This window comes from Variovorax sp. Soil_C_12 (assembly GCF_057657375.1).
The window spans coordinates 1-106,186 of record NZ_JBDGIO010000013.1; the positions used below are offsets into that span (position 1 = coordinate 1).

109 protein-coding genes (1 of these 109 cut by a window edge) are annotated in these 106,186 nt (G+C 69.5%); 46 read left to right on the plus strand and 63 right to left on the minus strand.

Going from position 1 to position 106,186, the window contains the following annotated elements; translation table 11 throughout:
* Nucleotides 1-9: 9 nt before the first annotated feature.
* Together AC3A6X_RS27250 and moaC are read right to left on the minus strand one after the other, a co-directional pair.
* Nucleotides 10-255, minus strand: a complete 246-nt coding sequence (locus AC3A6X_RS27250) for a hypothetical protein (protein WP_487845080.1) — start codon at nucleotides 253-255, stop codon at nucleotides 10-12.
* Nucleotides 256-482: 227 nt separating this feature from the next.
* The gene (gene moaC / locus AC3A6X_RS27255; protein ID WP_487845081.1) at nucleotides 483-974 is read right to left on the minus strand and encodes a cyclic pyranopterin monophosphate synthase MoaC; all 492 of its coding nucleotides are present in this window, start codon (nucleotides 972-974) and stop codon (nucleotides 483-485) included.
* Between the two features lie 56 nt (nucleotides 975-1,030).
* Here moaC and AC3A6X_RS27260 point away from each other — a divergent pair, with 56 nt between their 5' ends.
* Complete coding sequence (locus AC3A6X_RS27260) at nucleotides 1,031-2,587, plus strand: M48 family metalloprotease (protein WP_487845082.1); 1,557 nt, start codon at nucleotides 1,031-1,033, stop codon at nucleotides 2,585-2,587.
* Between the two features lie 9 nt (nucleotides 2,588-2,596).
* Here the strand turns inward: AC3A6X_RS27260 and AC3A6X_RS27265 are convergent, their stop codons facing one another.
* Genes AC3A6X_RS27265 through AC3A6X_RS27275 form a run of 3 tightly spaced genes read right to left on the minus strand, consistent with a single transcriptional unit; the run spans nucleotide 2,597 to nucleotide 4,226 of the window.
* A complete protein-coding gene (locus tag AC3A6X_RS27265; RefSeq protein ID WP_487845083.1) occupies nucleotides 2,597-2,950 on the minus strand; it encodes a phage holin family protein in 354 nt (117 codons plus the stop codon).
* Between the two features lie 22 nt (nucleotides 2,951-2,972).
* Entirely contained in the window at nucleotides 2,973-3,437 is a 465-nt protein-coding gene (locus AC3A6X_RS27270; protein ID WP_487845084.1) for a hypothetical protein, read from the minus strand.
* Nucleotides 3,438-3,488: 51 nt separating this feature from the next.
* Nucleotides 3,489-4,226 (minus strand): TerC family protein, encoded by a 738-nt coding sequence (locus AC3A6X_RS27275; RefSeq protein WP_487845085.1) that lies wholly within the window; start codon nucleotides 4,224-4,226, stop codon nucleotides 3,489-3,491.
* A 415-nt stretch (nucleotides 4,227-4,641) separates the two neighbouring features.
* On the opposite strand from AC3A6X_RS27275, the gene AC3A6X_RS27280 reads away from it, so the two are divergent.
* Nucleotides 4,642-5,115, plus strand: a complete 474-nt coding sequence (locus AC3A6X_RS27280) for a DUF3717 domain-containing protein (RefSeq protein ID WP_487845086.1) — start codon at nucleotides 4,642-4,644, stop codon at nucleotides 5,113-5,115.
* Nucleotides 5,116-5,130: 15 nt separating this feature from the next.
* Entirely contained in the window at nucleotides 5,131-5,439 is a 309-nt protein-coding gene (locus AC3A6X_RS27285; protein WP_487845087.1) for a putative signal transducing protein, read from the plus strand.
* Nucleotides 5,440-5,446: 7 nt separating this feature from the next.
* Here the strand turns inward: AC3A6X_RS27285 and AC3A6X_RS27290 are convergent, their stop codons facing one another.
* The 6 genes from AC3A6X_RS27290 to AC3A6X_RS27315 all read right to left on the minus strand — a co-directional run bounded on the left by AC3A6X_RS27290 (nucleotide 5,447) and on the right by AC3A6X_RS27315 (nucleotide 12,999).
* Nucleotides 5,447-6,007, minus strand: a complete 561-nt coding sequence (locus AC3A6X_RS27290; protein ID WP_106556140.1) for a YaeQ family protein — start codon at nucleotides 6,005-6,007, stop codon at nucleotides 5,447-5,449.
* Nucleotides 6,008-6,038: 31 nt separating this feature from the next.
* Entirely contained in the window at nucleotides 6,039-8,132 is a 2,094-nt protein-coding gene (locus tag AC3A6X_RS27295) for a TonB-dependent receptor family protein (protein ID WP_487845088.1), read from the minus strand.
* Between the two features lie 36 nt (nucleotides 8,133-8,168).
* Nucleotides 8,169-9,251, minus strand: a complete 1,083-nt coding sequence (locus AC3A6X_RS27300) for a PepSY-associated TM helix domain-containing protein (protein WP_487845089.1) — start codon at nucleotides 9,249-9,251, stop codon at nucleotides 8,169-8,171.
* A gap of 99 nt (nucleotides 9,252-9,350) precedes the next feature.
* Nucleotides 9,351-10,739 carry an adenylosuccinate lyase gene (gene purB / locus AC3A6X_RS27305; protein WP_487845090.1) on the minus strand — a complete coding sequence of 463 codons (1,389 nt, stop codon included), beginning with the start codon at nucleotides 10,737-10,739 and terminating at the stop codon, nucleotides 9,351-9,353.
* Between the two features lie 36 nt (nucleotides 10,740-10,775).
* Nucleotides 10,776-11,834 carry a M48 family metallopeptidase gene (locus tag AC3A6X_RS27310; protein ID WP_487845091.1) on the minus strand — a complete coding sequence of 353 codons (1,059 nt, stop codon included), beginning with the start codon at nucleotides 11,832-11,834 and terminating at the stop codon, nucleotides 10,776-10,778.
* A gap of 19 nt (nucleotides 11,835-11,853) precedes the next feature.
* On the minus strand, nucleotides 11,854-12,999 hold the full coding sequence (locus AC3A6X_RS27315; protein WP_487845092.1) for a YjgN family protein: 1,146 nt from the start codon (nucleotides 12,997-12,999) through the stop codon (nucleotides 11,854-11,856).
* A gap of 119 nt (nucleotides 13,000-13,118) precedes the next feature.
* On the opposite strand from AC3A6X_RS27315, the gene AC3A6X_RS27320 reads away from it, so the two are divergent.
* A complete protein-coding gene (locus tag AC3A6X_RS27320; RefSeq protein WP_309959689.1) occupies nucleotides 13,119-13,730 on the plus strand; it encodes a glutathione S-transferase N-terminal domain-containing protein in 612 nt (203 codons plus the stop codon).
* Nucleotides 13,731-14,031: 301 nt separating this feature from the next.
* Here AC3A6X_RS27320 and AC3A6X_RS27325 read toward each other — a convergent pair whose 3' ends face one another.
* A complete protein-coding gene (locus AC3A6X_RS27325; protein ID WP_309959691.1) occupies nucleotides 14,032-14,643 on the minus strand; it encodes a glutathione peroxidase in 612 nt (203 codons plus the stop codon).
* A 129-nt stretch (nucleotides 14,644-14,772) separates the two neighbouring features.
* Between AC3A6X_RS27325 and AC3A6X_RS27330 the strand changes: the two genes are divergently transcribed.
* Nucleotides 14,773-15,630 (plus strand): ferritin family protein, encoded by an 858-nt coding sequence (locus tag AC3A6X_RS27330; RefSeq protein ID WP_309959692.1) that lies wholly within the window; start codon nucleotides 14,773-14,775, stop codon nucleotides 15,628-15,630.
* Nucleotides 15,631-15,685: 55 nt separating this feature from the next.
* Complete coding sequence (locus tag AC3A6X_RS27335; protein ID WP_487845093.1) at nucleotides 15,686-16,630, plus strand: RNA polymerase sigma-70 factor; 945 nt, start codon at nucleotides 15,686-15,688, stop codon at nucleotides 16,628-16,630.
* Nucleotides 16,631-16,637: 7 nt separating this feature from the next.
* Here AC3A6X_RS27335 and AC3A6X_RS27340 read toward each other — a convergent pair whose 3' ends face one another.
* Both AC3A6X_RS27340 and glnE read right to left on the minus strand, forming a co-directional pair.
* Nucleotides 16,638-17,693 carry a septal ring lytic transglycosylase RlpA family protein gene (locus AC3A6X_RS27340; RefSeq protein WP_487845094.1) on the minus strand — a complete coding sequence of 352 codons (1,056 nt, stop codon included), beginning with the start codon at nucleotides 17,691-17,693 and terminating at the stop codon, nucleotides 16,638-16,640.
* A complete protein-coding gene (gene glnE / locus AC3A6X_RS27345) occupies nucleotides 17,686-20,487 on the minus strand; it encodes a bifunctional [glutamate--ammonia ligase]-adenylyl-L-tyrosine phosphorylase/[glutamate--ammonia-ligase] adenylyltransferase (protein ID WP_487845095.1) in 2,802 nt (933 codons plus the stop codon). The genes AC3A6X_RS27340 and glnE overlap by 8 nt, the downstream gene beginning before the upstream one ends.
* A gap of 25 nt (nucleotides 20,488-20,512) precedes the next feature.
* Here glnE and AC3A6X_RS27350 point away from each other — a divergent pair, with 25 nt between their 5' ends.
* The 5 genes from AC3A6X_RS27350 to AC3A6X_RS27370 are packed head-to-tail and all read left to right on the plus strand — an operon-like array spanning nucleotide 20,513 to nucleotide 28,542.
* On the plus strand, nucleotides 20,513-24,640 hold the full coding sequence (locus AC3A6X_RS27350; RefSeq protein WP_487845096.1) for a YhdP family protein: 4,128 nt from the start codon (nucleotides 20,513-20,515) through the stop codon (nucleotides 24,638-24,640).
* A 42-nt stretch (nucleotides 24,641-24,682) separates the two neighbouring features.
* Nucleotides 24,683-25,498, plus strand: coding sequence for a carbon-nitrogen hydrolase family protein (locus AC3A6X_RS27355; protein WP_487845097.1), 816 nt, complete (start codon nucleotides 24,683-24,685; stop codon nucleotides 25,496-25,498).
* Nucleotides 25,499-25,530: 32 nt separating this feature from the next.
* Nucleotides 25,531-27,588: a two-component system sensor histidine kinase NtrB gene (locus AC3A6X_RS27360; RefSeq protein WP_487845262.1), complete on the plus strand. Its 2,058-nt coding sequence runs from the start codon at nucleotides 25,531-25,533 to the stop codon at nucleotides 27,586-27,588.
* Between the two features lie 24 nt (nucleotides 27,589-27,612).
* Nucleotides 27,613-28,239 (plus strand): response regulator transcription factor, encoded by a 627-nt coding sequence (locus AC3A6X_RS27365; RefSeq protein WP_487845098.1) that lies wholly within the window; start codon nucleotides 27,613-27,615, stop codon nucleotides 28,237-28,239.
* 51 nt (nucleotides 28,240-28,290) lie between these two features.
* Nucleotides 28,291-28,542, plus strand: coding sequence for an ORF6N domain-containing protein (locus tag AC3A6X_RS27370; RefSeq protein WP_487845263.1), 252 nt, complete (start codon nucleotides 28,291-28,293; stop codon nucleotides 28,540-28,542).
* Here AC3A6X_RS27370 and AC3A6X_RS27375 read toward each other — a convergent pair.
* Together AC3A6X_RS27375 and AC3A6X_RS27380 are read right to left on the minus strand one after the other, a co-directional pair.
* Nucleotides 28,515-29,168 (minus strand): YiaD family glycine zipper/OmpA-like lipoprotein, encoded by a 654-nt coding sequence (locus AC3A6X_RS27375; RefSeq protein WP_106556118.1) that lies wholly within the window; start codon nucleotides 29,166-29,168, stop codon nucleotides 28,515-28,517. The genes AC3A6X_RS27370 and AC3A6X_RS27375 overlap by 28 nt on opposite strands.
* Nucleotides 29,169-29,199: 31 nt before the next feature.
* Nucleotides 29,200-29,361, minus strand: coding sequence for a hypothetical protein (locus AC3A6X_RS27380; protein WP_181360525.1), 162 nt, complete (start codon nucleotides 29,359-29,361; stop codon nucleotides 29,200-29,202).
* Here AC3A6X_RS27380 and mltA point away from each other — a divergent pair.
* The 5 genes from mltA to AC3A6X_RS27405 all read left to right on the plus strand — a co-directional run bounded on the left by mltA (nucleotide 29,360) and on the right by AC3A6X_RS27405 (nucleotide 35,968).
* Nucleotides 29,360-30,502 carry a murein transglycosylase A gene (mltA, locus tag AC3A6X_RS27385; protein WP_487845099.1) on the plus strand — a complete coding sequence of 381 codons (1,143 nt, stop codon included), beginning with the start codon at nucleotides 29,360-29,362 and terminating at the stop codon, nucleotides 30,500-30,502. The two genes, AC3A6X_RS27380 and mltA, sit on opposite strands and share 2 nt — an antisense overlap.
* A gap of 66 nt (nucleotides 30,503-30,568) precedes the next feature.
* Complete coding sequence (locus tag AC3A6X_RS27390) at nucleotides 30,569-30,943, plus strand: DMT family transporter (protein WP_309959712.1); 375 nt, start codon at nucleotides 30,569-30,571, stop codon at nucleotides 30,941-30,943.
* Nucleotides 30,944-30,947: 4 nt separating this feature from the next.
* Nucleotides 30,948-32,363 carry a UbiA family prenyltransferase gene (locus tag AC3A6X_RS27395; RefSeq protein WP_487845100.1) on the plus strand — a complete coding sequence of 472 codons (1,416 nt, stop codon included), beginning with the start codon at nucleotides 30,948-30,950 and terminating at the stop codon, nucleotides 32,361-32,363.
* A complete protein-coding gene (locus AC3A6X_RS27400) occupies nucleotides 32,363-33,574 on the plus strand; it encodes a hypothetical protein (RefSeq protein ID WP_487845101.1) in 1,212 nt (403 codons plus the stop codon). Before AC3A6X_RS27395 ends, AC3A6X_RS27400 begins: the two co-directional genes overlap by 1 nt.
* 132 nt (nucleotides 33,575-33,706) lie before the next feature.
* Nucleotides 33,707-35,968, plus strand: coding sequence for a PhoX family protein (locus tag AC3A6X_RS27405; protein WP_487845102.1), 2,262 nt, complete (start codon nucleotides 33,707-33,709; stop codon nucleotides 35,966-35,968).
* A gap of 6 nt (nucleotides 35,969-35,974) precedes the next feature.
* Here AC3A6X_RS27405 and AC3A6X_RS27410 read toward each other — a convergent pair whose 3' ends face one another.
* Nucleotides 35,975-36,448 carry an Lrp/AsnC family transcriptional regulator gene (locus tag AC3A6X_RS27410; RefSeq protein WP_309959718.1) on the minus strand — a complete coding sequence of 158 codons (474 nt, stop codon included), beginning with the start codon at nucleotides 36,446-36,448 and terminating at the stop codon, nucleotides 35,975-35,977.
* Nucleotides 36,449-36,554: 106 nt separating this feature from the next.
* Between AC3A6X_RS27410 and mdeB the strand changes: the two genes are divergently transcribed.
* Entirely contained in the window at nucleotides 36,555-39,221 is a 2,667-nt protein-coding gene (mdeB, locus tag AC3A6X_RS27415) for an alpha-ketoglutarate dehydrogenase (RefSeq protein WP_487845103.1), read from the plus strand.
* A 46-nt stretch (nucleotides 39,222-39,267) separates the two neighbouring features.
* Here the strand turns inward: mdeB and AC3A6X_RS27420 are convergent, their stop codons facing one another.
* Together AC3A6X_RS27420 and AC3A6X_RS27425 are read right to left on the minus strand one after the other, a co-directional pair.
* Nucleotides 39,268-40,248 carry a tripartite tricarboxylate transporter substrate binding protein gene (locus AC3A6X_RS27420; RefSeq protein ID WP_487845104.1) on the minus strand — a complete coding sequence of 327 codons (981 nt, stop codon included), beginning with the start codon at nucleotides 40,246-40,248 and terminating at the stop codon, nucleotides 39,268-39,270.
* A gap of 29 nt (nucleotides 40,249-40,277) precedes the next feature.
* Entirely contained in the window at nucleotides 40,278-41,477 is a 1,200-nt protein-coding gene (locus tag AC3A6X_RS27425) for a M20 aminoacylase family protein (RefSeq protein ID WP_487845105.1), read from the minus strand.
* 248 nt (nucleotides 41,478-41,725) lie between these two features.
* Between AC3A6X_RS27425 and AC3A6X_RS27430 the strand changes: the two genes are divergently transcribed.
* The 5 genes from AC3A6X_RS27430 to AC3A6X_RS27450 all read left to right on the plus strand — a co-directional run bounded on the left by AC3A6X_RS27430 (nucleotide 41,726) and on the right by AC3A6X_RS27450 (nucleotide 44,195).
* Nucleotides 41,726-42,073 carry a hypothetical protein gene (locus tag AC3A6X_RS27430; RefSeq protein ID WP_487845106.1) on the plus strand — a complete coding sequence of 116 codons (348 nt, stop codon included), beginning with the start codon at nucleotides 41,726-41,728 and terminating at the stop codon, nucleotides 42,071-42,073.
* Nucleotides 42,074-42,174: 101 nt separating this feature from the next.
* Nucleotides 42,175-42,726 carry a hypothetical protein gene (locus AC3A6X_RS27435; RefSeq protein WP_487845107.1) on the plus strand — a complete coding sequence of 184 codons (552 nt, stop codon included), beginning with the start codon at nucleotides 42,175-42,177 and terminating at the stop codon, nucleotides 42,724-42,726.
* Nucleotides 42,727-42,732: 6 nt separating this feature from the next.
* On the plus strand, nucleotides 42,733-43,212 hold the full coding sequence (locus AC3A6X_RS27440; RefSeq protein WP_487845108.1) for a hypothetical protein: 480 nt from the start codon (nucleotides 42,733-42,735) through the stop codon (nucleotides 43,210-43,212).
* Nucleotides 43,213-43,233: 21 nt separating this feature from the next.
* Nucleotides 43,234-43,899, plus strand: coding sequence for a hypothetical protein (locus tag AC3A6X_RS27445; protein ID WP_487845109.1), 666 nt, complete (start codon nucleotides 43,234-43,236; stop codon nucleotides 43,897-43,899).
* Between the two features lie 107 nt (nucleotides 43,900-44,006).
* Nucleotides 44,007-44,195 (plus strand): hypothetical protein, encoded by a 189-nt coding sequence (locus tag AC3A6X_RS27450; protein WP_309959742.1) that lies wholly within the window; start codon nucleotides 44,007-44,009, stop codon nucleotides 44,193-44,195.
* Between the two features lie 14 nt (nucleotides 44,196-44,209).
* On the opposite strand, the gene AC3A6X_RS27455 is transcribed toward AC3A6X_RS27450, so the two are convergent.
* Both AC3A6X_RS27455 and AC3A6X_RS27460 read right to left on the minus strand, forming a co-directional pair.
* Nucleotides 44,210-44,518, minus strand: a complete 309-nt coding sequence (locus AC3A6X_RS27455; RefSeq protein ID WP_106556103.1) for a plasmid stabilization protein — start codon at nucleotides 44,516-44,518, stop codon at nucleotides 44,210-44,212.
* A 116-nt stretch (nucleotides 44,519-44,634) separates the two neighbouring features.
* Entirely contained in the window at nucleotides 44,635-44,892 is a 258-nt protein-coding gene (locus tag AC3A6X_RS27460; RefSeq protein WP_309959745.1) for a hypothetical protein, read from the minus strand.
* A 234-nt stretch (nucleotides 44,893-45,126) separates the two neighbouring features.
* Here AC3A6X_RS27460 and AC3A6X_RS27465 point away from each other — a divergent pair, with 234 nt between their 5' ends.
* Complete coding sequence (locus AC3A6X_RS27465; protein WP_487845110.1) at nucleotides 45,127-45,327, plus strand: hypothetical protein; 201 nt, start codon at nucleotides 45,127-45,129, stop codon at nucleotides 45,325-45,327.
* On the opposite strand, the gene AC3A6X_RS27470 is transcribed toward AC3A6X_RS27465, so the two are convergent.
* Nucleotides 45,302-47,623 (minus strand): helicase C-terminal domain-containing protein, encoded by a 2,322-nt coding sequence (locus AC3A6X_RS27470; RefSeq protein ID WP_487845111.1) that lies wholly within the window; start codon nucleotides 47,621-47,623, stop codon nucleotides 45,302-45,304. The genes AC3A6X_RS27465 and AC3A6X_RS27470 overlap by 26 nt on opposite strands.
* Before the next feature lie 135 nt (nucleotides 47,624-47,758).
* On the opposite strand from AC3A6X_RS27470, the gene AC3A6X_RS27475 reads away from it, so the two are divergent.
* Nucleotides 47,759-48,262 carry a CinA family protein gene (locus AC3A6X_RS27475; protein WP_487845112.1) on the plus strand — a complete coding sequence of 168 codons (504 nt, stop codon included), beginning with the start codon at nucleotides 47,759-47,761 and terminating at the stop codon, nucleotides 48,260-48,262.
* A gap of 4 nt (nucleotides 48,263-48,266) precedes the next feature.
* Here AC3A6X_RS27475 and AC3A6X_RS27480 read toward each other — a convergent pair whose 3' ends face one another.
* A complete protein-coding gene (locus tag AC3A6X_RS27480) occupies nucleotides 48,267-49,562 on the minus strand; it encodes an Nramp family divalent metal transporter (protein WP_487845113.1) in 1,296 nt (431 codons plus the stop codon).
* 182 nt (nucleotides 49,563-49,744) lie between these two features.
* Between AC3A6X_RS27480 and AC3A6X_RS27485 the strand changes: the two genes are divergently transcribed.
* On the plus strand, nucleotides 49,745-50,746 hold the full coding sequence (locus tag AC3A6X_RS27485) for an SDR family oxidoreductase (protein WP_487845114.1): 1,002 nt from the start codon (nucleotides 49,745-49,747) through the stop codon (nucleotides 50,744-50,746).
* Nucleotides 50,747-50,770: 24 nt separating this feature from the next.
* Here the strand turns inward: AC3A6X_RS27485 and AC3A6X_RS27490 are convergent, their stop codons facing one another.
* Both AC3A6X_RS27490 and AC3A6X_RS27495 read right to left on the minus strand, forming a co-directional pair.
* On the minus strand, nucleotides 50,771-51,913 hold the full coding sequence (locus AC3A6X_RS27490) for a YihY/virulence factor BrkB family protein (RefSeq protein ID WP_487845115.1): 1,143 nt from the start codon (nucleotides 51,911-51,913) through the stop codon (nucleotides 50,771-50,773).
* Nucleotides 51,914-52,014: 101 nt separating this feature from the next.
* A complete protein-coding gene (locus tag AC3A6X_RS27495; RefSeq protein ID WP_487845116.1) occupies nucleotides 52,015-52,923 on the minus strand; it encodes a LysR family transcriptional regulator in 909 nt (302 codons plus the stop codon).
* Nucleotides 52,924-53,056: 133 nt separating this feature from the next.
* On the opposite strand from AC3A6X_RS27495, the gene AC3A6X_RS27500 reads away from it, so the two are divergent.
* From AC3A6X_RS27500 to AC3A6X_RS27510, 3 genes are all read left to right on the plus strand, one after another.
* Entirely contained in the window at nucleotides 53,057-53,815 is a 759-nt protein-coding gene (locus AC3A6X_RS27500) for an SDR family oxidoreductase (protein WP_487845117.1), read from the plus strand.
* A 119-nt stretch (nucleotides 53,816-53,934) separates the two neighbouring features.
* On the plus strand, nucleotides 53,935-54,414 hold the full coding sequence (locus AC3A6X_RS27505) for an FKBP-type peptidyl-prolyl cis-trans isomerase (RefSeq protein WP_487845118.1): 480 nt from the start codon (nucleotides 53,935-53,937) through the stop codon (nucleotides 54,412-54,414).
* 97 nt (nucleotides 54,415-54,511) lie between these two features.
* Nucleotides 54,512-54,751, plus strand: a complete 240-nt coding sequence (locus AC3A6X_RS27510) for a hypothetical protein (protein ID WP_487845119.1) — start codon at nucleotides 54,512-54,514, stop codon at nucleotides 54,749-54,751.
* Between the two features lie 127 nt (nucleotides 54,752-54,878).
* Here AC3A6X_RS27510 and AC3A6X_RS27515 read toward each other — a convergent pair whose 3' ends face one another.
* Nucleotides 54,879-55,115 (minus strand): hypothetical protein, encoded by a 237-nt coding sequence (locus tag AC3A6X_RS27515; protein WP_487845120.1) that lies wholly within the window; start codon nucleotides 55,113-55,115, stop codon nucleotides 54,879-54,881.
* 99 nt (nucleotides 55,116-55,214) lie between these two features.
* A complete protein-coding gene (locus AC3A6X_RS27520) occupies nucleotides 55,215-55,538 on the minus strand; it encodes a hypothetical protein (protein ID WP_487845121.1) in 324 nt (107 codons plus the stop codon).
* Between the two features lie 274 nt (nucleotides 55,539-55,812).
* Here AC3A6X_RS27520 and AC3A6X_RS27525 point away from each other — a divergent pair, with 274 nt between their 5' ends.
* Entirely contained in the window at nucleotides 55,813-56,889 is a 1,077-nt protein-coding gene (locus AC3A6X_RS27525; protein WP_487845122.1) for a pirin family protein, read from the plus strand.
* 9 nt (nucleotides 56,890-56,898) lie between these two features.
* Here AC3A6X_RS27525 and AC3A6X_RS27530 read toward each other — a convergent pair whose 3' ends face one another.
* Nucleotides 56,899-58,197: an extracellular catalytic domain type 1 short-chain-length polyhydroxyalkanoate depolymerase gene (locus AC3A6X_RS27530; RefSeq protein ID WP_487845123.1), complete on the minus strand. Its 1,299-nt coding sequence runs from the start codon at nucleotides 58,195-58,197 to the stop codon at nucleotides 56,899-56,901.
* 150 nt (nucleotides 58,198-58,347) lie between these two features.
* On the opposite strand from AC3A6X_RS27530, the gene AC3A6X_RS27535 reads away from it, so the two are divergent.
* Nucleotides 58,348-58,608 carry a type II toxin-antitoxin system Phd/YefM family antitoxin gene (locus AC3A6X_RS27535; RefSeq protein WP_487845124.1) on the plus strand — a complete coding sequence of 87 codons (261 nt, stop codon included), beginning with the start codon at nucleotides 58,348-58,350 and terminating at the stop codon, nucleotides 58,606-58,608.
* Nucleotides 58,608-59,030: a PIN domain-containing protein gene (locus tag AC3A6X_RS27540; RefSeq protein WP_487845125.1), complete on the plus strand. Its 423-nt coding sequence runs from the start codon at nucleotides 58,608-58,610 to the stop codon at nucleotides 59,028-59,030. The genes AC3A6X_RS27535 and AC3A6X_RS27540 overlap by 1 nt, the downstream gene beginning before the upstream one ends.
* Before the next feature lie 24 nt (nucleotides 59,031-59,054).
* Here the strand turns inward: AC3A6X_RS27540 and AC3A6X_RS27545 are convergent, their stop codons facing one another.
* The 7 genes from AC3A6X_RS27545 to AC3A6X_RS27575 are packed head-to-tail and all read right to left on the minus strand — an operon-like array spanning nucleotide 59,055 to nucleotide 67,425.
* Complete coding sequence (locus tag AC3A6X_RS27545) at nucleotides 59,055-60,632, minus strand: FAD-dependent oxidoreductase (RefSeq protein WP_487845126.1); 1,578 nt, start codon at nucleotides 60,630-60,632, stop codon at nucleotides 59,055-59,057.
* A gap of 48 nt (nucleotides 60,633-60,680) precedes the next feature.
* Entirely contained in the window at nucleotides 60,681-62,039 is a 1,359-nt protein-coding gene (locus AC3A6X_RS27550) for a TolC family outer membrane protein (protein ID WP_487845127.1), read from the minus strand.
* Nucleotides 62,040-62,062: 23 nt separating this feature from the next.
* On the minus strand, nucleotides 62,063-65,119 hold the full coding sequence (locus AC3A6X_RS27555) for an efflux RND transporter permease subunit (RefSeq protein WP_487845128.1): 3,057 nt from the start codon (nucleotides 65,117-65,119) through the stop codon (nucleotides 62,063-62,065).
* Nucleotides 65,116-66,216 carry an efflux RND transporter periplasmic adaptor subunit gene (locus AC3A6X_RS27560; protein WP_487845129.1) on the minus strand — a complete coding sequence of 367 codons (1,101 nt, stop codon included), beginning with the start codon at nucleotides 66,214-66,216 and terminating at the stop codon, nucleotides 65,116-65,118. Before AC3A6X_RS27560 ends, AC3A6X_RS27555 begins: the two co-directional genes overlap by 4 nt.
* A gap of 34 nt (nucleotides 66,217-66,250) precedes the next feature.
* Nucleotides 66,251-66,703, minus strand: a complete 453-nt coding sequence (locus tag AC3A6X_RS27565; protein WP_487845130.1) for a hypothetical protein — start codon at nucleotides 66,701-66,703, stop codon at nucleotides 66,251-66,253.
* Between the two features lie 36 nt (nucleotides 66,704-66,739).
* A complete protein-coding gene (locus tag AC3A6X_RS27570; protein WP_487845131.1) occupies nucleotides 66,740-67,240 on the minus strand; it encodes a hypothetical protein in 501 nt (166 codons plus the stop codon).
* Nucleotides 67,237-67,425 (minus strand): hypothetical protein, encoded by a 189-nt coding sequence (locus tag AC3A6X_RS27575; RefSeq protein ID WP_487845132.1) that lies wholly within the window; start codon nucleotides 67,423-67,425, stop codon nucleotides 67,237-67,239. Before AC3A6X_RS27575 ends, AC3A6X_RS27570 begins: the two co-directional genes overlap by 4 nt.
* A gap of 234 nt (nucleotides 67,426-67,659) precedes the next feature.
* On the opposite strand from AC3A6X_RS27575, the gene AC3A6X_RS27580 reads away from it, so the two are divergent.
* Nucleotides 67,660-68,799: an ABC transporter substrate-binding protein gene (locus tag AC3A6X_RS27580; protein WP_487845133.1), complete on the plus strand. Its 1,140-nt coding sequence runs from the start codon at nucleotides 67,660-67,662 to the stop codon at nucleotides 68,797-68,799.
* 22 nt (nucleotides 68,800-68,821) lie between these two features.
* Here the strand turns inward: AC3A6X_RS27580 and AC3A6X_RS27585 are convergent, their stop codons facing one another.
* On the minus strand, nucleotides 68,822-72,001 hold the full coding sequence (locus AC3A6X_RS27585) for an AfsR/SARP family transcriptional regulator (RefSeq protein ID WP_487845134.1): 3,180 nt from the start codon (nucleotides 71,999-72,001) through the stop codon (nucleotides 68,822-68,824).
* 84 nt (nucleotides 72,002-72,085) lie between these two features.
* On the opposite strand from AC3A6X_RS27585, the gene AC3A6X_RS27590 reads away from it, so the two are divergent.
* On the plus strand, nucleotides 72,086-72,529 hold the full coding sequence (locus AC3A6X_RS27590) for a hypothetical protein (protein WP_487845135.1): 444 nt from the start codon (nucleotides 72,086-72,088) through the stop codon (nucleotides 72,527-72,529).
* Nucleotides 72,530-72,581: 52 nt separating this feature from the next.
* Here the strand turns inward: AC3A6X_RS27590 and leuB are convergent, their stop codons facing one another.
* Genes leuB through AC3A6X_RS27610 form a run of 4 tightly spaced genes read right to left on the minus strand, consistent with a single transcriptional unit; the run spans nucleotide 72,582 to nucleotide 76,712 of the window.
* The gene (leuB, locus tag AC3A6X_RS27595; protein ID WP_487845136.1) at nucleotides 72,582-73,652 is read right to left on the minus strand and encodes a 3-isopropylmalate dehydrogenase; all 1,071 of its coding nucleotides are present in this window, start codon (nucleotides 73,650-73,652) and stop codon (nucleotides 72,582-72,584) included.
* Between the two features lie 17 nt (nucleotides 73,653-73,669).
* A complete protein-coding gene (leuD, locus tag AC3A6X_RS27600; RefSeq protein ID WP_487845137.1) occupies nucleotides 73,670-74,284 on the minus strand; it encodes a 3-isopropylmalate dehydratase small subunit in 615 nt (204 codons plus the stop codon).
* 11 nt (nucleotides 74,285-74,295) lie between these two features.
* Entirely contained in the window at nucleotides 74,296-75,726 is a 1,431-nt protein-coding gene (gene leuC, locus AC3A6X_RS27605; RefSeq protein WP_487845138.1) for a 3-isopropylmalate dehydratase large subunit, read from the minus strand.
* Nucleotides 75,726-76,712: a Bug family tripartite tricarboxylate transporter substrate binding protein gene (locus AC3A6X_RS27610; protein WP_487845139.1), complete on the minus strand. Its 987-nt coding sequence runs from the start codon at nucleotides 76,710-76,712 to the stop codon at nucleotides 75,726-75,728. Before AC3A6X_RS27610 ends, leuC begins: the two co-directional genes overlap by 1 nt.
* A 111-nt stretch (nucleotides 76,713-76,823) precedes the next feature.
* On the opposite strand from AC3A6X_RS27610, the gene gcvA reads away from it, so the two are divergent.
* From gcvA to AC3A6X_RS27630, 4 genes are all read left to right on the plus strand, one after another.
* Nucleotides 76,824-77,756, plus strand: a complete 933-nt coding sequence (gene gcvA / locus AC3A6X_RS27615) for a transcriptional regulator GcvA (RefSeq protein WP_487845140.1) — start codon at nucleotides 76,824-76,826, stop codon at nucleotides 77,754-77,756.
* Nucleotides 77,753-78,229, plus strand: coding sequence for a hypothetical protein (locus AC3A6X_RS27620; protein ID WP_487845141.1), 477 nt, complete (start codon nucleotides 77,753-77,755; stop codon nucleotides 78,227-78,229). Before gcvA ends, AC3A6X_RS27620 begins: the two co-directional genes overlap by 4 nt.
* Nucleotides 78,230-78,266: 37 nt before the next feature.
* Nucleotides 78,267-78,539, plus strand: a complete 273-nt coding sequence (locus tag AC3A6X_RS27625; protein WP_487845142.1) for a YMGG-like glycine zipper-containing protein — start codon at nucleotides 78,267-78,269, stop codon at nucleotides 78,537-78,539.
* Nucleotides 78,540-78,761: 222 nt separating this feature from the next.
* Nucleotides 78,762-79,394 (plus strand): response regulator, encoded by a 633-nt coding sequence (locus tag AC3A6X_RS27630; RefSeq protein WP_487845143.1) that lies wholly within the window; start codon nucleotides 78,762-78,764, stop codon nucleotides 79,392-79,394.
* Nucleotides 79,395-79,491: 97 nt separating this feature from the next.
* Here the strand turns inward: AC3A6X_RS27630 and AC3A6X_RS27635 are convergent, their stop codons facing one another.
* Genes AC3A6X_RS27635 through AC3A6X_RS27645 form a run of 3 tightly spaced genes read right to left on the minus strand, consistent with a single transcriptional unit; the run spans nucleotide 79,492 to nucleotide 81,249 of the window.
* Nucleotides 79,492-79,893, minus strand: a complete 402-nt coding sequence (locus AC3A6X_RS27635; protein ID WP_487845144.1) for a RidA family protein — start codon at nucleotides 79,891-79,893, stop codon at nucleotides 79,492-79,494.
* Nucleotides 79,883-81,034 carry a DSD1 family PLP-dependent enzyme gene (locus AC3A6X_RS27640; RefSeq protein WP_487845145.1) on the minus strand — a complete coding sequence of 384 codons (1,152 nt, stop codon included), beginning with the start codon at nucleotides 81,032-81,034 and terminating at the stop codon, nucleotides 79,883-79,885. The genes AC3A6X_RS27635 and AC3A6X_RS27640 overlap by 11 nt, the downstream gene beginning before the upstream one ends.
* Nucleotides 81,035-81,060: 26 nt before the next feature.
* Entirely contained in the window at nucleotides 81,061-81,249 is a 189-nt protein-coding gene (locus AC3A6X_RS27645) for a hypothetical protein (RefSeq protein WP_487845146.1), read from the minus strand.
* Between the two features lie 169 nt (nucleotides 81,250-81,418).
* Here AC3A6X_RS27645 and AC3A6X_RS27650 point away from each other — a divergent pair, with 169 nt between their 5' ends.
* Complete coding sequence (locus AC3A6X_RS27650; protein ID WP_487845147.1) at nucleotides 81,419-82,369, plus strand: LysR family transcriptional regulator; 951 nt, start codon at nucleotides 81,419-81,421, stop codon at nucleotides 82,367-82,369.
* A gap of 31 nt (nucleotides 82,370-82,400) precedes the next feature.
* On the opposite strand, the gene AC3A6X_RS27655 is transcribed toward AC3A6X_RS27650, so the two are convergent.
* From AC3A6X_RS27655 to AC3A6X_RS27685, 7 genes are all read right to left on the minus strand, one after another.
* Entirely contained in the window at nucleotides 82,401-83,435 is a 1,035-nt protein-coding gene (locus AC3A6X_RS27655; protein ID WP_487845148.1) for an aldo/keto reductase, read from the minus strand.
* A gap of 122 nt (nucleotides 83,436-83,557) precedes the next feature.
* The gene (gene phnE, locus AC3A6X_RS27660; protein ID WP_487845149.1) at nucleotides 83,558-84,349 is read right to left on the minus strand and encodes a phosphonate ABC transporter, permease protein PhnE; all 792 of its coding nucleotides are present in this window, start codon (nucleotides 84,347-84,349) and stop codon (nucleotides 83,558-83,560) included.
* 58 nt (nucleotides 84,350-84,407) lie between these two features.
* Nucleotides 84,408-85,352, minus strand: coding sequence for a phosphonate ABC transporter substrate-binding protein (gene phnD, locus AC3A6X_RS27665; RefSeq protein WP_487845150.1), 945 nt, complete (start codon nucleotides 85,350-85,352; stop codon nucleotides 84,408-84,410).
* A gap of 47 nt (nucleotides 85,353-85,399) precedes the next feature.
* Complete coding sequence (gene phnC / locus AC3A6X_RS27670) at nucleotides 85,400-86,254, minus strand: phosphonate ABC transporter ATP-binding protein (RefSeq protein ID WP_487845151.1); 855 nt, start codon at nucleotides 86,252-86,254, stop codon at nucleotides 85,400-85,402.
* Nucleotides 86,255-86,385: 131 nt separating this feature from the next.
* Nucleotides 86,386-86,640: a Txe/YoeB family addiction module toxin gene (locus AC3A6X_RS27675; protein ID WP_487845152.1), complete on the minus strand. Its 255-nt coding sequence runs from the start codon at nucleotides 86,638-86,640 to the stop codon at nucleotides 86,386-86,388.
* Nucleotides 86,637-86,888 (minus strand): type II toxin-antitoxin system Phd/YefM family antitoxin, encoded by a 252-nt coding sequence (locus AC3A6X_RS27680; RefSeq protein WP_487845153.1) that lies wholly within the window; start codon nucleotides 86,886-86,888, stop codon nucleotides 86,637-86,639. Before AC3A6X_RS27680 ends, AC3A6X_RS27675 begins: the two co-directional genes overlap by 4 nt.
* Before the next feature lie 92 nt (nucleotides 86,889-86,980).
* Nucleotides 86,981-88,063, minus strand: a complete 1,083-nt coding sequence (locus AC3A6X_RS27685) for an ATP-dependent DNA ligase (protein ID WP_487845154.1) — start codon at nucleotides 88,061-88,063, stop codon at nucleotides 86,981-86,983.
* Between the two features lie 87 nt (nucleotides 88,064-88,150).
* On the opposite strand from AC3A6X_RS27685, the gene AC3A6X_RS27690 reads away from it, so the two are divergent.
* Complete coding sequence (locus tag AC3A6X_RS27690; RefSeq protein WP_487845155.1) at nucleotides 88,151-88,945, plus strand: exodeoxyribonuclease III; 795 nt, start codon at nucleotides 88,151-88,153, stop codon at nucleotides 88,943-88,945.
* 41 nt (nucleotides 88,946-88,986) lie between these two features.
* On the opposite strand, the gene AC3A6X_RS27695 is transcribed toward AC3A6X_RS27690, so the two are convergent.
* The 7 genes from AC3A6X_RS27695 to phnG form a co-directional block, all read right to left on the minus strand.
* On the minus strand, nucleotides 88,987-90,141 hold the full coding sequence (locus AC3A6X_RS27695; RefSeq protein WP_487845156.1) for an alpha-D-ribose 1-methylphosphonate 5-triphosphate diphosphatase: 1,155 nt from the start codon (nucleotides 90,139-90,141) through the stop codon (nucleotides 88,987-88,989).
* Nucleotides 90,138-90,854: a phosphonate C-P lyase system protein PhnL gene (phnL, locus tag AC3A6X_RS27700; RefSeq protein ID WP_487845157.1), complete on the minus strand. Its 717-nt coding sequence runs from the start codon at nucleotides 90,852-90,854 to the stop codon at nucleotides 90,138-90,140. The genes AC3A6X_RS27695 and phnL overlap by 4 nt, the downstream gene beginning before the upstream one ends.
* Nucleotides 90,855-90,888: 34 nt before the next feature.
* Complete coding sequence (gene phnK / locus AC3A6X_RS27705; protein WP_487845158.1) at nucleotides 90,889-91,668, minus strand: phosphonate C-P lyase system protein PhnK; 780 nt, start codon at nucleotides 91,666-91,668, stop codon at nucleotides 90,889-90,891.
* 70 nt (nucleotides 91,669-91,738) lie between these two features.
* Nucleotides 91,739-92,623: an alpha-D-ribose 1-methylphosphonate 5-phosphate C-P-lyase PhnJ gene (locus AC3A6X_RS27710; protein WP_487845159.1), complete on the minus strand. Its 885-nt coding sequence runs from the start codon at nucleotides 92,621-92,623 to the stop codon at nucleotides 91,739-91,741.
* The gene (locus AC3A6X_RS27715; protein WP_487845160.1) at nucleotides 92,620-93,711 is read right to left on the minus strand and encodes a carbon-phosphorus lyase complex subunit; all 1,092 of its coding nucleotides are present in this window, start codon (nucleotides 93,709-93,711) and stop codon (nucleotides 92,620-92,622) included. Before AC3A6X_RS27715 ends, AC3A6X_RS27710 begins: the two co-directional genes overlap by 4 nt.
* A 5-nt stretch (nucleotides 93,712-93,716) precedes the next feature.
* A complete protein-coding gene (gene phnH, locus AC3A6X_RS27720) occupies nucleotides 93,717-94,346 on the minus strand; it encodes a phosphonate C-P lyase system protein PhnH (protein ID WP_487845264.1) in 630 nt (209 codons plus the stop codon).
* A 74-nt stretch (nucleotides 94,347-94,420) separates the two neighbouring features.
* On the minus strand, nucleotides 94,421-94,936 hold the full coding sequence (gene phnG, locus AC3A6X_RS27725) for a phosphonate C-P lyase system protein PhnG (RefSeq protein WP_487845161.1): 516 nt from the start codon (nucleotides 94,934-94,936) through the stop codon (nucleotides 94,421-94,423).
* 77 nt (nucleotides 94,937-95,013) lie between these two features.
* On the opposite strand from phnG, the gene phnF reads away from it, so the two are divergent.
* Genes phnF through phnN form a run of 3 tightly spaced genes read left to right on the plus strand, consistent with a single transcriptional unit; the run spans nucleotide 95,014 to nucleotide 97,023 of the window.
* Nucleotides 95,014-95,775 (plus strand): phosphonate metabolism transcriptional regulator PhnF, encoded by a 762-nt coding sequence (gene phnF / locus AC3A6X_RS27730; RefSeq protein WP_487845162.1) that lies wholly within the window; start codon nucleotides 95,014-95,016, stop codon nucleotides 95,773-95,775.
* Nucleotides 95,768-96,475 (plus strand): DUF1045 domain-containing protein, encoded by a 708-nt coding sequence (locus AC3A6X_RS27735; RefSeq protein WP_487845163.1) that lies wholly within the window; start codon nucleotides 95,768-95,770, stop codon nucleotides 96,473-96,475. Before phnF ends, AC3A6X_RS27735 begins: the two co-directional genes overlap by 8 nt.
* Nucleotides 96,472-97,023 (plus strand): phosphonate metabolism protein/1,5-bisphosphokinase (PRPP-forming) PhnN, encoded by a 552-nt coding sequence (gene phnN / locus AC3A6X_RS27740; protein ID WP_487845164.1) that lies wholly within the window; start codon nucleotides 96,472-96,474, stop codon nucleotides 97,021-97,023. Before AC3A6X_RS27735 ends, phnN begins: the two co-directional genes overlap by 4 nt.
* Nucleotides 97,024-97,075: 52 nt before the next feature.
* Here phnN and AC3A6X_RS27745 read toward each other — a convergent pair whose 3' ends face one another.
* From AC3A6X_RS27745 to AC3A6X_RS27770, 6 genes are all read right to left on the minus strand, one after another.
* A complete protein-coding gene (locus tag AC3A6X_RS27745) occupies nucleotides 97,076-97,519 on the minus strand; it encodes a CesT family type III secretion system chaperone (RefSeq protein WP_487845165.1) in 444 nt (147 codons plus the stop codon).
* A gap of 89 nt (nucleotides 97,520-97,608) precedes the next feature.
* The gene (locus AC3A6X_RS27750) at nucleotides 97,609-97,989 is read right to left on the minus strand and encodes a hypothetical protein (protein WP_487845166.1); all 381 of its coding nucleotides are present in this window, start codon (nucleotides 97,987-97,989) and stop codon (nucleotides 97,609-97,611) included.
* A gap of 308 nt (nucleotides 97,990-98,297) precedes the next feature.
* A complete protein-coding gene (locus AC3A6X_RS27755; protein WP_487845167.1) occupies nucleotides 98,298-99,584 on the minus strand; it encodes a phospholipase D-like domain-containing protein in 1,287 nt (428 codons plus the stop codon).
* A gap of 30 nt (nucleotides 99,585-99,614) precedes the next feature.
* The gene (locus tag AC3A6X_RS27760; RefSeq protein WP_309959824.1) at nucleotides 99,615-99,788 is read right to left on the minus strand and encodes a hypothetical protein; all 174 of its coding nucleotides are present in this window, start codon (nucleotides 99,786-99,788) and stop codon (nucleotides 99,615-99,617) included.
* A gap of 112 nt (nucleotides 99,789-99,900) precedes the next feature.
* Nucleotides 99,901-100,254, minus strand: coding sequence for a YbaN family protein (locus AC3A6X_RS27765; RefSeq protein ID WP_487845168.1), 354 nt, complete (start codon nucleotides 100,252-100,254; stop codon nucleotides 99,901-99,903).
* Nucleotides 100,255-100,271: 17 nt separating this feature from the next.
* Nucleotides 100,272-100,952 (minus strand): peroxiredoxin-like family protein, encoded by a 681-nt coding sequence (locus AC3A6X_RS27770; protein WP_487845169.1) that lies wholly within the window; start codon nucleotides 100,950-100,952, stop codon nucleotides 100,272-100,274.
* A gap of 153 nt (nucleotides 100,953-101,105) precedes the next feature.
* Between AC3A6X_RS27770 and AC3A6X_RS27775 the strand changes: the two genes are divergently transcribed.
* The 4 genes in view from AC3A6X_RS27775 to AC3A6X_RS27790 are tightly spaced (each overlapping or abutting the next) and all read left to right on the plus strand, a layout consistent with a single transcriptional unit that may run on beyond the window.
* On the plus strand, nucleotides 101,106-104,093 hold the full coding sequence (locus AC3A6X_RS27775; RefSeq protein ID WP_487845170.1) for a GAF domain-containing protein: 2,988 nt from the start codon (nucleotides 101,106-101,108) through the stop codon (nucleotides 104,091-104,093).
* Nucleotides 104,090-105,157, plus strand: coding sequence for an ABC transporter substrate-binding protein (locus AC3A6X_RS27780; RefSeq protein WP_487845171.1), 1,068 nt, complete (start codon nucleotides 104,090-104,092; stop codon nucleotides 105,155-105,157). Before AC3A6X_RS27775 ends, AC3A6X_RS27780 begins: the two co-directional genes overlap by 4 nt.
* Entirely contained in the window at nucleotides 105,154-106,164 is a 1,011-nt protein-coding gene (locus AC3A6X_RS27785) for an ABC transporter substrate-binding protein (protein ID WP_487845172.1), read from the plus strand. Before AC3A6X_RS27780 ends, AC3A6X_RS27785 begins: the two co-directional genes overlap by 4 nt.
* On the plus strand, nucleotides 106,161-106,186 hold the beginning of the coding sequence (locus tag AC3A6X_RS27790; RefSeq protein WP_487845173.1) for an ABC transporter substrate-binding protein. The gene runs 955 nt beyond the window's last position; 26 of the gene's 981 nt are visible here — the first part of the coding sequence; it begins with the start codon at nucleotides 106,161-106,163; its stop codon lies beyond the right edge, outside the window. Before AC3A6X_RS27785 ends, AC3A6X_RS27790 begins: the two co-directional genes overlap by 4 nt.

Genomic DNA, 106,186 nt, shown 5'->3' on the forward strand with positions numbered 1-106,186 from the left:
CTCAGCGCGTCAGAGCGCCGCCGGGGTGGGGGAATTTAAGCTGGCCAAAGGTGGAGGAGTTTGGGTGGCCGCCGGGGCCAAGCTGAACGCGGCCAGCTTGAAGCGCTTGAGCGCCTTGATGCGAATGACCTCATCGAGGTGCCCTCGCTTCGTGGGGGAAATCTCATCGGCATACCGTTGCAGCACGTCGCTGAGTAGCGCCTTGTCTACGCCGCTGCGTGACCTGTAGGCGCCGCTGTCCATGGTCGCTTCCATGTGCCGCGCCCACTTCTGCGCTTCGGCGCGTGTCGGGAAGCTCCTTACTTCAACTGGGTAGCCCTCTCGTCGCACGCGTGCCTGCCACGTGCCAAACCGTTCTCGAATCGATGCCATCTCGCGCCTTACTGGGACAGGCGTGGGACAAGAACGAGTTTTCTGAGGCTTTAGAGCCTTCCGGGACCGCGAGCCGGTGGGCGCTCCGTCGCTCTGCGGCTAGCGCTCACTCACGTTACAGGAGGCGCCGCCACATAGCTCCCCGACTTGCCGCCATGCTTCTCGCGCACATGCACGCCGGTGATCGTCATCCCCCGATCCACCGCCTTGCACATGTCGTAGATGGTCAGCAGCGCCACCTGCACGGCGGTCAGGGCTTCCATCTCCACCCCGGTGGGCCCCACCGTCTCGACGGTGGCGGTACACACCACCTGCGGCACGCCGCCCTCGCCCGGGCCGAAATCCACCGCCACGCGCGTCAGCGCCAGCGGATGGCACAGCGGGATCAGGTCGCTGGTCTTCTTGGCCGCCTGGATGCCCGCGATGCGCGCGATGCCCAGCACGTCGCCCTTCTTCGCCGTGCCCGATTCGATCAGGGCGAGGGTCGCCGCTTGCATTTCGATACGGCCCGTTGCCACCGCCACGCGGTGCGTGGCCGGCTTGGCGGCCACGTCCACCATGTGGGCCTGGCCTTGGGCGTCGAAATGGGTAAGAGAACTCATGCTTGAACGTTCCACGGAGTGAAGCATCATACGAGGCCCAGCCATCGACCCATGCCATGCTGCGCCGGACCTCTTCTCCCCCTCCGACCCGCAAGCCGAAGCCTCTGCTGCGGACGCTCTGCGCCTCCCTCCTGATCGCCTGCCAGCTCGCGATGCCGCCGCTGGCGCGCGCCCAGCTGCCGGGCATGGGCGACGGCGGCGAGATGACGGCCAGCGCCGAGCGCCGGCTCGGCGACCAGATCGCGCGCGAGCTGTACCGCGATCCCGACTACATCGACGATCCGGTGCTGGCCGAGTACGTGCAGGACATCTGGCAGCGCCTGCTGGCGGCGGCGCGCCTGCGCGGCGATCTCACGCCCGAGCTCGACGAGCGCTTCGCCTGGACCGTGCTGCTGGGGCGCGACCGCAGCATCAACGCCTTCGCGCTGCCGGGCGGCTATCTGGGCCTGCACCTCGGGCTGATCTCGGTCACCGGCAGCCGCGACGAGCTCGCCACGGTGCTCGGCCACGAGCTCTCGCACGTCACGCAGCGCCACATCTCGCGCATCATGGCCAAGCAGAGCCGGCAGATGCCGCTGCTGCTGGCCGGCATGATCCTGGGCATGATCGCCGCCGGCAAAAGCCGCAACGGGGATGCCGGCCAGGCCGTGCTGATGGGCAGCCAGGCGGCCTTCATGCAGAACCAGCTCAGCTTCTCGCGCGACATGGAACGCGAGGCCGACCGCATCGGCTTCGGCGTCATGACGCAGGCGGGCTACGCGCCGCAGGGCGCGGCCGCGATGTTCGAGAAGCTGCAGTACGCGTCGCGCCTCAACGACAACGGCTCCTACCCTTACCTGCGCAGCCATCCGCTCAACAGCGAGCGGGTGGCCGACATGCAGGGCCGCTACCAGTTCAGGCCGGGCAGCGGCGTCACCATGCCGCTGGCAATGGACCACGCGATGATCGCCGCCCGCGCCCGCGTGCTGGTGCGCCCGGGCGTTGACGTGCTGCGGCTGTGGATCGACGCGGCCGGCAGCGGCGAGTTCGCGCGCAGCACGCCGGCGCAGCAGGCCGGCACGCTCTACGCGGCGGCCCTGGCGACCAACGAGCTGCGCGACTACAAGTCCGCCCGCGCGCTGGCGCAGCGGCTGGTGGCGCGGACGTCGGAAGATGCGCCGGCCGCGCGGCTGGCGCGACTGCTCTCGGCCGAGATCGAGCTCGCCGCTGACGACGCGTCGAAGGCGGCCACGCTGCTCGACCTGCAAGCCAAGAACCGGCCCGAGATGCTGCTGGCCGCGCAGGCTGCCGCCGCCACCCGCACTCCGAAGCCGATGGTGGCGCCGTTGCGCGACTGGGTGGCATCGCATCCGCGCGATGCGACGGCCTGGCGCATGCTGGGCCGCCTCTACGGCGCGCAGAACGACACGCTGCGCGCCATCCGCGCCGATGCCGAGGCCAACGTGGCTGTGCTCGACTATCCGGGTGCGCGCGATCGCTTCAAGGCGGCGCAGGAGTTCATGCACAAGGGCGGAGCGCCCATCGACCACTACGAGGCGTCGATCGTCGACACCCGCGCGCGGGCGATCGAGGTGCTGGTCAAGGAGCAGGCGGCGGAGCCGCCGCTCAAATAAGTACCGGGCTCAGCGGCCTTTGAACAGGCCGCCCAGCGCGGCCTCGATGATCAGGCCCAGCAGGGAATAGATCAGCGAGCCGATCAGCGCCGCCACGAATCCATTGACGTGGAAGCCGTGCAGCAGCCCCGAAGCGGCCCAGAACAGCAGGGCGTTGATCACGAACAGGAAGAGGCCCAGCGTGACGATGGTGACCGGCAGCGTGAGCACCACCAGCACCGGCCGCACCACCATGTTGAGCAGGCCGATCACGGCGGCGGCGATCAGTGCCGAGGTGAAGCTCGACACCTGCACTCCGGTGTAGATGTAGGTCACCGCCAGCAGCGCGAGCGCGCTGAGCAGCCACTTGATGACGAGGCGCATGCGTCCGGTTGCGGCGCGCGCCTCAGTCGGTCAGCTCGTTCGCCAGCACCAGCAGTGCGCCCATCCCGAGCACCGCGCCGGGCAGGGCCCAGCCGGACTGGCCGGGCGACTGCACGTCCGGCGCCACCGGCTCGAGGTCCACGCCGATCTTCGGGCGGCGGGCGTCGATCACGCGGGCGGTGCCGTGCTCCATCTTCAGGCGCTGCGTCAGCTCGGCCAGCGGGCCCTTGGCCAGGACGGAAGTCACCTGGCTGTCCTCCAGCTGCAGCAGCGGCAGGAGCTGCTCCTGTGTCTTCGCCAGCCACTTGTTGCGCCAGTTCTCACGCGCGCTGTGGCTCACCCATTTGCTGATGCGATGCGTCATGCGCGGGGCGCAGGCCACCAGCACCCAATGGCGGGCACCCGTGCCGACTGCTTCCGGCGTGAGCCGCGAGAGCAGCTCGCGCGCATAAGGCGCGTCGTCGACATACAGAATGATCTTTTCCATCGGGTGCTCCTTGTTGCCTTCGTTAGAGTGACAGAGACTTTGGCGACGAGATCAGGCGGTGGCGGTGTCCTGCGGCTTGGGCCGGCGCATGGCCACCCACTTGCCGATTGCCAGCACCAGCAGCGCGCCGCCGATACCGGCAATGTAGCGCACCGTGTCGGTCTGCGGCAGCTTCGGCACCCAGGTCCAGGCGGCGGGGTTGACCACCGAGGGATCGGTCACGGCCATGGTGCCCGCGATCCAGCCCAGCAGCATGCCGCCCGCCGTGATGATGATGGGGAAGCGGTCCATCAGCTTGATGACCAGCTGGCTGCCCCAGACGATGATCGGAATGCTCACGAGCAGGCCGAAGATCACCAGCGGCATCTGATGGCCCTGGCCCGCGCCCTGGGCGGCGCCGGCGATGGCGATCACGTTGTCCACGCTCATCACCAGGTCGGCCACGATCACGGTCTTGACGGCAGACCACAGCTTGTCGCTGGCGGCGATGTTGCCGTGCGCATCGTCATGCTCGGGTGCGAGCAGCTTGACGCCGATCCACACCAGCAGCAGCGCGCCGGCCAGTTTCAGGAAGGGGATGGCCAGCAGGGTGAGCGCGAAGAAGATGAGGATCACGCGCAGCAGGATGGCGCCGGCCGTGCCCCAGAGAATGCCCTTGGTGCGTTGCGCGGGCGGCAGCTTGCGGCAGGCCAGCGCGATGACGACGGCGTTGTCGCCGCCCAAAAGAATGTCGATCATGATGATTTGACCGACGGCGACCCAGAATTCGGGGGTCAGGAACTGTTCCATAGAGTCCTCTGTTCGTGATGCTTCATCCCATGCGAGTCGGATCAAGCGGCTGAATGAGGACCCCAGGGGTCCCGGACATGCAAACGCTTCGATCGAACCCGCGCGAGCTCTAATCGAAGGTCTTGCTCGGCAGCGTGAACTGCCCGACAGGCCGGAAGTGTTGTCTTCGTATTGACGACCTGTCGAAGTCCGCCCTCGTGGAGGACGGGTGGGAGCTACTCCCCTTCGTGGGCGCGATTAGAGCATCGAGGCACCCGGGCTGGCAACCTGATTTTTCTCGGGTCTTAAAGAAAAAGCGCCGCTGTGTTGCGCCGCGAGGGCATTGCATGCTATCGATTTAAGAGCAAGGCATAACCTTCACCCGCCGCCGGATTTTGCCGGCACTATGATGCCCAGCCGCATTTTTCAGACCCTCATGGCCGCCATTCACATCACAGACATCGAGGCCGCCATCAACTACTGGCGCGACAGAAAGCCCTCGCCCGACGGCATCACCCTCGCGCCCGAGCTGCGCGCGCTGGCCGAGGTCTACGCGCTGATGGTGTTCCACCACGAAGACGAGGCCGACGAGGTCGGCTTTCCGCCCAAGGCCTGGGACGCCTGGCTGGCCTGGTACCAGAGCACCCCCGACACCCCCTGCATCGCCATCTGCTCCACCAGCCAGGGCGACGACGAGTGCAAGGGCTGCGGCCGCAGTTTCGACGAGGTGCAGCACTGGCCCTCGATGACGCCGGCCCAGAAGCGCGCCACATGGCGCCGCATCACCATGCTGGACAAGGCCTGGCGCTTCAACCGCTATGCCGAACGCGCGCGCGAGGCCGAGCCCGTCTGGCCGGACGACGAGCCCGTGCCGGCCGAACCGGCCGAATCGGCCGAGCTGCCGCGCTGAACAGGCACATGCGCCATGCGCCGCCTCGCGCAAGCCCCCAACCTGGCGATCGCCACCCTCTGGGCCGATGCCTTGCGGGAGGAAGGCGTCGCGGTCTCCGTGCAGCGCGAATACCTGGGCGCGGCCGCCGGACAGCTGCCGCCCGACCAGTGCCTGCCCGAGATCTGGGTCGAGGACGAGGCGCAGTTCGAGCGCGCCGGGCAGTTGCTCGATGCCCTGCAGCACCGGCCCCAGCGGCGCTGGCAGTGCCGTTGCGGCGAGCTGGTCGAGGGTGGCTTCGAGCAGTGCTGGCGCTGCGGCGCGATGATGCCCCGCGACGCCTGACCCCGCCCTACTTCCAGCGCAGCGGCTCGATGTCTACGCTGTGCGTGCCGTCGCCCAGCATCAGCGTGCCTTCCTGGATGGTGGCCTGCAGCTGCATCGAGCGCTGCGCGAGCGCGGCCAGTGCCTGCGAGGCGGCGGTCGGCACGCGATAGACGGCCAGGTTCTGCGGCCGCGTGAGCTTGTTCTCGATGCCGCGCCACCAGACCTCGGCCGCATGGTGGAAGGCGTAGACGATGGTCTCGTCGGCCTTGCCGCAGGCCTTGATGATCGGCTTGTCCTCCGGCTGGCCGACCTCGATCCACAGCCGCACCGCGCCCGTGAAGTCGCGCAGCCACACGTCGGGCTCGTCCGGGTTCGACAGCCCGGCGCCGAAGGCCAGCGTGCCGTCGCCCTGGCAGACGTCCTGCAGCTTGTAGGCGTTGAGCGCCAGCGCCACCAGCCGGATCATCATCCGCTCGTCGGTCTCGCTCGGGTGGCGCGCCAGCGTGAGCGCATGGTCGGCGTAGTAGCCGTGGTCGATGTCCGCCACCGCGAGGGTGGCCTTGAAGATGGTGGATTTGAGGGCCATGGGGTCGCGAGTGTAGGCTGCGCGGCGCGGCTCAGAACATCATGCGGCCCTGCACGTACACCGTGCGCGGCGCGCCCACCAGCTTGCCGGCGTTGGTGTCGGTGGTGCGCGTGAAGTAGCGCTTGTCCGCCAGGTTGTTGACGCCCACCGCCAATTCCACGCCCCGCTTGCCGGGCATCTTCCAGCGCGCCTGCACGTTCCAGACCCGGAAGCCCGGGATCACGCCCACCGTGCCGGCCGCGTTCTCCGCCGCTGTGTTGGCCTCGTCCGCGAACTGGCTCGATTGGTGCGTGCTGGAGAGATTGAAGCTCCAGTCGCCGACCGCGTAGCGCGCGCCGACGGTGTCGGTGTGGCGCGAGTAGAAGGGCACGTCGTTGCCGGCGAAGCTGCCCGAGCGCAGCTTGGCGCGCGTGCTGGTCAGCGTCGCGTAGGTGCTGAAGCCTGCCAGCGGTCCCGACCGGTCGAAGGCGTAGTCGACGCTGGCCTCCAAGCCTTCGTGGCGCGTCTCGCCGAGGTTCAGGAAATAGTTGGAGCTGCCGACGAACAGCAGCTGGTTGTCGAAGCGCATGTTGAACAGGGTGGCCTCGGCCGACAGGTTGCCGCTTTTCCAGCGCGCCCCGGCCTCGACCGTCTTCGCCACTTCCGGCATCAGCGGATTGCCCAGCGGGTTCAAGTTGAGCTGCAGGTGCTGGATGCTGCCGAAGGAGGTGTTGTAGTTGGCGAACAGCGTCAGCTCGCGGCTCAGCAGATAGGTCACGTTGACCGAGGGCAGCGACTTGCTGTTCTTCACGCTCTCGCCGTAGCCGGTGAGCGTGTTTTCGCGGCCGGTCTCGATGCGCTCGAAGCGCACGCCGGGCGTCACGCGCCAGCGGCCGATCGCGACCTGGTCGTCGATGTAGAGGGCGTGCGCGTCGGTGCTGTTCTCCGAGCGGCGCGCGATGGTCGGCCGCGCGGTGCGCAGGTTGATGTTCACGTTGGTCTCGTCCGCGCGCTCGCGGATGTAGCGGTAGCCCACGCTGACGTCCTGCGTCACGCTGCCGGTGGCGAAGCGCTGCGTGTAGCGCGGCTCGATGCCCAGCACGCCGTAGTTGCGCGGCTGGTTGCTCACCGAGGTGGCGCTGGCGTCGAAGTTGTTGGCCAGGAGGCTCTGGCGGAAGCTGTCGTTGTAGAAGGCGCGCAGCTCGAACTCCTGCGTGTCCGAGATCGTGTTGAGGTAGCCCAGGTCGATGCCGGTGCGGCGCCCGCTCCAGAGATCGCGCGTGCGCTGCGACTGGAAGGGGTCGGCCGCGTACTGGGCGCGATTCAGGCCGCCGGGCACCTCGGTGCGGGCCTCGTAGTAGGAGAACTTGCCGTACAGCTCGGAGGTGGGGCTCAGCTCATGGCGGAACTTGAGCGCCACGTCGTCGATTCTTTCCTTGCTGTGCTCGCGCCAGCCGCTGCCGTCGGAGCCGGAATAGAGCAGCGCGAGCCCCAATTCCTTGGTGACCTGGCCGCCGATGAAGGTGCTGTACTGGGTGCTGTGCCCGCCCTCGCCGAAGCTGTTGTAGCGCAGCGAGACATCGCCCGCGAGCGGCTCGTTCGGGATCGAGCCCGTGCGGAAGTTGATGATGCCGCCCACGTTCTGCGGCCCGTAGCGCACCGCACCGCCGCCGCGCACCACGTCGATCGATTCGATGTTGGCCAGGCTCACCGGCGCGAAGGACAGCTGCGGCTGGCCGTAGGGCGCCACCGCCAGCGGGATGCCGTCGAGCAGCACGGTCGAGCGCGGCGAGTAGCGGCCTTCGAGCCCGCGCACGCCGATGTTGAGCGAGATCGCGCTGCCGCCGCTGGACGAGTTGTCGGTCACCTGCACGCCGGGAATGGTGCGCATCACGTCGCCGATGCTCGCGGCGCCGGTGTCGGAGATGGCCGGGCGCTGGACCAGCGTGCGTGCGCCGGCAAAGCCCTGCACGCTGTTCTGCAGGCCCGAGCCCAGCCAGTCGCCGCTGACCTGGATGGTGCCGAGCGTCGGTGCCTCGGCGTCCGTCACGCTCGATTGGGCTGCGGCGCTCATGGCGAGCATCAGGCCGCAAGCGGCGGCGACGATGGTGCGCGAGGGCAAGGGATGGGTGTGCATGGTGCTCATGGAGATCGATGAAAAAGAAAAAAAAGGGGGGCAGGCTCAGCGACGCCGCCGGCGCCACCAGAGCCAGAGCCCGCTGACGCCCAGGCCGCCCAGGACCAGCCCGGTCAGTGCCGTGAGCACCGAGTGCGCGGACCCGCCGAGCGCGCCGGTGTGCAAGGGGTAGATCACGGCCACGGCGCGCGCACCGGGGTCCAGTGCGTTCCAGCGGCGCGTGCCCAGCACCTCGCCGCTGACCGGATGCAGCCAGACCGAGCTCAGCCCGTTGGGATGCGGGTCGTCGTCCAGCCTGAAGCGCACCTGCACCGGACGCGCCGGCTGCGGCGGCAGGTGGATGTAGCCGATCGGTTGGCGCGGGAAGACGGCCCGGGCCCGCTCGACCAGCGCGTCGAGCGTGGCCGGCGGGCCTTCGACGGGGCCCTTCGGCACGGCGGGCGGCGCTGTCGGCGGCGACCCGGCCAGCGCGCTGACGAAGCCGCGCAGCGGCGGCCAGGCCATGTACGCGCCGCTCAGCACCGACACCAGCACCAGCAGCCCCAGAAGTGCCCCGCCGGTGCGATGCAGGTCGAACAACCCGCGTACCAGGCCCCGGCGCAGCTCGACCCGCCAGGAGGGCGGCCAGCGCGTCGGCCACCACAGCACCAGGCCGGACAGCAGCAGCAGTGCATAAGCGAGCGCCGCGCCCGCGAGCAGGGCCTTGCCCGTGTCCTCGAGCAGCAGCGAGCTGTGGATTTCGAACAGCAGATTGAAGGCACCCTCGTGCTCGCCGCGCCGGCCCTGCTCCAGCCCGGTGGCCGGATCCAGGTACACCGTGCCGTTCCAACTGCCGCGCACGCGCACCCAGAGCGTGTCGCCGGGCACGCGCGGCGGGCGCAGCGTGAGGCCGGTGCGCGGGCCGAACTCGCGCAGCAGACGCTGGCGCACAGGTTCCAGCGGCGCCGCGGGCGCGCTGCCGGCCGATACCGAAACAAAAAGCCGGGGATGGGCCCAGTGGTCCAGCGGCTGCGCCACGACCAGCGCGGCGCCGAGCAGGGCCGTCAGCGCAAGAAGCCAGCCAAGGCCGAGGGCGGTCCAGCGATGAGCCTGGAGCCAGAGGCGTCGCAATACAGGGCGCAGCAGCATGGGATGAGGCGGATCTGTCTCATGGGTTGCTGGCTTGCACCGACGCGAAGGCGGCGCTGGCTGACAGGGTTGAGAAAGGGTGCTTGCGTGCTGGGAGCGCTAGGAGGCCTGCGCCCGCCGCGCCAGCTCGGCCGCCTTGCCGGTGTAGCTGCCCGGCGTCATGGCCAGCAGCCGTTCCTTCTCGGCGTCGGGGATTTCGAGCGAGCGGATCAGCTTGTGCAACGCCTCGGCGGTCACCGTCTTGCCGCGCGTGACCTCCTTGAGCTGCTCATACGCGCCCTGCACGCCGAAGCGCCGCATCACGGTCTGGATTGGCTCGGCCAGCACTTCCCAGGAAGCCTCGAGGTCCTCGGCCAGCGCCTCCTCGTTGAGCTCCAGCTTGCCCAGCCCGGTCGCCAGGCTCGCATAGGCCAGCACCGCATAGCCGAAGGCCACGCCGATGTTGCGCAGCACGGTGCTGTCGGTCAGGTCACGCTGCCAGCGGCTGATCGGCAGCTTCTCGCTCAGGTGGCGCAGCAGCGCGTTGGCCAGCCCCAGGTTGCCCTCGGCGTTCTCGAAGTCGATGGGGTTGACCTTGTGCGGCATGGTCGAGGAGCCGATCTCGCCCTTCTTGAGCCGCTGCTTGAAATAGCCCAGGCCCACGTAGCCCCAGACGTCGCGCGCGAAGTCGACCAGGATGGTGTTGATCCGCGCCACCGCATCGAAGAGCTCGGCCATGTAGTCGTGCGGCTCGATCTGGATGCTGTAGGGCTGGAAGGCGAGGCCCAGGCCCAGCGGCGCGGGCGTCTCGACCACCTTGCGGCTGAAGGCCTCCCAGTCGAACTCGGGCCAGGCCGCCATGTGGGCGTTGTAGTTGCCCACCGCGCCGTTCATCTTGCCCAGCAGCGCCACGCCGGCGATGCGCTCGCGCGCCTTGGCCAGGCGCACCGCCACGTTCGCGATTTCCTTGCCGACGGTGGTCGGGCTGGCGGTCTGGCCGTGCGTCCGCGACAGCATCGGCACCTCGGCGAAGCGGCCTGCCATCTCGCGCAGGGTGGCGATCAGGCCGTCGATCGCGGGCAGTACGACCTTCTCGCGCGCCGCCTGGATCTGCAGCGCGTGGCTGGTGTTGTTGATGTCCTCGCTGGTGCAGGCGAAATGCACGAACTCCGAGGCCGCGAGCAGCTCGGGCCGCGCCTCGAACTTGGACTTGATCCAGTACTCCACCGCCTTCACGTCGTGGTTGGTGGTTTTCTCGATCTGCTTGATCGCGACCGCGTCGGCCTCGGAAAAGTTGGTGACCAGGCCCAGCAGGTACTTGCGCGCGCCGCCGGTGAGCGGCTTGAACTCGGGGAAGCCGCAGTCCGACAGTGCGATGAACCACGCGACCTCGACCTGGACCCGCCGGTGCATGTAGCCCTGTTCGCTCATCAGCGGCCGCAAGGCCGAGAGCTTGGCCGCGTAGCGGCCGTCAAGGGGGGAGAGGGCGGAGACGGTGGAGAAACTCATGCCTGAATTTTAGGTGCCGCCCCGGGGCCTTCAATTTCAGTTGGCCGCCGCGTCGCGGAAGAAGGCGATGCGCTCGGCCGTGGCCGGGTGCGAGGAGAAGGCCAGACCGATGGCGTCGTCGTCCACCCCGGCGCGCTTCTGGCCGGCGCGCCAGCGCTCGATGGCCTCGAAGAAGCCGACCATCACGCGCGGCGAGATGCCGGCGGCGCGCATCAGCCGCACCGATTCGGCGTCGGCCTCGCGCTCGGCATCGCGCGAGTAGCCGAGCGAGGCCAGGAGCACCGGCGCACTGCCGATCAGCGTGCCGAAGTCGCCAAAGGCCACGGACACCGCAAAGCCGATCGCCGAGGCCTGCACCAGCTGACGCATCGCATGGCGCAGCCGCACGTGGCCGAACTCGTGGCCCAGCACGCCGAGGACCGCGTCGGGGTCGCCAGGCAGCAGCTCCACCAGTTCGTCGGTCAGGATGATGGTGCCGCCCGGTAGCGCCAGCGCGTTGGGGCCCAAGCGCTTGTCGCGGGCGCGACGGAACTCCAGCTTCCAGGCCGGCGCGCCTTCCGGATGGGCCGCCTGCACCATCCGCGCGAAGGCGCGGCGCAGGCGCTCCTGCTCCTGCGGAGGCAGCGCACTGGGCGCCAGCAGCGACTGGTCGATGGATTCGAGCACCTCGGCGCCAATCATCGCGTCGACGCTGGTGGGGACCGCCGCGGTCACGCCGCGCGCGACCCAGGGCAGGCCCCACTGGTACAGGGCCGCGGTGGCAGCCAACAGCAGCACGAGGGCCAGCGCCACGCCGCGCCAGTTCTGCTGGGCGCGCACCACCCAGCTCTCGCCGCGGCCGAGCTGGGCCACCCAGGCGTCCCAGGCCGCGACATCGAGGGCCTGCACGCTGGCGCCCTGCGGCAGCTGCAGCAGGCGGCCGCCGTGGCGCGTGCGCTCGGGCCAGCGCAGCGGCGTCAAGGGCACGCTGAACGCGGCGAAAGCTTCGCCGGGCGCCGGCGCGATGGTCAGCACGTCGCCCTGGGCGTGCAGGCGCGCGGCCTGGGGCCGGCTGCTGCGGCCGTCGAAGAAGCGGACCTCCAGGGCTGAGCTCATTCCGCCGGCCGTGCGGCGCTCACAAGCCGATGTCCAGCCCGAACAGGTCGGCCGCCATGTCGCCGGTGGCGCCCGGGTCCTCCCGTCCCGCCGCCTGGCTGAGCTGGTCGAGCCCGATGCGCGTCCGCAGCTCGACTGCCTCGAGTTGGGCGCGCCGCGTGTTCACCACCGCGAAGGGCCAGTAGAGGCCGAGCGTGAGGAAGATCAGCAGGTAGTTCCTGCACTGCAGCCCCATGTAGCTGCTGAACTTCAGGCGGCTGTCGAAGCGCAGCACCTCGTTGCCGGTGGTCGACCACAGCAGGTTCTGCAGCCGGACCTGCAGGTAGGACTTGGGAAGGATGTTGATGAGCAGGATCGCGCCGAAGCCCATGAGCGCCGCCACGACCACAAAGCCGGCGCCGGTGCCGGTCTTGCGCCCTGCGAAGGCGAAGAGGCCGCCCGCCAGCAGCATGACCACCAAGGCCGCGAAGCTGATCCCGATCAGCTTGATGAAGATGCCGTAGAGCACGCCCAGGTCGGCCTTGAGCCGGGTCTGCAGCGGGCCGATGGCGTAGTTGTCGTGCTGGTAGCGCCGCACGCGCCAGAGGAAATAGGGCAGCCCCGCCATGAAGGCCAGCATGCCCAGGCCGACCACGCCGGTGGCCAGCGCCGGCAGGACGGGTGGCTTGCCGTCCACCGGCGCGCCGGCCATCGCCCCCGCCAGGGCCACCGGCAGCAGGGCCAGCCCCAGGGGCGGCAGCATGCAGGCGTAGGCACCCGCGGTGTCGCCCGCGAAATGAAAGCGCAGGCCCCGCCAGCTGGTGTTGGCCAGCCGAAAGCGCATCGCCGAGCGGAACAGGGCCGGCCACAGCGCCACGAAGGCCAGCGCCGCCAGCAGTGCCGCCCAGCCCGAGAAGTTGCTGCCCACCGAGTAGGCAATCAGGAAGCCGGCGGCGATCAGCGTGCCGCGCAGCATCTTGGCCGGCTCGCCGTGGAAGTCCAGCGCGTCGCCGCCGACCCAGGTGTTGCTGTAGAAGTACTTGAGCTTGCGCACCTTGGCCCAGGGCAGGTAGATGCCGAGGGTGAGGACGATGAGCAGCAGGTTCACGATCCAGATGCGGAAGTACTCGCTGCCGCTGGCCGTGAACTCGATCGGATGGCGCTCGGGCGCGGTGTCTGCTGGCACTTCTGTGACCATGTTCTCCTACCTTCTCCCTCGTTGGCTTGGAAGCCGGATTCTGCACTGCGCGCCTTCCCCTAGAATCAAAACGCTACAACGACGACCCCGAGGGGGAGAGAGCCCGCATGAAACTGATCGGATCCGCAGCCAGCCCTTATGTGCGCAAAGTGCGCGTGGTCATGGCCGAGAAGCGGCTCGACTACCAGTTCGTGATCGAGGACGTCTGGTCCGACGACACGACCATCGCGAGTTCCAACCCGCTGGGCAAGGTGCCCTGCCTGATCATGGACGGCAGCGAGGCCATGTTCGACTCGCGCGTGATCGTCGAGTACCTGGACACCCTGTCCCCGGTCGGCAAGCTGATCCCGCAGCCCGGCCGCGAGCGCGCCGAGGTCAAGACCTGGGAGGCCCTCGCCGACGGCGTGATGGACGCCGGCGTGCTCTGGCGCCTCGAGGCCACCTGGGCCCGCCGCGCCGACGGCGAGCGCAGCCAGGCCTGGATCGACCGCCAGCGCGCCAAGGTCGAGGCCGGCATCCGCGCCATGGCCAAGGGCCTGGGCGACAAGCCCTTCTGCAGCGGCATCCACCTGAGCCTGTCGGACATCTCGGTCGGCTGCGCGCTCGGGTGGATCGGCTTCCGCTTCCCCGATATCGACTGGCGCGGCGAGCACCCGAACCTCGGCAAGCTCTACGACAAGCTCATGCTGCGCCCGAGCTTCGCCGACACGGCCCCCTGAGCATCAAGCACGGCCCCAAAACAAAAGCCCCGCATTGCGGGGCTTTTGTTTTGGGGAGAGATAAAGATGTTGCGAGGCGCCCCGAAACGAAGGAGGGAGGGAGGGAGGAGGAGAAGAATCGCCTCGGGATTTCGACCGGACGTCAGGCGCCCGGAAGGCCTCGCAACATGAAAAACGCTCGGGCTTTTTTTCACACCCGAACCGATAAGAGCCCGGCCCGTGCGGGCCGGTTCCCCGGCCAGTGGTAAGCGTTTGTGAACGAGCCCCTGCACCCTCCGCCGCGTCGGCCAAATCCGCAGCCTCACTGCGGCCCGAGCTGCTTCTCGAGGTCGCGCACGAAGGCCCGGTCGTCCGGCGAGGTCATGCTCGAATACGACTCCACCACCTTGCCCTCGCGGCTGATCAGATATTTGTAGAAATTCCACTTGGGCGTCGTGCCCGAGGCCTGCGCCAGCTCCTTGAACAGGGCGTTGGCCTCCGCGCCGCGCACAGACGATTTGGCGAACATCGGAAACTTCACGCCGAAGGTGCTTTCGCAGAACTCCGCAATCTCCTTGTTGGTGCCGGTCTCCTGCGAGAAGTCGTTGGAGGGGAAGCCCAGCACCACCAGCCCGCGCGAGCGGTACTTGCTGTCCAGCGCCTCCAGGCCCTTGTACTGGGGCGTGAAGCCGCAGAAGCTCGCGGTGTTGACCACCAGCACCACCTTCCCCGTGTACTGGCACAGGGCCTGGGGTTTCTCGTCTTGCAGGCGGGGGAAGGTGTGTTGCAGGATGGGCGGGCAGCCGGCAGGGGCCGCCGTGGCGGCGGGCCTTGCGGCGTCCTGGGCGCCCGCGGCCGCAGGCAGCAGGCAGACGGCCGCCGCGAAGGCCGCAAAAAAGGGAGCAACAAAAGGCCGTTGGAGGGGGCGTCGCATGGCGGTTTCCAAGAGTGAAAAAGGGGCTCGGCCGGGGCGGTGGCGCGGGCGTCTATACCGCATCATCGCGCGCTTGTCACGAGGGCGCCAAACCCCGCGTCTAAAATCGCCGGGTTCAGAAAGTCATTGATGCTCTACCCGGAACTTTTCAGACAGCTCGAATCCGTCCGCTGGGACATGGACAAGGACATTCCCTGGCAGTCCTTCGATGCGAGCCGCCTGTCGGAAGAACAGGCCCAGACCATCAAGATGAACGCCATCACCGAGTGGGCCGCCCTGCCCGCCACCGAGATGTTCCTGCGCGACAACCGCCACGACAGCGATTTCTCCGCCTTCATGTCGATCTGGTTCTTCGAGGAGCAGAAGCATTCGCTGGTGCTGATGGAATACCTCAAGCGCTTCAGCCCCCAGCACGCCCCCACCGAGCAGGAACTGCACGAGGTGCGCTTCGACTTCGACCCGGCGCCGCCGCTCGAGACCCTGATGCTGCATTTCTGCGGCGAGATCCGCCTCAACCACTGGTACCGCCGGGCCGCCGAGTGGCACACCGAGCCGGTCATCAAGCACATCTACACCACCCTGAGCCAGGACGAGGCCCGCCACGGCGGGGCCTACCTGCGCTACATGAAGCGCGCGCTCGAGAAGTTCGGCGACGAGGCGCGCGCCGCCTTCACCAAGGTCGGCGTGCTGATGGCCAGCGCCCGGCGCACCGCCCAGGCGCTGCATCCGACCAATCTGCACGTCAACAAGGCGCTGTTCCCGAACGACACCATCCAGAGCCGCGTGCCCGACCCGGACTGGCTGGAGCACTGGCTGGACAAGCAGATCAAGTTCGACGCCGTCTGGGAAAACAAGGTCGGCGAGCGCATCCTGCACAACCTGAGCCTGCTGATGAACCGCAGCTTCAAGACCGTGCAGGAACTCAACCGCTACCGCAAGGAAATCGCGGCCACGCTCGGCCCCAGGGCCGAATACCAGGGCGCCTGAGCACCGGCCGCCGCGTGCGGCCGCCACAGGAGGCGCGCCCGCCCGTCTCGTCGACATGGACGCCTCCACCCGCACCTTCAACCTCCACCGCAAGCGCCTGCTGGGCATTGCCTACCGCATGCTCGGCTCGCCGGCCGATGCCGAGGATGTGGTGCAGGACGCGTGGCTGCGCTGGAACGAGGCCACCGTCGACGCCCTAGACAACCCGGAGGCGTGGCTGGTCACGGTGGTCACCCGCCTGTCCATCGACCGCCTGCGCGCCGCCAAGCTGCAGCGCGACCACTACGAAGGCCCCTGGCTGCCCGAGCCGCTCGTGAGCGAGGCACCGGCCTCGCCCGAGCAGATGCTGGAGCGCGCCGACAACATCTCCGTCGCCTTCCTGGCCGTGCTGGAGCGCCTCGCGCCCGAGGCGCGCGCGGCCTTTCTGCTGCGCGAGGTCTTCGACGCCGACTACGCGGACCTGGCCCGCACCCTGGGCAAAAGCGAGGCCGCCTGCCGCCAGCTGGTACACCGGGCCAAGACCCAGATCCAGGACGAGCGCCCGCGCTTCGCGGTGGACCGCGATGCCCACCTGCGCCTGCTGCAAGGCTTTGCGCAGGCCGCCGGCAGCGGTGACATGCAGCGGCTGAAGGAACTGCTGGCGGAAGACGTCGAACTGGTCGGCGACAGCGGCGGCAAGGTGCCCGCCTTCCGCAAGATGCTGCGCGGCGCCCAGCGCATCGCGCAGTACTTTTACGCGGTCCCGCGGCTGCTCGGCGAGGGCCTGCGGCTGGAGTTGGCCGAGGTCAACGGCGAACCGGGGCTGCTGCGCTTCTTCAACGGCGCCCTGGAGTCGGTGCAGACCATCGAGACCGACGGCGAGCGCATCCTGCGCATCCATACGCAGCGCAATCCGGAGAAGCTGGAGCGCATTGCCGCGCGCTTCTCGGCGCGGGCCATCACGCGGGCCGAACTCGAGGCGCTGCGGACGGCCGCACCACCCGAAGAAGACCCGGCCTGACGGCGTTTCAGCGCCGCTCGACGATCATCGGCGCCAGCTGCAGCCCGTTGCGCACCTGCTCGGCCGTGTCGCGCGCCTGGTCGCGCGAGGCGTAGGGCCCGGCCTGCAGCCGGTAGGTGCCGCGCTCCGCGAACACGTTGAGCGCGCCGGCCAGCGCCGGCATGCCGCGGGCCACCTGCTGCTGGAAGCGCTCGACCCCGTCGCGCTGGCTGAAGGCGCCCAGTTGGACCCAGAAGCCCGACGTGGCCGTGGACAGCGACATCGGCGCGGCTTCGTCGGTGGCGGCCGGCGCCGGTGCCGCCTCGGGCGCCAGCGGCGGCAAGGCGCCAAGCTCCCGCACCTCTGTGCGCGGCATGGCCACGACGGGCGAAGTCAGCGCCGCGGGCACGGTGACGATGCCGGCGTCTGACGCCGGTGCGGCGGCGACGGGGGCCGCAGCCATCGCAACCGGCGAAGTGGCCGGCGCCGCCTGCGCCAGCGCGGTGTCGCCGCGCCGCCAGGTGCCTGCGCGGATGTCCGCATTCGTGATGCGCTCGATCTCCACCGGCGCCACGCCGCGCAGCAGGTCGAGCTTGTAGGCCGCGGTGTAGCTCAGGTCGATGACGCGGTCCTCGTGGAAGGGCCCGCGGTCGTTCACCCGCACGATCACCTCGCGCCCGTTGGCCGGATTGCGCACGCGCACGTAGCTGGGCAGCGGCAGGGTCTTGTGCGCGGCCGTCATCGCGTACATGTCGTAGGGCTCGCCGCTGGCGGTGGATTGCGCGTGGAACTTGCGGCCGTACCAGGAGGCCAGCCCGGTCTCGCGCCACGGCCGGTCGTCGGTGATCGGCACGTAGGAGCGGCCCAGCACCACATAGGGCTTGCTGGTGCCGCCGCTGCCACGGATGGCCTCGACGCGCGGTTCGGCATCGGCCACCTGGCCCAGGCCGGAGGGCGGGTTCGCGTCGGCGCCGTCGCGCCCGATGCCGGAGCCGCTGCGCGGTCCGCTGGCGCAGCCGGCCAGCAGCGCCAGCACCGCACCGGCGACCAGCGCGAGAGCGCGCGTGCGGGCCGGGCTAGCCAAACACCGCCTTCCACAGGGCCAGCATGGCCTCGCGCTCGGCCGCGAGCGCGCTCATCGGCACCTGCGTCGGCTCCTCGTTGAGCCGGGCCCGGTGCTGCACGCGGCGCAGCTCGCGGTAGGCCGACGCGGCGTTGCGGCCGATGCCCTCGGGCAGCAGGCCCGCCTCCTCGGCGCGGATCAGCAGGGCGATATTGCCCACGTTCGGGATCAGCTCGCGATGCGTCTTCGCTTCCGACAGCACCAGGAACTGCACCGCGAACTCGGCATCCACCATGCCGCCCGGGCTGTGCTTGACGTCGAAGCGATCGGCCTTGACCGGCCGCGCGGCGCGCACCTTCTCGCGCATCGCGACGATCTCGGCCTTGAGCGCGCTTCGGTCGCGCGGCGCCGTGATCACCGCCTCGCGAATGCGGTCGAAGCGATCGCACAGCGAGCAGTCGGCGCTGTCGTCGGGGCCCGTCGCCATGTCCACGAAGCGCGCCCGCGTCATGGCCTGGTGCTCCCAGGTCCATGCGGTGTTGCTGCCGCGGCCCAGCTGGTATTTCTCGTAGGCGTCGAAGCTGGTGGTGAGCAGGCCCGAGTTGCCGTTGGGCCGCAGCGCGGTGTCGATCTCGAACAGGTCGCCCTCGCGGGTCTTGACCGTGAGCCAGTTGATCAGCTTGCGCACATAGGCCGCATAGACCTCGCCGGCGCGCTCGTCGTCGTCGTCGTAGACGAACACGATGTCCAGGTCGCTGCCGTAGCCGAGCTCCTTGCCGCCCAGTTTTCCGTAGCCGATGATCGCGAAGCGCGGCGCCTCGCGGTGCGGGTTGCGCACCTGCGGCCAGCACCAGCGCGCGGTCAGGCGCAGCACCGTGTCGGCCAGGGCGCTCAGGTCGTCCGCCACCTGCTCGACCGTGATGTGACCCTCGACGTCGCGCGCCAGCGTGCGGAACAGCTCCGCGTGGTGCGCGTGGCGCAGCAGGTTCAGCAGGCGTTCCTCGTCGGCCTCGCCGGTCTGGCGCAGCGCCAGGTGGCGCGCTTCCAGCTCGCGCTCGAACTCGGCGGCCGAGAAGCGCCCGGCCAGCATCTCGGGGCTGGCCAGCTCGTCGATCACGCCCGGGTGCTGCATCAGGTAGCGCGCCGGCCAGCGTGCCGAGCCCAGCAGGCGCAGCAACCGCTCCTGCACCGCCGGCCGCTCGACCAGCAGGGCGATGTAGTTCTCGCGCCGCATCAGCGGCTCGATCCAGTCGGCCCAGCGCAGCGCACCGTCGATGTGGTGGGCGATCTGACCCGCGCCTTCGCCGTCGGGCTCGCGCAGCCACTGGCCGGTGCGCTGGATCAGCTGGCGCAGTCGGGCACGGGTCTCGTCGCGCAGAGCCTGCACGCGCGGGCTGTCGGACCAGGCCTGGATGCGCTCGGCAAAGGGGGCAGGCAACGCCTCGATCAGGTCGCTCAGGTCGGCCGGCGCTGCACCGGCCGACTTGCCGTTGCAGCGCGTGCAGGGCTGCTTCTTGCCGCCCAGCAGCTTGTCGAATTCCTGGGCCACGAACTCCCGATGCGCGTCCAGCTGTGCCAGGAAGGGGCAGCACCCCTCGTAGCCCAGCGTGTGCGCGATCCAGCGCAGGTCCTCGTCCTGCACCGGCAGCACATGGGTCTGCTGGTCGTCCAGGTACTGGATGCGGTGCTCGACGCGGCGCAGGAATTCGTAGGCTGCGGCCAGCGCATCGGCCGTTTCCTGCGGCATCAGGTTGGCGCGCGCCAGGCGCTGCAGGGCGTCGAGCGTGGGCCGGGTGCGCAGCTCGGGGAACTGGCCGCCGCGCACCACCTGCAGCAGCTGCACGATGAATTCGATCTCGCGGATGCCGCCGCGCGAGAGCTTGACGTCGTTGGCGCGCTCGGGCCGTCCGGCGCTGCGGCGCGCCGCCTGCTCGCGGATCTGCCGGTGCAGGGTGCGCAGCGAGTCGAATACGCTGTAGTCCAGGTAGCGGCGAAAGACGAAGGGCAGCACCGCGCCGCGCAGCGCGTGGGCCGAGCCGTCGGCGATCGCGCTTTGCGGCGCCACCACCCGGCTCTTGAGCCATGCAAAGCGCTCCCACTCGCGGCCCTGCACCTGGAAATACTCCTCCAGCGCGTCCAGCGAGACCACGCTGGGCCCCGAGTTGCCGTTGGGCCGCAGCGCGAGGTCGACGCGGAACACGAAGCCGTGCTCGGTGGTGTCGCCCACCATCGCGTAGATGCGCTTGACGGCGCGCGAGAAGAATTCCTGGTTGGCCAGCCGCGCGCGCCCCTGCGCATCGCCCGCGGTCTCCCCGTCGTGGTCGTAGAGGTAGATCAGGTCGATGTCGCTCGACACATTGAGCTCGCGCGCGCCGAGCTTGCCCATGCCCACCACCCAGAGCTGCGCGCGCTGTCCCGCGGGGCCGGTCGGCGCGCCGTGCTGGGTCTCGAGCTCGGCCGAGGCTTCGCGGCAGGCGACGTCGAGGGCGAACTCGGCCAGCTCGGTGACGGCAGTGGTGACCACCGCCAGCGGTGCCTGCTGTTCGCAGTCCAGCGTGATCAGCCGCTCCATCACCAGCTGGCGCACGATGCGCAGCGCATCGGCCACGCTGTCGCCGCGCTCGCGCAGTGCGGCGTAGGCCTGCGCCATGTCAGGGCGCCGCGGTTCGCCGGCCGGCAGCAGCGCCAGCTCGCCGGCATAGCGGCGCCGCAAGCGTTGCACGAAACGCGAGGAGGCCGCGAGCGGCGGCACGTGCGGCGCATCCGCTGCGCCGGACTGGGTATCGGTGGAACCCGTTGGGAGGCTCGCAGTCATAATTCCCGTCACAGCGCGATCCTCAATGAACGACACGACGTCTTCCCCTTCACGTCTGCTCAAGATCACCGCTGTGGCGGCACGCTGGTTGTTGGGTTTGCTGATCGGTGCATGGCTGCTGCTTGCGCTGTCAGTGCTAGTCCTACACGCGTGGATTGTGCCGCGAATCGGCGACTACCGTGGCGCGCTGGAAGCGCAGGCCAGCAAGACCATCGGGGTACCGGTGCGCATCGGCTCCATCACGGCCAAGGGCGGTACCCTGTTTCCGAGCTTCGAGCTGCGCGAAGTGGTGCTGCTCGACTCCCAGCAGCGCGAGGCCCTGCGCTTGGCGCGGGTGGTGGCCAGCGTCTCGCCGCGCTCGCTGTGGCGCTTGAACTTCGAGCAGCTCTACATCGAGAACCCCGCGGTGGAGGTGCGCCGCGATGCCGCCGGCAAGCTGCATGTCGCCGGCCTCAGCATGGACACCGACACCACCGGCGAAGGCCGCGGGGCCGACTGGTTCTTCGGCCAGCGCGAGTTCGTGATCCGGGGCGGCACCGTGCGCTGGACCGACGAGAGCCGCGGCGCCCCGCCGCTCCTGCTGTCCGACGTGCAGTTCATCGCCCGCAACGGCCCCCGCAGCCACACGATGCGCCTCGACGCCACGCCGCCGGCCGGCTGGGGCGAGCGCTTCAGGCTGCTCGGCGCCTTCCGCCAGCCCCTGCTGTCGGTGCGCACCGGCAACTGGCACAGCTGGGACGGCGTGGCCTACGCCGAGCTGCCGCGCATCGACATCCGCCAATTGGGCCAGTACGTGAAGCTCGACGCCCGCATCCGCGAAGGCAACGGCGCGCTGCGGGTCTGGGCCGATGTCGACGACGGCCAGATCGCCGGCGGCACGGCCGACCTGGCACTGCTGAGCGTGGACGCCTCGCTGGGCAAGTCGCTCGAGCCGCTGGTGCTGCGCGCCGTCACCGGCCGGCTGGCCGGGCGCATGACGCCGGAGGCCCTGGAGTTCTCCACCACCGACCTGCAGTTCCAGACCCCCGACGGCATGCGCTGGCCGGGCGGCAACCTCTGGTTCCAGCACCTGCCTGCCAAGGGCCGGATCGCCGAGCGCGGCGCGTTGCGCGCCGACCGCCTCGACCTGGCGGCGCTGGCCATGATCGCCGACCGGCTGCCGCTGGACGACAAGGCCCGCAAGACGATCGACGACCTGGCGCCGCGCGGCCTGATCGAGCGCGTCGATGCCAGCTGGCAGGGCGCGCTGGGCGCGCCCGAGAAGTACCAGGCGCGTGGCCGCGTCAGCGGCTTCGGCGTTGCATCGCAGGCCGCTGTCGAGACCGCCCCCGCGCCCGCAGTCCCGCCGCGTTCCTCCGCCCCGGCTGCGGCGGCGCATGCAGCGGCAGCGCCAACACCGCCGGCCGGCGCGCCCGGCATCCGCGGCGCCACCGTCGACTTCGACGCCACCCAGGCCGGCGGCAGCGCCGCCTTGACCATCGCCAACGGTGCGCTCGACTTCCCGGGCGTCTTCGAAGACCCGGTGATCCCGATCGACCAGCTGTCCGCCCAGCTCGTGTGGAAGGTCGACGGCGACAAGTCGCAGCTGCAGGTCTCGGGCCTCCGGTTTGCCAACGCCGATGCCGAGGGCGAGGCGCAGGCCAGCTGGCGCACCAGCGACCCCGCCAGCTCTAGCAGCCGCTCGCGCTTTCCCGGCGTGCTGGATCTGCAGGGCAAGCTGACGCGCGCCGACGGCACCCGCGTGTTCCGCTACCTGCCGCAGCACATCCCGAAGGAAACGCGCGACTATGTGCGCGACGCGGTGCAGAAAGGCATCGCCAGCGCGGTGGACTTCAAGGTCAGGGGCGACCTGTGGGACATGCCCTTCAAGGACCCCAAGCAGGGCGACTTCCGCATCGCCGCGCGCGTGGCGGACGTGCAGTACGCCTACGCGCCGCCGGTGGCCGGATCGAGCAAGAACTGGCCGGCCCTGACCAGCCTCTCCGGCGAGCTGGTCTTCGAGCGCTCGGGCATGCAGGTGCGCAATGCCCGCGGGCGCCTCGCGGGCGCGCCCGGCATCGAGGTCATCAAGGCCGAGGCCCAGATCCCCGACATGGACCACCACGCGCCGCTTCTCAAGATCGACGCCCAGGCCAAGGGCCCGCTGGCCGAGCTGCTGCGCGCCGGAGCGCCGCTGGCGGGCGAGGCCGGCCCCACGCTGGCGGGCGCCCGCGCGACCGGCAACGCCGACTACCGGCTGCGCCTGGAGCTGCCGCTGGCCGCCATGGACAAGGCCAAGGTGCAGGCCAGCGTCGCGCTGGCCGACAACGACATCCAGATCCTGCCCGAGACCCCCACCCTGGGCCAGGCGCGCGGCACGCTGAATTTCACCGAAGGCGGCTTCTCGCTGGCCGGCGTGCAGGGCCGCGCGCTCGGCGGCGCTATGCGCATCGAGGGCGCGGGCCGCTGGGGCGCCACGCAGGAGTTGAGCCTGCGCGTCCAAGGCAACGCCAGCGCCGAGGGCCTGCGCGCGGCGCGCGAGGTCGACTGGCTCGCGCGCCTGGCCAAGCACACCACCGGCAGCACGCCCTACACCGCGTCTTTCTCGATGCGCGACGGCGCCTCCGAGTTCTCGCTGGCCAGCAGCCTGCAGGGCCTGGGGCTGCAGCTGCCCGCGCCGCTGGCCAAGCCGGCCGAGGAAGCGATGCCGCTGTCGATCGAGAAGAAGATCGTGCAGCGCGACGCCCGCGCGAGCGGCGCCCCGCTGCTGCAGGACCGGCTCGCGATCGAGCTGGGGCGCGTCGGCTCCGCCTCTTACGTGCGCGACATCTCCGGCAGCGAGGTCCGCGTGCTGCGCGGCGGCATCGGCATCGGCCTGTCCGCGGGCGAATCCGCGGCCGCGCCCGAGCGCGGCGTGCTCGCCAACATCCAGCTCGCGCGCATCGACGTGCCGGCCTGGCAGGCCCTGTTCGGCGACACCACCGGCAAGCCGGCCGAAGCGAGCGCCGGCGGCGACGATGCCTCGTCCTACCTGCCCACCATGCTCGTGGTGCGGGCGAAGGAGCTGGCGGTCGGCGGGCGCACGCTGCACGACGTGGTGATGGGCGGCACCCGCGAGGGGGCGCTCTGGCGCGCCAACATCGACGCCGCCGAGCTCAACGGCTACGCCGAGTACCGCAGCGCCCAGGCCGGGCGGCTCTATGCGCGGCTGGCGCGGCTCAAGATCGCGCCCAGCACGGCCACCGCGGTCGAATCGCTGCTGGACGAGCAGCCGGGCGACCTGCCCGCGCTGGACATCGTGGTCGACGACTTCGAGCTGCTGGGCCGGCGGCTGGGCCGGGCCGAGATCGATGCCGTGAACCGCGGCGGCGCCGGGCGCGAATGGCGGCTCAACAAACTGAGCTTCACGACGCCCGAAGCCAGCTTCACGGCGCAGGGCGCCTGGGCCGCCGCGCCCGCGGGAAGCAGCAGCGCGCGCGGGCGCGGCGAGCCGCGCCGCACCACCATGGACTTCAAGCTCGACATCGCCGACGCCGGCGGCCTGCTCGGGCGCTTCGGCATGAAGGACGTGGTGCGCGCCGGCCGCGGCCGCCTCGAAGGCCAGGTGCACTGGAGCGGCTCGCCCTTCGCGCTGGACTACCCCAGCCTGGGCGGCCAGCTGAAGATCGACGTCGAGGCCGGCCAGTTCCTCAAGGCCGAGCCCGGCATCGCCAAGCTGCTCGGTGTGCTGAGCCTGCAGGCGCTGCCGCGGCGGCTCACGCTCGATTTCCGCGACGTGTTCAGCCAGGGCTTCAGCTTCGACTTCCTGCGTGGCGACGCCAGGATCAACCAGGGCGTGGCCAGCACCAACAACCTGCAGATGAAGGGCGTCAACGCCGCGGTGCTGATGGACGGCTCGGCCGACATCGCGCGCGAGACGCAGGCCCTGCGCGTGGTCGTGGTGCCCGAGATCAACGCCGGTACCGCCGCACTGGTGGCGACCGCGATCAACCCCGCGATCGGCCTGGGCACCTTCCTGGCGCAGATGGTGCTGAGCCGCCCGCTCATCGCCGCCGCCACGCAGGAGTTCCAGATCGACGGCACCTGGGCCGACCCCAAGATTGTCAAGGTGCCGCGCCGCCCGCGGACGGAAGCGCTGGGCACGCCGCCGGTGCCCGCGCCCGCGGTACGCTGACGCACGACGAACGACGCGCACAAGAGAAAGACGGAGCCCCTCATGAAAGTCGCCGCCATCCAGATGGTCTCGGCCATCGCACGCGAGGCCAACCTCGCCCGCGCCCATGCGCTGCTGGGCGAAGCCGCCGCCGGCGGCGCCGAGCTGGCCGTGCTGCCCGAGTATTTCTGCATGATGGGCGCGCGCGACACCGACAAGCTGGGCCTGCGCGAGACCGCCGGCGCCGGCACGGTGCAGGGCTTCCTGGCCGACGCCGCGCGCGAGTTCGGCCTGTGGATCGTCGGCGGCACGCTGCCGCTGGAGACCGGCGACGAGACCCGCGTCTTCAACAGCTCCCTGGCCTATTCGCCCGACGGCGAGCAGGTGGCGCGCTACGACAAGATCCACCTCTTCTTCTACGACAACGGCCGCGAGCGCTACGACGAGCGCCGCGTGATCGCGCCCGGCACCGAGCCCGTCTGCTTCGACCTGCCCTCGCGAGACGGCCATCGCTGGCGCATCGGCATGAGCGTGTGCTACGACCTGCGCTTTCCCGAGCTCTACCGAGCGCTGGCCCGACGGGGCGCCGAGCTGCTGCTGGTGCCCAGCGCCTTCACCCACACCACCGGCTCGGCCCACTGGGAAGTGCTCTTGCGCGCCCGCGCCATCGAGAACCTCTGCTGGGTGGTCGCGCCCGCCCAGGGCGGCACCCACGAGAACCGGCGCCAGACCTGGGGCCAGTCGATGGTGGTCAACCCCTGGGGCGAGGTGGTGGCGCAGCGTGCCGTCGAGGAGGGCGTGGTGAGCTTCGATCTCGACGCCCAGCAGATCGAGCGCGCGCGCACGCAGCTGCCGGCGCTTTCGCATCGCGTGCTCTGAAATACCTTCTGAAGCCGGTGTCCTCGACCACGCTGCCCATCGCAAGAACGATCCGCGGGGCCTTTGCCGGCCTGCGCTCGCTGCGCAGGCTGCATTCGCTGTGGCAGCGCTGGTTCCTGTGGGTGATCCTGGCCGTGCTGGTGATCGCGCTGCTGGCCACCGTGGTGTGGCTGGCCGGCCGCCACGAGGTCGAGCAGGTGCAGACCGCGCTCGACCGCGACACCGCCGATGCCGTGTCCGACCTGCGCAGCGGCCTGCAGCGCAATGCCCAGAGCCTGCGCGCCTCGCTGGCCAACGGCATGAACCGCGAGCGCTGGCCCACGGAGGCCGCGGCGCTGCTGCGCGAGCATCGCGAATGGCTGCGCGTCGAATGGCGCGACGCCTCGCTGCGCCCGCTGGCCACCGCCGACACGCCCTACCGCCAGCGCGTGTTCGACGACAGGAGCCGCGGCCCGGACCAGTCCGACGTCGCGCTGGCCTGCGCCGCCGCGCGCAAGGCCGGCGCGCCGGCCTACTCGCCGAGCCACTATGTTCCCTTCGTGCCCAGCGGCGGCCTCGAGGTGATGGAGCTGTGCCTGCCGGTCGACGGTGGCGGCTACCTCGTAGCCGCCTATTCGCTGCGCGACACGCTGATCGAGCTGGTCGCGCCTACGCTCACGCGCGGCCAGGAGGTCGCCTTCACCGAGGCCGACGGCACGCGCCTGGTGGCCGTCGGTGCGGCGCGCCGCGTGGGCACGCGCGTCTTCACCGCGCAGCAGCTGGTCGACCTGCCCGGCACCGCACTGATGCTGCGCGTGGACGGCTGGCGTGCCGCGCCCGACCTCTTCCCCAACCTGCTGACCGCGCTGGTCACGGCGATCTCGATCGCGCTGGTGTCGGTGCTGGTGCTGCTGGCGCGCGACACGCGCCGGCGTCTGCGCGCCGAGCACGACCTGGCCGACGCGCTGGCCTTCCGCAAGGCGATGGAGGACTCGGTCATCACCGGCCTGCGCGCACGAGACCTGCAGGGCCGCATCACCTACGTCAACCCGGCCTTCTGCGAGATGGTGGGCTTCAGCGCCGAGGAGCTGATGAACCATGTCGGCGACGTCCCTTACTGGCCGACCGAGCTCGCGCAGGAATACCGCCAGCGCCAGGCCTTGCGCATGGCCGGCGGCGTGCCGCCGCGCGAGGGCTTCGAGTCGGTCTTCATGCACAAGGACGGCCGGCGCTTCCCGGTGCTGATCTTCGAGGCGCCGCTGATCAATGCGCAGCGCGCCCAGACCGGCTGGATGAGCGCCTTCATCGACATCAGCGAGCAGCGCCGCATCGAGGAGCTCTCGCGCGCCAGCCAGGAGCGCCTGCAGGCCAGCGCGCGGCTGGCGACCGTGGGCGAGATGGCCTCGCTGCTGAGCCATGAGCTGACCCAACCGCTGGCCGCGATCGCGAGCTATGCCAGCGGCTCGCTCAACCTGCTGCGCGGTGCCTCCAGCGGCGACCACGGCGATCATGGCGAGGTCGCGATGGCCGTGCGCCGCATCGCCGAGCAGGCCGATCGCGCGGGCCAGGTCATCCGCAGCGTGCACGACTTCGTGCGCCGCCGCGACCGCATCCGCGAGGCGGTCGCGCCGCACACGCTGATCGACGCCGTGCTGCCGCTGGTGCGCCTGCAGGCGCGCAAGCTCGGCGTGCGCGTCGACGTGCACTACGAGGAGCGCCTGCCGCGCGTGCTGTGCGACCGCACGCTGGTCGAGCAGGTGCTGCTGAACCTGGCGCGCAACGCCATGCAGGCCATGGACCTGCCCGAGCTGAGCGAGCGCGTGCTGCATATGCGCGTGGCGCGCGCCCGCGCCGTCGGCGAAAGCGGCGACACCCCCGACAAGGCCGACGTGCGCCGCTGGGTCGAGTTCTCGGTGGCCGACCGCGGCGCCGGCATCAGCGAGGAGGTGGCGGCGCGGCTTTTCACCCCCTTCTTCACCACGAGGCCGGATGGCATGGGCCTGGGCCTGAGCCTGTGCCGCACGGTGGTCGAGCAGCATGGCGGCGCGCTGGTGTTCGAGCCGCAGCGGCCGCGCGGCACGGTCTTTCGATTCACGCTCCCTGCGGCATGAAACTGCCTTGAGCTTTTATCTGCAATGCAACCCTTGATCGATGCCCTGATCTTCATCGTCGACGACGACGCCAGCGTGCGCGAGGCGCTGGCCTGGCTGCTGCGCTCGCGGCGGCTCGTGAGCGAGCAATACGCGAGCGCGGAGGACTTCGAGCTGCGCCTGGCCGAGGGCCCGCTGGCCGATCAGCCGCACTGCCTGCTGCTGGACGTGCGCATGCCGGGCATGAGCGGGCTGGTGCTGTTCGACCGGCTGGCGGAGCGCGGCCTGCTCGATGTGCTGCCGGTGATCTTCCTGACCGGTCATGCCGACGTGCCCACCGCCGTCGATGCGGTCAAGCGCGGCGCCTTCGATTTCTGCGAGAAGCCCTTCTCCGACAACGCGCTCGTCGACCGCATCGAGCAGGCACTCGGCGGCTCGTTGCGCGCGGTGGAGGCCCAGCGCGCGCGGCGCCTGCTGCTGCGCCGCGTCGAGGAACTGACGGAGCGCGAGCGCGAGGTGATGCGGCGCGTGGTCGAGGGCCTGCCCAACAAGCTGATCGCCGATCAGCTCTCGATCAGCGTGCGCACGGTGGAGGTGCACCGGGCGCGGGTGTTCGAGAAGATGGAGGTCAAGTCGGCGGTGGAGTTGGCGAATTTGTTGAGGGATGTTTGAAGACTGTTGATGTCTTGAAGATGCGGTAGGTGTTACTTTTGCGCGTGCAACATCGAGCGCTCTCCTGCCGATTTCATGTTCCAGCTATCGGCCGAAGAATGGTCAACTTTGAGGTCACACCCTGTGACCTCAAACACCCGCCGCCGCGGCGGTCGACGCACTGGCCCTTATGTGTTCACTGCGCAGGGCGTGGCAATGTTGTCTTCCGTCGTGAGTCCGAACGCGACTTCACGCCGTACCACGCAGCCAAGACGCTCAAATCGCCCAGCCATCTCTCACCCCTGCGGCCGCTCACCCACATAAATCTCGACCCTTCGGTTCTGCGCCCGCCCCGCATCGCTGCCGTTGTCCGCAACCGGCTCACGCGACCCCCGCCCCTCGATGCGGAAGGCCTGCTGCGACACGCCCCGCGAGATCAGGTAGTCGCGCGTGCTGGCCGCACGGTCCACCGACAGCGGGTTGTTGATGGCGTCCGTGCCCGTGCTGTCGGTGTGGCCGATGATGCGCACCTCCGCATTCGGGTTGTTGCGCAGGCCGTTGGCGAACTGGTTGAGGATGGGCACGAAATTCGGCTTGATCGTGGAGCGGCCGGTGTCGAAGGATACGTCGCTCGGGATCGCGAGCTTGAGCTCGTTGTTGGGAGTCTGCGTAACGGCGACGCCGGTGCCCTGGGTGGCGGCCTGCATCTCGCGCTTCTGCGCTTCCATGCGCTGCGACCAGAGGTAGCCGCCGAGCGCGCCGGCAGCCGCACCCACGGCGGCGCCGGTGCCGATGGCCTTGCTGTCGCCGCCGGTTGCGGAGCCGATCACGGCGCCGCCGAGGGCGCCGATCCCGGCACCGATGCCGGTGTTGCGTTGCGTGTCGCTCATGCCGGCGCAGCCTGACAGGACAATGGCAGCGGCGGTGGTGGCGAGGACGAACTTCTTCATGCAATCTCCTTGTTGAATCAGCAACTGGCGATTATCTGGACCCGCCCGCCGGCGGCTCGTCGGACGGAGGCGCTTTTTCAGCCTCGTCCTCGTCATGCAATTCGCCGCCCTTGCGGCCCGAGAACATGGTCCACCACACGATCAGGACCAGCACGATTCCGGCGCCGAGCGCTTCGAGCAAAATCAAACCCATGAAAAGTGGACTCCAGTGGCTGGTCGGGCTCGCGATCGTAGCAACGCTGGCCGGCTGTTCCGTCGGCACCCTGCAACCCGAGGCACCGGTGGCGACTGCGCCCTCGAGCGCGCCGCCCGCGCGCGAGCCGGGCCCGCTGACCGGCTCGCTCAACCATCCGAAGAGCCGCTGGGTGCCGGTGCCCTGGTCGGAGCTGCCCGGCTTCGAGGACGACGCGCTGCACGAAGGATGGAGCGCGATGATCACCAACTGTGCCCGGCCCAACGCCGCCTTCGCGCCGCTGTGCCGCGAAGTGCGCCAGCTGGCGCTGGCCGAGACCGAGGAGCAGCGCCAGTGGATGCGCGAGCGGCTGCAGCCCTATCGTGTGGAATCGCCAACGGGCCCGGTCGAGGGCAAGCTCACCAGCTACTACGAGCCGGTGTTCGAAGCCTCGCGCCGGCCCACCGCGCAGCACACCGTGCCGCTCTACCAGGCGCCCGCCGGCCTGGTGGCCCGCCGCCCCTGGTTCACGCGCCAGGAGATCGACACCCTGCCGCAGGCCCAGGCCGAGCTGCGCGGGCGCGAGATCGCCTGGCTGGCCGACCCCATCGACGTGCTGATGCTGCACATCCAGGGCTCGGGCCGCCTGCGCATCACCGAGCCCGACGGCTCGCAGCGCACGGTGCGCGTGGCCTTCTCGGCCACCAACGAGCAGCCCTACCGCAGCGTGCAGCAATGGCTGCAGAGCCAGGGCGCGACCAAGGTCAGCCTGTGGCCCGACGATACCAAGCAGTGGGTGGCGCAGAACCCGCAGCGCCTGTCGCAGCTGCTGTGGAGCAACCCACGCTACGTCTTCTTCCGCGAGGAGCCGCTGGCCGACATCGATGCCGGCACCGGCCCGATCGGCGCACAGGGCGTGCCGCTCACCGCGGGCCGCTCGATCGCGGTCGACCGCGAGAGCATTCCCTACGGCACGCCGGTGTGGCTGGCCTCGCCGGGGCCGGCCGTGCCGCTGGCGCGGCTGGTGGTGGCGCAGGACACCGGCAGCGCGATCGTGGGCGCGGTGCGCGCCGACTACTTCGCCGGCACCGGCGCCGAGGCCGGGCGGTTGGCGGCGCGCATGAATCAGCCACTTCGCTTGTGGGTGTTGTGGCCGAAATGACATGTTGAAGGGGCATGATTCCTGCGTGTGGGCTGTGACGGTCCACCGGGTCAGGCAGGGAGCACCATGAACCTTCACACTTTCTCGATCATCTTCGCCGGCGTGCTGCTGAACTCGGCCGCGCAGCTGATGCTCAAGGCCGGCGCCAGGACGCTGGGCACCGTCGCGATGGGCAGCAGCGCCTCGCTGACGGCTGCCGCCTGGAACGCGGCCACGCAGCCCTGGATCGTGCTGGGGCTCGTGTGCTACTTCGTCAGCGCCGGGCTGTGGATCCTCGCGCTGACGCGGGTGGACGTGACCGTCGCCTACCCCATGCTGTCCATGGGCTACGTGATCGCCGCCCTGCTCGCGTGGCAGTTCTTCGGCGAATCGCTGAACCCCACGCGCGTGATGGGCATCGCGATCATCCTGGTCGGCGTGGTCGTCTTGAGCCGTGGGTGATGCCATGCGCCCGCTCTATGTGGACTTGGATGGCACGTTGATCGCCACCGACTCGCTGCACGAATCGCTGCTGCAACTGGTGCGTGCCTCGCCGGCGTCGCTGCTCGCGCTGCCCGTGTGGCTGCTGCGCGGCAAGGCCGCGCTCAAGAAAGAAGTGGCGCAGCGCACCGCCATCGACGTGCAGACGCTCCCCTACCGGCCCGAGGTGCTCGAACTGCTGCGTAGCGCCCGCGCCGCCGGCCGGCGCACCGTGCTGGCGACGGCGACCGACGGCCGGGTGGCGCGCGCGGTGGCCTCGCACCTGGGCCTGTTCGACGCGGTGCTCGCTTCCGACGGCGAGCACAACCTGCGCGGCGCGGGCAAGCACGCCGCCATCGAGGCCGATGCCGGCGGCCGGAGCTTCAGCTATGCAGGCAATGACCATGTGGACCTCGCGGTCTGGCGCGAGGCCGAGGCCGCGGTGGTGGTCAGCCGCTCCGAGGCGCTGGCGCGCCGCGTGGCCGGGCTGACCGCGGTCGAGGCACGGATCGTGCCGCCGCGCACGCCGCTCAAGCGCTACCTGTACGGCATGCGGCTGCACCAGTGGCTCAAGAACGTGCTGGTCTTCCTGCCGCTGATGCCGGTGCTGCACGAGCTCACGCAACCGATCCTGCTGCATGCCGCGCTGGCCTTCCTGGCCTTCGGATTGATGGCCTCGGGCATCTACGTGCTCAACGACCTGCTCGACCTGGAGTCGGACCGGCGCCACCACCGCAAGCGCCTGCGGCCCTTCGCCACCGGCGAGATCACCGCGCGCGAAGGGCTGGTCATGGCCGGGCTCCTGTGCGCGGCCTCGCTGGCGCTGTCGCTCGCGCTGCTGCCCGGCGCCTTCGTGAGCGTGCTGTTGCTCTACATGGCCCTGACCAGCGCCTATTCGCTGACGCTCAAGCGCCGCGCGGTGGTCGACGTGTTCGCGCTGGCGGGCCTCTACACGATCCGCGTGGCGGCCGGCACCGCGGCGACCGGGCTGCCGCTGTCCTTCTGGATCCTGTCCTTCTCGATGTTCATCTTCCTGAGCCTGGCGCTGGCCAAGCGCTACGTGGAGCTGAGCGGCCCGCCGCTCGAGGTGCAGCGCATGAAGCGCGACCGCGGCTACCACCCGGTGGACGCCCCCTTCGTGCTGTGCACCGGCATCGCGGCCGGCCAGATGTCGGTCCTGCTGCTCGGCCTCTACCTGCACGACAAGGAGGTGCTGGCGCGCTACGACAACCCCGAGTACCTGTGGGTGCTGATTCCGCTGTTCCTGTTCTGGACCATGCGCGTGTGGCTCAAGGCGATCCGCGGTGCGCTGCACGACGACCCGGTGGTCTTCGCCGCGCGCGACTGGGTCAGCCGCTGGGCGGTGGGCATCGCCGCGCTAGCGCTGTGGATGGCGGACTAGTGCCCAGACGCGCGCTCGCCTGGGATGCGGTCTTCGCGGCGCTGCTCGCGCTCGCGGCCGTGCTGCTGCTGACGACGCTTGCACGCCAGCTGCCGCCCGAGCTCTTCGCCCGCGACAGCGGCCTCGACGCCTGGTTCCAGTCAGACACCCCGCGCGTGCTAAGCAACATGGTGGACGCGCAGAGCAACCACTACCGCACCAAGGTCCACCCCATCGCCTCGATCCTCATCCATCCGATGGTGACCGGCCTGCGCGCGCTCTGGCCCGGCAGCGACCTGCAGGCCGCCATGCGCTTCGCCTACCTGGTGGCGGCGCTGTGGGTGCTGTGCTTCTACGCCCTGTGCCGCCTGCTCGGCAATGGACGTTTCGTGGCGATGTGCTTCTCGCTGCTGGCCATCGGCAGCGCCGCCTTCCAGTTCTGGTTCTCGGTGCCCGAGACCTACGCCCTCGGCTCGCTGAGCCTGCTGTGGGTGCTGCTGGTCGCGGCGCTCGCGGTGCACCGGCCGGTGAGCGACGGGCTGCTGCTCGCCGCCAGTATCGCCAGCCTCGCCATCACGGTCACCAACTGGGTGGCGGGGCTGGCGCTGGCCGTGGCGCAGCGGCCCTGGCGGCGGGCGCTGGCGATCAGCGCGGCTGCCTTTGTCATCGTCGCCGTCCTCGCGGTGGCGCAGCGCTTCCTCTACCGCTTCGCCAAGCTGTTCTTTCTCGGCAGCCGCGAGGAGGCCGACTACGTGAACCTGGAGCGCGCCGGCACGGTGCTCAACAAGCTGGCCGCCATCTTCTGGCATCCGCTCAGCCTGCCCGAGGTGCTGAGCGTGGCCTCCGTCCCGCCCAAGCTCAACTGGCTCACGGTGCAGCTGAGCACGCCGGCCTCGGGCGGCTGGGCCGGCGGCGCTGCCCTGCTCCTGTGGAGCCTGTTGCTGGCGGCCGGTGTCGTCGGCCTGCTGCGCACCCCACGCTGGCGGCGCTTCGCCGCGGTGCTCGGGCTCACGCTGGCGGCGCAGGTGGCGCTGCACCTGGTCTATGGCGACGAGACCTTTCTCTATGCCGCGCATTTCCTGCCGCTGCTGATGGCGGTGGCGGTGTTCGCCACGCGCGCCCTGCCGCCCACGCTGGCCGCGGCGATGGCCCTGCTGGCGGCCGGCCTCGCGGCCTTCCACAACGCCGCGATGTACGAGGCCGCGACCGGCCTGCTGCAGCACGCGCGCTGAGCGGCGCGCGCGGCACCGCCGCGCGGCGCGGGCATGTCAGGAATATGACCAGCGCCTGACTTCCTGGCGTCATATGGAACTTTTAGCGTACCGGGGTTTTTCAACAACCGTGCCCCACTGAAAGATTCGCGCATGACCGCCAAGACCCGCCATGAAGTCGCCGCCATCGACCCCGACGACATCGGCCACAACAAGAGTTCAAACCCTTCGTTCAACGACCTGATCGCTTCGCGCCTGAGCAGACGCCACCTGTTCGGCCTGGGCGTCGGCACCGCCGGCACCGCCCTGCTGCAGGCCTGCGGCGGCGGCGGCAGCGGCGGTTTCCCGGTGCTGCCGGCCGCCCCCGCACCGGCGCCCGCGCCGGCTCCTGCACCCGCGCCTGCGCCGGCTCCCGCCGCGCCCAAGCTCGGCTTCACCGCGGTCTCCAAGAGCTTGGCCGACGTCGTCGCCGTGCCGGTGGGCTATACCGCCACTGTGCTGTACCGCCTCGGCGACCCGATCGCGACCGGCGTGCCGGCTTACGCGAACGACGGCACCGACGCCGCCGCCACCTTCGACCGCCGTGCCGGCGACCACCACGACGGCATGACCTTCTTCGGCATGGATGCCTCGAACAAGTGGAGCGCGAGCGCCGCCGCGCGCGGCCTGCTGGCGATGAACCACGAAGCCATCACGCCGCTCTTCCTGCACCCGGCTGGCCAGACCACCACCGGCACCGGCAATGCGCAGGTGCGCACCGTCACGGACGAAGTGCTGCGCGAGTTCTACCTGCACGGCGTGAGCGTGATCGAGGTCAACAAGGGCACGAGCGGCTGGAGCTACAAGCAGGACTCCAGCTTCAACCGCCGCGTCCACACGCTGACCGAGATGAGCTTCTCCGGCCCCGCCGCCGGCACCCCCTACCTGGTGACCAAGTTCTCCACCGACGGCAGCAAGACCCGCGGCACGCTCAACAACTGCGCCAACGGCAGCACCCCCTGGGGCACCTACCTGACCTGCGAGGAGAACTGGGCCGGCTACTTCCGCCGCATCACGGCCACCGACAACCCGAACCGCAGCGCCAAGGAGCTCGCCTCCTTCACCCGCTACGGCGTGGCCGGCACCGGCCGCGAGCTGTGGGCCACGCCCACGCCCGACACGAGCGACAACCTCTACGGCCGCTGGAACACCGAGGTCATCACCGGCGCCGCCAATGCCGCAGCCGACTTTCGCAACGGCGCCAACACCTACGGCTGGGTGGTCGAGATCGATCCCTTCACGCCCGGCAGCACGCCGAAGAAGCGCACCGCCCTCGGCCGCATGGGCCATGAAGGCGCTTGCCTCGGGCCGGTGGTGGCCGGCAAGCCGCTCGTCTGGTACATGGGAGACGATTCGCGCAACGAGTACATCTACAAGTTCGTGTCGACGAAGAACTGGGACGCGGCCGATGCCAACGGCGGCCTGGCCGCCGGCGACAAGTACATGGACGACGGCCGGCTCTACGTCGCGAAGTTCAATGCCGACGGCACCGGCGCATGGCTGGAGCTCAAGCTCGGCGTCAACGGCATCACCGCGAGCAACGCGGCCTATGCCTTCGCCGACGCGGCCGACGTGGTGATCAACGCGCGCCTCGCGGCCGATGCGGCCGGCGCCACCAAGATGGACCGCCCCGAGTGGACGGCCGTCAATCCGAAGACGGGCGAGGTCTATGTGACGCTGACCAACACCAACGGCGCCTCGCGCCCGATCACCGCCACCGACGCCGCCAACCCGCGCTACTACAACGACCCGAAGGGCGCCGCCGCCACCGCGCAGACCGGCAACCCCAACGGCCACGTCGTGCGCTTCGCGGACGACAACGGCGATCCGGCGGCCCTGAGCTTCAAGTGGGACGTCTACCTGTTCGGCGCCCGCGCCGGCGCCGCGGCCGACATCAACCTCTCGGGCCTGGTCGCCGACAACGACTTCTCCAGCCCCGACGGCCTGTGGTTCAGCCAGGCCACCGGCGGCCTGCTGTGGCTGGAGACCGACGACGGCGCCTACACCGACGTCACCAACTGCATGTTGCTGGCCGCCCTGCCGGGCAGAGTGGGCGACGGCGCGGCCAAGACCATCACCAACGTCGACGGCGCGACCACGCGGCAGCAGGCCACCTTCGTCGGCAAGGCGCCTGGCACGGAGGGCCTGCGCCGCTTCCTGGTGGGCCCGAAGGACTGCGAGATCACCGGCATCGCCGAATCGGGTGACGGCCGCGCGCTGTTCGTCAACATCCAGCATCCGGGCGAGACCACGCCGGTGGCGAACATCGGCAACCCGGCGCTGTTCGGCAGCCACTGGCCCGACGGCGGCAATGCCCGCCCGCGCTCGGCCACCGTCGTCATCACGAAGGACGACGGCGGGCTCGTCGGCTTGTAAGCGCCTTCAAGGCGGCGCCGCCGGCAACGGCAGCGCCGTCTTGTAGCGCACCTGCTTGAGCGCAAAGCTCGAGCGGATCTTCTCGATGCCCGCAATGGGCGTCAGCTGCTCGAGGATGAACTTCTCGAGCGCCGCGATGTCGGCCACGGCGACCCGGATCAGGTAGTCGCTGTCGCCGGTCATCAGGTAGCACTCCATCACCTCGTCGTGCTCGGCGATGCGCTGCTCGAAGTCGGCCAGCGACTGCTTGCTCTGCGTGCGCAGGCTGATCGAGATGAACACATTGAGCCCCAGGCCCAAGGCCGCCGCGTTGGCCAGCGCCACGTAGCGCTGGATCACGCCCGCCGCCTCCAGCGCCTTCACCCGCGCCAGGCAGGGCGAGGGCGACAGGTGGACGCGCCGCGCGAGCGCCACGTTGGAGAGCGCGCCGTCGCGCTGCAGTTCGTCGAGGATGCGCAGGTCGATCGCGTCCAGTTGCATGAAATGCCTTGAAGTGACCCAATCGCAGCATCTTATGCCGCGATATGAGAATGGATGCTGCTCGAACGGCAGCTCATTCCATGGATCACGGCCTAAAGTGCGGCTCATGAACGCTCCGATTCCCGCCGACCCATTGCGCGCGCTGCTCGACATGCCCCTGGACGACCCCGACCCGGCCGAAACCGCCGAATGGCGCGAGGCCTTCGCCGCGCTGGCCGAGACGAACGGCCCCGAGCGCGCGCGCTGGATGCTGGACGAGCTGGCGCGCATCGCGCGCACCCGGCGTATCGGCTGGCAGCCGGAGCTGGCCACGCCCTATGCCAACACCATCGCCGTCGAGCAGCAGCCGGCGTTCCCCGGCGACCTCGCCATCGAGGAGCGCCTGGCCTCGCTGATGCGCTGGAACGCGCTCGCGATGGTGGTGCGCGCCAACAAGGCCTATGGCGAGCTGGGCGGCCATATCGCCAGCTATGCCAGCGCGGCGGATCTGTTCGAGACGGGCTTCAATCACTTCTTCCACGCACGCGACGAATCGCATCGCGGCGACCTCGTCTTCTTCCAGCCGCACAGTGCGCCGGGCGTCTATGCGCGGGCCTTTCTCGAAGGGCGCTTGAGCGGCGAGGATCTCCAGCACTATCGCCAGGAGCTCACGGCGCCTGCCTTCGAAAGCGGCAGCGGCGCGCGCGGCCTCTCCAGCTACCCGCACCCGTACCTGATGCCGGACTTCTGGCAGTTCCCCACCGGCTCGATGGGCATCGGCCCCATCAGCTCGATCTACCACGCGCGCTTCATGCGCTACCTCACGCACCGCGGGCTGCTGGACTGCGAAGGCCGCAATGACAATGGAACACACATCGACAAGCGACGTGTGTGGGGCGTCTTCGGCGACGGCGAGATGGACGAGCCCGAATCCATGAGCGCCCTGACGCTGGCCGCGCGCGAGCGGCTGGACAACCTGGTGTGGGTGGTCAACTGCAACCTGCAGCGCCTCGATGGCCCGGTCCGCGGCAACGGCCGCATCATCGACGAGCTGGAAAAGCTCTTCGCCGGCGCCGGCTGGAACGTGATCAAGCTGGTCTGGGGCAGCGACTGGGACGGCCTGTTCGCGCGCGACACCGACGGTGCGCTGATGCGCGCCTTCGCCAACACGGTGGACGGCCAGATGCAGACCTTCGCCGCCAAGGACGGCCGCTACAACCGCGACACCTTCTTCGGCCAGAACGAGGCGCTCGCGCGGCTGGTGGAGGGCCTGACCGACGAGCAGATCGACCGCCTCAAGCGCGGCGGCCATGACCTGGTGAAGATCCACGCCGCCTACGCCGCGGCCGCCGCGCACCGCGGCCAGCCCACGGTGATCCTGGCCCACACCAAGAAGGGCTACGGCATGGGGCAAGCGGGCCAGGGCAAGATGACCACGCACTCGCAGAAGAAGCTGGACGAGCACGACCTGATCGAGTTCCGCAACCGCTTCGCCCTGCCCTTGTCCGACGAGCAGGCCACGCAGGCCGCCTTCTACAAGCCGGCCGAAGACAGCCCCGAGATGCGCTACCTGAAGGACAAGCGCGCCGCGCTCGGCGGCAGCATGCCGCGGCGCGAGACCGCGTGCGACCCGGTCGCCAAGCCCGACATCGCCGCCTACGCCCAGTTCGCCGTGGCCGCTGCCGGCAAGGAGATGAGCACCACCATGGCCTTCGTGCGCATGCTGGGCAACCTCATGAAGGACGCGGCGCTGGGCCCGCGCATCGTGCCCATCGTGGCCGACGAGGCGCGCACCTTCGGCATGGCCAATCTCTTCAAGCAGGTGGGCATCTATTCGAGCGTCGGCCAGCGCTATGCGCCGGAGGACATCGGCTCGGTGCTCTCGTACCGCGAGGCGACCGACGGCCAGATCCTGGAGGAAGGCATCAGCGAGGCCGGCGCCATCGCGAGCTGGACGGCCGCCGCCACCAGCTACAGCGTGCACGGGCTGGCGATGCTGCCCTTCTACATCTACTACTCGATGTTCGGCTTCCAGCGCGTGGGCGACCAGATCTGGGCCGCGGCCGACCAGCGCCCGCGCGGCTTCCTGCTGGGCGCCACATCCGGCCGCACCACGCTGGGCGGCGAGGGGCTGCAGCACCAGGACGGCACCAGCCACCTGGTCGCGGCCACCATTCCCAACTGCAAGGCCTACGACCCGGCCTTTGCGGGCGAGATGGCGGTGATCGTCGACGCCGGCATCCGCGAGATGATGGTCGAGCAGAAGGACGCGTTCTATTACGTGACGCTGATGAACGAGAACTACGCCCAGCCCGACCTGCCGCCGGGCGTGGAGGCCGATGTGCTGCGCGGGTGCTATCGCTTCCGGGCGGCCGCGGGAGAGGGCAGCAGGATCACGCTGCTGGGCTCGGGCGCGATCCTCACCGAGGTGCTCAAGGCCGCGCAACAGCTCGCTGAAGAGGGCATCGCTGCCGAGGTCTTCAGCGTCACCAGCTGGAGCGAGCTGGCGCGCGACGGGCAGGCCTGCCAGGCGCGCGCGCTGGCGGGCGAGGCCGAGCCGGGCCGGCCCTTCATCGCGCAGCAGCTCGCGGGCGGCAGCGGGCCGGTGATCGCCGCCACGGACTATGTGCGCGCCGTGCCCGAAAGCATCCGCGCCTTCCTGCCCGCGGACCGGCGCTATCTCACGCTGGGCACCGACGGCTTCGGACGCAGCGACACGCGTGCGGCGCTGCGGCGCTTCTTCGGGGTCGATGCGGCGAGCATCGTGCGGGCGGCGAGGTATGCGCTTGCGTGAGAGCGTTGCGACTGTCCGCGCAGGCGCGCCCTAACCCCGCTTCGCCCTAATCGATCTTCGCGCCCGACGCCTTGACCACCGCGCCCATGGTGTCCCAGTCCGCCCGCAGCAGCTTCTGGAAAGCTGCCGTGCTCGAGCTGCGCGGCTCGATGCCCAGGCGCGTGAGGCGCTCCTGCATCGCGGGCTCGGCGATCACCTTGGCTATCGCCGCATGGAGCTTCTCGACCTCGGCCGGGGGCGTGCCGGCCGGCGCGAGCACGCCGATCCAGGAGTCGAACTCATAGCCCGGCAGGCCGCTCTCGTGCGCGGTCGGCAAGTTGGGCAGGAAGGGGCTGCGCACCTTGCCGGTGGAAGCCAATGGCTTGATGCGCGCATCGCTCTGCAGCCCGATCACGCCGATGCTCGACGAGGTGACGGCCTGCACGCGCCCGGCCAGCAGCTCGTTCACGGCCTCGCCGGTGGACTTCATCGGGATGTGCGTCATCTGCAGCCCGGCCTTGGCGAGGAAGGAGGCCATGGCCAGGTGCGTGGCGCTGCCGTTGCCGGCCGAGGCGTAGTTGTACTTGCCGGGATGCGCCTTGACCTCGCGGATGAACTCGGCCGTGTTCGCCACCTTGAGGTCGCTCGAGGCCACGACCACGTAGCCCGCGCTGCCGATCTCGGCCACGCCGACGAAGTCCTTGAGCGGGTCGTAGGGCAGCTTGCTGTAGAGATGGCCGGCGATGTGGTGGCTGGCCGCCGCCAGGATCAGCGTGTTGCCGTCCGCCGGCGCCTTGGCCACGAGCGACGCGCCCACCGTGCCGCCGGCGCCCGCGCGGTTCTCGACGATCACGCTGGCGTTGAGCGCCGCCCCCAGCTCGCTGTTGAAGGCGCGCGCCACCGTGTCCTGCACGGCGCCGGTGCCGAAGGGCACCACCATGCGGATCACGCGTTGTTGCTGCTGCGCCTGCGCGCGGCCGAGGCCCGCCAGCGCGGGCAGGCCGGCGGCGAGAAGGACCAGGGAACGTCGATTGGAGGAGAAGGACATCGTCGCGGCCGCTTTCGTGGTGAGGGGATTCAGGGGACGGCGGGGAGCCAGCGCTCCACCAGCTTCACGAAGTAGCTGGCGCCGATCGGGATGATCTCGTCGTTGAAGTCGAAGGAGGTGTTGTGGATGATGCACGGCCCCGGCCCGTGCCCCTCGAGCCGGTGATCGCCGTCGCCGTTGCCGAGGAAGGCGTAGCAGCCCGGCCGCGCCAGCAGCATGTGGGCGAAGTCCTCGGCGCCCATCACGGCCGGGAAGTCGTCGGTGACCATCTGCTCGCCCACCACCTCGCGCATCACCGCGGCGGCGAAGCGGGCCTCGTCGCGGTGGTTCACGACCGGCGGCGAGGCGCGCAGGAAGCTCACCTCGGCACTGCACTCGTGGGCCAGCGCGATGTGCTCGGCCAGCGTGCGCAGGCGCTGCTCGATGCGGTCCAGCGCGGGAATCGAGAAGGTGCGTACCGTGCCGCCGACCGAGGCGACGTCCGGGATCACGTTGGGTGCATCGGAGCCCTGCAGCTGCGTGACCGCGACCAGCGCGCGCTCGGTGCTGGCAACGTTGCGCGGCACGATGGTCTGCAGCTGCTGGGCCAGCGCGATCACCGCGCCGACCGGGTCCACGCCCGTGTGCGGCATCGAGGCGTGGGTGCCACGCCCGCGCAGCGTGACCTTGTAGGTGTTGCTCGAGGCCATCAGCGCGCCTTCATTGAGCGCGAAGCGGCCGACCTCGCCGACCGGGAAGTTGTGCAGCGCGTAGACGGCGTCGCAGGGAAAGCGCTCGAAGAGCCCGTCCTCGATCATCTTCTTTGCGCCCGCCTTGCCCATTTCCTCGGCCGGCTGGAAGATGAAGTTCACCGTGCCGTCGAAGCGGCTGCCCTGCTGCGCGAGGTGCCAGGCGGCGGCCAGCAGCATGGTGGTGTGGCCGTCGTGGCCGCAGGCATGCATGCGCCCGTCATGCGTGGAGCGGTGCGCGAACTGGTTGGCCTCGTGGAGCGGCAGCGCGTCCATGTCGGCGCGCAGGCCGATGCTGCGCGTGCCGCTGCCCCGGCGCAGCACGCCGACCAGGCCGGTGCCGGCGATGCCGCGGTGCACCTCGATGCCCCATTGGGCGAGCAGCGTCGCCACCTTGTCGGAGGTCCGATGTTCCTCGAAGCCCAGCTCGGGGTGGGCATGGATGTCGCGGCGGATGTCGACGAAGCGGGTGAAGTCGGCGAAGGAGTCGGCGAGGTTCATGGGGCGTTTGGCAGGGTGTCAGGAAGGACGCCACGCATTCTGGCTCAGCCGAGGGCCGGAAGGACTGCGTGCGCAATGCTCCAGCAGACGCTCCTTTAGCGCTGCATTCCGGGCAGTCCTTCGGCATTTGCAGTCCAGCTTCAATATCTGGTCGTCTTGGCCGAATCTCGCAAATTGTCACACATTGGAAAGAATGAGCAAACCAACCCCTAAGATCTGCCGCCAACCAAAACCCCGGAGGAAAAAACATGAGAGCGCTTGCTGTATTCACAACCTTCATGCTTTGGATGATTGGCATTGCCAACGCTGCCATCCTTTACCCTGACCAAGTTATTTATAAAGGTCAGTCGCTTTCCTCGGACGATGGCCGCTATCTGCTGGTAATGCAACATGACGGCAATCTCGTGTACTACAGAACATCTGATTGGTCGGCACGATGGTCGACGTCTACCCAGAACCGCGGCGGTCAGCTTGCGGTAATGCAACGGGATGGAAACTTTGTTGTATACGACCAATCCTGGAATGCGCTCTGGAATAGCACCACGCAAGGGCGCCCGGGTGCATACATTGCGGCACAGGACGACGAAATTTGGTGATCTACCAAAATGGGCGCCCATTCTGGGACATCGGGGTCGACATTTCCGTCGAAGAACCCAGGCTCCAGGCCGACGTAGTAGGCCGCAGCATGGAAAACAACATGCCCTACGCATCGCTCGGGCACATAGGTCTGTATGACGGACAGGGTGGGGTTTATGAAGTCCTAAATGACGGACAACCCAATGCTGTGGCATATAACACCCTCGAGAATTTCAAGCGGCGCGCGTACAACGGTTACTGGGGTGGAGCCTCCCCTAGAATCCCACAATTTTATGGCATTGGATGCTTTAATGATTTTTGCGGCCCGAGCAGTTATAAAATCGTAGAAGCAAGACGGGGAATGGTGATGCGCGCGTTTCAAATTCTGTTCGTTGGCGCCGAATACACCTTTTTCGCATCTTCGACGAGAACTGCATACGCCAGAACGTCGACCGCATCCGCGCAACAAGGACGCTATCGATGCGACACTTTTCTAATTGATATATACAAAGCCTTGTACCTCAATCCAACAGATGCGATCGGCCAACCCATTAATATTTTGGCCACTGAAAACAGCGCTGTTGCGCGGTGGTACAACTTCACGGCGGGATATCTGCAACTCCCGATGACTCCAAAAACCATTTTCGACAAGCTGAAAAGCTACGCAGGCTGAAGCACCATGAAAAGACTATTTTTGGTGCTGCTAACGGTCTCGATCTTGGTCTGCATATTTGCATTTGCTGCCATGGAGGGCAGCACTGTCGCAAGTTCCTCTGCAGTTGAATCCCGACCAGACGGAGAGGTCAAATACAAGAATGATATCGCCATTGCCGCCGGCAAGACAGAGGAAAAAAATCCATTGCAATATTACAGACCACAGCCAGGCCTCGAAGGCCGCAGGTTGCTTGATGAAATGGACGTCAACGGTGTACCTGTCACTGCTGAATCTGTGAAATTTGCTCGTGATCTCCTGTTGCGCGGATCTTTAAGCTCAGACGAGAAACTCCCTCTGTTGCGGATATTGGCAGATCTCTACAACCGAGAAAATACAACTGGCGCCAACGCCGATATTGCTCTCACCCTGAAACAGATGGCATCCGACCCCGACAAGCAGGTCGCCGCGCAAGCAGCGATCCAATATGCAAGACATGTCGAATAGCAACAGGGAACAGAATTGGTTTTGAGGAAGGCACTCCACGGTACTGACTCCTATTTTCAGGAGCTCGCCCATCTGATCCCCAGTTCTCCTCCGGAAAAGCAAAGAGAGTTTCTCGCTGAAATTCGCGCGGCCGGCAGCTTGATCGGCCGTGACGTCCTCGTTTCGGCCCTCAACAGCGGCGAGGACTTCAACGCCGCGCCGTTTCTCAAGTCGTCAGACGATATGGCCGAGCTGCTGCGCGCTACAGAGCCGACGTTCGGCCCGACCGTCGGGCTCGGCATCGTGCCAGCGGTTCGCTATGCGGAATGGCTGCGCGCCAGTGCCACCATCGAGAGCCATAAGACCGGGCGCAGCATGGACGAAATCATCATGGAGAGATTGAGCCAGCCGAACACCGATGAGCGCAAGATCATGAGCTTCCTCATTTCGCCCCAGGCAGGCCCCCTGCTGGCGGAGGCCGCGCCCGATTCGCCTATCCAAAAGCTGGTCGGCATCGCGCAGGTCTATTCCGCGCAGAGTCCGGGCAACCAGACCATGATCGAGTTCGTGCAGGCGATCAGGGAGCGGATGAAGCACCCGCCGCCCCCATCTCCGCCGCTTGTCGTCATGCCACCGACGGGCCCGCTGGTCGGCCCGAGCCCAGCCCCGCCGGGGTATCCCATGTACGTCCCTCCACCGCGGCGCTAGGCCCCGAAGCATCCACTCGAAGCGCCAAGCACCCATTCACCGCTTGGCGAAGCATGTCACGTGCCCCTACGATCTCACCCACTCGATCGTCAAAGGAGGGCACCACGATGAGCAACGAACTGCGCAGGAAGCTGCACGAGCTTCAGGAACTCTCGAACAACGCGCCCGATCCGGCGACGCGCGCCATCATCGAAGCGATCCGGCTTCAGACCGCGGTGCTCAACGAGCGCCTGTTCGCCGTCGAGCTTCAGTTGGCGGAGGTGCTCAAGCGCAGCGGGGCGCAACCCCTGCCCTGAAACAGCCGCCGCGCTCAATGCGCGGCTGCGTTGCGCTTGCGCGTGGCAGCTGCCTTCTTGGCCGAGGCCGAGCGCTGGGCAGCGGTGCGGCCGGCCGAAGCTGCCCCGCCCTTGTGCCCCCCCTTGCGCGAGGGCGCATGGTTCTCGGCCTTGCCGCGGCCGGAGCCGCTCTTCTTGCCGCCGCCGGTCTCGGCGTTCACCGTGGCCCACGCGCGGCGCTCGGCTTCCTTCTCGCCCACGCCGCGCTTCTCGTAGCCTTCCTCGATGTGTTCGGCCTTGCGCTTCTGCTTGTCCGTATAGGACGATTTGTCACCTCTGGGCATGTGTCACTCCTTGAACGAGGTTGAGGCCCGCATCCTGCGCGCCCGCATGCGCCCGCGGGTAGGAGCGCAGACGCGCTGCGCGTCAGTGCGCTCCGGCGTGGCAGCAGGTGCGCGGCTCAGCGCTTGTCGTCGCGCGCCTTGCGCTCCGCTTCCTCGGTCTGCGCCGCGTCAGTGCCGATGTCGGGAATACCGGGCTGGCCCGTCCCGTCATACAGCCGGCGCCCCATGCGGCTGCCATGCAGCGGGTCGTCCTGGCCCAGGGCACGGTTCTGCTCGATGTTGCGGCCCGAGGCCTCGCCGCGGTCGCCGAGGCGGGCTTCGTGCTCGCCCAGCGGTCCGGGGGGCGCGGGGCGTGCTGTCTTCGTGTCGGTCATGGAATTTCTCCTTGCATGGGGTCGTACGTGATCGAAGTCGTGATCGAAGTCGATCGGTACGAACAGCCTGCGGCCGGCGCCCTGCGCCCGACGCAGTCCGGCACTCCCCGGCGCCGTAGGCCAATTCGCGCGCCTCGGGGCGGGACGAATCTCGGCAGGGCCTTGGCGCGGCTTCCTACAGGGGGGCGACGCCGCGGGACCTAGCTTGGATTTCCCGTCCTTGAGGAGGCTTTCATGAGCAGCACGACACCGACCGATCCCTTCCCCTTCCCCACCGCGGAGAAGCACGACACGCCGCCCGAGCACCACATGCCGGTGAGGGAAGACCCGAGCGAAGAGGCGCTGGACAGCGGCGTCGAGGAATCATTCCCGGCCAGCGACCCGGTCTCGGTCACCGTGGACAAGGTCATCACGCCGAAGAAGAAGGAAGAGTGACGAGCGGCTGCACCCGCCACCAGGCGGGCAGCAGCGCCCGGATGTCCTGCCGCGCGAAGCGATCGTCGAGCAGGTAAAGCACCCCCGCGTCCTGCTCGCTGCGGATGACCCGCCCCGCCGCCTGCACCACCTTCTGCAGGCCCGGGTAGACATAGGTGTAGGCATAGCCCTCCCCGAACAGCGCCTGCATGCGCTCGCGCATGCGTTCGTTGGCGGCGTTGTGCTGCGGCAGGCCCAGGCTGGCGACGAAGGCGCCGACCAGCCGGTCGCCGGGCAGGTCGATGCCCTCGCCGAAGGCACCGCCCAGCACCGCAAAGCCGATGCCGCACCCGCCAGGCGCGAAACGCGCCACGAAGGCCTCGCGCTCGGGCTCGCGCATGCCCCGCGCCTGGGCCCAGGCCGGCACCTCGGGATGCCGCCGGGCGAAGGCTTCGAAGGCGCTGCCCAGGTAATCGAAGCTGCTGAAGAAGGCGAGGTAGTTGCCCGGCTGCTGCGCGTACTGCGCGGCGATGATGCCCACCAGGCGTTCCAGCGAACGCGTGCGATCGCGAAAGCGCGTCGACACATCCATCGCGATGCGCACTTTCAGCTGCTCGCTGCGGAAGGGCGAGCCCACGTCCAGCGTGGCCGTGTCCCCCGGCAGGCCCAGCATGTCGCGGTAGAAGGTAAACGGCGCCAACGTCCCGGAGAAGCAAGTGCTGCTGAGGCTGCCGGCGAAGCGGCCACGCAGGAAGGGCGCGGGCACCAGGTTGCGGATGGCGAGCGCCTCGCGATGGCCGTCTTCTTCCAGCGTGGACTCGAAGACCGAGTGCTCGCCAAAGGACTCCGCCAGCCGCGCGAACTGCACCAGGTCGAAGAAGCACTGCTGCAGCGCGCCCTGCGCCTCCTGCGGCTGCGCCGCGAAGTGGTCGCCGAGGCTGACCACTGCCTCCTGCAAGGCCCGCGCGAAGGCGGCCGGGATGCTGTCCGAGGCGCAATAGGCCTCGAGCTGCGTCTGCTGCTGCCGCCGCCACTCGCGCTGCAGCTTGCCCAGCGCCTTCTTGACCAGCGGGGGTGCCTGGCGGCGCACCGCGAGCAGCGCCGCCGCATCGAGCTGCGCGCTGTACATGCCGCGCGCCCGGTCCAGCAGGTTGTGCGCCTCATCGACCAGCACGGCCGCGCGCCATCCTTCCTCCTGGGTCAGCGCCCACAAGAAAGCGCTGGCGTCGAAGTAGTAGTTGTAGTCGCCGACGATGGCGTCGCACCAGCGCGCCAGCTCCTGCGCGAGGAAGTAGGGGCAGATCTCGTGCGCCAGCGCGATGCGCCGCAGAGCGGCGCGGTCCAGCCAGGCCGCGCCCACGGCCTCGGCACGCGCGGCCGGCAAGCGGTCGTAGAAGCCGCGGGCCAGCGGGCAGGACTCGCCGTGGCAGGCCTTGTCCGGGTGCTCGCAGACCTTCTCGCGCGCCGCCAGCTCCAGCACGCGCAGCGGCCGGCCCGTGCCGTCGCGCAGCAGCCGCAGGCCTTCCAGCGCGACCGCGCGGCCCGAGGTCTTGGCCGTGAGGAAGAAGAGCTTGTCGATGCGCTGCCGGCCGCCCGCCTTCAGCAGCGGGAAGAGGGTGGCGACGGTCTTGCCGATGCCGGTGGGCGCCTGCGCCAGCAGACAGCGTTCGGCGACGGCGGCACGGAAAACCGCCTGCGCCAGTTCGCGTTGGCCGGGCCTGAAGCCTGCATGCGGAAAGGCCAGCGCGTCCAGCGCGGCATCGCGCGCCGCGCGGTGCGCAGCCTCCTGTTCGGCCCAGGCCAGGTAGCGCCCGCACAGCGCCTCGAAATGCGCACGCAGGGCCTCGCGCGTCGTCGTCTCGGCGAGCACGTGCTCGTCGTCCGAGCCCAGGTCCAGGTAGACCAGCGCCACCTCGAGGGCGTCCAGGCCGCGCGCCTCGCACAGCATCCACGCGTAGCAGCGCGCCTGCGCCCAATGCAGTGCGCGGTGGTTCGCGCGAATCGCCTCGAAGTCGCCACGGAAGGTCTTGATTTCCTCCAGCCGGCGGCGCAGCGGGTCGTAGCCGTCGGCCCGGCCGCGCACCTGCAGGCGGCCGAAGCGCGAACCCAGGCTCAGCTCGCTTTCGTAGTCCGCGCCGCGCCGGCCCTGCACCAGGCGGTGGCCGGCCACGCCTTCCTGCGCGCTGGGTGCCGGCACGAAACGCAGGTCCAGGTCGCCAGCCCGGGCGGCGAAGGCGCACAGGGCCTTGACCGAGACCGCGAGCCCGGCGCCGGGCAGCGGCTCGGCGGGCGAAGAGGAGGAGGGATCGGCGGACATGGGCAATCTGGATGAATATACAGTGGCCGCCCTTCAAAGCCTCGTCCTACAGCAGCCCCCGCGCGCCACGGACACGCCGTGCCGCCCCCGCTTTCTAGCGTAGTGAACCTCGCGTTCAGGAGACAAGGAGACAACATGGCGAACACGGATGGCAACGGCGCCGGCCATGCCGCAGCGCAGTACCTGCAGGAACACGGCCTGGTGCTGGTCACCGCCGAGTCCTGCACGGCCGGGCTGATCGCCTCGCGCCTGGCCTCGGCCCCGGGTGCGGGCCAGGTGCTGGAGTCGGCCTTCGTGGTCTATGACCCGAAGGCCAAGCACCGGCACCTCGGCGTCCGGCAGGCGACGCTGGAGCGCTTCAACCTCACCAGCGAACCCGTGGCGCTGGAGATGGCGCGCGGCGCCCTCTCGCACAGCGGCGCCAACGTGGCGATCGCCAACACCGGGGTGGCGGACGATACCGACGCCGCCATTCCGGCCGGCACGCAGTGCTTCGCCTGGGCCTTCCGGGACGGCAGCCGCACCCAGAGCTTCACCGAGACGAAACGCTTCCAGGGCGATCGCAACACGATCCGCGAAGCCGCCGCCGACTACGCGCTGCAGCGCATCGCGCACTACCACCGTCGCTTCAAGGCCTGAAGCTTCAGCCGACCGAGACGACCAGCAGCGCCAGCGAGGCCGCCGCCATCGCGGCGGTGGCCAGCCAGCCCAGTACCTTCCACTTGAGCGGCAGGACCATCGGCCCCATCACCTTGCGGCTGGTGGCCGCGATCATCACGGCCACCATCACCGGCACCGAGATGACGGCGTTGATCACCGCCGACCAGTACAACGCCGAGATCGGGTTCACGCCCGAGAGCCCGATGACCAGGCCGATGACCATGGCAGCGGCCAGGATGCCGTAGAAGCTGCGGCCTTCGGCCAACGGCAGGTCCAGGCCCCTGCGCACATGGAAATAGCAGGCCACCGCATCCGCCGCCGAACCGGCGAGCACGGGCAAGGCCAGCAGGCCGGTGCCGACGATGCCGAGCGCGAAAAGCAGGAAGGCCGCCTCGCCCGCGATGGGGCGCAAGGCCTCGGCGGCCTGCTCGGTGGTCTCGATGTCGGTGATGCCGTGGGCGTGCAGCGTGGCGGCGGTGGCGACGATCATGAAGAAGGCCACCAGGTTGGAGAAACCCATGCCGACCGCGGTGTCGATGCGCACCCGCCGCAGCTGCCGGCGCGCCTGCTCGGGGGCCACGCGCAGCGGCTGGTCGCGCGGCACGCGCTTGATCTCCTCGACCTCCTGTTCCGCCTGCCAGAAGAAGAGGTAGGGGCTGATGGTGGTGCCCAGGATCGCGACCACCGTCGTCACGTAGTCCTTGTTCCATTGCATGGACGGAATGAAGGTGCCCTTCAGCGCGGCCGGCCAGTCCACGTCCACCGCGAACACCACCGCGACGTAGGCGAAGAGCGAGAGCGTCAGCCACTTGAGCACGCGCACATAGCGCTCGTAGGGCAGGAAGACCTGCAGCAGCAGCGACACCAGCCCGAAGCCCAGCACGTACCAGGCGGCGCGGCCCGGCAGCACCAGCGCGGCCGCGGCGCCCATCGCATTGAGATCGGCCCCCAGGTTGATGACGTTGGCGGTCAGCAGCAGCAGCACCAGCGCGGCCACCAGCCAGCGGGGGCAGAACTGCGCGAAGTTCGCGATCAGGCTCCTGCCGGTGACGCGGCCGATGCGTGCGCTGGCGAGTTGGATGCCCACCATCAGCGGGTAGGCGAAGAGCAGCGTCCAGCACGCGCCGTAGCCCAGCTGCGCGCCGGCCTGCGAATAGGTGGCGATGCCGCTCGGGTCGTCGTCGGCGGCGCCGGTGATGAGCCCTGGTCCGAGTCGCGTCCACCATCGTTCCCGGCCTTCGCGGGGGCTGGGGGAGGTACTGAGGGGAGGGGCGCTCATGGTCGTTCTTCGTTGGATGGCGCAAGTTCGCCGGGCCGCATGGAAGGCCGCATCAGCCCCGGCCGCATCCCGCTGTGGGACGTCATCGAGTCTGTGCGGGCGATGCGGCATCGGACGACATGGCGCATCCCGGGGGCTGGCTACGGTGGGTTCCATTCCCCTCATCCAGCAGGAGCTTTTCCATGCCTTCCCCCCAGGACACCCCCTCGTCGGACACCAGCGAGGTCGCCGAGCAGCAGCGCAAGGTGCAGCGCGAACAGGACGCCAAGGACCGCAAGGCCGGCGACGCCAAGCCCAGCAAGAAGGCCGTGCAGGCCGGCCACCGCCCCGAGCCCGAGAACCCCATGCCGGCCCAGCACCTGAAGAAGCCCGGCCTCGAGGCCCACATGGACCTGCAGCCGCGCTTCCAGGCCTCGGGCTATCTGGGCAGCGGCAAGCTCGACGGCATGGTGGCGCTGGTGACCGGCGGCGACTCCGGCATCGGCCGCGCGGTGGCGCTGCTCTATGCGCGCGAGGGCGCCGACCTCGCCATCGTCTACATGGAGGACGAACAGGTCGACGCCGAGGAGACGCGCCGCTGCATCCACGAAGAGGGCCGCCACTGCGTGCTGATCCCCGGCGACGTGCGCGACCCGGACTTCTGCCGGCGCGCGGTGAAGGAAACGATCGAGGCCTTCGGCAAGCTCGACATCCTGATCAACAACGCTGCCTTCCAACTGCACGCGGCGAGCATCGAGGACATCACGGACGAGCGGCTGGACCTCACCTTCAAGACCAACATCTACGGCTACTTCCAGATGGCGCGCGCCGCGGTGCCGCACCTGCCGCGCGGCGGCTCCATCATCAACACCGGCTCGGTGACCGGGCTGGAAGGCAGTCCGCACCTGCTGGACTACTCGACCACCAAGGGCGCGATCCATGCCTTCACCAAGTCGCTCGCCAGCAACCTGCTGGACAAGGGCATCCGCGTCAACGCGGTGGCGCCGGGCCCGGTGTGGACGCCGCTCAACCCCGCCGATCGCTCGGGCGAGGAGGTGAAGGACTTCGGCAAGCACACCGACATGAAGCGGCCGGCCCAGCCGGAGGAGCTGTCGCCGGCCTATGTGTTCCTTGCAGCACCCTGCTGCTCGAGCTACATCACCGGCATCGTGCTGCCGATCACCGGGAGCGTGGGCGCGGTGTAGCGGCAGCGTGCCGGTCGCGCCGGTTCAGTGCCGCGCCGCACGGCGCCGGCCGGCCCTGCGCTGGCGCCGCGTCCAACGGGTGGCCAGGACGTTGCCGAGCGTGAGCGCGCCCAGCCACATCAACTGGCGCAGCAGCGTGGCGGTCGCGCGGTCGACGCGGCGATCGATCTCCTCCTGCGCGCGCGCCGTGCGCCCGAGGCCCGAATAGTCCGCAGGCGGTGGGGTCGCAGCCGCAGCCGGCACGCCACCGGCCTCCACGCGGTCCGTCCCTGCCTCCGCCTCGGCCGCCGCGGCCTCGGTGGCGGCCACTGCCTTCGTGCCCGAGGTCGACCCGTGCGCGTTGGCATAGACCTTGGTGAACTCCGCCCCCAGCAGGAAGATCTGCGCCGCGTAGTACACCCACGCCACCAGCAGCACCAGCGAGCCCGCCGCGGCAAAGGACTCGTTGACGCCGCTCTTGCCCAGGTACAGCCCGATGCCCAGCTTGCCGAGCTCGAAGAGCACGGCGGTCACCATGGCGCCGATCCAGACGTCGCGCCACGCGATGCGCGCCGTCGGCATCAGCTTGTAGATCAGCGCGAAGAGGAGCGTCACGATGCCCAGCGAGATCAGCACGTTGAGCCCCTGCAGCAGCAGCTCCCAGCCCGGCATCAGCCCGCCGAACCAGCTGCCGAAGGCCGCCAGCCCCGCACTGACCACCAGCGACACCATCAGCAGGAAGGCCAGGCCCAGGATCAAGCCGAAGGACAGCAGCCGCGCGCGCAGCACCGCCCAGATGCCCGAGGGCTTCTCGCGCTCCGGCACGTGCCAGATGCGGTCGAGCGCGCTCTGCAGCTCGGCGAAGACGGTGGTGGCGCCGATCAGCAGCACCACCGCGCTGACCAGTCCCGCGATCAGGCCCTTGTCGGGCTCGCTCACGCTGCGCAGCATCGCCTCGACGGCGGTCGCGCCCTCGCGCCCGACCAGGCCCGAGATCTGGGCCACGATGCGGCCCTGCGCCGCCTCGCGCCCGAACAGCGCGCCCGCGATCGCGATCACGATCACCAGCAGCGGGGCGAGCGAGAAGATCGTGTAGTAGGAGATTGCCGCGCCCATGCTCGGCGCGTAGTCGTCGACCCATGCGACGACGGACTGGCGGCAGAGTTCGTAGAGCTGCTTGGGTTTCATGGCGGCGGCCTCGCGGTTGGTGCGGCCACTGTCTTCCGCGCGGCGGCCGTCGCCATGCGGCAAGCTTGCAAGTTCGAGTAGGCGCGGGCGCCAGCCGCGCGTCACCGTGCCGGCCTGGCCCCGCCGCCCAACGCCCGCACCAGTGCGTCGTACACCAGCCGCACGCGCGCCGGCACCGGGGAGCGCTGCGCGCGCCACACGTGCACCGGCCACGGCTCGGGAGCCTCGGCCTCGAGCACCGAGACCAGTTGCCCTGTCTGCAGCCAGGGCTCGGCCAGCGGCGCCACCAGCTGGCCGAAGCCCAGGCCGGCCAGCACGGCGGTGCATTCGGCATCGGTGTCGTCGGTGACGAAGGCCGGCGCGGACACCGGCATCTGCCGCTTGCGGCTGAAGGACCAGGGCCAGAGCCGGCCCGAATCGCGGTCGACCAGCGCCGTGAGCGGCAGGCGCTGGAGCTCCTCGACGCTGCGCGGCACGCCGGTGCGCGCGACCAGCGCCGGCGCCGCCACCACCATCAGCGCCATGCGCTCCACCGTGCGGGCCACGAAGCGGCCGCCGGGCTGGCCGCCCACGCGCACGCCGACGTCGATCTGCTGGCCCACCGCGTCGGCCAGCTGCTCCGACAGGCGCAGGTCCAGCACCAGCCCGGGGTGCCCCGCCAGCACCGGCGCCAGTGCCTGCGGGATCCAGCGGCGGCCGAGCACGCTGGGCGCGGTCACGCGCACCGTGCCCGCGTGCTGCGAGAGCGCGCGGCGGTCGGTGCGGTGGAAGAGCGCATCCACGCCGCCCACCGCGGTGCGCGCCCGCTCGGCCAGGGCGCGGCCGAAATCGGTGAGCTGCACGCCGCGGGTGCTGCGGTGGAACAGCGGCTCGCCCAGTTCCTCCTCCAGCTCGCGCACCGCGCGCGTCACCACCTGGGGTGAGACCGACAGGCGGACCGCCGCATCGCGGAAGTTGGCCGCGTCGGCGGCGGTGCAGAAGACACGCAGGGCTTCGAGGCGGTTGGACATGGGCGCGCGGCTTTCAACAGGCAGTGTTCCGGAAATGCGAATTCTGAACGCGCAGGAGTTTCATTTACGGGAACGCCAGGATTTTCCACACTCACGTCACTCCTCCTCAACCCCTCCTCGAAAGGAAGCTTCCATGACATCCGTTCAAGACAACATCCGCGGCAAGGTTGCCATCGTCACCGGCGCGAGCAGCGGGCTCGGCGAATCGACCGCGCGCCACCTGGCCGCACGCGGCGCGAAGCTGGTGCTGGCGGCGCGGCGCACCGACCGGCTCGAGCAGCTGGTCGCCGAGATCCGCGAGGCCGGCGGCGAGGCCATGGCCGTCGCCACCGACGTGGCGAAGCGCGCCGACCTCGAGAAGCTGGCCGCCGCCACCGTCGAGGCCTTCGGCCGCATCGACGTGCTGGTCAACAACGCGGGCGTGATGCCGCTGTCGCCCCTGGCCAGGCTTCGGGTCGACGAGTGGGACCGCACCATCGACGTCAACATCAAGGGCGTGCTCTACGGCATCGCCGCGGTGCTGCCGCGCATGCAGGCACAGGGCAGCGGGCACATCGTCAACGTGGCCTCGATCGCGGGGCTGAAGGTGTTCACGCCGATCGGCACCGTCTACAGCGCCACCAAGCATGCGGTGCGCGCGATCTCCGAAGGGCTGCGCGTGGAGGTGGGCAACAGCGGTGTGCGCGTGACCATCGTGTCGCCGGGCGCGGTGGAGTCCGAGCTCAAGTTCGGCAGCAGCGATGCGGAGGCCGCGGCCGGCGTGAAGGCCTTCTACGACGCGAACCAGATTCCGGCGGACTCGGTCGCGCGGGCCGTGGTCTACGCGGTCGAGCAGCCGGCGAACGTGGACATCAACGAGGTGGTGCTGCGGCCGGTGTCGCAGGAGTTCTGAGCGGTCTTCGGCACCCTCCCTTCTGGGGGAGGGCTGGGGTGGGGGGCACCGGCCCTGTCAAAGAGGCAGGCCCCGATCTGACCGAAAATCCCGCCTCCGACAGTCAAGCCCTCCTCGCCATGAAAATCCAGAAAGACACCGTCGTCACCCTGCGCTACAAGGTCGCCGACGCCACCACCCACAAGCTGATCGACGAGAGCCACGACCCCATGGTCTACCTCCACGGCGGCTACAACAACACCTTCCCCAAGATCGAGGCTGCACTGGAAGGCAAGGAAACGGGCTTCCAGGCCACGCTGCACCTGGCGCCCGACGACGCCTTCGGCCAGCGCGACGAGTCGCTGATGCGCACCATCTCGAAGGCGGACTTCCCGCCCGGCGTGAAGGTCGGCGGCCAGCTCGAAGGCCGCGACGACCAGGGGCAGCCGCAGGTCTTCAACGTGGTAAAGATCAAGGGCCCGCAGGTGATCCTCGACGGCAACCACCCGCTGGCCGGCAAGTCGCTCAAGTTCAGCCTGACCGTGACCGGCGTGCGCACCGCGACGGCGGAAGAAATCGCGCATCGCCATGTGCATGGGGAGCACGGGCACCATCACTGAGTCCGCACGACCGGCAAGATCGTCGACCGGAGGACCGCCGGACAAAGGAACTATCGCGCCTTCGCGGTTACCCATTGGCGCCTCTCACCGAAAGCCGATGTACTGCCGCACCCTCAAATACCGCGATGGCCACGGCCGCTTCTCCATCACCGTGGAGGAACGGCCAGATGGCTCATTGCAGATCTGGGAGCTCGACGTGCCTGGCGGCGAGGCGCGTCGCCTTCACGTGATCGAGGAAGTGGCCGGCAGCCTGTCGCGAGAGGGCCGGCGGCTGCATGTGGTGTGGGGCGCGGCGCGGGTCGAGCGCAAGCGCGCCGGCGACCCGCCCTGGTCTTGAAGCGGCTGTAGTGCGCGTGAGTGCGCATCGCCAAATGGTGGCGAGCACGGCCACCCTCACTGGGTCCGCACCTCCGTCGTCCCCACGCAGCGCAGCCACAGATAGCGAACGGCGAGGATAGCGGCCATCACGGCGCTCCCTCGCCGGCGATGTCCGGCTGGATCAGCAGGAACGCAGCCGTCCGGTCCACAGGCCAGAGCTTGACGAGGTCGGTGACCCGCTTCTCGCTCCTCGCTGGCGCGTCGGCCTTCACGGGCGGGTCCGTTGCGATCCCCGTCTCCCAGGTTTCGGCCTGGGTGGGCTCTCTGTGCGATGGCGGCACGATGGTCGGATCGAAGTCAGGGGGCGGCGTGGCGATGGGCATGATGCGTGACTCCTTGCTGCTTGCAAGGTAGCCCCCGGCCCCGCCTCGGCGCTGTAGGAAGGCACCGTGGTCGGAACGGGACGCCGTCCGGGTTCGGTGTCAGACCCACCAGCGCCCGGCCGCCAGCGCAATGGCCAAGGCGATCGGGCTGGTGATCTCGGTGGCGTACCAGGCCAGCTGCGGCACGTCACCGCCGCCGGGCACGTTGCCCGCGGCCATCACCGCGAAGGTGGCGACGCCCAGCGCGTAGTAGCCGAGCACGGCCAGGAAGGGCACGGCGAAGCGCGTCAGCCGGCTTCGCGCAGGACGCCACGCCGCCGCCGGCACCAGCGCCAAGGGCTGGGTGCGCATGCTGCGGGTAGGGACGCCGCCATCCCCATGGCGGCGGTCCGGGTAACTCTGCTGAAGTGGCTGCTGGTCCATGTCGTTGTGCTCGTGGAAATCGCGACGGTCTCTCTCGCCGCTGCCTGCCGCGTCGGGCTTGAAGGCGCTGGTACGCGCCGGAATTGTGGGCCCGCCCTGCCGACGCCTATTCGTCGAACAGAAGCGCAATGGGCCCGCAGATCGTTGCGCTGCCGGGGCGACAGCGTCCTGCGGCCGGCACTTCACCCGGGCCGCATCGTCCCCATCTGAGGCGAACCACATTCCGTCGCATCGATCGGAACAGAATGAGCCACTGTCAAGCAGGAAAAACATCATGAGCACCGCCAGCCCCATCGTCCGCATCGAAGCCCTGGGCTTCCCCTGGAAGACCGTCGACCCCTTCCTCTTCTGCGCCTACCACGACGACGCCTACCCGCGCGCCAACGCGCAGATGGGCCCCGAAGCCCCGCTGGCCGGCCGCGACCTGGGCCAGGACTTCAGCCGCAAGGACGGCTGGAGCATGTACCACGGCACGACGGTGCCGGGCTTCCCGGGCCACCCGCACCGCGGCTTCGAGACCGTGACCCTGGTGCGCAAGGGCCTGATCGACCACTCCGATTCGCTGGGCGCCACGGCGCGCTTCGGCGGTGGCGATGTGCAATGGCTCACCGCCGGCCGCGGCATCGTGCATGCGGAGATGTTCCCGCTGCTCGACAAGGCCGCGCCCAATCCGTTGGAGCTGTTCCAGATCTGGCTCAACCTGCCGGCGCGCAACAAGATGGCGCAGCCGCATTTCACGATGTTCTGGGCCGAGGACATTCCCCGCTTCACCGCCATGGACGGCGAGGGCCGCTCGACCGAGGTCGCGAGCATTGCCGGGCGCATCGCGCCGATCGAGGGCGAGCCGGGCGCCGGCGGTCCGCTGGCGCCGCCACCCGATTCATGGGCCGCGCAGCCCGATGCGGACCTGGCCATCTGGACCGTGAAGATGGAGCCCCAGGCCTGCTGGATGCTGCCGGCCGCGACCGGCGAGGGCACGCGACGCACGCTGTACTTCTTCAAGGGCCGCTCGGTCAGCGTGGCGGGGCAGCCGGTCGACCACCATGTCTCGATCGAGCTGCGCGCGGACGCGCGGGTGGAGCTCATCAACGGCGACGAGGAGAGTGAGTTCCTGGTGCTGCAGGGCCGCCCCATCGGCGAGCCGGTGGCGCAGTACGGCCCCTTCGTGATGAACACGCAGACCGAGATCGCCCAGGCCATGGCCGACTACCGCAGTACGCAGTTCGGCGGCTGGCCATGGGGCGACATCGCGCCGGTGCATGGGCGCAGTCCGGCGCGCTTTGCGCGGCATCCGGACGGGCGCGAAGAGCGGCCCGAGGAAGCCGTGGCCGGCGCAGCCGCGCGCGGCTGAGCTCGTCGTTCAGCCGCAGCCGGCCGGCGGCTGCACGAACCAGCGGCCATCGGCGCCCTGGTGGAGGGCGACGCTCGTGAAGAAGTAGTCCCAGGCGAAGCCGATGTCGCGCAGGTCGCCCGTGCTGATCGCGCGCAGGTTGAAGAATCCGCCCAAGGTCGCGCGGCCCGCGCCCACATGCGCGCCGGGCGCGGCGACCACGCTGGTGCAACTGGGCGGTGGTGGGGGCGGTGGAGGCGGCGGCGCAGGGCCGCCGGTGTCGGCCGCATGGCGCGAGAAGAAATCCCACACGATGTCCGGATAGCTCGGCCCGCGCTGCAGGGCCCAGTTGCCGTCGCGGCCCGCCTGCCCGCCGATCCAGTAGTGGCCGTGGTCGGTGTCGCCGGGGGCGGGCGTGGCGGTGGGCCCGTTGTAGAACACGGTCTCCACAAGCGAGCGGCTGGCGGGCTGCGCATCGACGGTGTAGAAGCTCTGCTGGCAGCCGTAGTCCGGCCCGTTAACCGGCGTGCAGGGCCGCTGCCGCGCCAGCGCCTCGGCCGGCGTGTCATGCGCCGCATCGCCGTTGAGCTGCAGCTGCGCATCGCGCAGGTTGCGGCCGGCGGGCTGGATCACGGTGCAGTCCTGGTTGTTCTGCAGCACCAGCAGCGGGATCGCGTAGCTTGCATTGCGTTCGCGCCGCATGTCGCCCACCACCTGGCTCACCGCGTGGAAGGTGGCGTTGCCGGGGCAGCCCGAGAAAGACACCGAGGCCGCATCCTCGCCATAAGGCAGGCCCGAGGCGCTGGCCGCCGCGGCGAAGTACTCGTTGTGCGTGACCGAGAGCACCACCGCCATCGCCGCACCCGAGGACAGCCCGGTGACATAGCGCCGCCGCGGGTCGATGCCGAAGCGCGCCTCTACCTGCCGCGCGATCTGGTGCAGGTCCTCGGGCTCGCCGCGGCCCTGGTGGCGGTGCTGGTCGAGCCAGAAGCCCCAGCAGTTGGTGTTGCGCAGCCCGTCGTAGCTGGTGATGAAGGGCGCGACCAGGATGAAGCCGAAGCGGTCGGCCGCGGCCGTGAGCCCCCAGTCGCGCAGCACGTCGTCGTGCGTCTGCTGGCAGCCGTGCAGCGCCATCACCATCGGCGCCGGGGTGGCGATGCCGTCGGGCACGTAGACCTTGTACTGCCGCTCGCGCGAGCCGGAGTAACTCTGGGGGGACAGGGTGAAGGCGCTGGTGGTGCCGGCCTGGGCGGGCCGCCACGCGCCCGCCAGCACGAGCAGCCCGAACAGGGCGATGGCGACGCAGCGCGTCAGCTTGATTGAACTCATCGACTTGCTCCCTCTCCGCGGTTGTTCGTCCGAATTGTCAGCGCTCGCCGCGCCGCGCCGCGACGCGAGGCCAATCATTTCCCCTTTTCATCGCGAAATGTGCCTGCATATGTACTATCCTGTGTACGTACATCACAAGGAGGATCCTTCGTGAACGTCACCGAAGTTTCCAGCCGCGAGTTCAATCGCGACGCTAGCCGCCTGAAAAAACAGGCCGACAAGGGCCCCGTGGTCATCACGGATCGCGGCGTGCGCTCGCACGTCCTCTTGACCTATCGGGACTACGAAGCACTCAAAGGCAGCCGCGCGAAGTCGCTGCTGCAGGCCGTTGCCCAGCGCGGGCCGGCTGACGACATCGCCTTTGATCCACCGCGGGGCAGCATCGATTCGCGCGGCGTGGATCTCGGCTGATGTTCCTGCTCGACACGAACGTCATTTCCGAGCTTCGGAGGCCGGAGAAGGCTTCTCCGGCCGTTGTCGCATGGGCGAGCGCCATCGTCCAGGACGAAACCTTTCTCTCGGCCCTCACTGTCTACGACCTCGAGCTGGGGGTGCAGCAAAAAGAGCGCGCGGATGCTGCGCAAGGCGCCATCCTCCGCGCGTGGCTGACTGGCCAGGTACTGGTCGAGTTTGCCGAGCGCATCATCGACCTCGACGGCAGTGTTGCAGCCATGGCTGCAACGCTGGTGGTGAAGCATCAGATCTCTGCGGCCGACGCGTACATCGCGGCTTCCGCCATCACTCGCCAGCTCACGATCGTCACTCGCAACGTGAAGCACTTTGCGCGAACCAACGCGCCGATGATCAACCCTTGGGAATACAAGCCGTCATGACGATCCGGCACTAAGCGCGGCGACCTATCCAAGAGGGAGCGTTCGCAAGCCCAAGGGCCCGGCCGCATGGCGCGCGAGGGCCGCGAGGTCGAGCTGCGCGCCGCACAGCGCCACATACCCGTCGGGCCGCAACAAATAGAACGAAGGCACCGGCAGCTTCTGCCGTGCCAGTTCGGCAGCGTTGTCGGGGTCCGAAGGCACGGCGTGGATGCGCACCAGCTCGGCGGGAAGCAGCAGGGGCTCCTGCGGCGCCGGCTGCCCGAACACGAGCAGATGGAAATGCAGGTCGTCGAGCTTGTCGAACAGGTCCTCCTGCGGCCCGTCCGCCGAGAAGCGCAGCCGCATCCACGGAAAGCGATCGCCCGCGCGGGGCGCGCCCTGGGGCGGGTCGTCCAGCGACACCGACAGGGCGCTCGCGCGGTAGTTGATGCCGATCTGCGAGATCACCCGGAAGGCCGTCTGCTGGATGCGCGGCCGGCCCATCGCGAGCGCGCCCACGCGCGCCAGCACCTCGGTGCGCAGCAGGCCGGCCCACCAGCTGTCCGACACCACCAGCTTGAAGCCGCGGTCGGTGGTGTCCAGCAGCCGGCGCGCGACCGGCAGGCGCTCGACCTCGTACGAATCCAGCAGCGCCGCGTCGGCCCGGCCCTGCGTGACCAGCGCCAGCTTCCACCCCAGGTTGTAGGCGTCCTGCAATCCGGTGTTCATGCCCTGCGCACCGACCGGGCTGTGGATGTGCGCCGCGTCGCCGAGCACGAAGGCGCGGCCCTCGCGAAAGCGCGACGCGCTGCGGTGATGGATGCGGTAGGTGGAGAACCAGCTGCATTCCTTGAAGGCGAGCCCGGCGCTCGCCTCCTCGCGCACCGAGGGGATCACGTCATCGAAGCGCACACCCTCCCTGTCGCGCAGTGCCGGCGGCAGGATGCCGACCAGGCGCCAATGGTCCTGCCCGCGCATCGGGAACAGCAGGTGGAAGCCCTCCTTGTACAGGTAGACGTTGACCTCGTCGGGCACCATGCTGCCGGTGGCCTGCACGTCGGCGACGAAGAACACGTGCTCGTAGGGCGCGCCGGGGAAGCCGATGCCGCTCTGCTCGCGCACCGCGCTGTGGGCGCCGTCGCAGCCGGCCACCCAGGCGGCCTCGATCTCGCGCAGGCTGCCGTCGGGCTGCTTGAGCGTGGCCACGGCGCGCTCAGGCGTCTGGGTGAGGGCCAGCAGCTCCGTGTTCCACTGCACCGACAGGCCGAAGTCGTGCAGCCGCTCGCCCAGGATCTTCTCGTTGTCGTCCTGCCCGAGCACCAGGATGTAGGGATAGGGCGTGAGCCGCGCCCCGGCGTCCGCCAGCGGCACGCGCGCCATGCGGCGGCCCTCCGCCCACATGTTGGCGCCGTCGCCGCGCTTGCCGAGCGCGAGCGCGCGATCCACGACGCCCAGCTTCGAATAGATCTCCAGCGTGCGCGCCTGCACGCCCAGGGCCCGTGTCTCGCGCGCGGGGCCGGCATGGCGGTCGATGATCAGCGTGCGCACGCCGCGGCGCGCGAGCTGGTTGGCCAGCATCAGGCCAGTGGGGCCCGCGCCGACGATGAGGACATCGCAATCCATGGTGTGTCTCCTTCCTTGGTCTTGTGCCACCGCACTGGTCCGCCGGGTTCAGCGAACCAGATAGCCATTGAGCGCGCGAAGATCGTCCTCGCGCAACTCCCCGGCCGCCGAGGCCAACCGGACGCGGCCCAGCAGATAGTCGTTCTTCGCCTGCGCGAGGTCCAGCTCGGCCGTGTAGAGGCGCTGCTGCGCATCGAGCACGTCCAGCTCGGTGCGGGTGCCGAGGTCGCGGCCCAGCGTGGTGGCCTCGAGGGCAGTGCGCGCGGAGAGCACCGACTGCTCCAGCGCCCCGATGCGCGCCACGCCGGTCTTCACCGCGAGGAATGCGTCCTGCACCTGCAGGCGGGCGTCGCGCTGCGCCGCGCCGAGCTCCTGCTCCGCCTGATTCTTGCGCGCGATCGATTCCCGCCAGCGCGAGTCGAGAGCGCCTGCGGTGTAGAGCGGCACCGTGAGCTGCACGCCCACGCTGGCGCCGCGCGCGCTGTCGGGCGAAACCGCCGGCGAGAGGCTGCCGTTCTGGCCCTTGCGGCTGAGGCTGGCGACCAGGTCCACGGTCGGCCGGCTGCTGAGCTTGTACTTGTCGATCTCCACGCCGGCGATGACGAGCTCGCCCTGCCTGACTTGCACGCGCGTGTTGCGGTCCAGCCCAATGGTCTGCCAGGCCTCCAGGTTGTCGGGCTGCGGCGGCACCGGCACGAAGCCCGCGCGCAGAGCGGCCAGGCCCTCGGCGGGCACGCCGGTGAGCTCGCGGTACTGCGCCTGCCGCAGCGCCAGCGTGCTCTGGGCGGAGACCTCGCGGGCCAGCACCGTGTCGTAGCGCGCCTGCGCCTCCTGCAGGTCGGTGATGCGCCCACGGCCGACGTCGAAGCGCGCCTGCGCGCGGTCGCGCTGCATCGCCACCGCGGTCTTCTCGGCCTGCGCGACGCGCAGGGTCTCGCGCGCCAGCAGCACGTTGAAGTAGGCCTCGGCCACGCGCCGCACCAGGTCCTGCTGCGCATCGCGCCAGCCGACCTCGGCCAGCGCGGTCTGCTGGTACAGCTGTTTCTTGTCGGCACTGGCCTTGGCGTCGTAGAGCGGCTGCACCAGCTGCACCGCCAGCTGGCGCACGTTGCCGCTGGCGTCCGTCTGCGAGCTGCCCGTGGCGGTGCTGACGGTGGATTTCTCGCTCACGCGCGTCAGGCTGGCCGAGAGCGAGACCTGCGGCTTGAGCAGGGCATCGCCCTGCACCGCCTTCTCGCGGCCGGCCAGCACCGCCTGGTCGGCCGCGCGCATGGTCGGGTCGGCGCGCAGGGCGTGCTCGTAGGAAGCGACCAGGTCGAGCGCGAAGCCCGCGCCCGACAGGCCGGCGAGCAGCGCCGCCAGGGCGCTGCGCTGCATGAAGAAGAAAAGGAGAGAGCGCTTGTTCATCGTCGATCCCGTCGGGGCAGTGGTCATGCGGCGGCCGGCCGCCGGGCGCCATACCAGCTGGCATAGAGCGCGGGCAGGAAGAGGAGGGTGAGCAGGGTCGCGACGAAGAGCCCGCCCATGATCGACCAGGCCATCGGTCCCCAGAAGACCGAGCGCGTGAGCGGCACCATCGCGAGGATGGCCGCCAGCGCGGTCAGGATGATCGGCCGCATGCGGCGCACCGCGGACTCGACGATCGCCGTCCACAGCGGCACGCCGCCCTGCACGTCCTGGTCGATCTGCACCACCAGGATCACCGAGTTGCGGATGATCATTCCGGCCAGCGCGATCACGCCCAGCATGGCGACGAAGCCGAAGGGAATGCGGAAGGCGAAGAGCATCCCCGCCACGCCGATCAGCCCCAGCGGCGCGGTGAGGAGCACCAGCGCCGTCTTCTTCAGGTCCTGCAACTGCACCATCAGGAGCAGCAGCACGGCCGCGGCCATCAGCGGCATCACCGCGAAGATCGAGGCCTGCGACTTGCTGCTCGACTCCAGCGCACCGCCGACCTCGATGCCCCAGCCCAGCGGCAGGCCCGAGGCCAGCTGCGCGATGCGCGGCTTCAGCGCCAGCGCGACGTCGGGCGCCTCGGCGCCGGCCACGTCGGCGCGCACCGTGAGCGTGGGCACGCGGTTGCGGCGCCACAGCACGCTGTCCTCGCTGTCGAGCGACAGGTGCGCCACCTGCGAGACCGGCACGAACTTGCCGTCGCGCAGGTAGATGCGCGCGTCCTTCAGGTTGTTGAGGTCGGTGCGCTCGGGCGCGATCAGGCGCGCCACCACGTCGAGGTCCTTGTCGCCCTCGCGGTACTGCGTGATCGAGGTGCCCGAGAGCGAGCCCTGCAGCGCCGCCTTGACCTGGCGCGAGCTGATGCCGAGCTGGCGCGCCTTGTCCTGGTCGATGTCCACGCGCACGCGCTTGAGCCGCTCGCCCCAGTCCTGGTTGACGCGCCGCACGTGCGGCTCGGCGCGCAGGATGGCGGCCACCTCCTCGGCGATGGCGCGCACCTTTTGCGGCTCCTGGCCGAACACGCGGAACTGCAGCGGGTAGCCCACCGGCGGCCCGTTCTCCAGCCGGTTGACGCGCCCGCGCACCAGCGGGAAGCCGTCGTCGAAGAGCTGCTGGATCTTCGCGAGCACGCGCTCGCGCGCCTCGCCGCCTTTCGTCATCACCATCAGCTCGCCCAGGTTGAGGTTGGGCGTCTGCACGTCCAGCGGCAGGTAGAAGCGCGGGCTGCCGGTGCCGACGTAGCTGGTGACGGCCACGACGTCGGGGTCGGCCTTCAGCTGCGCCTCCAGCGCCTCGACCTCGCGCTGGCTGGCCTCGAAGGTGGCGGACTCCGGCAGCCAGAGGTCGACCATCAGCTCGGGCCGGTCGGAGGCCGGGAAGAACTGCTTGGGCACCGCGCCGAAGAGCGTCATCGCGCCGGCGAAGAGCAGCACGGTGGCGCCGATCACCCAGCGCCGATGCACCAGGCACAGCTCGACCAGCCCGCGGAAGCGCCGGTAGAAGCCGCGCTGGTAGATCGCGTCCTCGTCGTGGCCGGCCGCGTGAGGCTGCTCGCGCAGCAGCTTGAAGCCGATCCAGGGCGTGAACAGCACCGCGACGATCCACGACAGGATGAGCGAGATGCCCACCACCTGGAACAGCGAGAACACGTACTCGCCTGCGCCCGACTTGGCGAAGCCCACCGGCAGGAAGCCCGCCGCGGTGATCAGCGTGCCGGTGAGCATCGGGAAGGCGGTCGCGGTGTAGGCGTGGGTGGCGGCCCGGAAGCGGTCCCAGCCCTGCTCCAGCTTGAGCGCCATCATCTCCACCGCGATGATCGCGTCGTCCACCAAGAGGCCCAGCGCGATGATCAGCGCGCCCAGCGATATCCGCTGCAGCTCGATGCCCAGCACATACATGACGAGGAAGGTCAGCGCCAGCACCAGCGGGATGCTGAGCGCCACCACCAGTCCGGTGCGCAGGCCCAGCGAGAAGAAGCTCACCACCAGCACGATGGCCACGGCCTCCAGCAGGCTCTTCTTGAACTCGTGCACCGACTCCGCGACCACGCGCGGCTGGTCGGACACCGCATGGATCTCCACGCCCACCGGCAGGTTGGCCTGGATGCGCGCGACGGTGCCCGTGAGCTGCTCTCCGAGCCGGATGACGTCGCCGCCCTTGCGCATGCTCACCGCCAGGCCCACGGCCTCGCGGCCGTTGAAGCGCATCTTGGAGGTGGGCGGGTCCACCACGCCGCGCCGCACCTCGGCGATGTCGCCCAGGCGGAAGCTGCGCCCGCCGGCCCGGATACCCATGTTCCGGATGCTCTCGACGGAGTCGAACTCGCCGCTCACCGCGAGGCGCAGCTGCTCCGACGCGGTCTGCACCGTGCCGGCGGCCTCCACCGTGTTGGCCGCGGCCAGCGTGGACGCGATCAGCGCCGGGTCGATGCCCAGCGAGGCCAGCTTTGCGTTGCTGGCCTCGACGTGGATCTTCGGGTCCTGCGCGCCGGCGAGCTCGACCTTGTTGACGTCGGCCACGCGCAGGAACTCGTTGCGCGCCGCGTCGGCGTAGTCGCGCAGCTCCGCGTAGCCGAAGCCTTCGCCGGTGATGGCGTAGAGGTTGCCGAAGGTGTCGCCGAACTCGTCGTTGAAGAAGGGCCCGCGCACGCCCTGCGGCAGCGAGGCCTGGATGTCGCCCAGCTTCTTGCGCACCTGGTACCAGACCTGGGGCACGGCCTGCGGCGGCGTGTCCTCGCGCAGGTTGACCTTGATCTGCGTGACGCCGGGCTTGGCGTAGCTGCTGGTGTAGTCGATCTCGGCGATCTCCTGCAGCTTCTTCTCCAATTTGTCGGCCACTTGCTCGGCCATCTGCTGCGCCGAGCTGCCGGGCCAGGAGGCCTGCACCACCATGGTCTTGACGGTGAACTCGGGGTCCTCCTTCTGACCCAGGCGGCCAAAGGCGAAGACGCCGGACAGGCCGAGCAGGAGCAGCAGGAAGGCGATCATCTGCGGGTGCTCGAGCGCCCACTCCGAGAGGTTGATACGGCTCATGGCTGCGCTCCTGCCGTTCCTGAAGGTGCCGCGGCCAGCTTTACCTTCTGCCCCTCGTGCAGCATGTGCACGCCGGCCGTGACCACGGTTTCGCCGCCCTGCAGGCCATGGGCCACGAGCACGCTGTCGTTTTGCGCGCTACCGAGCGCGACCGGGCGCGGCGCCACCCGGCCGCTCGCGGCGTCGATGACCCAGACCACCGGCTGGCCGTCGCGGTGGTGGATGGCGGTGAGCGGCAGGCAGATAGCCGATGCACCTTCCACGTCGGGCAGGAAGACCGAGGCCGTCATGCCCAGCATCAGCGCGCGGTCGGCGTCCTTCACCGCGATGCGCGCGGAGTAGGTGCGCGTCACGCTGTCGGCATCGGGCGCCAGCTCGCGCAGCGCGCCTTCGTAGCGCCGGCCCGGCTGGGCCCACAGCGAGACCTGCAGGGCTTTCGCGCGGCGCAGTTCGTCCACGCGCGACTCGGGGACGCTGACCAGCACCTCGCGCTCGCCGTCGGCCGCCAGCGTGACGACCTGCTGGCCGGCGGAGACTACCTGGCCGGCCTCGGCGTTGATCGCCGCGACCACGCCGTCGCGGTCCGCCAGCAGCTCGGTGTAGCCGCGCTGGTTGACGCGGATCTGCTGCTGCGCCATGGCCGACTTCAACTGCGATTCCGATTCCGCCAGCGCCAAGCGCTGCTGGTCCACCTCGGCCTGCGAGGCGAACTTGCGCGCGAGCAGCTGCTCGGTGCGCTGCAGGTCGACGCGGTTCTGCGCCACGCGGCTCCTGGCCGCGTCGACGCTGGCCACCGCGGCGACCACCTGCAGCGACTCCTGCGCCGGGTCCAGGCGCATCAGCGGCTGGCCGCGCTTCACGTGGCTGCCGATCTCGACCAGCCGCGCCACGATGCGGCCCGAGGCCTGGAAGCCCAGCTTGCTCTCGTAGCGGGCCTGCACCTGGCCCGAGTAGGTGGCGCCCACCGGCCCGCTGCTTTGGCCGGCGACGATGCTGCGCACGGGACGGACTTCCTCATGGGCCGGCTCCTTCTTCTGGCCGCAGCCGCCGGCCAGCAGGGCGGCGCCGAGCAGGGCCAGCGCGGTACTGGAATTCATCGGTAGCTCCTCGTCGTCGTCCAGGGACATCGGCTCAGCGCAGCACGTAGCCGCGCCCTTCCATGCAGGCCTTGAAGGCGCGGTCGTAGCCGGCCTTCTGCTGCGCCTGCGCGGCCTGCTGCTGCTGCGCGGCCTGGCGCTCCTTCATGCGTGCGCGCACCGCTGCGCCGAGCACACCGGCGGCGGCGCCGCCGGCCGGGTCGTGATCGCTGATGGCGGCAATCGCCGCACCGCCGGCCGCGCCGCGGGCCATGGCGCCGGGCGGCATGCCGGAAGCGGGCGCCGAGGCGGTCGCGGGCTGGGCCGGGTCGAAGCCGGTCTGCTCGCGGGCCCAGGCGTAGCACTGGAACTTGTCCTTGTCCTGCTGCTTCGCGCTCTGGCCCTTGGCCGGATAGATGGCCGGGGCGGTGCCGCCGGCCGCATGCGCCAGGCAGGCGGCGCCGACGAGGCCGAGCGACAGGACGAGGGTGGAAAAGGTCTTGGTCATGGCGAGTCTCCTTGGGGTGGTTGGGGAAAGGGGTGCTCACGCGCCGGGCTGCAGCCGCAGGAACAGGCTCGCCAGCCACAGGGCGGCGACGAAGGCATGCAGGTAGAAGCCGGCGCCGCTGGTGGTCAGCGGGTGCCAGCGCGACGGCGTGGGAAAGGGTTGAAAACCCAGTTGCCGGGCCAGCGCATTGCCGCGATCGCGCAGGCCGTGCCAGTAGCTCGTGGCGCGGAACTCCATCACCAGGAAGGCGAGGGTGACCACGAAGCCGCCGGTCTTCAGGAACTCCGCGCGGGCGAAGCTGGTGCGCACGGCGTTCGAGGACAGCGCGGTGATGAGGCTGCCCGTGGTCCCCAGCAGCAGCGCCAGCTGGTAGAAGCGCAGCGTCGCGTACAGGCGCATGAAGTCGCAGACGCACTTGAATTCCTCGGCGGGGTCGCCTTGGGCGCGCGCATGCACCGGGTGCAGGGCTGCAATCACTGGAGTACCTTCGCCTTCGGCTGGGGTGCGAGCGCCTTCGGGCGGCCGGGCGGCGCTCATGGAGCGGCCCTCCGGCGGGGCGCGGTGCGGCGCGCGAAGCGGCGCCGGCCGGTCAGCACCTCGCACAGCTCGGCCAGGGACTGGAAGGGGACGATCCGGCTGCTTTGCACGTCCTCCACCACGCCGGCGAGCGACTCGGCCTCGTGGCGGTAGACCCGGATCAGGTAGCTGCGTATCTCTCTCACGGCGACTCCTTTCGATGAGGAGTCAGTGTGAAAAGAGGGTCCCTACTTATTGGCTACTTATTCGCGAACCGGGCGTGCGGCCGGCGACGAAAGCACCGCCGCCGGCCTTTTTGCCGCATGCGACAGCGTGAAATAAGCCCGGGGCGGGATGGGTAAACCCTGACCGGGCACGCTTCAAGCCCCACTTCCAATCCTTATTCAACATAACCACTACCCGGGAAGAGGATTCGTTTCATGCAACGCAGAAGTTTTGTCGCGTCCAGCGCGGCATTTGCCGCCGGCCTGGTGCCGCTGTCGTCCGCGCGGGCCGCCGAGAACGGCGTGAGCGACGGCGAGATCGTGCTGGGCAGCTCCGCCGTCCTGAGCGGCCCGCTCGGCTCGCAGATCAAGGTGGTCCACAACGGCGCCGGCCTCGCCTTCGACGCCGTCAACGAGCAGGGCGGCATCGGCGGCCGCAAGATCAAGCTGGTGGCGCTCGACGACGAGCTGAAGCCCGAGAAGGCGGTCGAGAACTACACCAAGCTGCTGAACGACCACCGCGTGTTCGCCTTCTTCGGCTGCGTCGGCTCCGGCACCACGGCCGCCGCGGCCAAGCTGCTGCAGCAAAGCGGCGCGCCCAGCGTGGGCGGCTACGGCGTGGCCGACACGGCGCGCGAACGCGTCGCGGGCTCCGCCTACTTCGTGCGCGCCAGCAATGCGCGCGAGGCGCAGGCCCTGGTCGAGCATCTGACGACCGTCGGCATCAACAAGATCGCCATCGCTCACCTCGACAACCCTGGCGGCGCCGAGGCAGTCAAGCTGATCGGGGCCGCCATGACCACCCACAAGCTCGCGCCCGTGGCCGCGCTCTCGGTGAAGGCCGACGGCTCGAACGCCGCCGAGGTCGGCAAGACGCTGGCGGACAGCCAGCCTCAAGCCGTGCTGATGTACCTGGCCGGCACAGTGGCCGGCGAAGTGATCAAGGCGACCTACGCCGCCGGCAACAAGCCGATGTTCTACGGCATGTCGATCGTGCCTGGCGAGGTCACGGCCAAAGTGGTCCAGCTGCAGGGGAGCGGCCTGGCCATCTCGCAGGTGATGCCCTATCCCTGGGGCGAGGTGGAGACCGTGGCGCGCGACTACCGCCGCCTGGCGGAACGCGCACAGGTGCCGGTGGGCTACGGCAGCTTCGAGGGCTACCTGAACGGGCTGGTGATGATCGAGGCGCTCAAGCGCACGGGCCGCGACCTGACGCGCGCGCGCCTGCATGCGGCGCTGCGGGCCTTCAAGCTCCGGCTGGCCGGCATGGACATCGACTTCACGGCCGGCAACGGCACCGGGTCGCGCTTCATCGAGATGGTTCGGGTGACGCCGGAAGGGCGCTTCGTGCGCTGAGCGCGCGAGGTGCCGGGCGCGCTCAACCCAGACGCAGGGCCTGGTAGAGCTTCTCCGTTCCGGCCGAAGGCGGCAGGTTGAGCGTGACCGACAGGGTTTGCTTGAGCCGGCGGTAGCTGCTGACCGCCTCAGGCAGCCGGTCCAGCCGGTGGTAGCAGCGCATCAGGCCCTGGTAGAAGGGCTCGACCACGTTGTCGGCGTCCAGTCCGCGCAGGTACCAGGCGATGGCCTCCTCGTCGCGCTGCGCGGCCTCCAGCCGGCCGGCATGCTCTGCCACGACCTGGATGAACTTGCCTCGCAGGCGTTCGCGCATTGCAACCGGCCAGCTCTCGCCTTCCTCCTCGGCCAGGAAGGCGCCACGGTAGAGGGCCAGGGCCTCGCCCAGCGCGGCGCCTTCGCCGTCGGGGGCGACGTGCGCCGCCGCCAGGGCGCGCTCGAAGGCCCAGGCATCGACCCAGACCCGCGCACGGTCGAGCGAGACTTGTCCGCCCTGCTGGACCACCGCCTCGTCCTCGCCTAGCAGCGCGCGCAGGCGGCGCACCGCGGCGGCGAGCGAACGCGCCGCCGCGTCGCCGACCTCGTCGGGCCAGAAGGTGTCGACCAGCACGCCCTCGTGTACGCTGCCGCCGCGCGCGATGATGGCCTTGAGCAGCGCCAGCGTCTTGCGCGGCGCCTTGCGGCCGAATTCGACGGGGCGGTCCTCGACCAGCAGCTCGAATTCGCCGAGGGTGTACACGCGCACCGGCCAGGGCCACTGCGCGGCCTCCTGCGCCGGGGGCGCGATGCGCCAGTGCCGGATCATCCGGCGCACGAACTCGGTCTCGATGCCTGCCGCCAGCGCCAGGTGCAGCAGCACCGGCTTGCGCGTGACCGCCCGGTGCGCATAGGCCGCGCGGGTACGGTCGGCGGCGGCCAGTGCGAAGCCTTCGGCCAGCCGCGCCAGGGCGCGCTCGGCATCGCCCTGCACGTGGGCGATGTAGGCCTCCTCCAATAGCAGCTGGGCCTCCATCGCTTCCAGGTAGCTGCCGCGCGACAAGAGGCGTGCGCGCTCGACGATCGCCATCGCGCGCTCGGCCTCGCCGCCGTCGGCCAGGGCGCTCGCGAACAGCACCGGGAACACGGCCTGGAAGTAGGCGGCGGCGACGCGCTCGACGGCTTCGAGGCCGCGGTGCGCAAAGGCCAGCGCCGCCCGGATTTCGCCCTTGAGCTGCGCCAGCATGGTGCTGGCGACGAAGAAGTTCATCTCCGCATCAGGGCTCCCGCGCGCCGGGTGGGCCTCCATGCGCGCGATGCGGGCCTCGGCCTCGGCAACGCGGCGGAAGGTCAGGTCGAGGTAGGCGCGGAACTGCAGCGCGGCGAACTCGGCATGCGCCAGCCCGTCCTCGCGCGCCAGGTCCTCGGCCCGCTGGAAGCGCATGGCGGCGGCGTCGAAGTCGGCCTGCCGCAGGTCGTGCAAGGCGCGGAAGACGAACCAGTAGGCGCGGTTGAGAGCGCTGGCGGGCAGGGTCTCGACGGCAGGGTCGACCTTGCCGATCAGGCGCAGTGCGAGCGCATGCTCGGCCGCGTTGTGGAAATACGTGATCAGGTGCGTGGCGGTGACCAGGCGCTGGTTCCAGTCGACGGCAGCATCGTCGACCAGCGCCAGCAGCCGCGGTCCCAGCGTCCGGACTGCCGGATGCGCGGGCCGGCAGAAGGCCAGCGCGGCATGCAGGGCCGAGAGGCTCAGCAGCTCGATGCCGCGCGAGGGAAAGACCGGCTCGCCGATCATCAGCGGCTCCAGGCGATCGACCCAGGGCGTGATCTCGGACCAGCCCAGGCGCGCATGCCAGAAGGTCTGCACCACCGCCGCGCCGCAGGCGAGCTGACCCACCTCGTCCGCCTGGTCCGCGAAGCGCAGGTGGCAGGCCTGCAGGCGCTCCAGAGCCCGCTCCGGCGCGGTCGCCATCAGCGCGCGGCCTTCCCAGTAGCCCAGCCAGGGCTCGCGTTCGCGCGCCGGCTCCGGGATGCGGGCAAGCCAGTCGATCAAGGTTTGGCGCCGGCCCTGTTCGAGCAGGCTCTCGGCATGCGCGGTGGCCAGCCGTGCGCAGGCCTCCCCGCCGCCGGCCTCCGCGAACAGCGCGAAGGCCTGCTCCCAGTGCCCCTCCCCCTCGAGCGCCTGCGCCGCGCGACCTGCCAGTGCGCCGAGCTCGGCGGCGCTCCAGGCCGTGCGCGCCTGATGCTGCAGAAAGCTGCGGAACAGCGCATGGAACTGGAACACGTAGCTGGCACCGGGCGTTGCGACCCGGCGCCGGTCGGTGAACAGGTGGCGCCTGTAGTGGTGGTCGAGCAGCCGGTCCACGCCCTGCAGCCCAGTCAGCCGCTCGGCCAGCGGGACCGTGATCAGCGGGAGGAAGGCCAGCTGCATCAGCGCCTGCCGGTGCTCCGGCACCGCGCCGTCGAACACGCGCTGCGCGAAGTAGCCGAATACATGCTGCAGGGATTCGGCCTCGTCCTCCTCGTCGGCGGCGGCCTGCCGGGGCGTGCGCGCCAGCAGCAGCGTGAGCCCCGCCGCCCAGCCGTGCGAGCGCGTCTGCAGCGCATCGACCTGCGCCTCGTCCAGCACACCGCGCTTGCGCGCGATGGCCCGTGTCTCGGCCGGCGTGAGGCGCAGCGGCTCGCCGTCGACCAGCGCCAGCGCATTGCCGGCGAGCAGCGCGGCATAGGCCGCCGGCGGCTCGGCTCGGCTGAGCACGAAGACATTGATACCCGCCGGCACCTGGGCCATGCCCTCGGCCACGATCGCGTGGAAGCAGGAATCCTCGGGCACCTCCTGGAAGTTGTCGAGCACCACGGCGGCGTCCTCGCCGAGGCCGGCGAACAGGTCGCGGAAGAAGCGCCGCGCGAAGCCGCGCAGGTCGGGCAGGTACTCGGGGGTCAGCAGCGGCAGCTGCGCGGATGTGCCGGCCGCGGCCAGGCGCAGGTGATAGATGAAGGAGGCGGGATCGGCATCGGCGGCATCGACCTGGTACCAGATGCCGCCGCGCTTGCGTGCCTCCAGGTGGCCGGCCAGCAGCGTGGTCTTGCCGGCGCCGGGCTGGGCGCAGAGCCAGACCACGGGGCGCCTGGCCGCCTTGTCGAGCAGGGCATGGAGGCGCGTGCGCGGCAGCACGTCGTGCAGCCGCGGTCGCGAGAGCTTGGCGAGGGCCACTGGTTTGCGGGACATGCGCTCCCCCTCGTTGCGGATGATACGGCGCAGGCCACTGGACTACGATGCGCGTGGCGCACGATGCGCCGGGCAGGAGGACGTATGGCAGCAGCAGAGAACAGCGGCGCGGCGGACTTCGGCGCCGCCCGCAGCGGGTGGTGGAACTGGACCGTGCCGCCTTGGCCGTGGCCGCCGGCCGCACCGCAATCGCTCATCCAGCCGATCAATCCGGGCTGGTCGTTGATCAATGTCACGAACAACAACTCCTCGGCCCCCGCTATCGAGCGCGACGTGCTGCAGCAGCACAGCTACGGGCGCCAGATCGGGCGGCTGATGGACGCGCTCTCGGTGCTGGTGGAGCGCCTGCCGGCAAGCGCGAAGGACGATCGGCGCATCGAGGAGTTCCTGGCGCTGGTGAAGGACGTGGCGCAGATCAAGGAGAACGCGCGACTGCCCAGGCTGGAACGGCTGCAGAAGGACATCGAGGCGCTGCGGCAGGAGGACCCGAAGGCGTACGCGCAGCTCAAGGCCATGTTGGCGCGCTGAAGCCGGCCACTGCTGGACGGGAGCGGCGACAGCACGCGGACCGAGCCGTCGGTCAGCCCCGCACTGCCGCCACCACCGCCTCGCCCATCTCGCGCGTTCCCACGCGGCGGCAGCCGCCCTGGAAGATGTCGCCGGTGCGCAGACCCTCCGCCAGCACCCGGCGCACCGCGCCCTCGACGCGGTCCGCCTGCTCGGCCAGGCCGAAGGAATACCTCAGCATCATCGCCATCGAGAGGATGGCGGCGAGCGGGTTCGCCAGGTCCTTGCCGGCGATGTCGGGCGCGGTGCCGTGCACCGGCTCGTACAGCCCCTTCGTGCCGGCGGCCATCGAGGCCGAGGGCAGCATACCAATCGAGCCCGTCAGCATCGCGGCCGCATCCGAGAGGATGTCGCCGAAGATGTTGCCGGTGACGATCACGTCGAACTGCTTAGGCGCCCGCATCAGCTGCATCGCCGCCGCGTCGACAAAGAGATGCGTGAGCTCGACATCCGGATACTCGGCGCCCACGCGTGTCACCACCTCGCGCCACAGCTGCATCACCTCCAGCACGTTGGCCTTGTCGACGGAGCACAGTTTGCGTTTGCGCGCACGCGCGGTGCGGAAGGCCACGTGCGCAATGCGCTCCACCTCGGGCTCCGAATAGCGCATCGTGTTGAAGGCCTCGCGCTCACCGCGCGCGTTGGTGCCGCTGCCGCGCGGCTCGCCGAAGTAGACGTCGCCGGTGAGCTCGCGCAGGATCATCAGGTCCAAGCCCTCGATCACCTCCGGCTTGAGCGTGGAAGCGCCGATGAGCTCGGGAAAGAGGAAGGCCGGCCGGAAGTTGGCGAACAGGCCCAGGTGCTGGCGCAGCCGCAGCAGGCTGGCACCGGGGCGCATGGCGAAGGGAATGGCCTCGTCGCCGGGCATGCCGGCGGAGCCGAACAGGATGGCGTCGGCGGCGCGCGCGATCCGGAGCGTGGCTTCCGGCAGCGGGTCGCCGGCGCTGTCGATGCCGGCCTGGCCGATGGGCGCTTCCACCAGCTCCACGGCCTGGCTGGAACCCAGCACGGCCTTCAACACGCGCACGGCCTCGGCCGTGACTTCGGGACCGATGCCGTCGCCGGGCAACACTGCGATCTTCATGGAGGACAACTCTTTCTTCAGGCAGATGGGAGAGGTGGCAGGGACAAGGCGCGCTCGCGCTCGAAGGCCTCGATGCGCCCGGACTGGCCGAGGGTGTAGTCCAGCTCGTCCAGGCCCTCGAGCAGGCAGTGGCGCGCGAAGGGATCGATCTCGAAGGCATCGCAGCCGCCGTCGCCCGCATGCACGCGCTGCGCGGCCAGGTCGATGCGAAGGTGCGTGCCGGGCTCGCGCTGCAGCAGGGCCAGCAGCGCCTCGACGCGCCGCTCGGACAGGCGCACGGGCAGCAGCCCGTTCTTCAGCGCGTTCGAGAAGAAGATGTCGCCGAAGCTCGGCGCGATCACCGCGCGGAAGCCGCCGTCGGCCAGCGCCCACACGGCATGCTCGCGCGAGGAGCCGCAGCCGAAGTTGCGGCCGGCCACGAGGATGCGGGCCTGCGCATACGCCGGATCGTTGAGCGGGAAGTCCGCGCGCCGCGCGCCCTGCGCATCGTGCCGCACGTCGCGAAAGAGGAAGGCGCCGAAGTCGGCAGCGCGCGGCTTCTGCAGGTAGAGCGCCGGCACGATCTGGTCGGTGTCGACGTTGATGCGGGGCAGCGGCGCGGCCACGGCATCGAGCTGGGTGAAGGCTTGCATGGGGCTCGTCCTCAATGCGCCGGCAGCAGGCCGCGCACGTCGGTCAGCCGCCCGGTCACCGCGGCCGCGGCGGCCATGGCCGGGCTCATCAGGTGGGTGCGCGCGCCCGGTCCCTGGCGGCCGACGAAGTTGCGGTTGGAGGTGGAGGCACAGCGCTGGCCCGGCGCGACCTGGTCGCCATTGGTGCCCAGGCACATCGAGCAGCCCGCATGCCGCCACTGGAAGCCGGCTGCACGGAACACGGCGTCCAGGCCCTCGTCCTCGGCCTGCTGCTTGACCAGGCCGGAGCCGGGCACGACCCAGGCCTCCACGCCCTCGGCCACGCGGCGGCCGCGCGCCACCGCGGCGGCGCTGCGCAGGTCCTCGATGCGGCCGTTGGTGCAGGAGCCGATGAAGACGCGCTGCACCGCGATGTCCTGCAGCCGCTGGCCGGGCGCGAGGCCCATGTAGGCGAGGGCGCCTTGCATCGCTGCGCGCCGGTCGGCGTCGCCGGCCTGGGCCGGGTCGGGCACGCGGCCGGAGATGGGCAACACGTCCTCGGGGCTCGTGCCCCAGGTGACCATGGGCGCGATCTCGTTGGCATGCAGCGCGAGCTCGCGGTCGAAGGCGGCGCCCTCGTCGCCGGGGAGCTGGCGCCAGCGCGCGAGCGCGGCGTCCCAGTCGGCGCCCTTGGGCGCTTGCGGGCGGCCGGCCAGCCAGGCGAAGGTGGTGTCGTCGGGTGCGATCATCCCGGCGCGCGCGCCGGCCTCGATGGACATGTTGCACACGGTCATGCGCGCTTCCATCGACAGCGCGCGGATCGCCTTGCCGGCGTACTCGACGACATGGCCGGTCGCGCCCGCGGCGCCGATGCGGCCGATGATGGCGAGGATGAGATCCTTGGCCGTGACGCCCGCACCGAGCCGGCCGTCGACGCTGACGCGCAGCGTGCGCGGCTTGCGCTGCCACAGGGTCTGTGTGGCCAGCACATGCGCCACTTCCGAGGCGCCGATGCCGAAGGCCAGCGCCCCCAGCGCGCCATGGGTGGAGGTGTGGCTGTCGCCGCAGACGATCAGCATGCCCGGCAGGCTCAGGCCCTGCTCGGGGCCGACCACGTGCACGATGCCCTGGCGCTGATCGTCGAGCCCGAAGAAGCGGATGCCGGACGCCGCGCAGTCGTCCGCCAGTGCCTGGGCCATCGCGCGCTTCTCCGGATCGGCAATGCGCGCCAGGTCGCGCGAGGCGGTGGGTACGTAGTGGTCCGGCGTGGCGAAGGCCAGCTCGGGCCGGCGCACCGGCAGGCCGCGCTGGCGCAGCATCTGGAAGGCCGGCGCCGAGCCGTCCTGCACCAGGTGGCGGTCGACGTAGAGCAGGCTCTGGCCGTCGTCGCGCTGCATCACGACGTGCTGCGCCCAGATCTTGTCGAACAGGGTGCGGGGAGACAGCGAATCAGGCATCGGCATCAATCCAGCTTGGCGCCCGAGAGCCGCACGATCGATTCGTAGCGCTTGATCTCCGACACGATGAACTGCCCGAACTCCTCCGGCGTGCCGCCGCCGATCTCGGCGCCGAACTCGGCCATGCGCCGCTTCATGTCGGCCGACTGCAGCACCTCGTTGGCCTGGGCGTTGAGCTTGTCGATGATGGGCCGCGGCGTCCCGGCCGGCGCCATGAGGCCATACCACGAGGAGGCGTAGACGCCTGGCAGCCCCACTTCGTCGAAGGTGGGCACGTTCGGCAGCGCCGGGTTGCGCTTCTTCGATGCCACGGCCAGCGCGCGCATGCGGCCGCTCGCCACGAAGGGCAGGCAGGTGGTGGTGTCCAGCATCAGCGAGATGTGGCCCGCCGCCAGGTCCGCCTCGGCCGGCGCGGTGCCCTTGTAGGGCACGTGCACGATGTCGATCTTCGCGGCCGACATGAACTGCACCGCCGCCAGGTGCTGCGAGGAGCCAACGCCGCCCGAGCCGTAGTTGAGCTTGCCGGGGTTGGCCTGGGCCGCATCGATCAGCTCCTTGGCGGTCTTGTAGGGCGAGGAGGCCGGCACCACCAGGATGTTCGGCACGGCCGAGACGTAGACGATGGGCGCGAAGTCCTTCACCGGGTCGAAGCCCAGCTTGCTGTAGAGATGCAGGTTGACCGCGTTCGGGCTGATCGAGCCCATCAGCAGGTTGTAGCCGTCGGGCTTGACGCGGGCCGCGAGCTCGGTGCCGATGTTGCCGCCGGCGCCGCCGCGGTTGTCGATGACGATCGGCTGGCCCAGCTTCTGTGCCAGCGGCTCGGAGATCATGCGCGCGGTGGTGTCGACGCCACCGCCGGCGGGCCAGGGCACCATGAGCTTGATGGGCTGGCTGGGGTAGGCGCTGTCGGCCGCGGCGGCGCCCGCGAGGGCGAGCAGCGCGGCGGCCAGGCCGGCATGCAGGCAGGCATGCGCTTTCTTCATCGTCACCATGGGCTCGTCTCCTGGACTTGTAATGGGGTCGATGCTATGGACGCGACGACGCCGCGGCAATCACAATTAAGGCATGCACCCCATGAAAAAACCTCATGGCTTCGCCCAGCCATGACCCGCCGTCTTCCACCCCTCAACGCCCTGCGCGCCTTCGAAGCCGCGGCCCGCTGCGGCAACTTCACGCGCGCGGCGCAGGAGCTGTGCGTGACGCAGGGCGCGGTCAGCCGCCATATCGCCACCCTGGAAGGCTGGCTGGATCTTGCGCTGTTCGAACGCGGCCGGCACGGCATCGCGCTCACGCCCGCGGGCCAGCGCTACTTCGACACCGCGCGCGCGGCGCTGGACCAGATCGACTACGGCACGCGCCAGCTGCAGGCTCGCCCTGACGAGCGTCGCCTGCGCATCAAGCTGCCGCCCACCTTCGCGATCCGCTGGCTGGTGCCGCGGCTGGCGCGCTTCCATGCGCTGCACCCGCGCATCGACGTGCAGATCACCACCTCGCACGAGCGCGCCGATTTCGCGCGCGAGGAGGTGGACGTGAGCATCCATTCGGAGCCCGAGCCGCCCGCGGGCTCGGGCTTGCGGCGCTTGTTCGGAGAGACGCTGGTGCCGGTGTGCGCGCCGGGCCTGCTGGAGCGCGGCCCGCGGCTGCGCAAGCCCGCCGACCTCGCGCGGCACGTGCTGCTGTGCTCGATGAACCGGCCCAAGGACTGGCCGGCCTGGCTGGCCGCGGCCGGCGCGCCGCAGATCGACGGCAACAGCGGCCTCGAGTTCGAGAACGCCGCGCTGGCCTACCAGGCCGCGGCCGACCAGCTGGGCGTGATGGTCGCGCTCGATGCCTTCGTGCGCGACGACCTGGCCTCGGGCCGGCTGGTGGCGCCTTTCCCGCTGAAGGTCCGCACGGAGGGCGCCTACTACCTGGCCTGGCGCGACCAGGCGCCGCTGCCCGAGCGGGTGCGCGTCTTCGAGGACTGGATCGTGAAAGAGGCCGAGGCGATGGAAGAGAGCGATGCCGACGGCCAGCCGCAGGTGCGCAGGAGATGAGCAAGGTCTTCGAGGCCTGGGTCGTGCAGGAAGCGGAGGCCGTCGCCGGCCAGCCCGAGCGCTCACTGTGTGCGACACCGCACGGACCTGGAATCGGTTCAGCAGTACTGTTTCCTGTGCGTTCACCCAGCGCATGGAGCAACGCCATGACCACTTCCGAATTTGCCGCCGAATCCCTGGTTCGCACCTACCTGGACGGCCGCAGCATGGAACCCATCCTGTTCAGAGCCGTTGTGTGGATGGCTGAAAAGCGGTTGGCCGGCGGGATGATGCCGGTCCTGGACACGACGATGCGGACAGACATCGACAACCAGGCCGGAGCAGCGCAGCGTCGCGGCCACGCTTCTCAGGCAAGGTCCGAGGTACCAGCCGTCTGTGCGCTGCTGCATCGTGCCTACGTGCTTTCTCCGCCGATGCCGGACCTTCTATGCGCGACACCGAACAGACGGCGTGCGCGCGTCCGGTCACAGTGAGTGATGCGGCCTCTGGACGCACTGAAAGGTGGACATCATGAAAACGACATCCTGGATGACGGCCGCGGCCATCAGTTCCCTCTTGACTCTGGCCGGATGCGCCGGGACCGGCCCTAACCAGCAGCTCGGCATCGCCGGCGGAGCGGTCGGCGGAGCGGTGGTTGGCAACGCGATCGGCGGCAACGCAGCTTCTACATTGGGAGGAGCCGCCGTAGGTGGCCTGATCGGCAACGAAGTGGGGCGAAACGCGGACCAGCGCAACAACTACAACAACCGTGGCTACTATCCAAACAACGGTCCACGCTACTGAACGCTTCCGCTTTGACGAAGACGTGCCTCCGGGCACGTTTTTTTTTGCGCGACCCTTCGTCGCAGGCCATTTCCCTCGCATCTCTTGCAGCAGGTGCTCGAACGGGTCGCGCGCCGACCGCATCGAGGTTGGTGCGCTTGCGCACAGACGCAAATGAAAAGATCGACGATATTGGCCTTGGCGCGCCTGCTGGACGAATGCGACAGAAAAGAGGAAACAAAAATGATCAAGATCGGCGTCGTGGACGACCATGCCATCGTGCGCTCCGGCTTGCGCCAGTTCTTCTCGGAGTATGTCGACCTGCGCGTGACGGGCGAAGCAGCCAGTGCTCGCGAAGCGATCGAGCTTGTGCGCACCACCGAACTCGATGTACTCGTGATGGATCTCGCGATGCCCGGGCAAAGCGGCATTGACGCGCTGGCGATGATCCATGCCAAGGCGCCGGACGTCGGCGTCCTCATCCTGAGCGGCTACCCCGAGGAACACTACGCGATGAACCTGATCCGCCAGGGCGCGAGCGGCTACCTCAACAAGGAATGCGAGCCGATGGAGATCGTGAACGCAATCCGCGTCATCTCACGGGGCCGCCACTACATCACGCCGGGCGTAGCCGAATTGTTGGTGCGCCAGCTCGACCACAAGGACGATGCGGCACCGCACGAGCAACTGTCGGAGCGCGAATTCCAGGTGTTCATCAAGCTCGCCAAGGGCGAGACCACGGGAGACATCGCCAAGACCCTGTCCCTGTCCGTCAAGACGATCAGCACCTACCGCACGCGGCTGATGGAGAAGATGAACCTCTCCTCCAACAGCGAACTCACGTACTACGCCATGAAGAACAAGCTGATCGATTGAGCCTCGCACGACCGTCTTTCGACGGAGCCGCATCATGCGGCAAGTCAAGAACGAATTCGCGGGCGCAATGGCGTGCGGCGAAACAGCGTCGCCGAACTCAAACCAGCGCCACGGCTTCCACCTCCACGGCGAGCCCGAAATGCAGCGCCCCGGTCGGCACCACCGCACGCGCCGGGCGCGCGGCGCCGGCCCAGGCGGCGTACAACGCATCGAAGGCGGGCCAGTTCGCGATGTCGTCGAGGTACACGCGCACCTGCACCAGGCGCCCGACGCCGCTGCCCGCGGCCTGCAGGGCCAGCTCGACGTTGCGCAGCACCTGCCGCGCCTGCACCTCGAAGGGCGCGCCGCCGAGCCTGCTGCCGTCCGCGGCGATCGGCAGTTGGCCCGACACGAACACCAGGCCGCCCGCCACCACCGCATGGCTGTAGTGGCCCCCGGGCGCGGCCAAGCCCGCGGGCTCGACCACCCGCGGCGACGCGGAACGCGGCTCACCAGCCATGGAGACGCTCCCATTCCTCGATGCGGCCGTCGGCACCCAGCGCCTGGTAGGCCGGGAACTGCGCGCCCGTGGCGCAGGCATGGTTGGGCAGCACGCGCAGCAAGGTGCCGAGGGGGAAGCGCGCCACGATGTCCGGATCGGGCTCGCCCGTGCGCGCGAGGATGCCGTGTTCCTGGTTGGCGCTGGACAGCAGGTAGCCCTCGAGCACCGTGCCCTCGGCGGTGCAGGCCTGGCCGTAGCCGAAGTCGCAGCGCTGCCCGGCCGTGCCGCGGTCGCGGCTCATCGCCATCCAGCCGGCATCGACGATGGCCCAGCCCTTGTCGCGCTGGTGGCCGATGACTCGCGTGAGCACGCTGAGCGCGAGCTCGTCCGCGCGGCACACGCCCACGTTGCGCATCACCAGGTCGAAGAAGACATAGACGCCGGCGCGCACTTCGGTGACGCCGTCCAGCGCGGTTACCGCCAGCGCGGTCGGAGTCGAGCCGATGCTGACCTCGGCGCAAGGCAGGCCCGCCGCGCGCAGGCGCTCGGCCGCCAGCACGCAGCCGGCGCGCTCCTGCTCGGCCAGCGCGCGCAGAGCCTGCGGCGTGTCGAGCTCGTAGCTGGAGCCGGCGTGGGTAAGCACGCCGCCCAGGCGCATGCCGCCCTCGTGCAGCGCGCGGCCGACGGCCAGCAGCTCGCGATCGGAGGGGTGGATGCCGGAGCGATGGCCGTCGGTGTCGACCTCGATCCAGACGTCGAAGGCCTCGCCGTTCGCCTGGCCGAAGTCGACCAGCGCCTGCGCGGACGCCAGGTTGTCGGTGAGAAGAATCAGCCTGCAGCCGCGCCGCCGCAGCGCCAGGGCCTGCGCCATGCGGTGCGGCGCGATGCCGACGGCATAGAGGATGTCGGTGATGCCGTCGGCGAAGAACCGCTCCGCCTCCTTCAGCGTCGAGACCGTGATGCCGCTCGCGCCCGCGGCGAGCTGGGCCCGCACGACGGGTGTGCACTTGCTGGTCTTCACATGCGGCCGCAGCCTGGCGCCGAGCGCGGCGATGCGCGACTGCATGCGCTCGATGTTGTGCTGCATGCGCGCGACGTCGACGAGGGCCGCCGGGGTTTGCAGGCCGGAGAGGACGGCGAATCGGGAAAGCTCGGTCATGGTTGTTCGTCCTGCGGCAGGACTGTCTAGTCGATGAATTCGCCCTTGGCCTTGAGGGCGGGCACGTCGTCGCGCAGGCCGCGCTCGATCAGCGCCGAGACGGCGGCCGGCGTGGCCTCGGCCGGGACCGCCAGGTCCACGCCCAACGCCTCCATCTGCTTGCGAAGGGTCGCATCGCCCATGGCGATCTGCAAGGCCTGCGTGAGGCGCGCCATCACGGGCGCCGGCGTGCCGCGCGGCGCGCGATCAGCGCGGTCAGCAGGTCGAAGAGAACGGCGCGGGGCCAGGCCGCATGCGGTGTGTGCTGTGTCATGGGCCCGACTATAGGAAGCGCAACCGCGCTCGTGTTTTAATGAAATTGCAGCAATCGTTCAGTTCTGCTTAATGCTCAGCATCGAGGATCTCCAGCTCGCAGCGGCCCTGGCCCGCTTCCCGTCGCTCAGCGCCGCGGCGCGCGCGATGAACGTCACGCCGCCCGCGCTGTCGATGCGGCTGCGCAAGCTGGAGGAGAAGCTGGGCCTCAGCCTCGCGCTGCGCACTGCGCGCCGGCTGCACCTGACGGCCGAGGGCGAGCGCTTCGCGCGCGAGGCCGCCGCGCTGCTGGAGCAGCTCAGCGCCTTGCCGGAGAGCTTCAGGCGCGACGACGGCCGGCTCACCGGCCTGCTGCGCATCTCGGCGCCCTTCGGCTTCGGCCGCACCCGGCTGGCGTCCGTGCTCGCCGACTTCGCCGTGCAGCATCCGGAGTTGCGCCTGCAACTCGACCTGCGCGAGACGCCCTGGCCGGACCGGCACGACTCCGACGCCGTCATCCACATCGGCGCGGTGCGCGACTCGTCGTGGGTGGCGCGCACGCTGATGCACAACGAGCGCTGGCTGTGCGCCAGCCCCGCCTATCTGCGCCGCCACGGCACGCCCACGCAGCCGCGCGAGGTGCTGGCACACCACTGCATCTGCATCCGCGAGAACGAGGAGGACGTGACGCTCTGGCGCTTCCGCCGCGCGAAGTCTGCCGCCGGCGCGGCCGAGACGGTGCGGGTCTCGCCGGTGTACGTGAGCAACGACGGCAGCGTGGCGCGCCATTGGGCGGAGCGCGGCCTGGGGCTGGTGATCCGCTCCGAATGGGACGCCGGCGAGGCGATCGCGCGCGGCGCCCTGGTGCGGCTGATGCCGCAGTGGTCGCTCGACAGCGCGCCGGTGCTGCTGCTGGTGCCGACGCGCAAGCAGCGCACCGCGCGCATCCAGGCGCTGATCGATTTTCTGGACGAAGCGCTCGGGGCGGGCGCTGCGCCGGCGCGTGCGGCGGTGCGGAGGTCGCGGCGGGAGGGGGTGGGTTAAGGGCGGGGGAGGAGCCAGACGGGTTCAGCGATTACTGCGCCAGCTGCTTCCGCCTGGCCCCGCCCTGCCGCTCCAGCATCCATCCCGGGTACTCAGAGGGCAGTGCGCTGACCTTGTCCAGCTGCGCCAGCTCCTCGCCGCTCAGCTTCACCGCCGTCGCCGCGATGTTGTCGTCCAGCTGGTCCACGCGCTTGGCGCCGACGATCACGCTGGTGACCACCGGCTGGTGCAGCAGCCAGGCCAGCGCGACCTGTGCCACCGAGACCTTCTTGCCCTCGGCGATGGCGCGCATCGTGTCGATGGTGTCCCAGGCGCGATCGAGCTGCACCGGCGGGAAGTCGAAGGTGGTTCGGCGGCTGCCCTGCTCGGCCTGGGTGCTGCGGCCGTACTTGCCGCTCAAGAGGCCGCCCGCGAGCGGACTCCACACCATCAGGCCCACCTGCTCGCTCTGCAGCATCGGCACCAGCTCGCGCTCCAGGTCGCGTCCGGCGATGGTGTAGTAGGCCTGCAGCGATTCGAAGCGCGCGAGGCCCAGGCGCTCGGAGATACCCAGCGCCTTCGCGATCTGCCAGGCCGCCCAGTTCGACACGCCCACGTAGCGCACCAGGCCCTGCTGAACCAGCGTGTCGAGCGCGCGCAGCGTCTCCTCGATGGGCGTGGCCGGGTCGAAGCCGTGGATCTGGTAGAGATCGACGTGCTCCAGCTGCAGCCGCTTCAGGCTCGCATGCACCGAATGCAGGATGTGATGGCGCGAGGCGCCGCGCGCATTGGGCCCCGGGCCCATTTCGCCCAGCACCTTCGTGGCGACCACCACGTTCTCGCGCGGGATCTTCAGGTTCTTGAGGGCCTGCCCGGTCATGATTTCCGAGCGGCCTTCGGCATACACGTTCGCGGTGTCGATGAAGTTGATGCCGGCATCGATCGCGCGGCCGACCAGCTCATCGACCTGGCGCTGCTCCAGGTTGCCGATCTGGCTCCAGATGCCGCTCTCGCCGCCGAAGGTCATCGTGCCGAGGCACAGTTCCGAAACGAAGAGGCCGGTGCGGCCGAATTTCTTGAAACGCATGGGGAGCACTCCTTGATGAGGCTGGGAAGTATCTGCCTCGATCGGCCTCGGGCCCATGCCGGATCGTGGCGCAAGATTGCCCGATCCTGCAAAGTGAAAACGCCCGGCCCGAGCCGTGAGCTTCAGACCAACAGCTTGCGGATGCGCGCGGAGACCAGGTCGATCAGGCTCACGCTCACCACGATGATGATCATCACGGCGCAGGTCTGGTCGTACTTGAAGCCGCGGATGATCTCCCACAGCACCACGCCGATGCCGCCCGCACCCACCATGCCGACCACCGAGGCCGAGCGCACGTTGGATTCGAAGCGGTAGAGCGCATAGGAGATCCACAGCGGCATCACCTGCGGGATCACGCCGTAGACGATCTCGTGCAGCGCGCTGGCGCCGGTGGAGCGGATGCCCTCCACCGGCTGCGGGTCGATGGCCTCCACCGCTTCGGCGAAGAGCTTGGCCAGCACGCCGGTGGTATGCACCCACAGCGCCAGCACGCCGGCGAAGGGGCCAAGGCCCACGGCCACCACGAAGAGCATGGCGAACACCATCTCGTTGATGGCGCGGCAGGCGTCCATCAGGCGACGCATGGGCTGGTAGATCCACCAGGGCACGATGTTGGCGGAGGCCAGCAGCGCCATCGGCACGGCCGACACCACCGCCAGCGCCGTGCCCCACAGCGCGATCTGCAGCGTGATCACCATCTCCTGCGCATACATGCGCCAGTCGGTGAAGTCCGGCGGGAAGAACTCGGCCGCGTAGGTGGCCATGTTGCCGGAGTCGCGCAGCAGCTCGAAGGGCCGCATGTCGGCGCCCTTCCAGGAGGCGGCCAGCAGCAACAGCAGCAGGGCCCAGGAGAGCTGCCAGGCCAGGCTGCGCTTCGGGGCCGGCGCGGCCGGCAGCGGTGGATGGGAGGTCAAGACCGTCGAGTGCATGGGTGCGGGAGCGCAGGCGGCGCGATCGCCGCCCGCGTCGTCGTCAGTTCAGGGCAGAGAGCTTCTTGTCGATGTCGGCCAGGCGGGTCTTCTTGTCGGCTTCGCCGATCGCGGCATCGGCCTCGATCTTGTTGCGCTGCCCGAACAGGTCGAGCTGGCGGATCGGGAGCAGCTGCTTGTCGCTCGACTCCTTGAAGCCCGAGAGCTTCGAGATCTTCATGACGATCTCTTTCTCGCGCGCGTCGGTCTTGGCGTAGTTGTAGAAGAAGTTCCTGAGCTTCGTCTTGGTGGCCTCGGGCAGGTCCTTGCGCATCACCAGCGGGTCCAGCGGGATCAGCGGCGAGGTCCAGACGATCTTGATCTCCTTGAACTTGTCAGGCGCGCGCTCCTTGATCTTTTCCATGTTCTCGCTGTTGTTGGTCGCCACGTCCACCTGCTTGTTGGCCACCGCCAGCGCGTTGGTCTCGTGGTTGGCGCTGCGGATGACCTTGAACAGCGACTTGGCGTCCACCTTGTTCTGCGCGAAGGCGTAGTAGCTGGGCACCAGGAAGCCCGAGGTGGAGTTCGGGTCGCCGTTGCCGAAGCTCAGCGACTTGCCGTTCTTGATGACGTCGTCGAGCGTGCTGAGCGGGCTGTCCTTGTGCACGATCAGGTGCGAGTAGTAGCCCTGGGTGCCGTCGGCATTCACCATCTGCGCGAACACCTCGCCGCCGGCGCGGTCCACCGCCTCCATCGCCGACTTGTTGCCGAACCAGCCGAGCTGCACCTTGTTGAAGCGCATGCCTTCGATGATGCCGGCGTAGTCGGGCGCGAAGAAGGCCGTGACCTTGAGACCGGTCTGGCGGCTCATGTCGTCGATCAGCGGTTGCCAGTCCTGCTTGAGGTTCTGGGTCGCCTCGGTGGAGATGATGCCGAAGTTGATGTCTTGCGCGAGCGCGGCCGTCATGCCGAGGCCCAGCGCCAGGGCCGCACACAGTTTCTTGATCATGGAGAGGCTCCAGGTTGGAAGAAGAGAAGGAGAGAAGACAGAGGAACTCAGGCCGCGGCCGCCAGCGGCACCAGCGCCGGCTGCGGGAGCACATGCACCTGCGCCTGCGCTTCGGCCGAAGGCGGCGCCAGCAGCTCGTCGGCCTGCACGCCGTAGAGCTCGCGCAGGAGCGGCGCGGTGAGGGCCGACGAAGGGCCGTCGTAGACGATCTCGCCCTGCTTGAGGGCGACCACGCGCGGGCAGTACTTCATCGCGATGTCGACCTGGTGCAGCGAGACGATCACCGTGCAGCGGTCCTCACGGTTGATGCGCGCCAGGATCTCCATCACCTTGCGCGAGGACTCCGGGTCCAGCGAGGCGATGGGCTCGTCGGCCAGCACCACCTTCGCGCCCTGCACCAGGGTGCGGGCGATGGCGGCGCGCTGCTGCTGACCGCCCGAGAGGGTGGAAGCGCGCTGCGCCTGGCAGTCGGCGATGCCCACGCGGGCCAGCGCCTCGAGCGCCTGCGTGCGTTCCTCGCGGGTGAAGGCGCGCGTCCAGCTGCGCCACCAGGGCATGCGGTGCAGCGAGCCCACCAGCACATTCACCAGCACCGGCAGCCGCGCCACCAGGTTGAACTGCTGGAAGACGAAGCCGATCTGCGCCCGCACCCGCCGGATGTCGCGGTCGATGCGGCCGCGCTGCTGCACGCGCTTGCCGTCGATCTCGATCAGCGAATCGCTCTCGCCGTCGGCCGCCACCAGGCCCGCCACGTGGCGCAGCAAGGTGGATTTGCCGGAGCCGGAGGCGCCGATGAGCGCGACCATCTCGCCCCGGCACACGTCGAGGTCGATGTTGCGCAGGGCATGCCTGCCGCTGGCGAAATGCTTGTTGAGCTGGCGGATGCGCAGGGCTGTTTCCATCGTCGGCTTCGAAGTCGTCTAGACAACCGAAGTCTGCGCGGGTCCTGTGACGGGCGCTTGACGCTTTGGCTACGAACGCGTGTCAGGCAAGAATGCCGACGTGAAGCCGAAGTGCCCCTGACTTGCTCAAGTCAGTAGTGATAGCGCAGCTGAGCGATGAGAAGCCCTTCCTTCTCGGGCTTGTAGACCATCCGGTGCTCGTCCGTGATCCGCCGGGACCAATAGCCGCTCAGAGCGTGTTTCAGCGGCTCGGGCTTTCCGATGCCCGTGAAGGGTTCGCGCATCGTGTTCTCGATCAACTCGTTGATTCGCTTGACCATGCGCTTGTCCTGCTGCTGCCAATAGACATAGTCTTCCCACGCCTGCTCGGCAAAGACCAGCTTCACTTGGCGAGCTTTCGAACCTTGCCCTTGCCAGATTCGAGCGCCTCCATTGCCGCCAGCAGGCGCCTGGCGTTGGCGGGGCTCCTGAGCAAGTAGGCTGTCTCCTCCAGCGACTTGTAATCTTCCAACGACAGCATCACGACCGACTGCTCCCCGCTGCGCGTGATGATCAGCGCCTCGTGGTCGTTGCAAACGCGATCCATCGTCTTGGCCAGATTGGCGCGCGCGGAGGAATAGGTGATGGCGTCCATGTTTCAGTGCCCCGGAATCTGTACGTGTTATTGTACATATCTGGCGCCGACACCACCACCATCGAGGCCGGCGCCGACGAAGGGGGTGCGTGTCAATGCCCCGAAAACACCCGAGCCAACTCGTACGGCGGCGTGACTTCCAGCTGGTCGTAACGGCAGGCGCCGGGCGACTTGTCCCACCGCCAGCGCAGGAACACGGCCGCATGGCGAAACCGGTCCCCCTGCAAGTGGTCGTAGCGGACCTCGCACACGCGCTCGATGCGCAAGGGCTCCCACGACAGATCCTTGCCCCCGCTCCACCGGCTTCGCGCGCCGGGCATCCGCTGGTGCAGCCCGCCAGCCGGCGCGCCTGCCCATCCCGACCAGGGATGCCCCGCCAGGGCGTTGTCGCGCAACGGCTGCAGCTCGGCGGACAGGCTCCGGCGCGTTTCCATGTCGAAGGAGGAGGTCACGCCCACGTGCTGGAGCACATCGTGTTCATCGTAGAGGCCCAGGAGCAGCGAGCCCACGGCCGGGGGCCCGCTCTTGTGCCACCGGAACCCCGCCACCACGCAGTCCGCGGTGCGCTGGTGCTTGACCTTCAACATCGCGCGCTTGGCCGGCAGATAGGGCTGGTCCGCCCACTTGGCGATCACGCCATCCAGGCCGGCACCTTCGAAATGCCGCAGCCATCGCAACGCAAGCGCGCGGTCGGTGGTCATCGGCGTGAGCCGGATCGGGGACGCCGACTCGGCCAGCAGCGCCTCGAGCAGGAGCCGGCGCTCGGCCTGTGGGCGGGTCATCAGCTCCCGGCCCTCCCATGCCAGCAGATCGAAGGCGACGAAGGAAGCGGGCGTCTCGGCGGCCAGGCGCGCGACCCGCGAAGCCGCGGGATGCACGCGTTGCTGGAGGGCGTCGAAGTCGAGCCCGCGCGGCGTGGCGACGACGATCTCGCCGTCGAGCACGCAGCCCTCGGGCAGCGCTGCCGCGAACGCTTCGTGCAGATCGGGGAAGTAGCGGTCGAGCGGCTTGCCCTCGCGGCTTTGGATCATCGTCCCGCCGCCGTTGCGAAAGACGATTGCGCGGAAGCCGTCCCACTTCGGCTTGAACAGGAAGTCCTCGCCCTCCGGCAGGCTCGCGGCCGTCTTGGCGAGCATCGGCAAGATGGGTGCATGCGGTGCGGTTCCGGAATTCATCGATGCAATGGACCACCGCGCCTACGCGCTTCCTGAAGGAAATCCGACCATGATGTCGACATCCTTCTTCCGCTGATCGCAAGCACCATGAAGATCGCCAGCTTCAACGTCAACGGTATCAACGGCCGGCTGCCGCGGCTGCTCGAATGGCTCGACGAGTCCAGGCCCGACGTGGCGTGCCTGCAGGAATTGAAGTCCCCCGACCAGAACTTTCCGGCGGCCGCGCTGCGCGAGGCAGGCTACGGGGCTGTCTTCCACGGCCAGCGTGCATGGAACGGCGTGGCCATCCTGGCGCGCGGCAAGGATCCGATCGAAACCGGGCGCGGCCTGGAGGGCAACGCCCAGGACGACCAGAGCCGGTACATCGAGGCCGTGGTCGACGGCGTCGTCATCGGCTGCCTCTACCTGCCCAATGGCAATCCGTGGCCCGGCCCCAAGTTCGACTACAAGCTGGAATGGTTCGACCGGCTCTGCGTCCATGCGCGCAGGCTCTTTGCCTGCGGTCTGCCCGTGGTGCTGGCGGGCGATTTCAACGTGGTGCCCACCGATGCCGACATCTACAACCCGGCCTCGTGGCGGGACGACGCATTGCTGCAGCCGGAGAGCCGCGCCGCCTTCGCGCGGCTGCTCCAGCAGGGCTGGACCGATGCGATCCGCGCCTTGCATCCGCATGAGGCGATCTACACCTACTGGGACTACTGGCGCAATCGCTGGCCGCGAAACGCCGGCCTGCGCATCGATCACCTGCTGCTCAACGACGAACTGGCGCCGATGCTGAGCGCTGCAAGCGTGGACCGCGAGGTGCGCGGTCGTCCTGGGGCGAGCGATCATGCACCCGTCTGGGTCGAGGTCGATTTGCCTCCAAGTCTTGCCATCGCTTGAGGGAGAGGTACGCCCTCTGGGCCGACCGTTGACACAGCGCGCTACAGCACCCGCCGCCCTTCACGCCACACCCCCCGCACCACCGCATGGCGCGAGCCATCGGCCAGCTCGGTCATGCGCACGCGCACCAGGTCCGCGCGCAGGCCGGGCTCGATGGCGCCGCGGTCGCGGAGGCCGGTGGCCTTCGCCGGTGCGCGGGTGACCGTGGCCACTGCCTGCGGCAGGGTGAAGACGTCGTCGGCCACCAGGCGCATCACGGCGCCGAGCAGGCTGCTCGGCACGTAGTCGGACGAGAGGATGTCCAGCAGCCCTTGGCGCGCCAGCTCGGCCGCCGCGACGTTGCCCGAATGCGAGCCGCCACGCACCACGTTCGGCCCGCCCATCACGGTGGCCAGCCCGCGTTCGCGCGCGGCCGAGGCAGCCGCCATCGTGGTCGGAAACTCCGACATGCTCGCGCCCTCGGCATGCGCCTGCTCGACGTGGGCCACGGTGGTGTCGTCATGGCTCGCGAGCGCGATGCCGTGGGTGCGGCAGTAGTCCACGAAATGGCGGCGGTGCGGCGCGGCGTACTGGGCCTGCAGCGTGGCGGCGTGCGCGACCTGGCGCTCGAACTTCTCCGCGCTCCAGCCCTTCTTGCCGGTGTAGTAGATACGCGCGACCTCGATGTTCTCCCACTGGCGCTGGCCAGGCGTGTGGTCCATCAGCGAGATCAGCGAGACGCGCGGATGGCCGTGGAAGGGCTCGAAGAGCTCGATGGTGTTGGGCGCGGGCAGCTCGCAGCGCACATGCAGGTGGTGGTCCGCGCGCAGCAGGTCCTTCGCCGCGCAGTTGTCGAGCGTGGCCAGGGTCTTGGTCCAGGTGCTGCCGCGCAGGCTCTCGGTGTCGGACTCGCCGACGCCCAGCGCGTCGAAGACGGTGGTGATGCCGGCGGCGGCCACCTCGGCGTCGTGCGCGAGCAGCGCGGGCATCTCGGCCCACTGCACCTTGGGGCGCGGCATCAGGTGGCGCTCGAAGTTGTCGGTGTGCACCTCGACCAGGCCGGGCAGCAGGTAGTCGTTCTCGAGGTCGACGATGCCCGCGGCGGTGCTGCCGCCGTCCAGCGCGGCGATGCGGCCTTCGGCGACCGAGAGGCTGCCGCGCACCACTTCGCCCGGCAGCACCATGCGCGCGTTGGAGAACACGATCGCTTCGCTCATGCCACGCTCCTGAAGTCGGCGACGTTGACTCGGCGCGTCGCCACCGCCGCACCCACCTCGGCGTCATGGAAGATGCCCACCAGCGCTGCGCCGCGCGCCGTGGCCTCGCGGATCAGCTCGATCACGGTGCGGGTGTTGGCCGCATCCAGCGAGGCGGTGGGCTCGTCCAGCAGCAAAAGGGGCTTGGGCTTGATCATGTTGCGTGCAATGTTGATGCGTTGCTGCTCGCCGCCCGAGAAGGTGGCGGGCGGCAGGTGCCACAGGCGCTCGGGGATGCGCAGGCGCTCGAGCCAGCGGCGCGCCTCGGCGCGCGCGGCCGCGAGGCCCGCGGCGTCGTCGCCGGCATCCTCGGCCAGCGGCTCGGCCACCACGTCCAGCGCCGGCACGCGCGGGATGACGCGCAGGAACTGGCTCACGTAGCCGATGGTGTCGCGGCGCAGGCGCACCAGCTCGCGCGGCGTGGCCGCGGTCACGTCCACCGCATCGCCCCCGGGCGGATGCACGGTGATGCGGCCGGCACTGGCGCTGTAGTTGGCGTAGATGAGCTTGAGCAGCGTGCTCTTGCCCAGGCCCGAGGCGCCGTCGAGCACCACGCATTCGCCGGGCGAGACGCTGAGCTCGACGCCGTCGAAGACCGGCAGCGAAAGCTGGTTCTGGTGATGGAGGGTGAAGCGCTTGGCCACCCCCTGGAGTTGGAGCAAAGGTCGGTTCATTGGAGTACCTTCGCCTTGGGAGCGGCCCGGCGGCTCATGGTTGCAGCACCGAGGAGACGAGGAGCTGGGTGTAGGGATGCTGCGGGTCGTCGAGCAGCTGGTCGGTGAGGCCGGCCTCGACCACGCGGCCGCGCTGCATCACCATCATGCGGTGCGCGAGCAGCCGCGCCACCGCGAGGTCGTGCGTGACCACGATGGCGGCCAGCTGCATCTGGCGCGTGAGCTGGCGCAGCAGGTCCAGCAGGCGCGCCTGCACAGAAACGTCGAGCCCCGAGGTCGGCTCGTCCATGAAGACCAGGCGCGGGCGCGTGACCAGGTTGCGCGCGATCTGCAGCCGCTGGCGCATGCCGCCGGAGAAGGTGCGCGGCGCGTCGTCGATGCGCGCCGGATCGATCTCCACGCGCGCCAGCCATTCCGTGGCGGTGGCGCGCAGGCGGCCGTAGTGGCGCTCGCCCAGGCCCATCAGCCGCTCGCCGACGTTGGCGCCGGCCGAGACGTCCATGCGCAGGCCCTCGGCCGCGTTCTGGTGGACGAAGCCCCAGTCGGTGCGCGCGAGCAGGCGCTGCTCGGCCTCGCTCATCGCGAAGACCTCGCGCAGTCCGGCGCTGCGGGTCTGGAACTGCACGCTGCCGGCATCGGGCTTGTCGCGCGCCGCCACCGCGTTGAGCAGGGTGGACTTGCCGGAGCCCGACTCGCCCACGATGGCCAGCACCTCGCCGGGCCAGAGGTCGAAGCTCGCGTCCTGCAGGGCGACGCGGTCGCCGTAGCGCTTGCCGATGCCGCGCACGCGCAGCAGCGGCTGGGGGGAAGCCATCGCTGCGCTCATTGGGTAACCTCCGCGCTGCGCGCTGCGGTGCTATTCGACTTGGGAGCGGCCCGGCGTCTCATGCCGCCTCCGTCACGCGATCGGCGGGCAGCAAGGGCGCGGGCGCCTCCTGATCCTGCTGCCGCGACTGGCAGTAGTCCGAGTCCGAGCACACGTGCATGCGCGTGCCGCTGTCGTCGGTGATCAGCTCGTCGAGGAAGCTGTCGCCGGCGCCGCACAGCGCGCAGCGCGCGTCCCAGCGCTGCACCTCGAAGGGATGGTCCTCGAAGCCCAGGCTCTCCACCGGCGTGTAGGGCGGCACGGCGTAGATTCGCTTCTCGCGGCCGGCGCCGAAGAGCTGCAACGCGGGGTTCATGTGCATCTTGGGGTTGTCGAACTTGGGGATGGGCGAGGGCGACATCACGTAGCGCTCGTTGACCAGCACCGGGTAGTCGTAGGTGGTCGCGATGTGGCCGTAGCGCGCGATGTCCTCGTAGAGCTTGACGTGCATCAAGCCGTACTCGGCCAGGCCGTGCATGGTGCGGGTGACGGTCTCGCGCGGCTCCAGCCGCTGCATGGGCTCGGGCACCGGCACCTGGTAGACCAGCACCTGTCCCTCGGCCAGCGGCATCTCGGGGATGCGGTGGCGCGTCTGGATCAGCGTCGCCTCCTGCGTGCGGGTGGTGGTCGCGACGCCCGTCGTGCGCTCGAAGAAGCGGCGGATGTTGACCGCGTTGACGGTGTCGTCCGAGCCCTGGTCGATGACCTTGAGCACATCGCGAGGTCCGATCACCGAGGCCGTGACCTGGATGCCGCCGGTGCCCCAGCCGTAGGGCAGCGGCATCTCGCGCGAGCCGAAGGGCACCTGGTAGCCGGGGATGGCCACCGCCTTGAGGATGGCGCGGCGGATCATGCGCTTGGTGCGCTCGTCGAGGTAGGCGAAGTTGATGTGGGCGTCGCTCATTCGTCGTCCTTCGATGCGTGGGCGGCGCGCATGCGGCGCACCAGCTCCAGCTCGGCCTGGAAGTCCACGTAGTGCGGCAGCTTCAGGTGCTGCACGAAGCCCGAGGCTTCGAGGCTGTCGCTGTGCGAGAGCACGAATTCCTGCATCTGCGCGGGCGACTCGACCGTCTCGCCCAGCTCGTCGGCGCGCAGCGCGCGGTCGACCAGGCTCATCGCCATCGCCTTGCGCTCGCTGTGGCCGAAGGCCAGGCCGTAGCCGCGGGTGAACTGCGGCGGCTCGGTCTTGCTGCCGGCGAACTGGTTGACCATCTCGCACTCGGTGATCTCCAGCTCGCCAATGGAGATGGGAAAGCCCAGCTCCTCGGGCGCGAGCTCCAGCGCGACGCTGCCGAAGCGGATCTCGCCGACGAAGGGATGGCTGTGCGAATAGCCGCGCTGGGTCGAGTAGGCCATCGCGAGCAGGAAGCCCTCGTCGCCGCGCGCGAGGTTCTGCAGGCGCGTGGCGCGGTCGGCCGGGAAGCGCAGCGGCTCGCGCGTGAGGTCCACCGGCGCAGGATCGCCGGGGGGCACGGGGCGGGTCTCGATCAGGCGCTCGTGGTTGAGGAGGTCCACCACCCGCGGGGTGGCGGCGGGCGCATCGACCGGCGCCGTCGCGGCCTCGGTGCGTGTCGGCGCCTCGCCGTTTGCGAGCAGCGTGAAGTCGAGCAGGCGCTGCGTGTAGTCGTAGGTCGGGCCCAGCACCTGGCCGCCGGGCAGGTCCTTGAAGGTGGCGGAGATGCGGCGGTCCAGCTGCATGCGCGCGGTGTCCAGCGGCAGGCTCGCGCCCAGGCGCGGCAGCGTGGCGCGGTAGGCGCGCAGCAGGAAGATGGCTTCGACCAGGTCGCCCGCGGCCTGCTTGATGGCCAGCGCGGCGAGCTCGGGGTCGTAGACCGAGCCCTCGGTCATCACGCGATCGACCGCCAGCTTGAGCTGCCCGCGGACCTGCGTGACGGAGAGCTCGGGCGTGGCGCTGTCGCCGCGGCGCTGTTCGGCCAGCAGGCGATAGCTCTGGAGGATGGCGGCTTCACCGCCCTTGACTGCGACGTACATCCGCTTCAGTCCTCGAGTTCGATGTGCGTGGTGCGCGGCAGGCCGACGATCTGGTGCTGCGTCGCGAGGAACAGGTCCACGCCGCGCGGAAAGGCGGCCTGCTGCGCGGCGCGCTGCGCCACCAGCCGGTGCGCCATCTCGCTGGGCAGGCCGTCGACGCACAGGCGCGTCTGCGTGCGAATGCCGGGGCCGCGCAAGGTCCAGCCCTCGTCCTCGTCGCCGTCGGCCAGCGAGGGCACATCGACCACGCAGGTGGCGGACTGCTCGGGCGCGACGTCGGCGCCCTGCGCGAAGCGTTCCAGCGGCGGCGCCTCGTCGCTGCTCGCGATCCAGGCGAACTGGGCCTCGGCCGGATCGTCCACCAGCGTGCAGCCGCTGTGGAAGCGCAGCCAGGCGGCCGCGTCGCTGGTTGCAAGCGAAGGCGAAAGCCACAGCTTGCAGTCCGGATCGAGCAGCGCCAGCAGCAGCGCAGCCGAGGCCGCATGCCCGCGCGAAGGCACCTGGGCATCGTGCGGCAGGTCGACGATGCGGCCCGGGTGCGAGAGTGCCTCCAGCGCCGCACGGAACACGGCCTGGCTGCCGAGCGCCAGGTCGGAGAAGCCCGCGCCCACGGCGGACAGGTCGGTGGTGGTCATGGTCTGGCTCATCGAAACACCTTCGCCTTCGCCTTCGGCTGCGGTGCGAGCGCCTTCGGGCGGCCGGGCGGCGCTCATTCGTCTTCCTCTTCGTCGCCATCCGCACCGCCGGCTTCGCGCGCGACGGTGAAGAACTCGACCTTGCTGGCCTGCGCGCGCGCATGCCGCTCGGCGCGCTGCTGCGCCAGGTGCAGCCGCACGGGCTCGAGCAGGCTGGCATCGAGCGCCTCCTGCTGCGCAGGGTCCTGCAGCAGCGCATCGGCCACGGCGGCGAGCTGCGCCTGCCGGTGCGAGCGGCCCAGCACGTAAGCGACGCCGACGGCCGCGTCTTCCTGCGCCACGCCCGCCAAGCGCAGGGCGCAGCGGGTGACCGTGACTTCGCCGAGGTTGAAACGCTCGCCGGTGCCGCCGGCGCGGCCCTGGATCATCATGAGACCCGTCTCCGGCGCGCGCAGCCATTGCGGCGCACGCTTCGCGTGCTCGCCCAGCGCCGGCTCCAGCATCGAGAGCGGCGCCCTTGCCAGCACGGCCATCCACTGCGCGCGGCCCGGCGGCCGGTTCGCAGGGTGGTTGTCAAAGGCATGAAACATCGGGGTGATACTCTGGGAAAGTTGTATAGACAAATCGAACAACTGGCGCCAGCTTAGGCGCGACCCGTGTCCCTTTCATGACAACCACCACGACGTCTTCCTCCCCGCTTGCCCTCACCCCGCGCCCGGCGCGCGATTCGTTCTGGACTCGCATCGCGGCCGAGCTGGCCGATGCCATCGCGCGCGGCGTCTATCCGCCCGGCGAGCGCCTGCCCTCGGAGCACGCGCTGGCCGAGCAGTTCGGCGTCAACCGCCACACCATCCGCCGCTCGCTGGCCAGCCTCAGCAGCCAGGGCCTGCTGCGCGTGACGCAGGGCAGCGGCACCTATGTGGAGGAGTTCGCGGTGGAGCTGGTGCTGGCCAAGCGCACGCGGCATCACCAGAACATGGCGCTGGCCGGCCTGCGCGGCGAGCTGCGCGTGCTGGGCTCGGCCACCGTGCGCGCGACCGCGGCGCAGGCGCGCGCGCTGCAGGTGCCCGTGCGCAGCCTGCTGCTGCGCCTGCAGGTGCTGGGCGAGGCCGAGCAGCAGCCGCTGCACGTGGGCGAGCGCTTCTTTCCGCTGCCCCGCTTCGCGCAGCTCGAGGCGGTGGTGCGCGAGACCGGCTCCATCACCGCCGCCTTCGCCGCCCACGGCGTGGCCGACTACACGCGCCACGAGAGCCGCATCACGGCGCAGATGCCCGAGCCCGAAGTGGCGGCGCAGCTGCGCCAGCCGGCCGCACGGCCCGTGCTGCTGGTCGAGAGCGTGAACGTGGACACCGAGGCGCAGCCGATCGAGTTCGCGCGCACCTGGTTCGCGGGCGACCGCGTCACGCTGACGGTGACGCACGATGAATGAGGCGCCGGTGCATCGCTACGCGGTCTATTTCGCGCCGCGCGTGAACAGCCCGTGGTGGCTGGCCGGCAGCCGCTGGCTGGGGCGCTGCGCGGGGCGCGGGGAGCCGATTGCGCAGGCGCCGGTGCCGGGCCTGTCGGCGCCCGAGTTGCATCGGCTGACGAAGGCGCCGCGGCGCTACGGCTGGCATGCGACGCTGAAGGCGCCCTTCGCGCTGGCGCCGGGCGTCGATGAAGCGCAGCTGCGCGCCAGCACACGCGCGCTCGCGGCCGAGTTCCCGCCTTTCACCCTGCCTCCGCTGAAGGTCGCGATGCTCGACGACTTCCTCGCGCTGGTGCCCGATGGCGATGCGCACGCGGTCGAGGCCCTGGCCGCCGCCTGCGTGACCCACCTGCAGCCGCTGGCGGCGCCGCTCGCACCCGCCGAACTGGAACGGCGCCGCGCGGCCGGGCTCACGCCCGCGGAAGATGCGCTGCTGCTGCGCTGGGGCTACCCCTTCGTCCTGGAGCGCTTCCGCTTCCACCTCTCGCTCACCGGCTCGCTGAAGGATGCGGAGCCCGCGGCGATCGAGGCGTTGAAGGAAGCGGCGCGCCACCGCTTCGATGCGCTGCCGGCCTGCCGCGTCGACAGTGTTTCGCTCTTCGCCGAGCCCCGGCCGGGCGCGGACTTCATGCTCGTCGAGCAAGTGGAGCTCGGCGCATGAAGGGTCAGCTGGTCTATGTGATGGGTCCTTCCGGCGCGGGCAAGGACAGCCTGATCGCCTGGCTCAAGGACCATCTGCCGCCGCACCTGCCGCTGCACCTGGCGCGCCGCACGATCACGCGGCCGATCCGCCACGGCGACGAGCAGCACCAGAGCGTGAGTGAGCAGGCCTTTGCGCTGCTGCACCAGGCGCAGGCCTTCGCGCTCGACTGGCAGGCCAACGGCCTGCGCTACGGCGTGCGGCACGATGAGCTGGCGCCGCTGCATCGCGGCAAGTGGGTGCTGGTCAATGGCTCGCGGGCGTACCTGCCGCAGGCTGTCGCGAAGTTTCCGCATCTCACGGTGGTGCACGTCACAGCCAGCCTCGAGGTGCTGCGGCAGCGCCTGTTGGCGCGCGGGCGCGAGACGCCGGAGATGGTCGAGGCGCGGGTGCGGCGGGCGCTGGTGTTTCGGGCGCCGGCCCATGCCATCGAAGTGCGCAATGATGGCCACCTCGCCGAGGCCGGGGCGCAGCTCGTGGCGGCTTTCGAGCGGCTGCGGCAAGTTTGAAGCCGCGCGTTCAGACGGGCAAGGTCTTTGCGGATGAGGCGTGGACCCCAGTTCAGCTGCCCAAGGGCAACGGAGCCTGAGAGCTTTCAGTGATGACCGAGCTCATGAGCGCAAGCGCGGCCTTGGCCTTCTGAGCGTGCTCGCGCAATGCGTTCGCGACCGCCCGCGCCGGACTGCGGTGCGGCTCGAAGAAGTGAACGGCGTAAATCAGCCGGGATGCTTCAGAATCCAGCGCGAACACACCCGTCGTCTTGCTGCCGCTGAGCAGATTCAGGTGCATGAGACTCAGCAGCGCGAGGAAAGGCGCGTCCGCGGGCACGTCGCCCATGTCGAAATGCAGGACGAGGCGATTGGGGTCGCGTCGCGTGTCGTGAATGAAGTTCACGGGGACATCATCGATGACGGTGTGACGCATGTCCGCGAGCAGGTACTGGTCGGTGTGTCCCAGCTGCACAGCGACGGCAGCCAGCAGGGTGCGAAGTTCGAACTCGTTCATGTTGCTTTGCTGGAGGTCTGACAGCGGTCCGGAGCGGCGCGCGATGCCCGAGCGGCCGCTGTGCGTTGCACAGACCGATCTGTTGTTGCTCAGGACAAAAGGCGCGTGGCCTCGGAGATCCATCTATCGAGTAACTCTTTCACATTGGCTGGCACCTCCTCGGCGCTTTGGTTCCGGATCGCGTCACACAATTGCAATACATCAGCAGGTGGCAGTGTGAGGAGTTCAGCGGTGAAGGCGTTCGCGTGATCGTTGTGAAGAATTGCCAGGAATCTGATTTGCTCGCGCAGAGACATCTGCAGAAACCCGTCGACGAGCAAAGAAGGATCGCGGAACAAGATTGCAATTGCACCGTTGAGCGGATGTTTGGTGATTGCTTTTTCGAGCGTATCGTATCTGCGTGCTCGATCTCCATCCCCAGCATGTTGAGGCGGTGCTGCAAGGGACATGAGGTGGCGCACCATCTCCATGGTGTTGGCGAGGAATTTCTGAATTTGCGTTGTACGCCTTGTTGGTGGGACGCTTGATGTTCCATTCAGACGAACGAGAATTCAAAGACATCTTGGCGGCAATCCTCAAAACCACGCCGCCCCGCGCCCAAGCCCAGCACCGCGTTGCCCGAGCCGATCCACCACTTGTAGGCGAACTTGGCGAAGTCCAGCTTGAGGTCGAGGTTGACGTTGCCGAGCGCCGTGACCGAGGTCGGCCCGATCGCGAAGCTGTTGGCGAAGCCGGTGCCGTAGTCGCGGAAGGCGCCTTGTTGCTCCGAGCACGTCGGTCACAAGATCTCGTTGAACGCATAAAGCAAGTTGTCCTGGCACCGATGCCAGAGCCCGCGCCCAGCCCATGCGTCGGCCCGCAACTCTACGCAGTCCCGGGCGTCGCGCTCGAAGATCGCCTCCAGCTGCGCGGCCAGCGCTTCGTCGCGCACCCCCAGCGTGATCTCGTCGTTGGTCTCGAAGGAACGGTCGTCGAAATTGCTCGACCCGATCGCACACCACGCCGTGTCGACCGCCATCACCTTCTGGTGCAGCAGGCACTTCGGATACTCGAAGATCCGCACGCCGCCGGCGAGCAGGAGGTGGAAGTTGCGATGCGCCGCATGCTGGACCATGGGCATGTCCGACGCTTCGGTCGACGGCACCATCACGCGAACGTCGACCCCGCGCTGCGCCGCGTCGCACATCGCATCGATCGCCTCCCTGTCCGGCAGGAAGTAGGGGTTTTGTATCCAGATCCGCTTGCGCGCGACGCACAGCACCAGGTGGTGCAGGATCTTCACGGCGGGCGGCGATCCCTCCGGCTTGAGGCTTGCAACGTGAACGGCGATGTCGCCCACACGCTGCAGCGGCGGGAACACATCGTCGCCGAGGAACAGCTCGCCGGTGTCCTCCACCCAGTTCTCGCTGAAGGCGCCCTGCACCGCGTGGACGATCGGCCCGTGGAGGCGCACACCCAGGTCGCGGACATGCTCGCGGCTCTCGCCATTGCCCATCCAGCCATCGACGATGCAGTGGCCCCCGACCATCGCCACCCGGCCATCGACCACCAGCAGCTTGCGATGGTCGCGCTCGTTGAAGACGCCGATGTTCCGGATGTGCCGCGGGTGATGCATCCTGACCGGGCAGCCCCCTTCCCGAAGGCGCAAGGCATCGCGCCCCATCTTCTTGCCGCCGTCGGCATCGACGAGCACGCGCACCTTCACGCCCGCGCGATGACGTTCCAGCAGGGCTTCTGCTAGGCGTCCCCCCAGCACGCCCTCCTTCCACAGGAAGGTCTCGAAATGCACGGAGGCCTTGGCCGCACGGATCTCAACGAACATGGCATCGAAGAAGGCGCCGTTCTCCAGCAGCTCGACCGCGTTGCCTTCGTAGACCGTGCCCTGCGTCAGCCCCGACAAGGACGGCATCAGGTCGGCGAGGGCCGCATCGCATTCGATCACCAGGCCGGGGTCGCGATGCCGGCGAATCGACCAGATCACCAGCCCGAGCACGACGACGACGAGCGCCAGCGCCAGCGCGAGCCAGGTGGGCCACGACGGCGAGCCGGGGAGGTCAACGCCCATGCCGCCCCCGGCAACCGAAGGCCGGAGCCGTCATTCCTTGGGGTCGATGCCCTCGATCGGATTCTTCGTCACGTCCTTCCCGATCTCGACCACCTTGTCTTCGTTGGCCTCGTCGCGAAACTCGCCGGGTTGGTCCTCGGTGCTTTTCTCCATGTTGTCCTTGACGCTCTCGCGAGTCGTCTTGGGCTGTTCCTTCGTGTTCATGGTGTCTCCTTGCAAATGGACGATCGGCACGCTTCGAGCGTGGCGGCTGCGACGGCGCCACGGTGTCAGGCAAGAAGAAGTTCGTGCGTAAGCGATGCCGCGCCGCGCGGGCCTACTGCTCAGGCCTTCGCCAGAGCCAGATCGACACGGCCAGCATGATCAGCGGGACCGCGATCCTCGCCGCCAGCGGCACTGGCGCGAACTGCAGGACCAGAGCGCCGGAGGCCATGGAGACGCTGGCCGCCCACTTCGCGCGGCGAGACACGACCTGGCCCCGGCGCCATTCACGAAGCGAATGCCCGTAGCGCGGATGCCCGAGCAGCCATTGCTCGAGCGCCGGCCATCCGCGCCCCGCGCACCACGCGGCCAGGAGCAGGAAGGGAACCGTCGGGAGAAGCGGCAGCACAACGCCGACGATCGCGAGCGCAAGAAACAGGATCGCCAGGATTCGCCAGAGCAGGGACAAGCGGTGCAGTTCCCAGATCAGCGCTCGAGGGCACCCGCCGCGGCCATGATCTGCGCCGCGTCCGGAAAGTAGCACAGGCTGCTCGGCCCATCGCGCGCTTCGATGTTCGCCCAGGCGATGGTGCCGGCGCCATCGATCAGGAAGTGCCCGACCAGCTGCGTGGCATGGCTCGCCATGATCGCGCTGTCGGATTCGTCGGGCTCGAAGCCGTCCTTGGCGTTGAGCGCGGCATTGGCGGCCATCGGCTGCATGCCCTCGGGCAGCTCGCCGGTGGGATTGACGCGTGCCGCCTCGAAGTCCGCCATGCGCGTGCGGGAAGGCCATTGGGCCGGCTCTGTGCTGCCGTCGGGCAGGAACTCGACGGCCGGCACGCCGAAGGCCCGGTGCGTGCCGCAAGCCGGGTCGGCCAGGAGCAGCAGCGGCACCGGGCGGTAGCGGAAGTACATGCGGGCGCGCTCCACGGGCGTGTTGATCACCGCCACGGTCTCGATCCCCTCGGCGCGCAGGGCCGGCTGGATCTCGGCCAGCTGCGTCACCTGGCGCCGGCAGAAGGGGCAGTGCAGCCCGCGAAACAGACCGATCAGGAAGGGGCGGCCACGCAGGTCGGCGAGGGAGAGGCTGCCTTCGCGGTTGGCCGCGGGGAGCGTGAACGCGGGCGCCGGGTCTCCGGGTTGCAGCGGATGTAGCGGGTCTCCCATGGGGCACCTCTCTTCGTCGTGTCGTTCGGTCGAGCGGGCAGGCGTTCGACCCTATCACTTGTCGCAGGAAGGCACAACGCCGCGAGTCCGCGCCGTGGGCGGCCCCCTGTGCGCCATCGCGCGACTGAACCACAATGCCATCCGGAGGTGTCCATGCTCGTCGACGCGGATTCGGAGATGGTTCGCGCGCCACCGGCGCCAGCGCCGGCGGATCCGCTCCCTGTGCAGCAGAAGGGCGCACGGGCACGCCCGGCGCGCCGCTGGCACCTGTTCCCCAAGTACGCGCTGCTGATCATCGCGCTGGTCTGCAGCATGCTCGTCGCGAGCGGCGCTGTCGTCACCTACTTCTCCTATCGCGAGAACCAGGCCCACGTGGTGGCGCTGCAGGCCGAGAAGGCCCAGGCCGCGGCCACGCGCATCGAGCAGTACGTGCTGAACATCGAGCAGCAGCTGGGCTGGACCGCGCTGCCGCGCGTCGATACGCCCGGCAGCGATCCGCGCGAGGCCCGCTACATCGAGTACCTCAAGCTGCTGCGCCAGGCGCCGGCCATCACCGACGTGGCGTGGATCGACGGCGCCGGGCGCGAGCAGCTGCGCGTCTCCCGGCTGGCGATGAACGAGCTGGGCCGCGGCGTCGACCGGTCGGCCGAGCCGGGCTTTCGCAGCGCGATCGAGGGCCGCACCTGGTTCGGCCCGGTCTACTTCCGCATGGGCACCGAGCCCTACATGACGCTCGCGCGCCCCGCCGGGCCCGGCGGCGGCGTCACGATGGCCGAGCTCAACCTGAAGTTCGTGTGGGACGTGGTCTCGCGCATCCGCATCGGAGCGAAGGGCCTGGCCTACGTGATCGATGCCGAGGGCACCTTGATCGCCCACCCCGACATCAGCCTGGTGCTGAAGAAGACCGACATGGCCGCACTGCCGCAGGTGGCGGCCGGGTTGCGGCCCGGCTCCGACGCGTCGCAGGCGCCTGCGCGCGACCTGTCTGGTCAGCGCATGCTGGCGGCGCACATGCCCATCCCCTCGCTCGGGTGGACGGTGTTCGTCGAGTCGCCCCGCAAGGAGGCCTTCGCGCCGCTGTACGTCATGCTGCAGCGCATGGGCCTTGTGCTCGTGCTGGCGCTGCTGGCCTCGATGGCCGCCACCTTCTTCCTGGCGCGCGCGCTGGTGCGCCCGCTGCGCGCGCTGCAGGCCGGCGCGGCGCAGATCGGCGCCGGCGACCTGGACCGGCGCATCGAGGTCCACACGGGCGACGAGCTCGAAGGGCTGGCCGAGCAGTTCAACCAGATGGCCGCGCAGTTGCGCGAGTCGTATGCGGAGCTGGAACGCAAGGTCGAGCTGCGCACCGCCGAACTGAGCGAATCGCTCGCCTACCAGACCGCCATCAGCGAGGTGCTGCGCGTCATCAGCGAATCGCCGACCGACGTGCAGCCGGTCTTCGAGGCGATCCTCGACTGTGCGGTGCGGCTGCTCGGCAGCCTGACCGCCGCCGTGTTCCGCTACGACGGGCGGCTGGTGTACCTGGTGGCGCACCGCAACTGGTCGCCATCGGCCATCGAGAACGCGGCGCGCTTCTACCCCGGGCCGCCGGACACGCGCATGCTCAGCGGCCGGGTGATCGCGTTGCGCAAGGCGGTAACCATCGACGACGCCTCGGCCGATTCCGACTACGACCACTCCACCGCGGCCACCGGCCAATGGCGCCGCATGCTGGGCGTGCCGCTGCTGAAGGACGGCGCGCCCATCGGGGCGATCGCGGTGGCCTGGACCGCCCCCGGCACGACGCCGCAGCGCCAGATCGACCTGCTCGAAACCTTCGCCGGGCAGGCCGCGATCGCCATCGAGAACCTGCGGCTCATCAACGAGACCCAGGAGGCGCTCGCGCAGCAGACCGCCAGCGCCGAGGTGCTGCGGGTCATCAGCAGCTCGGTGGCCGACGCGCGGCCGGCCTTCGACGCCATCCTCGGCAGCTGCGAGCGCTTTCTCTCGGCGAGCGGGCTGGGCATCGCGCTGGTCGACGATGCCGGCATGCTGCAGAACGGCGGCTTTCGCGGCCCCCGCGAGCAGCTGCTGCGCGCCATCGTCGGCGCCTTTCCGCGCCCGCTGGAAGGCAGCGCGACGGGGCTCGCGCTGCGCGAGCGGCGCGTCGTTCACTATCCCGTGGTGCTCGATGCCGCGGACGCACCGGCGGGTTTGCGCGACGTGGCCGCAACCACCGGCGACTTCTCCATCGCGATCGCGCCGATGCTGTGGGACCAGCGCGGCGTCGGCGCGGTGCTGGTGCTGCGCGATCCGACGAGCCCCTTCTCGGCCAAGGAGCTGGCGCTCCTCAAGACCTTTGCCGACCAGGCCGTCATCGCGATCCAGAACGCGCGCCTGTTCAGCGAAATCCAGGACAAGGGCCATCAGCTCGAGCTGGCGAACAAGCACAAGTCGGAGTTCCTGGCCAACATGTCGCACGAGCTGCGCACGCCGCTGAACGCGATCATCGGCTTCAGCGAGGTGCTCGCCGAGCGCATGTTCGGCGAAGTCAACGACAAGCAGCTCGAATACCTGAAGGACATCCACGCCTCGGGCCACCACCTGCTGAGCCTGATCAACGACATCCTCGACCTCTCGAAGATCGAGGCCGGCCGCATGGAGCTGGATTTGTCGAGCTTCCACCTGCCGATGCTGCTCGACAACACCGTCACGCTGGTGCGCGAGCGCGCGCTGCGCCACGGGCTGACGCTGGCGCTGGAGATCGACCCGGCCCTCGGCGACTGGGTGGCCGATGCGCGCAAGCTCAAGCAGGTGGTGATCAACCTGCTGTCGAACGCCGTCAAGTTCACGCCGGCCGGCGGGTGCGTGACGCTGCGTGCACGCGCGCTCGAGGATGCGGTGGAGATCGCCGTCGTCGACACCGGCGTGGGCATCGCCGCCGACCAGCAGGCGCTGGTGTTCGAAGAGTTCCGCCAGGCCGGCGGCGACTACCTGCGCAAGGCCGAGGGCACCGGCCTGGGGCTGGCGCTGGCCAGGCGCTTCGTGGAGCTGCACGGCGGCACGCTTCGGGTGGAGAGCGCCCTGGGGCAGGGCTCGACCTTCGCCTTCGTCCTGCCGCGGCGAGCGCTGAGGGATTCGTTGCATGAACAACAGGATTGATCGCCGAGGGCAAGAGGAGGAACATGGGGGCGCGTCCACGAGTGATCGGCATGACATCGAACGGGGCAAGGATCGCGCTGTCGCGGCGCGCCGCGATGGCCGCGGCGCTTGCCGGGCTGGCCGCAGGGCTCGGGGCGCAGCCGCGGGCGCCCGCGGGCAAGGCGCGGGTGGGCTTCCTCGGCGCCGGCATCGCGGACCCGATCAGCCTGCGCACCACGGTGGAGCCGTTTCGCCAAGTGCTGCGCGAACTGGGCCATGTCGAGGGGCAGAACCTGGCCATCGACCTCCGCTGGGCCCATGGCCGCTACGAGCGGCTGCCGGGCCTGCTCGACGAACTGCTGCAACTCGGCCCCGATGTGCTGGTGGCTTCCGGGCCACGCCCGGCGCTGGTCGCCAAGGATGCGACGAAGACCCTGCCGATCGTCGCCGTGGCGGTCGACGACCCGGTGCAGATGGGCCTGGTCGCGAGCCACGCGCGGCCGGGCGGCAACATCACCGGCATCTCGGCCGCCTTCCACGGCATGCTGCAGAAGCGCCTGCAGCTGCTCAAGGAGGTCGTGCCGACGGCGCGGCGCTTCGCCGTGCTGTTCAACCCGGACAGCGTCGCGCGCGAAAGCATGACCGGGTCGGTGCCGCGCTGGGAACAGGGCCTGGGCATCACGGTGCTATTGCAGGCGATACGGGTCCCGGAGGACTACGAAAGCGCGTTCGCCGCGATTGCTCGCGAACGCACGGATGCCGTCGCCGTGCTGGCCGACACGGTGATCTGGGTCCACCGCGCGAAACTCGGCGAGCTGTGCCTGAAGTACAGGCTGCCGTCCATCTGGGGCGGCGGTGCCTATCTCGACGCCGGTGGCCTGCTGTCCTACCAGGGCGACTGGCCCGCGCTGTACCGCCGCGCCGCCGTGCTCGTCGACAAGGTCCTCCAGGGCACAAAGCCGGGCGACATCCCCTTCGAGCAGGGCACCAAGCTGGAGCTGGTCATCAACCTGAAAGGCGCGAAGGCGCTCGGCGTGACGATTCCGCAGAGCGTGCTGGTGAGCGCCGACGAGGTGATCGAATGACATCGAACCGACTCGTCATCCCGCTGTCCCGCCGCGCGGCGATCGTCGCCGCGCTCGCGGCTTTCGCCGCGCCGTCAGGCGCACAGCCGCGGACGGCCGGCAAGGCGCGGCTGGGCCTCCTCAGCGCCTCGACCCCCGACCCGATCACGCTGCGCACCCAGATCGAGCCCTTGCGCCAGGGGCTGCGCGAGCTCGGCCATGTCGAGGGGCGGAACCTGTCCATCGAAATGCGCTGGGCCGAGGGAAAGTTCGACCGGCTGCCCGCCTTGCTGGACGAACTGCTCCGAAGCGACATCGACATCCTGATGACCACCAGCCCGCGCCCGGCGCTGCTCGCGAAGGAGGCGGTGAAGACCTTGCCGATCGTCGCCGTGGGCGTGGATGACCCGGTGAAGTCGGGACTGGTCGCCGACCACATACGCCCGGGCGGCAACATCACCGGCATCTCGGCCGCGTTCGACGGCCTCCTGCAGAAGCGCCTGCAACTGCTCAAAGATATCCTGCCGGCGGCGCGCCGCTTTGCCATCGTGTTCAATCCGAACACCCTGCCGCGCGAGGAACTCGCCCGCGGCGTGGCCAGCTGGGAGCCGGCCCTCGGCGTGGCGCTGCAGATCGAGGCGGTACGCGGGCCGGATGATTTCGAGCCCGCCTTCGCGTCCATCGTCGGCGCAGGCACGAACGCGGTCGCTCTCTTGGCGGACCCCATGATCTGGACCGAGCGCGCCAAGCTCGGCGCGCTGTGCGTGAAGCACCGCCTGCCGTCGGTCTGGGGCGGCGCGGCCTACCTTGAGGCCGGCGGCCTGCTGTCTTACCAGGGCGACTGGTCCGCGCTCTTCTACCGCGCCGCCGGCTTCGTCGACAAGATCCTCAAGGGCACCAAGCCGGGCGACATCCCCTTCGAGCAGGGCACCAAGCTGGAACTCGCCGTCAACCTCAAGGCGGCCAAGACGCTCGGCCTGACCATTCCGCAGAGCGTGCTGGTGAGCGCCGACCAGGTGATCGAATGAAACGGCGCGACGTCACGATGCT

What these genes read in the sequence shown, in the direction of transcription:
- AC3A6X_RS27295 (WP_487845088.1), bottom strand. Translation starts at nt 8,132, where the DNA reads ATGAGCACCATGCACACCCATCCCTTGCCCTCGCGCACCATCGTCGCC.
- AC3A6X_RS27355 (WP_487845097.1), top strand. Translation starts at nt 24,683, where the DNA reads ATGAAAGTCGCCGCCATCCAGATGGTCTCGGCCATCGCACGCGAGGCC.
- AC3A6X_RS27480 (WP_487845113.1), bottom strand. Translation starts at nt 49,562, where the DNA reads ATGAGCGCCCCTCCCCTCAGTACCTCCCCCAGCCCCCGCGAAGGCCGG.
- phnN (WP_487845164.1), top strand. Translation starts at nt 96,472, where the DNA reads ATGAAGGGTCAGCTGGTCTATGTGATGGGTCCTTCCGGCGCGGGCAAG.
- AC3A6X_RS27715 (WP_487845160.1), bottom strand. Translation starts at nt 93,711, where the DNA reads ATGTACGTCGCAGTCAAGGGCGGTGAAGCCGCCATCCTCCAGAGCTAT.
- AC3A6X_RS27300 (WP_487845089.1), bottom strand. Translation starts at nt 9,251, where the DNA reads ATGCTGCTGCGCCCTGTATTGCGACGCCTCTGGCTCCAGGCTCATCGC.
- AC3A6X_RS27380 (WP_181360525.1), bottom strand. Translation starts at nt 29,361, where the DNA reads ATGGGTTTGATTTTGCTCGAAGCGCTCGGCGCCGGAATCGTGCTGGTC.
- AC3A6X_RS27435 (WP_487845107.1), top strand. Translation starts at nt 42,175, where the DNA reads ATGCCCTACGCATCGCTCGGGCACATAGGTCTGTATGACGGACAGGGT.
- AC3A6X_RS27515 (WP_487845120.1), bottom strand. Translation starts at nt 55,115, where the DNA reads ATGCCCATCGCCACGCCGCCCCCTGACTTCGATCCGACCATCGTGCCG.
- AC3A6X_RS27475 (WP_487845112.1), top strand. Translation starts at nt 47,759, where the DNA reads ATGGCGAACACGGATGGCAACGGCGCCGGCCATGCCGCAGCGCAGTAC.
- moaC (WP_487845081.1), bottom strand. Translation starts at nt 974, where the DNA reads ATGAGTTCTCTTACCCATTTCGACGCCCAAGGCCAGGCCCACATGGTG.
- AC3A6X_RS27270 (WP_487845084.1), bottom strand. Translation starts at nt 3,437, where the DNA reads ATGGAAAAGATCATTCTGTATGTCGACGACGCGCCTTATGCGCGCGAG.
- phnH (WP_487845264.1), bottom strand. Translation starts at nt 94,346, where the DNA reads ATGACCACCACCGACCTGTCCGCCGTGGGCGCGGGCTTCTCCGACCTG.
- AC3A6X_RS27395 (WP_487845100.1), top strand. Translation starts at nt 30,948, where the DNA reads ATGCGCCCGCTCTATGTGGACTTGGATGGCACGTTGATCGCCACCGAC.
- AC3A6X_RS27530 (WP_487845123.1), bottom strand. Translation starts at nt 58,197, where the DNA reads ATGAGTTCAATCAAGCTGACGCGCTGCGTCGCCATCGCCCTGTTCGGG.
- AC3A6X_RS27550 (WP_487845127.1), bottom strand. Translation starts at nt 62,039, where the DNA reads ATGAACAAGCGCTCTCTCCTTTTCTTCTTCATGCAGCGCAGCGCCCTG.
- AC3A6X_RS27510 (WP_487845119.1), top strand. Translation starts at nt 54,512, where the DNA reads ATGTACTGCCGCACCCTCAAATACCGCGATGGCCACGGCCGCTTCTCC.
- AC3A6X_RS27260 (WP_487845082.1), top strand. Translation starts at nt 1,031, where the DNA reads ATGCTGCGCCGGACCTCTTCTCCCCCTCCGACCCGCAAGCCGAAGCCT.
- AC3A6X_RS27520 (WP_487845121.1), bottom strand. Translation starts at nt 55,538, where the DNA reads ATGGACCAGCAGCCACTTCAGCAGAGTTACCCGGACCGCCGCCATGGG.
- leuC (WP_487845138.1), bottom strand. Translation starts at nt 75,726, where the DNA reads ATGCCGATGCCTGATTCGCTGTCTCCCCGCACCCTGTTCGACAAGATC.
- AC3A6X_RS27625 (WP_487845142.1), top strand. Translation starts at nt 78,267, where the DNA reads ATGAAAACGACATCCTGGATGACGGCCGCGGCCATCAGTTCCCTCTTG.
- AC3A6X_RS27375 (WP_106556118.1), bottom strand. Translation starts at nt 29,168, where the DNA reads ATGAAGAAGTTCGTCCTCGCCACCACCGCCGCTGCCATTGTCCTGTCA.
- AC3A6X_RS27250 (WP_487845080.1), bottom strand. Translation starts at nt 255, where the DNA reads ATGGAAGCGACCATGGACAGCGGCGCCTACAGGTCACGCAGCGGCGTA.
- AC3A6X_RS27680 (WP_487845153.1), bottom strand. Translation starts at nt 86,888, where the DNA reads ATGGACGCCATCACCTATTCCTCCGCGCGCGCCAATCTGGCCAAGACG.
- AC3A6X_RS27580 (WP_487845133.1), top strand. Translation starts at nt 67,660, where the DNA reads ATGCAACGCAGAAGTTTTGTCGCGTCCAGCGCGGCATTTGCCGCCGGC.
- AC3A6X_RS27525 (WP_487845122.1), top strand. Translation starts at nt 55,813, where the DNA reads ATGAGCACCGCCAGCCCCATCGTCCGCATCGAAGCCCTGGGCTTCCCC.
- AC3A6X_RS27640 (WP_487845145.1), bottom strand. Translation starts at nt 81,034, where the DNA reads ATGACCGAGCTTTCCCGATTCGCCGTCCTCTCCGGCCTGCAAACCCCG.
- AC3A6X_RS27630 (WP_487845143.1), top strand. Translation starts at nt 78,762, where the DNA reads ATGATCAAGATCGGCGTCGTGGACGACCATGCCATCGTGCGCTCCGGC.
- AC3A6X_RS27420 (WP_487845104.1), bottom strand. Translation starts at nt 40,248, where the DNA reads ATGTCCTTCTCCTCCAATCGACGTTCCCTGGTCCTTCTCGCCGCCGGC.
- AC3A6X_RS27505 (WP_487845118.1), top strand. Translation starts at nt 53,935, where the DNA reads ATGAAAATCCAGAAAGACACCGTCGTCACCCTGCGCTACAAGGTCGCC.
- AC3A6X_RS27265 (WP_487845083.1), bottom strand. Translation starts at nt 2,950, where the DNA reads ATGCGCCTCGTCATCAAGTGGCTGCTCAGCGCGCTCGCGCTGCTGGCG.
- AC3A6X_RS27275 (WP_487845085.1), bottom strand. Translation starts at nt 4,226, where the DNA reads ATGGAACAGTTCCTGACCCCCGAATTCTGGGTCGCCGTCGGTCAAATC.
- AC3A6X_RS27285 (WP_487845087.1), top strand. Translation starts at nt 5,131, where the DNA reads ATGCGCCGCCTCGCGCAAGCCCCCAACCTGGCGATCGCCACCCTCTGG.
- AC3A6X_RS27585 (WP_487845134.1), bottom strand. Translation starts at nt 72,001, where the DNA reads ATGTCCCGCAAACCAGTGGCCCTCGCCAAGCTCTCGCGACCGCGGCTG.
- AC3A6X_RS27405 (WP_487845102.1), top strand. Translation starts at nt 33,707, where the DNA reads ATGACCGCCAAGACCCGCCATGAAGTCGCCGCCATCGACCCCGACGAC.
- gcvA (WP_487845140.1), top strand. Translation starts at nt 76,824, where the DNA reads ATGACCCGCCGTCTTCCACCCCTCAACGCCCTGCGCGCCTTCGAAGCC.
- AC3A6X_RS27430 (WP_487845106.1), top strand. Translation starts at nt 41,726, where the DNA reads ATGAGAGCGCTTGCTGTATTCACAACCTTCATGCTTTGGATGATTGGC.
- AC3A6X_RS27650 (WP_487845147.1), top strand. Translation starts at nt 81,419, where the DNA reads ATGCTCAGCATCGAGGATCTCCAGCTCGCAGCGGCCCTGGCCCGCTTC.
- AC3A6X_RS27455 (WP_106556103.1), bottom strand. Translation starts at nt 44,518, where the DNA reads ATGCCCAGAGGTGACAAATCGTCCTATACGGACAAGCAGAAGCGCAAG.
- AC3A6X_RS27560 (WP_487845129.1), bottom strand. Translation starts at nt 66,216, where the DNA reads ATGAATTCCAGTACCGCGCTGGCCCTGCTCGGCGCCGCCCTGCTGGCC.
- AC3A6X_RS27755 (WP_487845167.1), bottom strand. Translation starts at nt 99,584, where the DNA reads ATGGGCGTTGACCTCCCCGGCTCGCCGTCGTGGCCCACCTGGCTCGCG.
- AC3A6X_RS27745 (WP_487845165.1), bottom strand. Translation starts at nt 97,519, where the DNA reads ATGAACGAGTTCGAACTTCGCACCCTGCTGGCTGCCGTCGCTGTGCAG.
- AC3A6X_RS27495 (WP_487845116.1), bottom strand. Translation starts at nt 52,923, where the DNA reads ATGTCCAACCGCCTCGAAGCCCTGCGTGTCTTCTGCACCGCCGCCGAC.
- AC3A6X_RS27785 (WP_487845172.1), top strand. Translation starts at nt 105,154, where the DNA reads ATGACATCGAACCGACTCGTCATCCCGCTGTCCCGCCGCGCGGCGATC.
- mdeB (WP_487845103.1), top strand. Translation starts at nt 36,555, where the DNA reads ATGAACGCTCCGATTCCCGCCGACCCATTGCGCGCGCTGCTCGACATG.
- AC3A6X_RS27565 (WP_487845130.1), bottom strand. Translation starts at nt 66,703, where the DNA reads ATGACCAAGACCTTTTCCACCCTCGTCCTGTCGCTCGGCCTCGTCGGC.
- AC3A6X_RS27460 (WP_309959745.1), bottom strand. Translation starts at nt 44,892, where the DNA reads ATGACCGACACGAAGACAGCACGCCCCGCGCCCCCCGGACCGCTGGGC.
- AC3A6X_RS27695 (WP_487845156.1), bottom strand. Translation starts at nt 90,141, where the DNA reads ATGAGCGAAGCGATCGTGTTCTCCAACGCGCGCATGGTGCTGCCGGGC.
- AC3A6X_RS27710 (WP_487845159.1), bottom strand. Translation starts at nt 92,623, where the DNA reads ATGAGCGACGCCCACATCAACTTCGCCTACCTCGACGAGCGCACCAAG.
- AC3A6X_RS27610 (WP_487845139.1), bottom strand. Translation starts at nt 76,712, where the DNA reads ATGGTGACGATGAAGAAAGCGCATGCCTGCCTGCATGCCGGCCTGGCC.
- phnF (WP_487845162.1), top strand. Translation starts at nt 95,014, where the DNA reads ATGACAACCACCACGACGTCTTCCTCCCCGCTTGCCCTCACCCCGCGC.
- AC3A6X_RS27555 (WP_487845128.1), bottom strand. Translation starts at nt 65,119, where the DNA reads ATGAGCCGTATCAACCTCTCGGAGTGGGCGCTCGAGCACCCGCAGATG.
- AC3A6X_RS27365 (WP_487845098.1), top strand. Translation starts at nt 27,613, where the DNA reads ATGCAACCCTTGATCGATGCCCTGATCTTCATCGTCGACGACGACGCC.
- AC3A6X_RS27570 (WP_487845131.1), bottom strand. Translation starts at nt 67,240, where the DNA reads ATGAGCGCCGCCCGGCCGCCCGAAGGCGCTCGCACCCCAGCCGAAGGC.
- AC3A6X_RS27655 (WP_487845148.1), bottom strand. Translation starts at nt 83,435, where the DNA reads ATGCGTTTCAAGAAATTCGGCCGCACCGGCCTCTTCGTTTCGGAACTG.
- phnD (WP_487845150.1), bottom strand. Translation starts at nt 85,352, where the DNA reads ATGATCAAGAAACTGTGTGCGGCCCTGGCGCTGGGCCTCGGCATGACG.
- AC3A6X_RS27485 (WP_487845114.1), top strand. Translation starts at nt 49,745, where the DNA reads ATGCCTTCCCCCCAGGACACCCCCTCGTCGGACACCAGCGAGGTCGCC.
- AC3A6X_RS27440 (WP_487845108.1), top strand. Translation starts at nt 42,733, where the DNA reads ATGAAAAGACTATTTTTGGTGCTGCTAACGGTCTCGATCTTGGTCTGC.
- AC3A6X_RS27635 (WP_487845144.1), bottom strand. Translation starts at nt 79,893, where the DNA reads ATGGCTGGTGAGCCGCGTTCCGCGTCGCCGCGGGTGGTCGAGCCCGCG.
- AC3A6X_RS27290 (WP_106556140.1), bottom strand. Translation starts at nt 6,007, where the DNA reads ATGGCCCTCAAATCCACCATCTTCAAGGCCACCCTCGCGGTGGCGGAC.
- AC3A6X_RS27390 (WP_309959712.1), top strand. Translation starts at nt 30,569, where the DNA reads ATGAACCTTCACACTTTCTCGATCATCTTCGCCGGCGTGCTGCTGAAC.
- phnL (WP_487845157.1), bottom strand. Translation starts at nt 90,854, where the DNA reads ATGAACCGACCTTTGCTCCAACTCCAGGGGGTGGCCAAGCGCTTCACC.
- AC3A6X_RS27645 (WP_487845146.1), bottom strand. Translation starts at nt 81,249, where the DNA reads ATGGCGCGCCTCACGCAGGCCTTGCAGATCGCCATGGGCGATGCGACC.
- AC3A6X_RS27320 (WP_309959689.1), top strand. Translation starts at nt 13,119, where the DNA reads ATGAAACTGATCGGATCCGCAGCCAGCCCTTATGTGCGCAAAGTGCGC.
- AC3A6X_RS27770 (WP_487845169.1), bottom strand. Translation starts at nt 100,952, where the DNA reads ATGGGAGACCCGCTACATCCGCTGCAACCCGGAGACCCGGCGCCCGCG.
- glnE (WP_487845095.1), bottom strand. Translation starts at nt 20,487, where the DNA reads ATGACTGCGAGCCTCCCAACGGGTTCCACCGATACCCAGTCCGGCGCA.
- AC3A6X_RS27425 (WP_487845105.1), bottom strand. Translation starts at nt 41,477, where the DNA reads ATGAACCTCGCCGACTCCTTCGCCGACTTCACCCGCTTCGTCGACATC.
- AC3A6X_RS27410 (WP_309959718.1), bottom strand. Translation starts at nt 36,448, where the DNA reads ATGCAACTGGACGCGATCGACCTGCGCATCCTCGACGAACTGCAGCGC.
- AC3A6X_RS27590 (WP_487845135.1), top strand. Translation starts at nt 72,086, where the DNA reads ATGGCAGCAGCAGAGAACAGCGGCGCGGCGGACTTCGGCGCCGCCCGC.
- phnK (WP_487845158.1), bottom strand. Translation starts at nt 91,668, where the DNA reads ATGGCTTCCCCCCAGCCGCTGCTGCGCGTGCGCGGCATCGGCAAGCGC.
- AC3A6X_RS27545 (WP_487845126.1), bottom strand. Translation starts at nt 60,632, where the DNA reads ATGGATTGCGATGTCCTCATCGTCGGCGCGGGCCCCACTGGCCTGATG.
- phnC (WP_487845151.1), bottom strand. Translation starts at nt 86,254, where the DNA reads ATGGAAACAGCCCTGCGCATCCGCCAGCTCAACAAGCATTTCGCCAGC.
- AC3A6X_RS27470 (WP_487845111.1), bottom strand. Translation starts at nt 47,623, where the DNA reads ATGTCCGCCGATCCCTCCTCCTCTTCGCCCGCCGAGCCGCTGCCCGGC.
- AC3A6X_RS27775 (WP_487845170.1), top strand. Translation starts at nt 101,106, where the DNA reads ATGCTCGTCGACGCGGATTCGGAGATGGTTCGCGCGCCACCGGCGCCA.
- AC3A6X_RS27465 (WP_487845110.1), top strand. Translation starts at nt 45,127, where the DNA reads ATGAGCAGCACGACACCGACCGATCCCTTCCCCTTCCCCACCGCGGAG.
- AC3A6X_RS27350 (WP_487845096.1), top strand. Translation starts at nt 20,513, where the DNA reads ATGAACGACACGACGTCTTCCCCTTCACGTCTGCTCAAGATCACCGCT.
- phnG (WP_487845161.1), bottom strand. Translation starts at nt 94,936, where the DNA reads ATGTTTCATGCCTTTGACAACCACCCTGCGAACCGGCCGCCGGGCCGC.
- AC3A6X_RS27490 (WP_487845115.1), bottom strand. Translation starts at nt 51,913, where the DNA reads ATGAAACCCAAGCAGCTCTACGAACTCTGCCGCCAGTCCGTCGTCGCA.
- AC3A6X_RS27500 (WP_487845117.1), top strand. Translation starts at nt 53,057, where the DNA reads ATGACATCCGTTCAAGACAACATCCGCGGCAAGGTTGCCATCGTCACC.
- AC3A6X_RS27325 (WP_309959691.1), bottom strand. Translation starts at nt 14,643, where the DNA reads ATGCGACGCCCCCTCCAACGGCCTTTTGTTGCTCCCTTTTTTGCGGCC.
- AC3A6X_RS27280 (WP_487845086.1), top strand. Translation starts at nt 4,642, where the DNA reads ATGGCCGCCATTCACATCACAGACATCGAGGCCGCCATCAACTACTGG.
- AC3A6X_RS27330 (WP_309959692.1), top strand. Translation starts at nt 14,773, where the DNA reads ATGCTCTACCCGGAACTTTTCAGACAGCTCGAATCCGTCCGCTGGGAC.
- AC3A6X_RS27685 (WP_487845154.1), bottom strand. Translation starts at nt 88,063, where the DNA reads ATGAATTCCGGAACCGCACCGCATGCACCCATCTTGCCGATGCTCGCC.
- mltA (WP_487845099.1), top strand. Translation starts at nt 29,360, where the DNA reads ATGAAAAGTGGACTCCAGTGGCTGGTCGGGCTCGCGATCGTAGCAACG.
- purB (WP_487845090.1), bottom strand. Translation starts at nt 10,739, where the DNA reads ATGAGTTTCTCCACCGTCTCCGCCCTCTCCCCCCTTGACGGCCGCTAC.
- AC3A6X_RS27450 (WP_309959742.1), top strand. Translation starts at nt 44,007, where the DNA reads ATGAGCAACGAACTGCGCAGGAAGCTGCACGAGCTTCAGGAACTCTCG.
- AC3A6X_RS27750 (WP_487845166.1), bottom strand. Translation starts at nt 97,989, where the DNA reads ATGGAGATGGTGCGCCACCTCATGTCCCTTGCAGCACCGCCTCAACAT.
- leuD (WP_487845137.1), bottom strand. Translation starts at nt 74,284, where the DNA reads ATGCAAGCCTTCACCCAGCTCGATGCCGTGGCCGCGCCGCTGCCCCGC.
- AC3A6X_RS27760 (WP_309959824.1), bottom strand. Translation starts at nt 99,788, where the DNA reads ATGAACACGAAGGAACAGCCCAAGACGACTCGCGAGAGCGTCAAGGAC.
- leuB (WP_487845136.1), bottom strand. Translation starts at nt 73,652, where the DNA reads ATGAAGATCGCAGTGTTGCCCGGCGACGGCATCGGTCCCGAAGTCACG.
- AC3A6X_RS27690 (WP_487845155.1), top strand. Translation starts at nt 88,151, where the DNA reads ATGAAGATCGCCAGCTTCAACGTCAACGGTATCAACGGCCGGCTGCCG.
- AC3A6X_RS27310 (WP_487845091.1), bottom strand. Translation starts at nt 11,834, where the DNA reads ATGAGCTCAGCCCTGGAGGTCCGCTTCTTCGACGGCCGCAGCAGCCGG.
- AC3A6X_RS27620 (WP_487845141.1), top strand. Translation starts at nt 77,753, where the DNA reads ATGAGCAAGGTCTTCGAGGCCTGGGTCGTGCAGGAAGCGGAGGCCGTC.
- AC3A6X_RS27540 (WP_487845125.1), top strand. Translation starts at nt 58,608, where the DNA reads ATGTTCCTGCTCGACACGAACGTCATTTCCGAGCTTCGGAGGCCGGAG.
- AC3A6X_RS27335 (WP_487845093.1), top strand. Translation starts at nt 15,686, where the DNA reads ATGGACGCCTCCACCCGCACCTTCAACCTCCACCGCAAGCGCCTGCTG.
- AC3A6X_RS27735 (WP_487845163.1), top strand. Translation starts at nt 95,768, where the DNA reads ATGAATGAGGCGCCGGTGCATCGCTACGCGGTCTATTTCGCGCCGCGC.